This is a genomic window from Paracidobacterium acidisoli, assembly GCF_003428625.2.
Classification (GTDB): domain Bacteria; phylum Acidobacteriota; class Terriglobia; order Terriglobales; family Acidobacteriaceae; genus Paracidobacterium; species Paracidobacterium acidisoli.
This window is the reverse complement of sequence record NZ_QVQT02000003.1, coordinates 339,160-454,502: the sequence shown is the minus strand read 5'-3', so window position 1 is coordinate 454,502 and position 115,343 is coordinate 339,160. Positions and strand designations below refer to the sequence as shown.

The window sequence follows — 115,343 nt, the reverse complement described above, 5'->3', positions numbered from 1 at the left end:
CAGAGCGATCTCAGGCCGACAATCCGCTACCCAGTACAATAGCCAGAGCATTTCTCACGAGTGAAGGACAGAGTGTCGAACCCTAATTCCCCTTCTCAGGGACAGCCGGCGGAAGGCCGGAAGCGCGTGCTGAGCGGTATGCGGCCCACCGGCAAGCTCCATCTGGGCAACTACATGGGCGCGCTGCACAACTGGGTGCGGCTGCAGCATGAATACGAGTGCTACTTCTTTGTCGCCGATCTCCATGCGCTGACCAGCGATTACGCGGATACTTCGCAGGTAAAGCAGAACACGCTGGATGTGGCGCTGGACTTTCTGGCGGCCGGGCTCGATCCGGAGCAATGCACCGTCTTCGTGCAAAGCCATGTGAAGCCGCATTTCGAGCTGCCACAGCTGCTCGCGATGATTACTCCGCTGGGCTGGCTGGAGCGCGTCCCGACCTATAAAGAGCAGCAGGAGAACCTGACCACGAAGGATCTGAGCACCTATGGATTCCTCGGCTATCCGCTGATGATGGCGTCGGACATCCTGCTTTACCAGGCTGATTTCGTGCCGGTTGGGCAGGACCAGGTGGTGCATGTGGAGTTCACGCGGGAGGTGGCGCGGCGGTTCAATCAGTTTTACAAAGCTGAGGGCTCAGGGCCCAGGGCGCAGGGCGCAGAAATTCTGCCCGAGCCACAGGTGCTGCTGACGCCCTCGCCCAAGCTGCCCGGCACCGACGGGCGCAAGATGTCGAAGAGCTACGGCAACACCATTCTGCTGAGTGATCCGGAAGAGGTGCTTCGGCAGAAGATCAGGCCGATGGTGACCGATCCGGCGCGCATTCGGCGCAAAGATCCGGGCGATCCGGACAAGTGCCCGGTGGGTGATCTGCATAAAGTGTTTTCGAGCCAGGAGACGCTGGCGAAGGTGTATGACGGCTGCAAAACCGCGGGTATCGGCTGCATCGAGTGCAAAGGCTGGGCGGCGGACGCCATCGTGACCCTGCTCGCGCCGATCCAGGAGCGGCGCGCAAAATACGAGCAGAATCCCGCGCTGGTGCGGGAGATTCTTCATGAGGGCGACCGGCGAGCCAGGGCACGCGCGGAGCAGACGATGCAGGAGGTCCGGCCGGCGATGGGCCTTACGGAAGATCTGACCGGCGGCGCAGCACCCGGTGAAGCAACACAATGACTGACGAACAGAAAGACTCCCCCGAAGAGATGCCCGCGGCCGAAACCGGGGCCGCAGCGGCGGAAGCACCCGCAACGGCTGCGCCGGAGAGCGCTCCCGCTGCTGCACGGGCCGCTGAAAAGCCTGCCGCGAAGAAAGACAAGGCGAAGGACGTCGAGTCTGCCTCGCCGTTTTCGGTGACCGTGGGCCAGGTGTACGACGGTCCGCTGGACCTGCTGCTGGACCTGATCCGCAGGCAGGACATCGACATTTATGACATTCCGATTGCGAAGATCACGGGGCAGTTTCTGGCCTATGTGGAGCACCTGAAGGCCACCGATGTCGACTCCGCGGGCGAGTTCATTTATATGGCGGCGCTGCTGATCCACATCAAGAGCAAGATGCTGCTGCCGCGCTCACCGGTCGAGGCGGCCGAGGGCGAGGCCGAAGATCCGCGACGTGAGTTGGTGGAGCGGCTGCTGGAGCACGAACGCTTCAAGAACGCCGCGCAGATGCTGGCGCAGAAGCAGCAGATTGAGGAAGCGACCTGGAGCAGCCCGACGATTCGCGAGTTTCGCAACGCCGAGGGCACGGAGCAGGAGGTCGCGGCGGATACGCTGGATCTGGCCCGGGTCTTTCGCGAAATCCTCGAGCGGGCGAGGCAGCGCCCGGTCCTGAATGTGGAAGAGGATACGGTGACGGTGGGTCAGATGATCGACTACGTACGCCGCCGCCTCGTGATGGAAGACAAGCCGGTCGCGCTGCGGCGGCTGCTGGCCAATACCCGGTCGGAGCGGGCGCTGATCGCCATGTTCCTGGCCCTGCTGGAGCTGGTGCGGCTGCAGGCGGTTTTGCTGCGCCAGGACCGTAACTTCAGCGAAATCTTTATTAAAAAGCACGAGCAGTTCGAGCAGGTGCTCAATGAGCGCATCAGCCAGATGCGCGACGACTGGTCCTGAGAAGCAGGGCCAGCGGTAAAAGGGTCAGAGATAAAGCGGCGAGCGGGAGCGGCGGCCATTCGCACGGGTTGCGCGGGAAGCGGCGGGTGCTTTTACGGGCCGTTTTTGCGCCGGAGCCGCTCATTTTGGCCTCCCACCTATTCATCTCCTCTTCACACTGCATTCATGATTGTCCGCGTTATTGGCTGCTAGTTTTGGCTCCTGATGTTCTCCCCCGAATGAGGACAGGAGCGGTGCAATGGACGAGGCAACAAGTGTAGCAATTTCTCCCGAACAGATTGGCGGAGCGTCGGTTCTCGACCAGAAGATGAAGAAATCGCCCGGAAAGCTGGGCCTGGCCATCTTCGGCGTGGTCCTGCTGGGTGGTCTGGGATATGCCGGGTCGCAGCTGGCCCACGACCTGTCGAGCACACATCTCATATCGGCATGGCCGTATGTTCTGCTGGGTGTGGCGCTGCTCATTGCGCTGGCCTTTGAGTTTGTCAACGGCTTTCACGACACCGCCAACGCGGTGGCAACCGTTATTTATACGCATTCGCTCGAGCCGCACATCGCCGTGGTCTGGTCGGGCATGTGGAACCTGATCGGCGTGCTCACCTCTTCGGGCGCGGTGGCCTTTGCGATTCTCTCGCTGCTGCCGGTGGAGCTGATTCTGCAGGTGGGCAAGGGCGCGGGATTTGCGATGGTCTTCTCGCTGCTGATCTCGGCGATTCTGTGGAACCTCGCCACGTGGTGGTTAGGCCTGCCGGCTTCGAGCTCGCATACACTGATCGGCTCGATCATCGGCGTGGGTATCGCCAACCAGCTGATGAGCGTGAAGAGCGGCACGAGCGGCGTGGACTGGGGCCAGGCGGGCAGCGTCTTCAAGGCTCTGCTGGTTTCTCCGCTGGTCGGCTTCGGCTTCGCGGCGATCCTGCTGCTGATCCTGAAGTTCGTGATCCGCGATCCTGCTCTTTATCAGTCGCCCAAGGGCAACGAGCCGCCGCCGTTCTGGATTCGCTGCCTGCTGATTCTGACCTGCACGGGCGTGAGCTTCGGACACGGATCGAATGACGGACAGAAGGGCATGGGCCTGATCATGCTGATCCTGATCGGCACGGTGCCGACGGCCTACGCGCTGAACCACGCGGTCGGCTATCGCGCGGTGCAGGACTTCGGAGCAGTCTCGGAGCAGGCTGCCAATGTCTTCAACCATTACGTCGATCAGAATGCAGTGATCGGCGATGCCCGCACCGATCTGACGGATTACATCCGGACGAAGGACTTTACGCCCAATACCATGCTGGCGGCTCGCCAGATGGCCTCCGAGATCGGTCATGAAGTGGAGCAGTACAAAACGCTGGCTGCCGTACCGGCCGATCAGCAGCAGAACGTGCGCAACGATATGTATATCGAGAGCGAGGCGCTGCGTCTGATCGCGAAGGCGGGCAATCCGGCCTTTACCGCGGATGAGAACAAGGTGCTGACGAACTACAAGAAGCACCTCGACGGAGCGACCCGCTTCATTCCCGGCTGGGTAAAGGTTGCGGTCGCGCTGGCGCTGGGTCTGGGCACGATGGTCGGCTGGAAGCGCATCGTGGTCACGGTCGGCGAAAAGATCGGCAAGGAGCACCTGACCTATGCGCAGGGCGCTTCGGCGGAGATTGTGGCTGCTATCACCATCATTGCCGCCGATCAGTATCATCTGCCGGTTTCAACCACACACGTGCTGTCTTCCGGCGTTGCCGGAACGATGATGGCGAACGGCAGCGGCCTGCAGCTGGCGACCATCCGCAATATCGCACTGGCCTGGGTCTTTACGCTTCCGGCAGCGGCGCTGCTGGCGGGCGGACTCTTCTGGGCGATGCGCCAGTTCGTCTAAACCCGGCTTCCGCAAACACGGAAAGGCGGCGCTTCTGTAGTATCGAAGAGGCGCCGTTTTTCTTTTGTGCGGCGCGTGAGTCCGACCCGAACGCATGAGTCTCAAGGCCAGAATCGAAGCAGTCATCTACGCGGCGGAGGAGCCGGTAACACTGGCTCAGCTCGCTGCGCTCTTCCATCAGGAAGCGCTGGAGCACTGGCGTGAGCGCGAAGTGGCGGCAGGCATACCGGAATCGTTGCGCGAGGCGGCGGGCGGCGAGATTGCCGCCGATCCGGCGCTGAGCCTGGAGGCGATGGAAGCCGCCGGCACAGTGGAAAGCGCTGCGGAAGAGTCCGCAACCGCGGAGAGCGAACCGGCACAGGCTGAGGAGACGGCGCAGAAGGCGGAGCAGCCGCCGGAAGAGGCAGAGTCGCCGGTAACGGAGCCGACCGCCGAGGACGAAAAGAAGGCAGCCCGGCAGCGGGACCGCGAGATTCGTGACGAGCTTCGCCGCATTCTCGACGAGCTGATGACCGAGTACGATGGCGGCAGCCGCGGGATGGAGATTCGTGAGGTGGCCGGCGGGTATCGCGTGGCCACGCGTCCGGAGTATCACGATTCGGTACGCGCGTTTGTAAAGAGCCTGAAGCCGCCGATGAAGCTGTCGCTGCAGGCGCTCGAAACGCTGGCCGTGATTGCCTACAAGCAGCCGGTGACGGCTCCGGAGATCGGCGAGATTCGCGGAGTGGATTCGGCCGGCGTGCTGGGCTCGCTGATCAGCCGCAAGCTGGTGACGACGGCGGGGCGCAAGCAGGTGATCGGGCGGCCCATTCTCTACAAAACGACGAAGGAGTTCCTGCTGCGCTTTGGCCTGAAGGACCTGAACGAGCTGCCGTCGATGGAAGAGTTCGAGAAGATGGCCAGCGAGCTGAGCGATGGAGAGCCGATCGGCACGCGGCCCACCGAGCTGCCCTTTGCGCAGAACGAAGCAGCCGAAGTGGAAGAGGCGCTTGCCGCCGAGGGCGAAGGCTCCGAAGCGGAGACGGCGGCAGAGAACGGCCACGAGGGTGTGCCGGTCGCGGTGGGTGTCTCGCATGAGTCGGCGGAGGAGCATCCGGCGGATATCCCGGGCGTCGACGCGCACCATGAAGAGGACATAAGCGAAGAAGAATCGAACGAAGAAGAACCGGTCAATAAAGAAGAGTAATGGCTGACGAACCGCAGAGACACGCCTCCGGCGAAGACGAGAGCGCGAACCCGAATATGGAGCGGCTGCAGAAGATTATTGCCGCCGCCGGCCTCGCCTCACGGCGCAGAGCCGAGGAGCTGATTGCGACCGGGCGCGTTCAGGTGAACGGCAAGGTTGTTACCGAGCTGGGCACAAAGGCCGATCCGTCGCGCGATCACATTCGCGTGGACGGCAAGCTGCTGCAGGGCGCGGAGCGGCAGCGGTACTTCCTGATCAACAAGCCGAAGGGCTACGTGACGACGGTGAGCGATCCTGAGGGCCGCCACACGGTGATGGAGCTGATTCCGCGCGGCGAGCGCGTCTTTCCTGTGGGCCGTCTCGATTACATGAGCGAAGGGCTGCTGCTGCTGACCAACGACGGCGACCTGGCCAATGCTCTGACCCGCGCGGCGTCGCGCGTGGAGAAGACATACCTCGTCAAGGTGAGCGGCAAACCGTCTGAAGCATCGATCGAGCAGCTTCGCACCGGCGTGATGATCGACCGGGGACGGATCGGCACAAGGCCGGGCGAGCGGAGCGCGTCGGGTAAAGGACGGGGAAAAGACCGCGTGATGACTGCTCCGGCAAAGATTCGCCTGGTGCGCGATGCGGAGAATCCCTGGTACGAGATGGTTCTGATCGAGGGCCGGAACCGCGAGCTCCGCAAGATGTTCGAAGAGATCGGCCATCACGTGGAGAAGATTCGCCGCGTGGGCTACGGCCCGCTGGTGCTGGACGTGGAACCGGGCAAGCTGCGGGAGCTGGATCTGCAGGAGATTGAAGCGCTGAAGCGCGCCGTACAGAAGAAGAAGCCGGCGTCCTCCATCGCCGGCAGACGTGCGGCGCAGACGCGGCCCTCCGGCGACGGCAGGCCGGGGCAGAACCGTGCGGACAGGCCGCGAAGCTCTGCGCCACGAAGCTCCGGGAGTGGAGCGGCGGCGAAACAAACCCGCGGGACAAAAAGCCGCGGACCGGCGCAGCGCAAGCGCGGGCTGCCGAAGCGCGGGCAGTAAGCTTTCCGCTCCTGCCGGACCTCTGGCCTTTGTGACATGATGGCTTCCGTGAAGGTCTTTGCGATTACGCTTTTGCTCGTTGCGGCGATGCGCCTGCCGGCGCAGTCGTGTCCCTCGCAAAACAACGACGCAGCAGCGCCGGGGACCTCGACGCTGAACGGAGTGATCCGCGTACACCATGAGCTGCGTGACTGGATTGCGGTGGAACTGACCCAACCGGCGTGCGGCGAGAAAAGCATTCAGCTTACCTTCGATACAGCATCGGCAAGCGAGCATGCTGCTTCACTCGATGGCTGCCACGCGACCGTCAGAGGCTCCATCGATTCTTCACCGACGGGATACTACTCGGCGAATCTTTTTATCGCGAATGCTGCGATCAGACCCGCGGCGGGGTGTCGTCCGAAGCCGGTGCGGGCAAAGCCGCCGGCCGCTGCTCCCTCGAATCTGCGCTCGTATCAGGTCTCGGTCACGATCGACATTGCGAAGAATGCTCCTCTGCAGGGGCGAGCGTGGCGCACGGATGGGCAGAAGGACGCGCTGACGCCGTGGCAGAGCTACGGAAAGACATCGCTGACGGGTGGATACGTGCTCTATGTCGGCTGCCGCGAGGGCTTTCATCCGGCCGGCGTCTCGAGCGCCACGAAGGATCAGGTGTCGGTCGACGAGGACCTGAAACAGGCGATGCTGGCGCCGGATGAGACGCGGCCGAGCGAGATCACGGTCTCCTGCGCACGGTAGCAGAGGCAGCATTGCGATCAGGCACGACGCGCCGGGGAGCAGCCGCGGCCATCGCCGAAGAGTGATCCGCTATTTGTCGTCTTCGAAGCGGTCTCCGGAGAAGCGAGGGATGCCGAAGTGTCCCCGCAGATGCAGCAGGTCGAGCGGGCTGAGCGCGCCGTCGACGGCGACCAGATCGACGTTGGTGGGGTTGGCCACCATGAGCACCATGCCTTCCACATTGCCGTTGGCGAGGCGAATCCAGAGATCGGTGCGGCCCGGATGCTCTTCGGCGGCGTGCGACTGCGCGGTCACCATGTGCTTCCAGCCGCGGTCGCGATACTGCGCACGCACGGCATCGAGAGCGCCGGGATTGTAGAGGCCGGGAGCGGGATAGCGGAAGCTGTGTACCGAGATGCCGCGCAGCTTTGCCACCACCTGCCGCACCTGTTCGTCGCCGGTGAAGTTATTGGCCAGGTCGAGCATCGACTTGTCGAAGGTGAAGTCGGTATGAAAGCTGGCGTGAGCGGCCAGTGTTTCCATCCCCTGAGGAATCCAGTCACTCTGCTGCGCCTGGGCGAAGCCGGCTGACACCCACAGCAGCGCCGCTGCCATCAGTGCCGTGAAACGCACTTTGTACCGCATATCTTATGCAGACGCCTGCTGAAGAGAAAAGTTGGGGTAGCGGGGCAAAAAAAGCGGCTCCGGAAGAGCCCGGAGCCGTTCGGCACACCAACCTGAGAAATCGTTACGAAGATGAGCGATGACCGCAAAGCATGCGGCCGTTCACTCATCCCGCATCTGTTCCACTCTGCACGCGCGCGCCAAGCTGATTGATGACGCGAATGGCGGAGAGCGCTGCGCCTTCCTGCCAGCCGACGAGATGCGACGTGTGATCGCCGGCGAAGTACACGCGGCGATCGGCGACGAGCAGCGCATCGAGATTGCCGGCGCGGCCGAAGCCCTGTATCCATGAGCCTTCGCTGAAGGGGATGTTGCCCCAGTTGACGTAGATGGGGTTGGCCAGATCGGCTCCGTGGCCGGGATGCAGCAGATCGATGGCGTGACGCGAGGCATCGAGCTTCGCCTGCATATCCGGCAGCTTTCCGAAGGGCGTGCCGTTCTCGACGGAGTATCCGCCGATGATGACGCCGTTCTCTGAGAAGAACTTTGCGCTGGGATACCAGATGACGTTGACGGTCTGCTGCAGCCAGGAGAGGCCGCCGTAGATGTTATTTTGCTTCTCCCAGAAACGGGGAGCCTCCCACGCGATTTTGTACGCGTGGTCGTAGGTTATGCTGTCGATCACGGCGCGAACCGGATCGCTGAAATCGGCATCGATCTTCTTCATGATCGTGAGCGGCAGACAACAGATGCAGTAATCGGCCTCGACCGTATGCGTGGCTCCGCGGGCGCGGTCCTGATACGAGACGGTCACGCCCGCGGCAGACTGACGGATCTGCTTTACCTCGGCGCCGAAGCGTATCGTCTTCCCCAGATGCCGGGCAAAGGCATAAGGGATGCGGTCCATGCCGCCGATGGGCTGAAACATGGTCGGCTGCCAGTCGATGACCTCTTCGGAGAGCATGCCTGACCACAGATCGGCATCGAGCAGCGCGTGCATGGGCAACGGATCGATCGGCTCCGGCTTTTGTTTTTCCGCGCCGGGAGGAACTTTGAAGCCGGACCGCTGCGAGCCTTTGAAGAGATAGTCCGGCTGAAGATCGCCGTACTGCATAAGAAACGCGAGCATGCGCTCCTTGTCGTCCGCGGTCACATCCTCATCGAGCGCGCCTTTGCGAATGCACTTCGCGAGCAGCTCGGAGACGTGGCCGCGCGTATCGTTCACGACGCGGCGCTCCTGCACGGCGATGCCATCGTTCAGCTTGCCGCTCTGCATCAGCGCGCAGCGCGACGAGTTGACTTCGACTTCAAGCGGCACCTCGAGCTCACGGCAGTAGCCCAGCATATGCGTGTGAATCGAAGGCAGACGCGCCGGTCCGGCATTCATGTAATTGCCTTCACGGAAGACACAGCTCTGCACGCTGCCATCGATAAACTCGACGCGCGTCGTATCGCGCACCGACCAGTTGCGCCCGCCGGGGCGCTCTCTGGCTTCGAGCACGGTGCACGTGTATCCGGCTTTTCTCAACTCGTATGCCGAGACCAAACCTGCTATTCCTCCCCCCAGAATGACGACGCGTGTACCCTTTCCATCCACCAGGTGTAACCGGCCCGCTTCTGCGGCGGCCTCAGGAAGCGGCAACAAACCAAGAGACTGCATCATGACAAACGCCGCGCCGAATCCACCTGCCTGGCCTGTCCGCATCAGAAAATCGCGCCTTGTCAGCCCCATCTGTCCCTGCCCTCTTTCTCTTAAAGTCTTCCAGCGCCTGCAGCGGATGAAAAAGGCGCCCGTGGCACAGGAGACGATACCACGGGCTACAGGGAGACCAGAAGATACTGTGGACACACCGGCTCAGGTGTCGAAGCGGCTGAAAGCGATCCGGCTAACGCGATGGCTGTATCTCTGCCGAAGCGACGGGCCGAGGCAGCGATATCACATGTCCTCCCCAAAAATATCTGCAGCCAAAATATCTGCGGTCAAAGCATCTGCGGCATTGAAGGCGCGGCACGCGCCGTCAACGCGACGATTGCGATCGTGTGGCCATGAGTGCGTGACGCCGAAGACATCTCTCTTCGCCGTTCGCGAGCTTTGCAGACGGATCGCAATGCCACAGAAGAAGACTCTGCAGATCACGCTCCTGATCGACGCAAACGACACGTCGAGTCAGCGGCTCGCAGGCATGCACAGAGATGCACTGCGCCGAAACAAGCACGGACCACACTTCAGGAGTTCTTCGACCTGGAAGGACGGCCGGTATCCATTCGCCTTCGAACAAGGAAGGGCAACACCGGCAAACACTTTCACTCAGGGTGTGGAGCGAAAGTATGTTTATTTGTACACAGCAACATAAAAATTACAAGCGCTATCGATCATTTCTTCTTCTGCCGCAGCGCGGATGAAAGAGAGCTTGTTCCGGCGCTGGGCCTGCTGCGAGGGCGTGGACAGCGTCAGAAGAAGCGCGGTATACAATTTAGTCTCTTCAACGGTTATTTTCTGCAACGGGCACAGGAGTAACGGGTTGGATCGCATCGTGACGGACAAACGGGAAGAACTGAGCGATATCGATCTGCTGCATGAGATAGGAAGCCGGATGGCGGCGGCCGATCCCTTTCATGCGGTGCTCGACCGCATTATCGAAGTGGTCTCGGAGGCGGTGCACTGCGACTCCTGCTTTATCTATGTGCTCGACAAGGATCAGCTGGTGCTGCGCGCCTCGAAGAATCCTCACGCCGATGTGGTGGATCAGGTAGGCCTGGCGCTGGGCCAGGGCATTACGGGCTGGGTCGCGGTACACAAGCAGGCAGTTGCGATTCCTGCGCGGGCGTCGCGCGATGCGCGTTTTGCCAAGCTCGGCAATCTGCCGGAGGATCGCTTTGAGGCCTTTCTCTCGGTGCCGATTTTGTGCCGCGGCAAGCTGGTCGGCGTAATCAACGTGCAGCACCGCGAGCAGCATCCGCACACGCAGCGCGAGATTCGTCTGATCACCATGCTCGGCTATCTTGTGGGCGCGGAGATCGAGCTGGCGCGCATGGAGTTCGAAAAGGCGCAGCTTGCCGATCAGCTGGAGACGCGCAAGGTGATGGAGCGCGCCAAAGGCATTCTGCAGCGCGAGCTGGGCGTGGATGAAGAGGCTGCCTACATCGCTCTGCAGAAGCAGAGCCGGCAGCGCCGCAAACCTCTCAGAGAAATTGCCGAAGCCATCATTCTGATGGACGACCTGCGGCGCAGCAAAAAGTAACGGCAGACGGCCTCTGAACGGCATGCCTGGCCTGGATGCCGGAGCCGTTTTTCTCCCTGCGGGGAGCCGGATATCTTTCTGTCCGCTGACGGATGCTTTTGTTACACTCGGGCGGATGCAAATCCGGCGTGTTTTCCTACCTCTCGTTCTGGCTGCGCTGACCACTCTGGCCGGTGCTCAGGAAAGGCATCTTTTCTTCCGTGTCAGCATGGGTTCGGCGAGCACGCAGCCTGTCTCGGGAAGGCTGATTCTGTTTCTCTCGCGCGGAACCGGCGCACACGATATCGACATCAACCCGTTTCATCCGCTGGAGACTTATGTTGCCGCGGAGGAGGTTCCGTGGCTCTCGCCGGGCGGATCGGTCGAGATCGATACGGACGGGCTTGTCTTTCCCGGCGAATTCTCTTCTTTGCCGAGGGGCGATTATCAGGTACAGGCGCTGCTGGATGTACACCACTCCTACAATTACGACGGACGCAGCGAAGGAGATCTTGCCAGCAGCGTGGTTACGCTGAAGGACTGGACGCCGGGACAGGGAGACGAGCCGTCGCTCAAGCTCGATGAAAAGCTGCCGGCGGCTGCGCCTCCGAAGCTTCCGCTGACGGCGGAAGAAGAGAGCGCGGCCAGAGCCGATACAGAAGCGATCGACTTTCCAAGCACGCTGCTGACGCGCTTTTCCGGACGAGAGACGCGGATTCGCGGATGGGTGATTCTGCCGCCGGGTTATCGTGAGCATCCGCAGCGGCGCTATCCCACGGTGTACTGGACGCATGGCTTTGGCGGAACACTGACGTATGCGAAATTGACGGGCTGGATGATTTACCGGCGCATGATGCAGGGCAAGATGCCGCCCATGATCTGGGTAATGCTCGATGAGTCGCTGCTGACCGGAACGCACGAGTTCGCCGATTCGGTGAACAACGGTCCATGGGGCGCTGCGCTGACGAAAGAGCTGATTCCGGCGCTCGAAGCGAAGTACCGGATGGACGCGAGACCGAGCGGACGCTTTCTGCAGGGCCACTCGTCGGGCGGATGGGCAACACTGCAGCTGGAGGTAAATTATCCGAAGGTCTTTGGCGGCACCTGGTCCACGTCACCGGACCCGAGCGACTTCCATGACTTTACGGGCGTGGACCTGTACGCGCCGCACGCGAACCTCTACCACCGGCCCGATGGCACTCCTTATCCGCTGATCCGCGATCACGGCCAGGTCGAGGCTACGATGGAGCAGTTTGCACGGCTGGAGCGCGTGCTGGGCGATTACGGAGGACAGCTCGCATCGTTCGAGTGGGTCTTTTCGCCGCGCGGAGCCGATGGACGTCCGCTGCAGATGTTTAACCGCGATACAGGGGATATCGATCCCGCGGTGATCACCTACTGGCGCGATCATTATGATCTGGCGCATATCGTGGCCGCCGATCACGCGGCTCGCGGACCATGGCTGAAGGGGAAGATTCACGTGATTGTGGGCACGGCAGATACGTTCTACCTGGATGGAGCGGCGCACAGATTCGAAGCGGTGCTGCAGAGCCTGGGCGAGCAGCCGCACTTCACCTATCGCGAGGGCCGCACGCACTTCGACCTGTACAACGAGGGCAGCGACCGGATGGCGATGTTCGATACCATCGCGGCGCAGATGTATGCCATCGCGCGGCCGGGCAGAAAAACGGCGCACGCAGCAGTTCAGGAAGCTCACTGAGAAGCGACGGGCAAAAGCCGCTTCAGGATTTACTTTGGTGCAAAAAAGAAGGCGAGCAGATTTCTGCCCTGGCCGGACCACAGCATAAAGACCAGCAGCAGACCAGCGCCGATGGCGCAGTCCGTGCCGGGCGAAGTGATGCTGAGAACCTTCAGGCTCCACAGTACAAGCACTGATCCTGTCACTGTGCACAGGAATGGGATGGAAAGAACACGTCCACGCGAAGGAGATGGTTCTGCAGCTGATTTACGCTTCGCGTATTCCCCGATTTTCAGGCCGGCGAGAAAGGCCCAGCCTGCGAGACAGATAACACAAAAGATTTTCCAGTAAAACATGCTCTGTATTTATAAGATCATGATTCGGCGCGAAAAGTCGCACTTTCATCGGCACCCGTAAAAATGTTTCTGCCGGCAATGCATTGCTGGACATAAACTGCCGGATGTATTCCTGCATCGATGCGCGATACGCCGGTCTCTTTTCCAGATATCTTCAGAGAGCAGACATTTTTACTGCGTCAGTTCTGAAATCTCTCTGCGGCACGTGCCTTTGCTTTGGCGGCCACCTCTTCCCGGCTCCTGGGAAGCGCAGTCGTTTCGAGCGAGCGCAGCAGACGGCCGGAGACGCCGGCGATCTCCTCGATCGCGGAGTGAAACGCCTCTTCATTTGCCTTCGACGGCTTATTGAAGCCGCTGATCTTCCTCACATACTGAAGCGAGGCGGCGCGAATCTCTTCGGCAGTGACGGGAGGGTCGAAGTTGAAAAGCATTTTGATGTTTCGTCACATGCGGGAGACCTCCCTTTCATTAGAACCCTGGCGGGCTGTTTTCCGAAACCGGATCGCCGCTGATCCGGGTTAGTTCTTTTGGATAATTGCGAATTCTCTGGTTACAGGCAAATGCAAAAAGCCCGCTCCGAAGAGCGGGCTTTCTTTAAGAATAATGCCGGCGATCACCTGATCTCCCACACACTTTCGCGTGCAGCACCATCGGCCCGGCGAGGCTTAACTTCCATGTTCGGGATCAGTCTTCGTAAAGAGTCCAGACTGCGGCCAGATCCAGATCGAAGCCTGCAACCGGGTCAGCTCCGGCAACCTTATCTCCGGCTTCGACTCGCACAGACTGTCCCGGCTCATAGACCAGGACGTTGCGGCTGTATGGATCGACGAGCCACCCCAGCTTTGCGCCGTTGGCGATCCACGACTCCATCTTTCTCCTGGCTTCAGCGAGGCTGTCGCTTGCCGACAGCAGTTCAATCACAAAAGCAGGAGTAAGGCGCAGAAAATGCTTCCGGTCTTCCTTCGTCAGTCCGCCCACCTGCTCTGCCGTGGCGTATGCTGCGTCGGGACTGAGTGAAGAGCCATCCGGCAGGAAGAATCCAGCATTTGATTCAAAGACTGTGCCCCGCCGGTGCTGCTTCCACCAGGCTCTGAGCTGGTAATTGATTTCGCTGTTGCCGTCACTGCTGTCCGCACCCGTTGGTGGATTCACGATGATCGTGCCTTCCTTCGTTCTTTCCAGCTGCACCAGATCATTTGCCGCACACAGCTTCTCAAACTCCTCATCCGTGAGCGGCGGATCGAGCGTTACGCTGCTCGGCAGCTTCGGAATTTCGAGAATGGTGCTCATATTCATATTCTACGCAGGGTACGCCGCACCCGGTATCCAGGCAATTTCAATTTCAGGTCTTCGCTCGCTGGCCAGATCGCACTTCGCGCCAGGCAAATGCAAAAAGCCCGCTCCGAAGAGCGGGCTTTTTCTTTAAGAATAATGCCGGCGATCACCTAATCTCCCACACACTTTCGCGTGCAGTACCATCGGCCCAGCGAGGCTTAACTTCCGTGTTCGGGATGGGAACGGGTGGGACCCTCGCGGTATGGTCACCGGCAAACCTGAGCGGCGCCTGGCAGGCTGTTTCTCCCGCAGCCGGACTCATCAACGGACTGTTTCTCCCGGACGAGTGGCGGCAAACTGGCACCACAACTTCAATTTCGACTGACTGCGTCGAAATTCCAATATCTCACAACGAAACCGATTGAGTTGCCGTATCCATCTTCAACATACGGCATACAGTACAGGGCTTGCTGAATGTGTCTGCGGATCAAACTGCGCAGAATTAATTCTATGGACAAGCCGAACGGGCGATTAGTACTGGTAAGCTACACGCATTACTGCGCTTCCACCTCCAGCCTATCAACCAGATGGTCTTTCTGGGCCCTTCAGGGAGATCTCATCTTGGGGCGTGCTTCCCGCTTATATGCATTCAGCGGTTATCACAACCGAACTTCGCTACCCAGCCGTGCCTTTGGCAAGACAACTGGAACACAAGAGGTTCGTCCATCCCGGTCCTCTCGTACTAAGGACAGCCCCCCTCAAATCTCCTACGCCCACAGCAGATAGGGACCGAACTGTCTCGCGACGTTCTGAACCCAGCTCACGTACCGCTTTAATAGGCGAACAGCCTAACCCTTGGAACCTTCTACAGCTCCAGGATGCGATGAGCCGACATCGAGGTGCCAAACCGGAGCGTCGATATGAACTCTTGGCTCCGATCAGCCTGTTATCCCCGGCGTACCTTTTATCCGTTGAGCGATGGCCCTTCCATACAGAACCACCGGATCACTAAGGCCTGCTTTCGCATCTGCTCGACTTGTAGGTCTCACAGTTAACCACTCTTATGCCTTTGCACTCGACGACTGATTTCCAAACAGTCTGAGAGTAGCTTCGCGCGCCTCCGTTACAATTTAGGAGGCGACCGCCCCAGTCAAACTACCCGCCTAACTATGTCCCTCTCCCGGATGACGGGAGGAGGTTAGAATCACAGCACTCGCAGGGTGGTATCTCACCGGTGGCTCCTCCGAATCCGAGAATCCGGGATCAAAGCCTCCCACCTATCCTGCGCAGCGAGAGCCATAATTCATAGTTAAGGTGTAGTAAAGGTGCACGGGGTCTTTCCGTCTAGCTGCGGGTAACCGGCATCTTCACCGGTACTACAAGTTCGCCGAGCAACTCGTTAAGACAGTCGTACGATCGTTACTCCATTCGTGCAGGTCGGAACTTACCCGACAAGGAATTTCGCTACCTTAGGACCGTTATAGTTACGGCCGCCGTTCACCGGGGCTTCAGTTCAAAGCTTCGGGCTTGCGCCCTAACCTCTCCCTTTAACCTTCCGGCACCGGGCAGGAGTCAGCCCCTATACGTCGTTTTCGACTTTGCAGAGACCTGTGTTTTTGTTAAACAGTCGCCGTACGCGTTTCACTGCGGCCCACCAGAGGTGGGCGACCCTTCTCCCGAAGTTACGGGTCTAATTTGCCGAGTTCCTTAACAAGCTTTCACTCGAGCGCCTTTGGATATTCTCCTCGTCTACCTGTGTCGGTTTGGGGTACGGTTCCCAACTACTCTCCTTAGAGGATTTTCTCGGCAGCGTGAAATCAGCAGCTTACACCCATACGGGCTTGCTTTACGCCTCACTGTTAAGCTCCAGTGGATTTGCCTGCTGGAACCAGCTTACGCGTATCGACCGCCATAGCCATATGACGACCTGCTTATCCTTCTGCGTCTCCCCATCGTCAAACGAGAGTTGGGAGGTCCGGAATATTAACCGGATGTCCATCAGCTACGCCTTTCGGCCTCGCCTTAGGGACCGCCTAACCCTGAGCGGATTAACCTTCCTCAGGAAACCTTAGACTTTCGGCGTGAATGGTTCTCACATTCATTATCGCTACTTATGCCGGCAGGGTCTCTTCGCAACGCTCCATCCGTCTTCTCAGTCGGACTTCACTGCTGTTGAGAATGCTCTCCTACCACGCACACCATAGGTGTGCATCCGCTGCTTCGGTATACAGTTTTAGCCCCGTTATATTGTCGGCACCGGACCGCTTGACCAGTGAGCTATTACGCTTTCTTTAAAGGATGGCTGCTTCTAAGCCAACCTCCTGGCTGTCTGGGCGTTCCGACTTCCTTTCCCACTTAACTGTAATTTGGGGACCTTAGCAGGCGGTCTGGGCTGTTTCCCTCTCGACTGTGAAGCTTAGCCCCCACAGTCTGACTCCCGGACTGGTTGTCAGTGGCATTCGAAGTTTGGTTGGATTCAGTAAGCCGGAAAGCCCCCTAGTCCATCCAGATCTCTACCACCACTGCAAATCATCCGAGGCTAGCCCTAAAGCTATTTCGGAGAGAACGAGCTATCACGGAATTTGATTAGCCTTTCACCCCTACCCTCAGCTCATCCGAGCTTTTTTCAACAAACACCGGTTCGGTCCTCCAATAGGTTTTACCCTACCTTCAACCTGGCCAAGGGTAGATCATCCCGCTTCGCGTCTATTCCTGCCAACTGAACGCCCTGTTCAGACTCGCTTTCGCTTCGGCTCGCTTACGCTTAACCTTGCTGACAAGAATAACTAGCCGGCTCATTATGCAATAGGCACGCGGTCAGACATTCCCTTGCGGGCATAGTCCTCCCACTGCTTGTAGGCACACGGTTTCAGGTACTTTTCACTCCCCTAACAGGGGTTCTTTTCGCCTTTCCCTCACGGTACTGGTTCACTATCGGTCAGATACGAGTATTTAGCCTTGCGGAATGGTCTCCGCGGATTCAAGCAGGGTTTCACGTGCCCCGCCTTACTCAGGTGCCTGCTTCGAGTCTGGATAGTTTTCGTCTACGCGCCTGTCACGCTCTATGGATCCACTTTCCAGAGGATTCGACTAACTACCAGATTGGTAACTCTACTGTTGCAGGTCCTACAACCCCCTATGCACCGAAATGCAACGGGTTTGGGCTGTTCCGATTTCGCTCGCCACTACTTTCGGAATCGAGGTTTCTTTCTTTTCCTTCAGGTACTGAGATGGTTCACTTCCCTGAGTTCGCTCACTCCCGCCTATGTATTCAGCAGGGTGTTCCCGAGGTTTGCTCGGGAGGGTTTCCCCATTCGGAAATCTTCGGATATAACGCCTGTGTGCGGCTCCCCGAAGCTTATCGCAGCTTGCCACGTCCTTCATCGCCTGTATCTGCCAAGGCATCCACCGTGCGCCCTTAGTAGCTTGACCATAGAATTAACTCCACGCAGGAGTCATCTACAGCTTGATTCATTCGCCTGTTTTGTGCCGTCTTATCCATCCGAAGATGAACAGTCACGGGCACGTTATCCTAAAGACACTTCAAACATGACCAACTTCCCTATCTCCGCGATACGAATGCGGGACAAGGTCATTGCTCAGCCTTGTAATGTATTTACCCAATCGATTTCGTTGTCAAACATCCGGACATCAGCATTGCTGATGCACGCCCTCAGGCGCTATCGAACATGCCCTCGACGATCGCTTGCGCTTTCATCTTCGGACTCTGCCCAAAGCTCGACACTCGCCGGTGAACTATTCACAGGCAAGCGGCCAGCTTCAGGCAGCCTCGCACTTAAAGAAGATTTGGTGGAGCTGAGGAGGATCGAACTCCTGACCCCCTGCTTGCAAAGCAGGTGCTCTCCCAGCTGAGCTACAGCCCCAACGCGATTACTGCATTGTTTTTATGGTGGGCCTGGGTAGATTCGAACTACCGACCTCACCCTTATCAGGGGTGCGCTCTAACCAACTGAGCTACAGGCCCGGCATCGCTCGCACTCCTGCCCAGTAAATCCGCGCCGGATACTTCGGCGCTTCCCCGCTGAGCCCGACTGCTCGTCTTTAAATGATTCGAGAGGTTTCGAGGACCAGGCTGAACATGCTGAGCAGCTACGCCGCTCGCGACCATCGTGCAAATCTCAAAGAGCAGAGAAGGCTTGATTCAGATTCCCTCTTCCGAAGTCAGGAACTCCAGAGGAGGGTGTACATGGCAACATCCCACGATACGCAGCTTACGCTGTCCGCGATACGCGGAAGTATGTGAGTGCCATGACGTTCTCTCTTAGAAAGGAGGTGATCCAGCCGCAGGTTCTCCTACGGCTACCTTGTTACGACTTCACCCCAATCATGAATTACACCTTGGAAGGCTGCCTCCTTGCGGTTGGCGCACCTGCTTCTAGTACAACCCACTTTCGTGATGTGACGGGCGGTGTGTACAAGGCCCGGGAACGTATTCACCGCGGCGTTCTGATCCGCGATTACTAGCGATTCCAGCTTCATGGAGTCGAGTTGCAGACTCCAATCCGAACTGAGGCCGGCTTTTTCCGATTAGCTCCCCCTCACGGGTTTGCGACGGTTTGTACCGGCCATTGTAGCACGTGTGTAGCCCTGGACATAAAGGCCATGAGGACTTGACGTCATCCCCGCCTTCCTCCCCGTTATCCGAGGCGGTCTCACCAGAGTGCTCAACTAAATGGTAGCAACTGGTAATAAGGGTTGCGCTCGTTGCGGGACTTAACCCAACATCTCACGACACGAGCTGACGACAGCCATGCAGCACCTATATACAGGTCCATTGCTGGACGGCGATATTTCTACCGCATTCCTGTACATTTCGAGCCCAGGTAAGGTTCTTCGCGTTGCGTCGAATTAAACCACATGCTCCACCGCTTGTGCGGGCCCCCGTCAATTCCTTTGAGTTTCAGCCTTGCGACCGTACTCCCCAGGCGGATCGCTTAACGCGTTAGCTACGGCACGGCGGGATTGGGTACCCGTCACACCAAGCGATCATCGTTTAGGGCTGGGACTACCAGGGTATCTAATCCTGTTTGCTCCCCCAGCTTTCGTGCCTCAGCGTCAGTTGTGGTCCAGTGAGCCGCTTTCGCCACAGGTGTTCCTTCCGATATCTACGCATTTCACCGCTACACCGGAAATTCCACTCACCTCTCCCACACTCAAGCCCGGCAGTTTCTGGTGCAGACTTCGAGTTGAGCCCGAAGATTTCACACAAGACTTACCGAACCGCCTACGCACCCTTTACGCCCAATAATTCCGAACAACGCTCGCCCCCCTCGTATTACCGCGGCTGCTGGCACGAAGTTAGCCGGGGCTTCTTCTTCCGGTACCGTCATAATCGTCCCGATCGAAAGGAGTTTACGTCCCAAGGGACTTCATCCTCCACGCGGCGTTGCTGCGTCAGGGTTTCCCCCATTGCGCAAAATTCCCCACTGCTGCCTCCCGTAGGAGTCTGGACCGTGTCTCAGTTCCAGTGTGTCCGTGCGCCCTCTCAGGCCGGATACCGATCATCGTCTTGGTGGGCCATTACCCCGCCAACTAACTAATCGGCCGCGACCCCCTCCTTAAGCGAATTGCTCCTTTGACCCGTAGGTGTTATGCGGTATTAGCCAAGGTTTCCCCAGGTTATTCCCCACTCAAGGGCAGGTTAGTCACGTGTTACTCACCCGTGCGCCACTTTACTCATGGATTGCTCCACTTTCTCGTTCGACTTGCATGTGTTAGGCACGCCGCCAGCGTTGATTCTGAGCCAGGATCAAACTCTCGTTTGAAACCTGATGATTCCAACCGGACGACGGAGATCGCCGGAGGAATCGACCCTGCAATGCTCGAAAGATTGCAAGGTACTAATTTAGTGAGAATTGATCAAACCAGATCTCTCTGTATTCTCACGACTGGCATGTTCAACCTGATTGTCAAAGATCCATACCGGTGACCGCCTGAGCGGGCCGTTTTGGATCGGGAATCACAGCGGCGTTAGCCCTCTGTGCGTCCTCGAACTTGTTGCGCTGCATTTTTGCGCGAACTTTCTGAGATTATCGAACCTCAGCGACCCTGTCAAGCATTTTTAAACTTCTCTTTGCTTGACTCTCATATTGCCCTGTTTCCCGGCAATCGGTCATACTTCCTTCGCACTTTCGGCGCTCGACCGGCTATTGTTTTTGCCGTACGCGCCATGCAGCCGCAAATTTTAAAAGACCTTTCGATGAACATCGTTCACCGACGGGACAATATGTCCCTGAGGGATTTATCCCTCGTCTGCAATGGATTGTTCGCGCTTGAAGGTCTTACCTTCCGGGGCACTCCAGTGCCCGTCGAACATCCGCTTCGCCTGCTAAACCCTGCAGGTTAAAGAACCTGCACTGCGAAGCCTGCTTGCAACTACTCAAACCTTTGTTACAGTACCACTTTGCTTCCGCCTTTGCAACTCCGGTCTTTCCAGCCGTGTTCGCCATGCGAAGCAACAAGACGGATACTATCAATCCGGTTGCCATGCTGCAATGTTGAAAAACTGGTGAAACTGTTGAAAACAGTGTTACAGCCGCGTATTCAGCGGCTTTCGCTACATGCGATCATCGCTTTCCCTGCTACTCGCGGATGCGGAAGCTCGCCAGAATCCGCTCAAAAGCCGGCCGGACGCCGTCGAAATCTTTTTCCGGGGCCACGAAAACGATGTATTCGAGCGAGCCGTCTTTTCGCAGCATGGCCACGAGCCAGTCCTGCTCGGCCACGGCAGCGGCCGCCGGATTTTTCAGCTCCATCGATCTGGCCGGGCGTCCGGATGCCGTGATCTCCGTGCCTGCACCCGCCGGCGTGAGCCCCGCATTCTGCTGCTGCAGATGCGCGAGCAGCTGCTCAGCCGCCGCAGACAGCGTGGCTCCCTTCTGCGGCTGATAGACATCGACGAGCACGCCGCAGAGGATCGCCTGATCGCCGCCGGCTCCGGGGGCGATGCCCGCGGCGGGAGCGATGGTCACGCCGGTTCCCGGCCCGTCGTACACCTGCCAGTTTTCAGGGTGCTCGAGGGAATAGCCGGTATCGTGCAGCATCTTCCACTCGGCCGACGGCGCGAATCCGCCGGCTGCTGCCGCGCCGATACCGGGCGGCGGCTGCTTGCGCCACACTCCGGAGGCGATCTCCTTCGCCGTGTATGCGTGGATGCCTTTGATCTGCTGCTCGATCGCGGTGAACTCATCGCTGGTGCGTATCCGATGCTCTTTCGGCGGCAGCGTGGCGATTTCGGCGCTCACATATTCGGAACGGTTGCCGGGGTTCGGATGATCGCTGAGCCATTGTTTTCCGCCGGGACCGTAATGGCCCTGAATGACCTCAAAGAACTGCGGGAGCGCCCGCGGATCGTATCCGGCGTCGTACAGAATATCGACGCCCATCAGGTCGGCCTGGCGCTCGTCTCCACGCGACATCTTCAGTCCCAGCTGGCCCTGGAGCGCTCCGAGACCCAGCTGCGTTGCGGCTCCGCCGAGACCCGGCACGGCCACACCCGCGCCGATCTGCGCGAGGCCCCACCAGAGACTCTGCCGCCGCTGCTTCGTGATGTTGCAGGTGGAGTGGCGCATCACTACGTGAGAGATCTCATGCGCCAGCACGCCGGCGAGCTGCGCTTCGGTCTCCGCCGCCTGCACCGTGCCTAGGTTCACGAAGATGGCTCCGCCGGGCAGCGCGAAGGCGTTGATTTCGGCCTGATCGACAACGTGAAACTCCCACGGCCACGCGTCGCCGGGCGCATACTTCGTCAGGCGCATGCCGAGGCGTGAGACGTACTGCGAGACGGGGCTGGCGTCAGGAAAGATGGGCATCGACGCCATGACCTGCTGCCGGGCGCGGCGTCCGAGCGTGATCTCCTGATCGAGGTTGTAGGCGTTCTTACACGGCTCCGGCGGCGCGAAGCGCGCATACGCAGGTGCTCCCGCGCTCATCCCCAGAACCAGCAACACCGCAGCCGTCAGACACCGCATCGCACCCGCTCCTGCGCTCTTCGCACAGTGTATGCGCGCACATCGCTTCCTTCCAGGCGAGGGCGGAACAGATGAGACAAAAGCAGAATTTTCAGCGATGCGGCCTTCCGGCTTGACAAATTCCGTTACCCCTTTTTACTCTATGCCTGTTTTGAAAAGGCCTGTGCGATGACACCTCCTCAAGCACCTGGACAGCGCGATCTCTTTCCCGGCGCGCTCGAAATGATGGTCCTGCAGTCGCTGCGGCGCCAGCCCATGCACGGCTATGCGCTGGTGCAGCATATTCGCCAGCGCTCGAATGAGCTGCTGCAGGTCGAGGAGGGCTCGCTTTATCCGGCGCTGCAGCGCCTGCTGAAGGATCGCCTCGTGAAAGCCGAGTGGGAGATCTCCGCCACGAATCGCCGTGTGCGCACCTATCGCATCACCGCGGCCGGCAACCGCCATCTCGACCGCGAGGTCTCCCGCTTCGAGCGCATGCTCGAGGGCATTCATCTTGTGCTTTCGCCCGCCGAAGCGGAGTGATGCCGCTCAGGAGTGTCTTATGGCCTGGTTCCGCTCTCTCTTCCCTCGCCGCCGGATGTATGACGATCTCTCCGAGGAGATTCGCCAGCACCTCGAGGAGAAGATCGAATCGCTCATGGCCGATGGGCTGAGCCGCGAGGACGCCGGGCACCAGGCGCGGCGCGAGTTCGGCAACGCAATGCTGATGGAAGAGCGCAGCCGCGAGGTCTGGCTGAGACCGTGGATCGAAAGCCTGTGCGCGGATCTGCGCTTTGCGTGGAGGCAGGCGGTGAAGTCGCCGCGATTTGCGCTCGCCGCTGTTGCCACGCTGGCCATCGGCATCGGAGCGCAGACGGCTGTCTACAGTGTGATTCACGCGGTGCTGATCGATCCCTATCCGTATCGCGGAGCGATGCGCATGGTGCACTTTCACCTTTACGACAAAAACCCCTTTCCCTTCGACATGGCGCTGGACGGGCAGCAGTTCGCCGAGTTCCGCCGGTCGCCCGTTCTTGACGGAGTGATTGCCGAAGACAAATGGAGCATGACGCTCACCGGCGAAGAGCTGCCGGTACAGATTCAGGCCGACCGGACCTCTTCGAATGCGTTTCAGTTTTTTGGCGTGCCGGCTCTTGCGGGCCGCGAGTTCTCGCCGTCCGATCCGCAGACGGTTGCCGTCCTCAGCTATCGCTTCTGGAGATCGCACTTTGCCGGACGCATGGACGTCATCGGCAAGCGGGTGCAGCTCAATCATCAGGACTACACCATCCTCGGCGTGCTGCCGCAGCGCTTCGCGTGGGGCGGAAGCGACGTGTACATTCCCTTCGCGTACTCCGCCGATCCGCAGCGCATTGCCAGCGTCTATGCGCGCGTTCGCGCCGGCGTGAGCGATCAGGCCGCGGAGCAGGCGCTGCAGCCGATGCTCGACCGTTTTGCGCGCGAGACACCGGGAAACTTTCCGCAGAACTTCCGCGTGCATCTGGTCCACATTCACGAGCTGGCGACTGGAAGATTTCGCGGCGTGCTGACCATTCTCTTTCTCTCGGTTTCATTTTTGCTCGCGCTGGCCTGCGTGAATATTGCCATTCTGCTGCTGGCGCGAGGCGAAGCCAGGCAGACGGAGATGGCTCTGCGCAAAGCACTCGGCGCAGGACGCGGGCGGATCATCGCTCAGCTTCTGACCGAATCGCTTCTCCTTTCCATCGCGGGAGAAGGCTGCGGCGTGCTGCTGGCGCTGGCAGGCGTGCGCCTGCTGCGGCAGTTTATTCCCGCGTCTCTGTTTCCCTCCGAGGCCGTGATCCGGATCAACCTGTCCGTGCTGTTCTTCAGCGTCGGCGTGTCGATGCTGACCGGCATCGTCTGTGGCGTGTGGCCCGCTCTGCGCGCGGCCCGCAGCGATCTGCGCCAGGCCGCCGACGCCGGCTCGCACAAGCTGGCCGGCAGACGTGGCCTGCAAAAGAGCCATACCGCGCTGCTGGCTGCGCAGCTCACCATGACGGTGCTGTTGCTGGCCTGCTCGGGCGCGACGGTGAGGCGGCTCTCGCAGCTTGTTCATGCGGATCTGGGCTACGACCCGCACCAACTGGTTTCGACGAATCTCACGCTTAGCGAAGGCGACCACCACGGATGGAGCGACCGGGTGCATTTCTATGAGCAGATCCGGAAGATGGCCGCGGCGGACCCGGGCGTGATCTCGGCCGCGATCGCGGAGAATAACCTGCCCCCTTCGATCATCGACTCTGCTCCGATCTCGATTCCCGCGCTGAACGCCGGATCGAATGCCGCATCGAAGTTCGCCGCCGACCACGTCGTTCCGCAGCGCGTCAGCCCGGAATTCTTTGCGACACTGCGCATTCCGCTGCTGCGCGGCCGCGTATGGAACACGCCGGAGATGGCGCATGCCGCGCACCTGGCGCTCATCAATCAGGCGATGCAGCGCCGCTACTGGCCGGGCTCCGATCCCCTCGGGCAGAGCTTTGTTCTGAATCACGGAGTGGCCTCCGGCAATGCGTGGGTGCTTGTCGCGCCGGGCAACAACGAGCGGTACCAGATCATCGGCGTTGTGGGCGACACGCCCAATCAGGGACTGGATGAGCAGACGGCGCCTGCAGTCTACCTGCCCTACACGATGATCACGTACGACTGGTTCAACCTGATGCTGCGCATTCGCGGCAATGCGCCAGAGCTGCTGCATACCCTTCGGGAACAGGTACACGGTCTCGATGCGGGGCAATCCGTCGGCGATCTCGTAACCGCCGAAGACATGCTGAACGATGACACGCTGGGCCGCGAGCGCTTCATCGCCGGTCTGTTTACGGCGTTCGCGCTGGTGGGGCTGGTGTTTGCGCTGAGCGGACTTTACTGTGTGCAGTCGTATCTGGTGGCGCAGCGCACGCGCGAGTTCGGCGTCCGCATGGCGCTTGGCGCGGGGCGGCTGCACATCGCGGCTCTGGTGACGAAAACGTCGGCGCTTGCCGTTGCCGCGGGAACCGGACTCGGCCTGCTGCTGAATCTGCTTTGCAGCCGGACCTTCGCCGACTGGACCAGCGGCAACTCCCGCGACCCTCAGATGCTCGGCATCATTCTTGCGGTTCTGCTTGTGGCCGCAGTCCTTGTTTCAGCCATCCCTGTATTGTTTGCCGCAGCTATCGACCCGGTCACAGCGCTGCGCGCGGAATAGGAGTTGCCCATGAGCCGGTTGAGTCACTTTTTCCCTCGCCGCCGGATGTATGACGATCTCTCCGAGGAGATTCGCCAGCATCTCGAGGAGAAGGTCGAATCGCTCATAGTCGATGGGCTGAGCCGTGAGGACGCCGGGCACCAGGCACGGCGCGAGTTCGGCAACGCAGCGCTGATGGAAGAGCGCAGCCGCGAGGTCTGGCTGAGACCGTGGATCGAAAGCCTGAGAGCCGACGTTCGCTTCGCCCTTCGCCAGATCGGCAAATCTCCCGGTTTCGCGCTGACTGCGATTCTGACCCTTGCGCTTGGCATCGGCGCCAATACCGGCATCTTCACGCTTGTGCATGCGCTGCTGCTCGAGGATCTTCCCGTGCCTGAGCCTGGCCGTTTGACGCAGGTCGATCTGCACATTAACTCTCCGAATGGCGATGCATGGGATGCGCCGATGAACTTCACATTCCTCGAGTCCATTCGCCGGCACGCGACCTCTTTCTCCGGCATCTTCGGATGGAGCGCGCAGGACTTCGCTCTGGAAGAAAGTACCGGCTCGCATCTCTTCGCGGGCGCATTCGTTACCGGCAATGCGTTCGAGACTCTGGGCCTCCATCCCGCTGCGGGCCGCATGCTCGCGCCCGCCGACGATCAGCCCGGAGGCGGTCCTGACGGATGGGCCGCCGTCATCAGCTACCGCTTCTGGAAGCAGCACGACAACGCCGATTTGTCTGTCATCGGCAGTCATGTCAACCTTGCCGGCCACAGCGTCACCATCGTCGGCGTCGCACCGGAGGGCTTTGAGGGTGTGATCGACGGAGCGCGGCCGGATTTCTATCTGCCGCTCTCATTTGAGCCCGCGGCGCGCGGAGCGGAGTCCAGACTTCACCTGCCGGGAGGGCTCTGGCTGATGCTCTGGGGCCGGCGGAAGCCGGGCGTGAGCCTTGCAGCCGCATCTGCCGAGATGCATACCATTTTCCACGCTGTCGTCGACGAGACCCTGCCTCCGCAGGTGCGCCATTCTCCGGTCGTCGAGCACGCAACCTTCGTGGCGCGTCCCGGCGGCACCGGCTGGAACGATATGCGCGTCACCTATACGCGGCCACTTCTGCTGCTGCAGATTCTGGTCGGCGTCGTGCTGCTGGTCTGCTGCATCAACCTCGCGGGACTTTCTCTTGCGCGAACCGCATCGCGCCAGCATGAATTCGCAACACGCGGCGCTCTCGGCGCGGGCCGTCTGCGCCTTATGCAGCAGCTGCTGGTCGAATCGCTTCTGCTCGCCCTTTGCGGCGGTGCATTCGCCATTCTGCTCGCATGGCTCATCGATCGCGGTCTGCTGCAGTTTCTCCCCGACTCGCAGGGCGCGCAAACTCTTTCCGTCCATCCCGAGCTTTCGATTCTTCTTTTTACCGGAGCATGCGCTGTCGTCTGCGCGCTGCTCTGCGGCATCGCTCCGGCATGGGCCGCGGGCCGTGTGTCGATCGAGTCCGTTCTGCGCCGGTCGGGACAGAACACTACTGGAAGAATCGGCTTTACCGGCCGATCCTTTGTTCCGCTTCAGGCCGCACTCACGCTCGCGCTGGTGGTGATCGCAGCCATGCTCGCGACGACGGTCACTCGTCTGCGCGCCTCCCATCCCGGCTTCCATATCGAAAACGCCCTGCTCGCCGGCGCCCATTTCGACCAGCTTCCGCAGAAAGACGCGGACCTCGCCGCGCTTTACCGGCGCATGACGGCGCGTCTCGAGCAGATGCCGGGCATGGAAGACGCCAGCGTCGTCGACCGGCCGCCGCTCATCGGCTTTGCACACATGGGAGCCTTCGATGCAGCCGATGCGCCGCCCGAGCGCTACCACACCTACAAGTACCAGATCAACGACGTCGGCGCGCACTTCTTCGCCGCCTTCGGCACGCACATCCTCGCGGGACGCGACTTCGCAAACGACGGCAACGATCAGAAGGACTGCATCCTCAACCGCTCCGCCGCTGCTGCCATCTTCGGCGGCCGTCCGGTTCTCGGGCAGACGGTTCGCGAGTTCAACGGCTCCATGGACACGGGGAAGACGGCCACGCGCGACTGCCAGGTGATCGGCATTGTCGAAGACGCAAAGTACGTCAATCTCCGCGATACGCCTCCGCCCACGGTGTATTACCCCATCACCGCTGCGACGGAGAATCTCGATTCGCTCACCTTCGTGCTGCACGCCGGCACGCTGAGCGAAGGCCGCAACGCCTGGCATCGGGTGCTGCATGAGATCGCTCCTTCGACGCCGGAAGCCGAGCCCATCGCCGTCTCCGTTCAGCTCGACAACTCCATCGTCCGCGAGCGCCTGCTCTCCATGCTCTCCGCCTTCTTTGCCGCTCTCACGCTTCTGCTCAGCGGCATCGGGATCTACGGGCTGATGGCGTCGAGCGTTGCGCGCCGCACCACGGAGATCGGCGTGCGCATGGCGCTGGGATCGACGCGCGCAGGCATTTTCATACTGATGCTGCGCCGCGTTACCGCATTGCTTCTCCCGGGAATCCTGCTCGGGGGATGCCTTGCCTGGTTCGCCGCCCGCTCGATCCGCAGCTTTCTCTTCGACGTGAATCCGGGCAGCCCGGCCCTCTTCGCCGCCGCGATCGTGCTTCTGGCGCTGTGCGGATTTTCTGCCGCCATGCTGCCTGCGCGGCGCGCCGCATCCGTCGATCCGATGCAGGCGCTGCGCGCAGAGTAGAGCAGAACGCGAGGAACAGTCCCCGCGCGGCTTAATCCTGCTTCGCGATGATGCCGAGGTCGGTCAGTCCGTTGACGAAGAACTGCATGGCCAGCGCGACCAGCAGCAGACCCATGATGCGCACCAGGATGCGGATGCCGGTTTCGCCGAGCAGGCGGCGCAGACGGTCCGCGCCATTCAGCACGGCGAAGCTGAGCAGTGCGGTCACCGCAATGGAGATGAGAATGGCGGCCATCTGCCAGTGATTCGGCGCCTGGCCGACCAGCACCATCACGCTGGAGATGGCGCCGGGGCCGGCAAGCATGGGAATGCCGAGAGGCACCACACCGGCATCCTCTTTGGCTGCGGCTTCTGCGGTCTCGCCGGTCGACTCCTGCGTCGGCGAGCGCTTCGCCTCCAGCATATCGATGCCGATGAGCAGCAGAATCAGGCCGCCGGCGAGCTCGAATGCGGGCAGCGTGATGCTGAAGAGGCGAAAGATGAGACTGCCGGCCAGCGCGAAGGAGGTGAGCACGATCCAGCAGGTGAGCGAGGCCTTCCACGCCATGCGGCGGCGGCGCTGTTTGTCGGCTCCGGCCGTGATGGCGATGAAGGATGGAATGGCCGCAAAGGGATCGACGAGAAAGAAGATGGAGCTGAGCGCCAGCAGAGAAAAACGTACATAGGTGGAGTGAAGTGCGTGCTCGGCTGCATGCGTGGGCAGAACCGGGACCAGCGCCGCGAATTCCCGCATGACGGCGACCATCTCCTGACCTTACCTCCATTTGTGGACGGTCGCCAGCCGTATCGAAACACATTTCGTACGCCATAGATGACTCTCCGTTCATTGAGCCGTTATGCCCCGATTTCGTTCCGGGAGGTCTGTGGCAAAAATTCGCACCCTCAGGGCAGGAAGTTCACCGGAGGGCCTGGGATGCCTGCGGGAAACATCGCGCAAGCGGCATCGAATCAACAGCTTGTATGGCCTCTGGCTTTTGGCATAAGAACTGCCTGTTTCAGGTGTGCCTGCCGGCCGGATTTTTTGAAAAAAGCTTTCTTTTATGACCGGCAGTGAAGGAAAGGCCACGCGAAAAAGAGGAGTGCGAACCCCCATGAACGGAAAGAGCAGGAAATCTCTACATTTCACCGAAGGAGCTTCTTCATCGCCTCATATTCTTCTTGGCTGCGACTCCCCCACGCTCTGTGACTCGATACACAGGCTTATCCAGGAGGCTGGTTTTCAGGTACAGCTTGCGGGCGATTACGCGGAGGTGGAGACGCTGCTGCACCGGCACAACCATGATGTGGTGCTTCTCGATGTCTCCGCTCCGGAGGCCGTCGAAGCAGCCGTACAGACGGCGCTTCGCCTGAAGCGCGCGAATGCCGCTCAGTTCGTCGGCTATCTCGCCGATCCGCACCTGGGCGCAAGCGGCCTCACCGGCGACGCTGTTTTTCCGCGCAGCCCGGTGGCTCTGCCGCAGGCTCTGCATAATTTTTTCAGTGCAGCCGGGCGGGAGTGATCTCCCGTCATCCGCTGACCTTCGTGCCGTTGCCTGAGGCCCGGCGCGCCTGAAAGAGCTTATGCCTTTGGGCGTGGAAGACTATAATCAAGCATGGTTCCATTGAAAGGAGCAGGTCTCTTCCATGCCCATTCAGCCCACCAGCAGGATCTGGCACAACGGCAATCTTATTCCGTGGGATAAGGCACAGATTCACGTTATGAGCCACGTGGTCCACTACGGCTCATCTGTTTTTGAAGGCATCCGCTGCTACGCGCAGCCGGAAGGCGCGGCGGTTTTCCGTCTTCCCGAACACATGCAGCGGCTTCTTGATTCGGCGAAGATTTACCGCATGCCGCTGCCCTATTCGCTCGATCAGCTTAGCTCGGCGACCGTCGAACTGATTGAGGCCAATGGCGTTGCGCCCTGCTATGTGCGCCCCATCGCCTTCCGCGGGTACGGTGAGCTTGGCGTCAATCCGAAGAACTCTCCGGTCGAGGTCTACATCGCGAACTACCCGTGGGGTAAGTACGTGGCCGGCGACGCCGCCGATGTCTGCATCTCGTCCTGGAACCGGCTCGCGCCCAACACGATGCCCTCGCTCGCCAAGGCCGGCGCGAACTACATGAACTCGCAGCTGATCCGCATGGAAGCCGATGTGAACGGCTACGTGGAAGGCATTGCGCTCGACGTGAACGGACACCTCTCCGAAGGCTCGGGCGAAAATCTCTTCCTGGTGCGCAACGGGGTTCTTTATACCTCGCCGCTGGCGAACTCGGTGCTCTCGGGCATCACGCGCGACTCGGTGCTGACCATTGCCCGCCACCTCGGCATTCCGGTGGTGGAGCAATCGCTGCCTCGTGAGCTGATCTATATTGCAGACGAGGTCTTCTTCACCGGTACAGCCGCAGAGGTGACGCCGATTCGCTCGGTCGATCGCATCGTGGTGGCGGACGGCAATCCTGGACCGATCACCCGGCAGCTTGCCGATGAGTTCTTCGGCATCGCAAACGGCCTGAAGCCGGACCGCTTTGGCTGGCTTACTCCGGTGAACGTCAACGCCGATCAGCCGGTCTCAGTGTAAGCGCGGCTCAACGCACTCTATCAGGGGCAGCCTTCGGGCTGCCCTTTTTGTTTATGGCGGCGGCGCTACCCTTTGGAGGCGTGAATGGCCTGCTCCCGCTGCTGCTGCGGCGCATCGGGAGCAGCGGGGTCGAGCGGCGCACCCGGCACCGGATCGGCCACACCTTCGTGCGTGTTCCAGCCGGGAAGCATCTGGCTGCCGTAGATCAGTCGCGCACCGCGGGTGAAGGTGAAGTAATTCCAGATCCACTCCGTGAGCACTACCAGCCGATTGCGGAAGCCGATGAGAAACCAGATATGCACCGTCAGCCAGGTGAGCCACGCAAGAAAGCCGCCCCAGTGCGCCTTGAAGGGCCACTCCACCTTCGCGACCGCGGCCATGCGCCCGATGGTGGCCATGTCGCCTTTATCGAAGTAGTGAAAGGGCTTTCGCGGCAGATGATGAAGGTCCGCCTCGATCATCTTTGCGACGTGATCGCCCATCTGCATCGCCGGCTGCGCGACGCCCGGAACCTGCCTTCCGTTCTGCTCGAAGTGCGCCAGATCGCCGCACACGAAAACTTCAGGGTGTCCAGGCGGATTGAGCGTCTGATTGACCAGCACACAGCCGCGCCGGTCGGTTTCCACACCGAGCAGCTTTCCGAGCGGTGAGGCCTGCACACCGGCGGCCCACAGCGTAACGACGGCTTCGATCTTCCGTCCGCCGGCCATGACATAGCCGGGCTGCACATCGGAGACCTGCATGCCGGTGTGCACTTCCACTCCCAGCTCGGCGAGCTGTTCCACTGCCTTCCGCGACAGGTCTTCCGGATACGCGGCAAGAATGCGCGGGCCACCTTCGAGCAGCAGAACACGCGCCTCGGAGGGATTGATGTGCCGGAAGTCATGCCGCATATAAAGCTTGGCGATATCGCTGATGGCTCCGGCGAGCTCGACGCCGGTAGGGCCTCCGCCGATGACCACGAAATTCAGCGGAGGATGGGAGCCGGTCTCGAGCATCTGGCGCTCGGCCAGCTCGAAGGCCAGCAGCACACGGCGGCGGATCTCGATGGCATCTTCGATAGTCTTGAGGCCGGGAGCGATCTGAGCCCACTGCTCATTGCCGAAGTAGGAGTGGGTCGCTCCGGTGGCCAGCATCAGGTAGTCGAACTGCATGGCGGCCCGGCTCTTGAAGAGCACCCGCCGCTCGTTCAGCTCAAATCCGATGGCCTCATCCATCAGCACTTCGACATTCGGGCGGCCGCGCAGAATGGTCCGGATAGGCGAAGCGATATTGGCCGGCGACAGCACCGCGAGCGCAACCTGATAGAGCAGCGGCTGGAAGGTGAAGTGGTTCCTGCGGTCCACGATGGTGATATCCACCGGCAGCTTTGAAAGCGCCAGGGCGGCATGGGTGCCGGCGAAGCCGCCGCCGAGAATCAGCACTCGCGGACGGCGCCCGGCGGCAACTGCCGGTATTTCCGTCCAGGTTGCGTCTGTTGTCGCGGCCATCGCTCGCCCTCCAGAAGAGCCCTTATGAAAGAGATGCGCGGAACCGGCGAAAGAGCCAGACCGGCCCGCTCCGGCCTGGAGATTTCCGCCCCATACTGGCCCGTTTATCACCCGTTCCCGGTCTCAGGATGGCGCTTCCCTGTCCTGTAACGCCTGGAAGCGTTTTCCCTCTCCATCCTCAGACCGCTTATGTCACAATCACGGCAGTCTCCCCCTCTGACTTTATGACCGACCCGGTGACTCCCAACCCTGATCTGAAGGATCTGCTCGTCTTTCATAATGTTGCGCGAGCACTGACTTCCGCGCTCGACCTCGACTCTATTCTGCGCGCCATCATGCAGCAAATGGAGCAGTTTTTCGAGCCGGAGCAGTGGTCCCTCCTCATCATGGATGAACCGCGTCAGGAGCTTTACTATGCCGTGGCCGTGGGCCATGCCGAGGCCGAGTTTCGCGACGTGCGCGTGAAAGTGGGTGAGGGGCTGGCGGGCTGGGTGGCCGAACATGGCGAAAGCCTCATCGTCCCCGAAGTCAGCCAGGACCCCCGCTTTGCCGAAGCCGTCAGCGACCGCAGGTTTCGCATCCGGTCGGCGATCTGCATGCCTCTTCGCTCGCGTCTGCGCACCCTCGGCGTGATCCAGCTTTTTAACTGCCGGCTCGAATCACTCACCGACTATACCATCTCGTTTTTGCACGTTCTTTGCGACTACGCCGCCATTGCCATTGAAAACGCGCGGGCGGTCGAGCGCATTCAGGAACTCACCATCACCGACGACTGCACGGGGCTCAACAACCAGCGGCACCTCTATCGCATGCTGGAAAAAGAGAGCGAGCGGGCAAAGCAGTTCGGAACCCCCTTCAGCCTGATCTTCATCGATCTCGACCATTTCAAACAGGTCAACGACGAGTACGGCCATCTGATCGGCAGCCGCCTGCTGGCCGAGTTCGGGCAGTCTCTGCGCTCGCTGGTGCGCGAGGTGGACTCGACCTTTCGTTACGGCGGCGACGAGTTTATTGTGCTGCTGCCGGAGACAGGCAAGGAAGAGGCGCGGAAGACGGCGCAGTATCTGCACGAGCGCCTGCGGCTGCGCCGTTACCGCGTCTCCGAGCGGCTGCAGCTGCAGATTCGCGCCAGCTTCGGCGTGGCCACCTGGCCGGAAGACGGCCGAACTGTGCATGAGATTATCCGCGCCGCCGACGCGATGATGTATCTGGTCAAGGCCTCTACAAGGGACAGCGTGGCGGTCGCCGGACATGGCCTGGCGCGGCACTGAAGCTGCTTTTTTGCCCGGTCAAAAAGGCTCTTCCGGCGTCCTCCGGACGGCTCAGCGGCGACTGCCGCGGTTTGACATGCGGCGCGGGAAAGCCCTATAAACAGCACATCTGGTGCTCGGGAAGCGCGGTGCAAATCCGCCACTACCCCGTAACTGTAAGCGCCTGGACCTGAACCTGGATGATTCCGGCCACTGGGGTTTCCCTGGGAAGGCTGTTCCGGTCCGCAAAGGCGTAAGTCAGGAGACCGGCCAGATACTGATCCGGACTTAATCCAGCTTCGATGGGAGAGCTGGAGGGCTTCCTGACGGCTTTTTTCAATGCCGCGCTCGCAAGCTTTTCAACTTACTTCCCGCTGTGATGAGGGCTGCGGCCTTCACCAGAGGAACGTTATGCAGGAGACAAACCGCAGGCCGGTTACGCTTGTGCTGGGCGGTGTGCGCAGCGGCAAAAGCCGCTACGCGCAGCAGCTCGCATCGGGAGCGGCCACGGTGGCCTACATTGCAACCGCGACGGTCTCCGATGAGGAGATGGCGGCGAAGATCCGGAGGCACCAGCAGGAGCGTCCGGCGATGTGGCACACCATCGAGGAGCCTCTGGAGCTGGCCCAGGCCGTGACCACGCTGGCGCCGGAGTTTGCGTGCCTGCTGATCGACTGCCTCACACTCTTTACCGCGAACCTTCTCGAAGCCACAGGAGACGACTCTGCTGCGCTGGAGAGCCGCATCGTGGCCCTGCTCGATGCCCTGCGCACTGCTGCGCCCGCCGCTGTTGTGCTTGTATCAAATGAAGTCGGCAGCGGAGTGATTCCGCCGTATCCGTCGGGCCGGCGCTATCGCGACCTGCTGGGTGAGCTCAACCAGCGGATCGCCGCGGTAGCCGACAACGTGGTGCTGATGGTTGCGGGCCTGCCGCTGGTGCTGAAGGGAAGCACAGAAGCCCTGGCAGCTCCGGAGGCCCGCGCATGATCGCCTTTATGGTTGCGGGAACGGCCAGCGGCGTGGGCAAGACGACGGCCGCTCTGGCCATGATGGCGGCGCTTCGCGAACGCGGCCTGGCGGTGCAGCCCTTTAAATGCGGCCCAGATTTTCTGGATGCCGGACACCACAGCGCGGTGTGCGGGCGTGTCTCGCGGAATCTCGATACATGGATGCTGAGCGCGGAAGCGAACCGGGATATCTTTCACAGTGCCTCGCAGGGCGCGGACGCGGCCATTGTGGAAGGGATGATGGGTCTCTACGACGGCGTGGCGGGAGGCGGCGAAGCAGGCAGCAGCGCGGAGATTGCGAAGCTTCTCAACCTGCCCGTGGTTCTGGTTCTTGACGCATCGAAGAGCGCGCGCAGCATCGCTGCGGTCACAAAGGGCTTTGAGGTCTTCGACCGAGATCTGCGCTTTGCCGGCATCGTGCTCAACGGCGTAAACAGCGAGGGCCATTACCGGCTGCTGGAAGCGGCTCTGTCATCGAGCACCGGTATTCCGCTGCTGGGCAGGCTTCCGAAGCAGAAGGCTGTCTCCATTCCGGAGCGGCATCTTGGGCTGCGCACAGCCGAAGAAGAGACGGCTCCTGACGCGCGCCGCGAAGCGCTTGCGGCGATGGCGCGGGAGCATCTGCAGCTTGAGCCGCTGCTGCGTCTTCAGCATGCCGCAGAGATCGCGCCGGCGCCTGTGCCGCTGCCTGCGCCCATTGTGCGCTATGGAGTCACGCGAGACCAGGCCTTCTCCTTCTGCTACGAAGACAATCTGGACCTGCTGCGGCGCGCAGGCGCGGAAATTGTGCCTTTCAGCCCGCTCAGCGATGCCCATTTGCCCGGCGATCTCGACGGTCTTTATCTGTGCGGAGGCTATCCGGAGCTGTATGCGGACAGGCTGCATGCCAACGCTTCGATGATGGCGGAGATTCGCGCCTTCGCGGAGTCCGGCCGTCCGGTCTATGCCGAATGCGGCGGCATGCTGTATCTGAGCCAGGGCCTGCGCAGCGCCGATGGGCAGATCTTTCCGATGACAGGCATGCTGCCGATGCGCTTCGAAATGACCAATTCACTCGTCCGCTTCGGCTATGCCGATGTGGAGTTCACCGGCGACTGCCTTCCTGCCATAAAGGGCGCCACCGCACGAGGCCACAGCTTTCACTATTCGCAAATGGTGGAGGACTGCTCACTTCCCTCCGCATGCCGCGTGAAGTACTCGCTTTCCGGCAGAACGGAAGATGAGGGCTTCCAGCTTCAGAACGTCTATGCCAGCTATATTCATCTGCACTTCGGAAGCTGCCCATCAATTGCAGAGAGTCTGGTTCGATCTGCCGCCGTTGCGCGAAGGAATGCAGAGGTGCTGTCATGACGCGTACCGTTCGATCAGTGCTGGCCGCGGCGCTGGGCATGATGCTCTGTGCTGTCTCCGCATCGGCTGCCCGCACCGTGACGGATGAGCTGGGCCGCACCATGACCGTGCCCGATCATCCGCATCGCATCGTCTGTCTGGTTCCCAGCATTACCGACGATGTGTATGCGCTCGGTGCCGGAGACGATGTGATCGCGGTGAGCGACTACACGAAGTATCCTGCGGAAGCGCGCCTTAAGCCGAGTGTGGGGCTGCCGCTCAGTCCCTCGATTGAAACCATCCTCGCGCTGCATCCCGATCTCGTTCTCGGGAGCAGCGATCACAATCGCATCGCGAGCGTGGACCGCCTGCAGCAGATGGGCATTCCTGTCTTCATGGTCGACCCGCACGGTATCGCAGGGATTTACAAATCCCTGCACACCCTGGGACAGGCGCTGCATCGCGAAGAGGCCGCGGAATCGCTGATTCACCAGCTGCATCAGCGCGAGCAGGCGGTGCGGCTGCGCGTTCAGGGCAAGCCGGTGGTCAGCATCTTTATGCCGATCTGGTACGACCCCATCGTCACGATCGGCGAACACGCCTTTATCAGCGAGCTGATCGATATCGCGGGCGGCCACTCGATCACCAGCGATATTCATCAGGAGTGGCCACAGGTCAGCCTCGAAGCCATTATTGCGCGCAGGCCGGAGGGTCTGCTGCTGGTGCGTGGCGCAAGAATGTCGCTGTCGGATCTGACCGGGCGTCCGGGCTGGGACATGCTTCCGGCCATGAAGAACCATCGTTTTTATTACGTCGACGACAGGATCGATCTGCCTGCTCCCGTCGCCTTCGATGCTCTGGAGGAGCTGGCCGCAGAACTTCATCCCTGATGATGGAAACGCTCCATCTTGTGTCTGTAACCCAAACCAGCAGGATGCCGGGAAGACGGTGCAAATCCGCCACTACCCCGTAACTGTAAGCGCCGAGAACGGAACGCGGAAGAGATTCCAGCCACTGGGTTTTCCTGGGAAGGCTGTTCCGGGTCGATGAAGCGCAAGTCAGGAGACCGGTCCCGCTGCACTTTCCGAGGGGAAAACTATGTACGAAATCCGTTGCAGGATTCGATGCCTGTATTTGTTCGCGCTTTGCACACTCTTCACCACCGCTCTTTCGGCACAGACCGCTACTCTCCGGGGAACGGTAACCGATCCTTCAGGAGCCGTTATTCCACGCGCCACGGTTGAGCTTCTGGAGCAGAACACTGTCGTTGCCTCCGCCACCACCGATGCGCAGGGCGAGTACCGTCTCACCGCGCCGTCGCTGCAGAATGCCGTTCTCCGCGTCTCTGCGCAGGGCTTTGCGGCCATCTCCCGCAATGTGCCGGAAGAAACACGCGGCCACGAAACCGCCGTCGATGTTCATCTGGATCTTCAGTCGCTCGCGCAGCAGATCACGGTCACGGCGACGGGCACGCCGACTCCCGAAGGCCAGCTTGGATCGGCGGTCACCGTTCTTGGCCAGCAGGATTATCAGGGCACCCGCGATATTCAGGAAGGACTGCGGCTGGTTCCCGGCCTGCAGGTGAGCCAGACCGGACAGGCCGGAGGCACGACCGCGCTCTCCATTCGCGGAGGCGGCAGCGACGCCAATAAAGTGCTGATCGACGGCATTCCTGTGAATGACATTGGCGGCGGCGTGCAGTTTGCCGATATCGCCAGCGCGGGGATCGCCTCAGTCGAGATACTGCGCGGCCCGAACAGCGTTCTCTACGGGCCGGACGCGCTGGCTGGCGTAGTGAGCATGAGCACCAGCCGCGGAAACACTCCGTTGCCGCTGTTTACTTATCTTGGCGAAGGTGGAAACTTCGGAACGTATCATCAGGAAGGCTCGCTCGGGGGCGCCTTCCATCATTACGATTACTTCTCCGACTACTCCCGCTTCGACAGCACGAACACTCTGCCCAACGACACGTATCACAACGGCACCTTTGCGGGAAACTTCGGATGGGCTCCGACGAGAACGACCAGCCTGCGCGCGACGATGCGCCACGACCGCGTGGCCTCGGGGCAGCCCAATGCCATCGAGCTGTATGGAATCCCCGACGACACGAAACAGAGCAATGAAGACGCTTATTTCGGCGTGACCTTCGAGAACCAGACGAGCGAGGCGTGGCATAACCTGGTGCGCTATGGAGGCATCCGGCTGCGCTCGCTCTTTACGGATTTTGCGCCGACAGGCATTCCGCAGTATGTCGACTACACGGCTCCATCGGGGCCGGTCTATAACTGCGATCCAGCATCTGATTCGAACTGCTCGCTGGCGGGCTACCTGGGCGCGCCGGTCACGATTCATGGAGCGAACGGATACACCGTCAGCGGCCAGGCGCTCTTTCAATATGTCGAGGCGTATCCCAACTACTACGCGACATCCACCGACAAGGACTTTGTCTACGCGCAGTCGGATTATCGCTTCAATCCGCACACGATCGGGCTGTTTGCCTTTCAGTATGAGAATGAGCGCGGCTACTCCGTCTCTCCCGATCCGTCGGATTCGGTGCAGCGCGGCAACTACAATTACACACTGCAGCTGCAGGGAGATATCAAAGGCCGGCTCTTCTACACGCTTGGAGGCGGCCTGCAGAACAACGGCCTCTTCGGATTTGCGGGCACGCCGCGCGCCTCACTGGCTTATGCCTTCGGTCCGGCACGGGATGGGCACCTCTTCAGCGGAACGAAGCTGAGAGCCAGCTTTGGCGAGGGTATCAAGGAGCCAAGCATCAGCGACCAGACCTCATCGCTCTTTGCGCTGCTCTCCGGGATCGAGAATGGCGACCAGCTCATCTCGCAGTATCATGTCTCGCACATCGGTCCGGAGCGGTCGCGCACCTACGATATCGGCATCGACCAGCAGTTCCTTGCGGGCCGCGCAGAGGCGAGCCTGACGCTCTTTCACAACGAATTCACGGACGGCATCGAGTACATTCCGCAGCAGGGGCTGCTCGATCTTGGAGTGCCCGAGCCCGTCGTCGCCGCCGCGAGCTTCGGCGCCACGGTCAACTCGGAGGCCTACCGGGCGCAGGGCGCGGAGCTGGAGCTGGAGTATCAGGCCGGCAGATCATGGTTTCTGCGCGGCGGATATACGTATCTCGATACGCGCGTGCAGCAGTCGTTTACGAGCGATGCCATCGGGCCCGGCTCCAATCCTGATTTTCCCAGTGTCCCCATCGGAATCGACGGACCGATTGTCGGAGCGCGGGCATTCCGGCAGGCGCCGCACACCGGCTACTTCGGGATTGCATACAGGCACTCGCGCTTCACCGGCAATCTTCGCGGCACGCTGGTGAGCCGCCGCGACGACAGCGACTTTCTGTCGTCGGATGCGAACGGTCTGGAGACGATGCTGCTGCCCAACCGCAACCTGGACGGGGCCTACCAGCGTCTGGATGCCTTCTTCAGCTACCAGGCGGTGCGCAGCGTCGCCTTCTACGGCGGCGTGCAGAACCTGCTGAGCGAGCATTACAGCGAGGTCTTCGGCTATCCGTCGCTTCCGTTCACCTTTCGTTCCGGTCTAAAGTTCTCGTTTGGGGGCGAGCGTTGGTCACTCCGTTAGCAGAGCCGAAAACCGGAACCGCGGCACCAGGCAGGGCAGGCGTGCGCCCTGCCCTGCTTCTTCTGCTGGGCATCGCTCTGGTGCTTGCGGTGCTTGGCTCGGCGCTGGCAGGCTCGGTTCATATCTCGCTTGCGGAAATTCTCGGAGCGGTCTTCAGAGGCCGTCCGCTTTCGACGGTGGATCGCGAGATCCTCGTCTCCATTCGGCTGCCTCGCATCTTCGCCGCGGTCATTGCCGGCAGCGCGCTTTCGGTCTCCGGTCTACTGTTTCAGGGACTCTTCCGCAATCCGCTCGCCGACCCTTATGTGATTGGCTCTTCCGGCGGCGCAGTACTCGGGGCCTCGGTCGGCATCTTTCTCTTTCCGGCCGTCTCGGTGGGGGGATTCAGCACCATCACGCTGCTGGCGCTGGCCGGCTCGATGACATCGATCACGGTGGTCTACGCGATTGCCCGCGTCAACGGACGCACGCCGGTGGTCTCTCTTCTGCTCGCAGGATTCGCCGTCAGCACCATGCTGAGCTACTCGTCTTATTTTCTGGAGGCGCTCGATCAGGACTTCGGCGTGGGAAGCCGCGTGCTCGCCTCGTGGCTGCGCGGCGCCATCAGCACCCCAACATGGACGCAGCTTGTAATCGCGGTGATTCTGCTGGCTACTGGTCTTGCCGGATCGCTGCCGCTGGCGCGCAGGCTGAATACGCTGGCACTGGGAGAGGAATATGCCAGCCAGCTCGGCCTTCACATCGAAACGGTGCGCATCCTCATCATTCTCATTGGCTCCATTCTGACCGCGGTTGCCGTTTCACTTGGAGGCCTCATCAGCTTTGTGGGCCTGATCGTTCCGCACGTCGCGCGTCTCGTGCTCGGCCCCGATCACCTTCGTCTGCTGCCGGTGACGGCGCTGGGCGGGGCGATCTTTCTGCTGATCGCCGACACGCTCGCCCGCACCATTCTGTCACCCGCGGAGATGCCCGTCGGCGTGCTGACGGCCTTTGTCGGCGGACCGTTCTTTCTCTATCTGCTGCGGAAGACGCGTCAGGAGCTGCAGGCATGACCACGCTGCTCGAATTCGCGGACGTAAGCTTTGGCTACACGGCGGAGCCGATTCTCGAAGCCGTGAATGCCACTGTTTCTGCCGGTGAATGCATCGCGCTCATCGGTCCGAACGGAGCAGGCAAGACGACGCTGCTGCGCCTTGCCGCAGGCATGCTGACGCCCGCATCCGGCGAGGTGCGGTTCCAGGGAGCACCGCTGCGCAGACGAAGCCGGCAGCATATTGCGCGGTCCATCGCCCTGGTTCCGCAAAATCTCGACGTGCCTTTTGCCTTCACCGTGGAACAGATCGTCGAGCAGGGCAGAACACCTTTTATCCGCGCCCTCGGCGGCCTGCAGCGGACCGATCGCGAGGCCATTGAAAATGCGCTGGAGCTGACCGATACGGGGTACCTGCGCGCACGCATCTTCAATCAGCTGAGCGGAGGCGAGCGGCAGCGGGTGAAGATTGCGCTCGGACTGGCGCAGCAGCCCCGGCTGCTGCTGCTGGATGAGCCGGCACAGCAGCTCGATATTGCGCGACAGATGGAGATGATGCAGCTGATCCGCTCTCTTCGCTCTCAGGGCATTACGCTGCTTGCATCGATGCATGATCTTTTTCTGATCGACGATACGTTTTCCTCGGTCTGCTCCATCAGCCCCGGAGAGCCGCTGCAGCAGGGCCCGGTGGACGAGATGCTTTGTCCGGAATCGCTGGAGCGGATCTTTCACTGTCCTCCCGGCAGCCTGCCGCGAAAGGAAATCTGCCTCGCATGAATGCTTCTCTGCCGCATTTCGCCGCTGATGTCATTGCACAGATCAACGCTCCTGAAGAGAAATACCGGGAGGCGGCGCAGCGGCGTCTCGACAGCCTGACCAAACCCCTTGGCAGCCTCGGCGTACTGGAAGCGCTGGCGGCGCAGATGTATGCCATCACGGGCGGCAATCTTTCGCTTCCGCTGCGCAGGGCGGCGTATGTCTTTGCTGCCGATCACGGTGTAACGGAAGAAGCGGTGAGCGCTTATCCGAGAGAAGTGACCGCGCAGATGGTGCATAACTTTCTGCAGGGCGGAGCAGCGATCAATGTTCTCTCGAAGGCGCACCGTGTGGAATTGACCGTGGTGGATGTCGGCGTCGACGCGGTCTTCGCTTCCGCGCCCGGACTGGTCGAGGCAAAGGTGCGGCGCGGCAGCCGCAACCTGCTGCGCGAACCGGCGATGAATCACGAAGAGCTCTGCGCTGCACTTGAGGCGGGAGTGAAGCTGGCGCAGAGTGCGCAGGCGAAACAACAGCAGATGATTGCGGTCGGCGAGATGGGCATCGGCAATACCACCGCCGCCAGCGCCATCACTGCCCTGCTTACCGGCCTTCCTGTCGCCGAAGTGACCGGCCGCGGCGCGGGGCTCGACGACGCGGGCAGGAATGCCAAGATTGATGTGATCGGCCGCGCCATCGAGCGGCACTTTCCATCTTCAGGGATGAAGGCCGATCCGCTCGAAGTGCTTCGCTGCGTCGGCGGCCTTGAGATTGCCGCGATGACCGGCTTTATCCTGGGCGCTGCGCGCGCACGTATTGCGATCATGCTGGACGGGTTCATCTCGACCTCGGCCGCAGCCGTCGCGTATGCGATGGCGCCTCAGATGAAGGACTATCTTTTTGCCGGACACTGCTCACAGGAGCCGGGGCATCAGCATCTGCTTCGCCAGCTTGGGTTGCGGCCCATTCTCAGCCTCGATATGCGCCTGGGAGAAGGCACAGGCGCAGTGCTGGCTATGCCGGTGCTGGAGTCGTCGCTGCGTCTGTTCTCGGAGATGGCCACTTTTTCTTCCGCAGGGGTGAGCACAGCAGCCCGATGAAGCGCCTGTTTGCAGAGATGATCGCGGCCTTTCAGTTCCTCACGTGCGTGCCCATGCCTGGGCTTGCGGGTGGCGCCACGGACCTGTCTCGCGCGGCGACATTCTTTCCTGTCGTGGGCCTGATTCTGGGCCTGGCGGCGGGGCTCCTCGATTTGTGGCTGATGCATCATCTTCCGGCAACGGCCGCAGCGCTGCTCGTCGTGCTGTTCACGGTGCTGATCACCGGCGGCCTGCATGAAGACGGTCTCGCCGACGCGGCCGATGCTTTCGGAGGCGGATGGAGCCGCGAGCGTGTTCTGGAGATTCTGCAGGACAGCCGCATCGGCAGCTTTGGCGCAATCGCCATCGCATTTTCCCTGCTGGCGCGAACACTGCTGATCGCTTCACTGCCGCCGCATCGCGTCATTGCATATTTCATATGCGCCCATGTGCTCTGCCGCTGGACGGCTCTGCCGCTCGGCTGCTTTCTTCCCTCTGCGCGCAACAGCGGGCAGGGGATGCGCCTGGCGCGGCAAATCTCTCCTGTATCGCTTATCGCAGGAAGCGTGCTGGCCCTTGGCATCTCCGCGTATCTTCTCCGCGCCTCGCTGTGGCTTCCCTGGACCGCGGTGCTTCTGATCACGCTTCTCAGCGCGATGTATTATAGGCGGCGCATTGGAGGCATCACCGGCGACTGCTTCGGCGCCACGATTCAGCTTGCCGAGATCGCAGTCTACCTGTGCGGGGTGTGGCAATGAGCCGGATCGTCTTCATCCGCCACACGGCAACCGATATGGCCGGACGCTTTTGCGGCCATTCCGACCCTGATCTGAATGCAACAGGCGAAGAACAATTGCGGCATCTGCTGGATGAGATTGCGCCACTCGGCATCGAGCGCATCTTCTCGAGCGACCTGCTCCGCGCGCGCAGAGTAGCCGAGGCAATCGCCTCGCACTACGAGGCCGAGCTGTATTTTCGCAGCACGCTGCGCGAAATTTCATTCGGAGAGTGGGAGAGCATGGAGTGGAGCGAGATTCAGTCGCGATTTCCAGAGCAGGCGCAGCGCTGGCTCATTGGGTTTCCTCTTGAGGCTGCTCCGGGAGGAGAAAGCTATGAGAGCTTTACGACGCGGGTTGCTCTGGAACTACAGACGATTGTTTGCGAGCAGGATAAATCTGTGACGGCGATCGTTACACATCGGGGCGTGATGCAGTTTGCGCTGGCTCGCTTCTTCTCCATACCGGCGGCAGAGACATGGCAACGCACTGCGCGTTATGGAGCGGTCGTGAGCGTCGAGTTTGATGAAGCGCTCTGCGCGCTGACACAGGAAATCACGCGATGACCCCTCTCTTCGAAACCATTCGCGAACTGGCGGCCTGGGGCTTCGACAGCGAAGCGGACCGCGGAGACACCACGCCGGCAGCGCTGGAAGAGATCGGACGCCGCGCGCAGGCGGTGATTGCCGCACGAACGTGCTGGCATACCGAGTCCCCCATCCTCGCGGAAGAGACCAGCCATCTCGCCGATGCACTTTCTTTGCGCGGGGAGTCCATCGCTGCAAGCGGAGAGTTTCGCGGCCTCGACTGGGAGCTGGCTGTCGTCGATCTGCGCCGGCTGCTCGCCTTTCAGCGAAGGATCGAAGTCTGCGGCAACGGCACGCTGCCGTGGAACAGCGATGCGAGCTGGGAACGGCGTCTCGATCTCGCGCTGCCGCACGCTGCCGCGCCATCGCCGCAGTTTTCCGTGCGGCGGAGCTCTCCGCATGCGATGCAGATCGAGACCTTGTCACCCAATGCGACGGTGCGGCTGCATTGCGCAGATGAGGCCGGACAGCAGATGCCTCATTTCGTCTTCGGCGCGGGGAGCCCTTACATGGAAGCGGCTGCTTATCGCGGGCGCTGGTTTCTGCGGGATGGGTATCATCGCTCCGTTGCGCTGCTGCGCAGCGGCATCTCGCAGGTTCCGGTAGTGATGGTGCATGCGCGATTGCTCGCAGAGCTGGGCGCAGGCAAAAGCTGGTTCTTTCCGGAGGAGACGCTCTTCTCCGAACAGCCGCCGCGTCTGGCCGATTTCATTGAAGAGAGTCTGACCTGCTGTTACACACGGCGTGTACAACAAAGAGGCTGGCGAATTTCGCTTGAAGAGTACAGGGAGCCGGTAACTATGACTCCCGGCTCGAAAGGAGCAAGAGCATGAGCATTGCAACCAAACGTGGCGACGGCGGCGAGACTGCGCTCGCGGGCGGCATCCGCGTCTCGAAGGCTGATCTGAGAGTTGAATCTTACGGTACGGTGGATGAGCTGAATTCGACGCTGGGATTTGCGCGCAGCATCTGCCGCAACGAGCAGGTGAGCACCTGGACGCATGACATTCAAAAGGTTCTCTTCCGCGTTGGATCGGCGCTGGCCACACCCGCCGAGAGCCGCAAGCCGGCTCCCGTGCTCACGGAAGAGGACGTGAACTGGCTGACGGATCTGGTTCATTCGATCGAAACCAAAGAAGGCATTCTGTCCGACTGGTCTCTTCCCGGAGCGAATACGGAAGCGGCTGCTTACGAGGTGGCCCGTACCGTATGCCGCCGGGCAGAGCGCAACATCGTTCGCCTGGTGGAGAGCGGGCAGACCATCCACGCGCAGGTGCTCCCTTACATCAATCGCCTGTCCGATGTGCTGTGGCTCTTTGCGCGGCTGCTGGAGCTGGAGGCAGGAGTCGATTCGCGCCTGCGCGATGAGGGTCACACCGGTCCCCGCTGGTCGAGAGCGTGGTAATGCAGTCTGGCGGCGCCTTTTCACTATCGGAGACAGAGGCGGTGTACCGCGCCATTCGCGAGCGCCGCGATGTCCGCTCCGGCTTTCTGCCCGATGCGGTGGAAGAGGCCGTGCTGCTGCGTCTGCTGCGCGCGGCTCACTGCGCACCGTCTGTCGGGCTTATGCAGCCGGCTCGATTTATCGTCGTGCGCAGCCACGAGACACGGTCTGCGGTGCATCAGCTTTTTCTCGAAGCCAACCGCGCCGCCGCCGCGGCCTACCATGATGAGCAGCAGGAGCTTTACCGGAGCCTTCGCCTCGAAGGCCTGCTGCAGGCGCCGCTGCACCTGTGTGTTGTCTGCGATGAAACCAGCACACAGGGTCATGGGCTGGGACGGCACACCATGCCGCAAACCTCGATCTATTCGACCGTATGCGCGATCCAGAACCTGTGGCTCGCCGCACGCGCGGAAGGCATCGGTGTGGGCTGGGTCAGCATTCTCGATCCGGCTGCGCTGAAGAACCTGCTGCACGTTCCGCCGGAGATGGAGCTGATCGCCTGGCTTTGCCTGGGTTATGTGGAGCAGTTTGCTCCGCTGCCCGATCTGGAGCGTGATGGATGGGAGCAGCGCAGACCACTTGCATCGCTGCTTCGCTCTGAATTTTTCGACCGGCCTTATCCGGTCACTGAAGAGGAGCTGTGACAGCAAACGCCATCATGGTGCTGGGCACGGGCTCGCACGTCGGCAAGTCGCTCGTCACCGCCGCGCTCTGCCGCATCTTCGCGCGCGCCGGATATCGCGTCGCTCCTTTCAAGGCGCAGAATATGTCGCTGAATTCCGCTGCGACGCCGGAGGGTCTGGAGATTGGACGGGCGCAGGCGCTGCAGGCCGAAGCGGCTGGCGTTCCGCCCTCTGTACACATGAATCCGATTCTGCTGAAGCCAACAGGGCATGCCTCTTCGCAGGTGATTGTGCACGGCAAGGTGTGGAAGACTCTTGATGCAAAAAGCTATCACGAGGATCGCGTGCTCTCACTGCTGCCTTTTGTCGAAGAGAGCTACCGCACGCTCGCCGCGAAGAACGACATCCTTGTGCTCGAAGGCGCAGGCTCACCAGCGGAGATTAATCTGAAGCGGAACGACATCGTGAATATGCGCATGGCCGCTCTTGCAAATGCGCCATGCCTGCTTACCGGCGACATCGATCGCGGCGGCGTCTTTGCTTCTTTGCTGGGCACGATGGAGCTGCTCGATGAGGAGGAACGCAGCCGCATTCGTGGTTTCATCATCAATAAATTTCGCGGCGACCTGAGCCTGCTCATGCCGGGAGTGCGCATGATGGAAGATAAACTGAATCGACCCTGTCTCGGAGTCATTCCTTATCTCTCCGGGCTCTTACTGGATGAGGAAGATGGCGTTGCACTGGAAGATCGTGTTCGGCAGGACTGGAATGCGGATGCCAGCCCGGAGCGCGCGCTGCGCATCGCCGTGATTGCTCTTCCCTCACTTTCCAACTTCACGGATTTCGACGCACTACGCCATGAATCCTCTGTTTCGCTGCGATATATCAGCGCTCCGCATGAGCTGGCCCTGGCCGATGTTGTCATTCTCCCCGGCAGCAAGCAGACCATTCACGATCTGCGCTGGCTGAAAGACACCGGCTTTGCGAAAGAGCTGCATCGCATTGCAGACACCGGCGGCACGATTGTGGGCATCTGCGGCGGCTTTCAGATGCTCGGCGAGGAGATTCGCGATCCATATCATATGGAGGGTGATGCCTGCGAGATCGGACTGCATCTGCTGCCGGTAAGAACCACCATGACCCAGGAAAAGATTACGGTTCCTGCGCGTGGAACGTTGCTGCATCATTCTCTCTTTGCCGGTGACGAGGAACCGGAAGAGATCCGAGGATACGAGATTCACCTCGGAGAGACGGAATATCTGAACAGTGCGCGTCCATTCGCATTACTTTCCCGCGCCACAGATACGACAGGAACGGTGCGTGACGGCTGTGCTTCGGCAAATGGACGCATCTTCGGCACCTATCTTCACGGCCTCTTTGATGAGGATGGCTTTCGTCACTGGTTTGTCCGAGCTGCGCGCGCGGCGGCCGGTCTCACGGAGCCCGCGCATCTGGCATCCTGGAAGGCTCACCGCGAGACGCAGCTCAACCGGCTGACCGACGAGTTTGGCCGCGCGCTGGATCTTGAGGCCATCTTCCGCATGGTGAAGCTCACGTTGCCTTCGGCGATCTCTCGCACAGCTGTGGAAGCACGATGAAGCGCAGCCTGCTCGTTTTCTCTGCATGCCTGCTCGATGGAATCACAGGAGACCCGGAAGAGATGCCGCATCCGGTTCGGGCTATTGGAGCCAGCATTCGGGTTGCAGAGAGGTCGATGCGACGCCACGGCTCCGGCAAAGTCTTTGATCTTGTGGCCGGAGGCATCGCCGCCCTGGTCATTACGGCGGCCTCCCTGCTTTGCGGGCGAGCGGCGCTTCGCATTGCTTACCGCTTTCCGGACATCTGCGGTCCGCTCTTCGAGGCCTGGCTGGCTTCGGCGTGTCTGGCAGCTCGCAATCTTCTGGAAGAGGCGGCGGCGGTTCTTTATGCACTTGAGGCAGGCGATCTGCCTCTGGCCCGGCAGCGCGTCAGCCGCATTGTGGGCCGCGATACCGCTTCGCTCACAGAGACGGAGATCAGCCGCGCAGTCATTGAGACGCTTGCGGAGAGCCTGTCTGACGGCGTGATTGCGCCTTTGTTCTATTTGTCTCTGGGAGGAGTGCCGCTGGCTTTGGCCTACAAGGCCGTCAACACGCTCGATTCGATGATCGGTCATCGCGACGAACAGTATCTCTATTTTGGCCGCGCGGCAGCACGCCTTGATGACGCAGCCAACTGGATTCCCGCGCGTATCTCTGCTTCGCTGCTCTGCCTTGCTGCATCTGTTTGCGCGCGGAGTGATAGTGGGCGCAGCGCGCTGCGCCTGTGGCTGCGCGATGGGGATAGACACAGCAGTCCAAACGCGGGCCAGGTGGAGAGCGCTATGGCAGGCGCTCTCGGTGTCCGGCTGGGAGGAACGAATTACTACGACGGAGAGGAGCATGCGTCGCCCTGCCTCGGAGCGGAGTTTCCGCCGCCGCAAAAGCGGGATGCTGCCCGGGCGATGAAACTCACCGCAGCGGCCTGTCTGCTGGGTTTTGCCGGGGCGCTTCTGTTGACCGCGAGGCGCACACGTGTCTGAGACGACATCTGCGATATTCCCCGAGCATGGCGGCCAGCTGCGTGCTCTTGCTGTTCGCTTCGGCATTTCTCCCGATACGCTGCTCGACTTCAGCGCCAGCATTCATCCGGTTCCGCCGCCGCAGCGTGTTCTTGCAGCGCTCAGTCGCTGGGTCGCCGATCCACATAATCTGATCGTCTATCCCGATTCCGCATATCGCGACCTGATCTCCGCCATCGCCACCTATGTGGGAGCGGACGCAACCTGCATTGCCGTGGGCAATGGGATGATGCCGCTGCTGCACGCGACGCTGGCGGCGTTCGAGGCGAAGTCATGCCTGGTGCTGGCTCCCTGTTTTACCGAGTACCATCGAGCTCTCGCCCTCAGCAAAACCAGATCCCATAGCCTTCTGCTCTCCGAGGAAAAGGATTTCACGCTCGAGCCGGAGAGCATTCTCTCCGCTATACGGAACAGTGGCTGTGACACTTTGCTCTTCGCCAATCCGCACAGCCCGTCCGGAGTCGTCTGGGAGCGGGACTCTGTTCTTCAGCTTGCAGAATCAGCCGCCGTAATGGGCGTGACCACGATCGTGGATGAAGCCTTTATCGATTACCTGCCGGAGGAGAGCCTTGCGCTGCACGCCGCGGCATCGCCGCATCTTGTCGTTCTTCGCTCGATAACCAAATTTTTTGCCATGCCCGGAATGCGCGTGGCCTATGCTCTTGCGCATCCTGCACTGCGCGATCGAATCCATGCCTGCATGCCGCTGTGGCCGATCGATTCGCTCGCCGCCGAAGGAGCGAGACTCATGCTGTCCGATTCTGAATACATCGACGAGGCACGCCGCAGCAACGCGACGGAACGTACATGGCTGTCGGATGCGCTTTGCGCGCATGGACTGCACGTGTACCCCGGACGTGCAAATTATCTGCTCATGAGAACCACACCCGGCACTGGCGCCGCATTCTGGAAACGGCTGATTACCGAACACGGCATTGTTCTGCGTGCCTGCGCTAATTTCGAAGGACTGAATGAGGATTATTTTCGCATCGCCGTAAGATGCCGCGCAGAGAATGAGCGGTTTATTGAGGCGTGTGCACAGGTGCCTGGCTGATGACAATAATTGAGGCCAACTATCAGGTATATGGTCTGCGAACTCCATTACATTCTCTGTACAGAGAATGCGGCAGAAGTACAGTCAAATCCCATCACCTCAGAATAGAGAGAGAGCACGTGCGTCGTCATCCGACCAGCCGTAAATTCAGAATGGACTCGAACTCTGGCGGCATCGTCAGAATGAGAGTACGGATATGAACCAGATCGCAATATCACGAAGCCCGATTGTCCGGAACCAGACCCTTATAGTTATTCAAACGTAACAGGAACGTCGCGCCACCTGTTGCAGACTTCTGCATATACAGACCAAGTGCGCGCCGCCATAACATCGGCGGTATATTCGGTATTGACTCTGACCCTCGCCGCTTCGCCAAATTGTTCCCTGAGATCGTTTCGCTCCAAAAGTAATTGCATAGCCCTGGATAAAGCAGTGGCATCTCCCGGCGGCACTGTGATTCCTGTCTTTCCGTCGAGACAAACTTCCGGAACCCCGGAATCGATATCGGTGTTGACGACCGGCAGCCCCGCTGCCATCGCTTCCAGCTGCACCATTCCAAAGGCCTCTGCCCGCGTCAGGGAGGGAAGCACAAAAATAGATGCCGCGGCAAAGTAAGGGCGAATATCCTCGACCCGTCCGGGCATGATAACTCTTTCCGTGACACCCTCGGAGGCCGCCAGCTTTGCTAATGGATCGTATTCTGGCCCGGCACCCACCAGAACGAGCCTGGCGTCCACATTCTTCATGGCGCGAACGAGAATGTTGAAGCCTTTGTAAGGAACAAGTCTGCCGACAGCAAGAATAAAGCGTTCTCCAAACTTCTGGCGAAATTTTGAAATCGTCTCATTATTTCTGCAAGCGATGTCCTGAAGGTCAATTCCAAGTGGAACTATACAGCACTTATCCCGGAAAGGCGCCAGTTCAGGAGAGGACTCCAGATAACGGGCCGATGTAACGATGATGCGGCTCGCGCGGCGCATTACACGATGAACAAAGGGATCGCTGAATTGCCGGAGTATGCGCCGTCCCAGCGTATCGGCATGATGCGTGATCACAATTTTGCCGTTCTGTCCACTCATCAGCAGAGCCAGTGCCGCCCCCGGATTGGGCGTATGGATATGCACCAAATCCGCGGGGGAGCGACGAATGGCGGCAGGCAGTCCAGGACAAACCGGCATGGATGCGATCGTGCCGAAGTGTGCGAGGCGTTCAACCTGCACGCCATCTATCTTCTCGATTTCGTAGCGCGCACCGGCATTGGCGACAATGACTTTAACCCGATTTGTTCTGGCTTGCCTGACTGCCAGGTCCCGAACATGGGTTTCTATACCGCCGCTGTCCGGCGGATAAAATTTCCCCAGATGCAAAATGGAAGGTCGATCGGACAAAAAATTCTCGGACATCTCCTGTGATCCCCGCTTCAGCTGCACAATCTGCTGAATATATCATCGGGAAATGGGTCGCCATCCGTGGGCGAGCGATGAAAAACAATGAAAATGAATTCTGATTCCATCGCCATCAACGGAAGATTTTTATCGCAGCCAATTACCGGCGTGCAGCGATATGCTTTTGAATTGCTTGGATGCCTGGATTGCCTGCTGAGCGCGAACTCTCTGCCGCAGGTTCCGGTTACCGTGTTCGTTCCGAAAAGTGCTGCCAGCATTCCGCGATATTCTTTCCTTCAGATAAGGCAGGTCGGGAGCCGGGAAGGCCGGATCTGGGAACAGGTAGACCTCCCTTCATATTGCCGGGGAAGCGTTCTATTTACGCCATGCGGGGGCGCGCCCATTATGCACGATCGCCATATTATTACCATCCATGACGCCGGGCCATTTTCTACTCCCGAGGCTTATCGGCTCCCCTACCGTGTTTACTACCGCGCGCTGCAGAGGTATCTTGCGCGTAAAGCTCTTCATATTCTCACTGTTTCCGAGTTTTCGCGTCGTGAATTGATGCGCGTTCTGCCTGTCGAAGAGAAGCGGATATCATGCGCTCATCTGTCAGGGGAGCATGTGCTTCGCTTCGAACGTTCTCCAGAAATTCTGTCGAGGCACAATCTTGTGAGGGGCGCATATGTGCTCGGCGTCAGCTCTGCGAATCCGAACAAAAATTTTGCCGGCCTGATGAAGGCGGCTCGCCGGCTGGATGCGTCCGGCATTCCGGTGGTGATTGCGGGCAACACAAATTCCCGCGTTTTCGGAGGGAGCGACGATGTCCCAGGGTGCATCCGTCAAACAGGGTTCGTCACCGATGCGGAGTTGCGGACGCTGTATGAAAATGCCGGCTGTCTTGCGTTCCCCTCGTTCTACGAAGGGTTTGGTCTGCCTCCGCTGGAAGCATTGACTGTGGGGTGTCCAGTCGTAGTATCCAATACTTCATCTCTGCCCGAAGTTTTCGGAAATGCGGCGACCTATTGCAACCCATATTCACCAGAAGATATCGCGCTGCGGATATCGCAGGTTATGCATGGCAGGCATCCTGCCCGGCAAATCGCGCAGACGCATGCAGAAAGTTTCAGATGGGAGATGTGCGCCCGGACAACCTGGAAAATCCTCTTAGGGGCTACCTCTTCTATCTGAGGTGAAACTAAAACGGTAGATATTGAGTTATGCAAAATCAGAGCGCTTCGGAAGTTTCATCTGAACATCCTGCCAAAGAGGCAGAAGAGGATGATCGATGCGACGGCTGCTTTCTCGATGGAAATAAGTGTAAGCGCAGAGGAACGGACACAGCGGTGAAATAGAGCCAGCCAAAAATAAATGCTCTAAGATAGCCGCCTGCAGAGGAATAAGCGTCGTCAAAAATCACCATCAATACTGAGTAAAAAGAAAATGCGAACATATAAGTGCTGAATTTTCCTCCCTGTCTTGCCTTGAGATAAAGCAGGGAATGAAAAAATCCCACGATCAACATGATGCACAGCATGCCCCCGATTCCAAGCTCGAGAAAGTAGAACTTGTACACCGTATAAACATTTGTGGGAAACGGCACAAGAATAAATTCATCGAAGCGAGGAGGAGGTATGTAGTTTGTGAGGTGCAGCGCTCCGGCCAGTTTAAGGGGGAACTCAAAAACATGGCTCCCAACCGGGACGAAGTCAAATGGCCTTTGTACTACGCGGTCAAAAGCGGCCAATGGGCCCGCAATATAACTGAGTACAAAATACACCGCGATTCCGCTGGCTCCGCCCACCAGACCTTCAGTGTTTTTATTGATGAAGATCAGCGCAATATACAGCGTAATAAACAGAAGGACTGGCCAGCGAAGTAGTTTTAAAGATTGAGAGAATGATTCGCGATGCGCCTGCAACAGGCGAATTGCGCTGAGGCCGCCTATCAGAACAAGCAGGCTCGTTCTGCCAGTACTGAGAATGCACCCGAAAAATGCTACCCCAGTCGCAATCCAGAAGCGCCGGTCTCTTTTTTCAGTCGCGAAGGCAAAAGAAATGAAAATTGCAATAGTAAGAAAGTAATCAAGAAAAAATGAATGGATTTGCTGCCCGTTTTGCATTGCATCCACCTGCGCCGCACGAGCCCGCATCAGGAAGCTTATTCCTGAGCCTCCCCGACCCAATTGGAAAACCTGATAGAAAAGGACGGGAAGTCCGCAAATCAGAATCAACACAAGCAGATTTCGAATGAAGCTGGGCTGTGGCTTTCTTTCAGGCAGAAATAAATGCGTGCGTAATATTCTTGTCGGCGTCAATATAGCCAGCCAGCCGCCAATACTAAATGCCAGTGCCCCGAAAGCTAAAATGAAAAGTGTTTTCCCGTGTACCGGATCAATTTCGAGAAGACCCGAACGATACACAATCAGGTCAAGAAGCCACATTCCGGAGAAGATAAAGGGGGGGTAAAGAACAGATCGTTGTACACGATAGTTAGTAACTGTCAGCAGAAGAAAAAATATCAAAGCTATGTCGAGAAAAATCATGATGAAATCTTCTCGCGCTGATCTTCAGGATTGGACTGCGAAATCATACGCAGTTTTCCCGCCTCAATCCAGCGTCGGATACGTTCTTTTCTGGGAACGCGCATCCTGTACATCCATTGCTCCCAGGCAATTCGCGAAAACTCGGGATTCTTATACTTTTTTCGCTGTTTCAGAGCGCGCACGAAAACGCGAAGGGTCTGTACGGCATTCTCCATGCGGCCTTTATACAGATCGTTGAATGCGCTTTCGGCATACGAAAAGTTTCTGTACCGGGAGGGCGACATCAGCCTGTCATAATCCATGATAGACATGTCGTGCTCCAGTGTTGCATCAGCAGCGCGCCATACCTTCAGACCGTACAAAAAAAACTGATGAAAGAGATAGAGATCCGAGTAGTCCAGCCAAAAGTCTGTACTGTAGCCGCCCACCTGCTGCAGAGCAGTGACCCTCAGGACACAGCCGCTGTTAATGGCAAATGCCTCACCCGGAGCGATGCCGATCTCACCAAATGGATATGCGCGATGTCGGTTGAATAACTGCTGCCGAGGAGATACCAGAAATTTCCGAACAAAAACAACAGGCGCCACCGCAGCGATCTCCAGACGATTCAGCAGTGCTTCGCAATGTTGGGCCATTTTTTGTAAGAAATCCATGGGAATGCAGGTATCCTGGTCCAGAAGCATCATCCACGGATATCCGTGCTCGTGCGCATAGTGGGCCGAGCTGTTATATGCACCCGAGACACCGAGGTTTTTTTCGGAATGCCGGTACAGCAGGGAAGGCGGCAACTGATCCGCTGGAATTGCTTCCTGAGAATTGTCCCAGATCATGATTGTGTACATGTTGGCCAGAACGGGGCTGGAAGCCAAAGCGTCATGAAGCCCTCGCAAAGTCAGCGACCTGGAAAGAGGTGTCTGATAGCGGACCATGACGATGAGAATCTTCACGTTTCAGGCTCTCGTAGCTTTTGCCTGAATCCGGGGAGGAAGCAAACGCCCTCTCAATCCCTGGAGGAGCGCCCGCTCATCCGCTGCCAGCATGAACCACGTGACGGCCGAAAGAGATATGAGCATGAGTACAGCCACCAGCAGTTTTATCGGCAGACTCATGCGGATCATTGCCAAAGCAAATGCCGTTCCGATCACGGCTGTCGCCGCAAAGATAGACCTGTATCGTAAAAATATGTCTGCGAACCGGCCAGCTACCCAGAACAACAGGATCGCGTCGACAATTACCCGCACCGCCCATGCAATGGCTGTGCCCTCGATGCCGAAATTTGTCGTCAGCACCCATACAGTCGCTACGTAAAAGGGTAATTCGAGAAGATGGAGTTTGCCGGTCAGATCCGCACGGCCGGCACCCTGTATCAGAGCGAAAGGAAGAGCCGCAATGCCATTTGCAAACACACCGATCGCCAGCCACTGCAGCACACGGGTGCTGTGACTGGCAAAAGCCGGGCCCAGCCAGATATCCAAACCATTCCGGGCAAAAAGTACCATCAACAGCGTAAGCGGCAGAAGTGTGAGTGTGACATATTTCACGGTTCGCCGAAACAGCTTTCCCGCATGCGCATGATCGGCTACGAGCGCAGTGGAGAATGCAGGAAACAGAACAGCGACAATCGCCCCGGGAAGGATCAGCAGCTTCGTGACAACTTCATAAGGAGTGGCATAATAGGCCACTGCCGTCAGCGACAACAACATACCGACGAGGACACGATCAAGATATTCCATTACCGGAGACACGATATTGGAAACTGTCATCCATGCGCCGAAGCTGAACAACATCGGCAGCAGGCTTCTGTCTATCTCAACTGTGCGCAGAATCTGCGGCATGTCGCGGGTGGCCAGATAGATATACGTAAGCCAAAAGACGGCTCGGGCAACCACCAGAATCCCGATAACTGCCGTCAGCTCTTTTGACCAGGGGAGCACAACGAGGGGAGCGGCAAAGGTTGCAATTCCCATCGGAATGCGCACGGAATTAATAATTCTGAATTTCTGGCGCGCTTCAAGAATGCCACGGAATCCAGCGGTACTGATAACAAAAGGCACCGACAGGCTCAGCAGATAAAACGCCCTTGTGGTTTCCCGTTGCAGCGCCGGCGGCGTTTTCAATAAGTGATGCACAAGCACGGGCGACAGAAATGCAAGGACGACTCCGCCCAGAAGTCCCAGCACAGCCATAAGCAGATTGGCTGTCCATATAACCGCGGGAAGCTCATGATCTTTTTCAGCCGCCAGCTTCTGGGCGACCAGATTGGTCATGGCACGTCCCAGCCCCAGATCAAAAAAACTGAAATAGCCAACTACCATCCAGGCGATTGTTAACACCCCGAATCGATCAGTTCCAAGCGCATGAATCAGCCGAGGAATCGCGACAATACCGACTGCCATCGGCGCGATCTGACCAACAAGATTCCAGATACTGTTACGAGCGAGCAAAGGACCGCTGGTCAGCTTTTTGGCTTTTATACTGTCTATTTTTGAGGGGGTATGCGGCATCGTATGAGCAATGTTATTAATTAAGTATTTTCTGCTCTCCTCGAATCCATCGTTTTGAGCATTATAATCCACCCCCAAAAGCAGAAAAATCGGCACATTTTCCGCGCCTGCAATTGATCTGGGTGATTTACATGGTGGACGCGGTAGGAATCGAACCTACAACCTGTCGATTAAGAGTCGAATGCTCTGCCAGTTGAGCTACGCGTCCACAGCTTTGCCTTAGGCGGGATGACTGCGGCAATTTTGGATGGAATGCACAGAAAACCGCGCTGCGCACTTTCATGAATATAACACAGGAGCGGCGCGTTACCGAGCCGCTTCCACTGATGTTCGGCCGTTCGGAAGCGATGTCCGCGCCGGTTAGAACGTGAAGGAGAGACCGCCCTGCAGGCAGCGCGCATCCTGCGCAAAATAGAGGCTGCTGCCGTCGCTGGTCACAAAGGGCCGGTAACCCTTCGCCAGCAGATTCCGCACATCGACGAGCGCCTCCACGCCGTTGGGAATGACGCGGCGATAGTGAATCGGCTGGCGCAGGAAGAAGCTCAGATAGGCGTCGGGCAGCGTTGCTCCGAAGGGGTCGACGCGGGTGAGCGTCTCTGCCGGCTGCCAGCGATACGAGGCGCGCCACTGCGTTCCGGCATGATGCAGCTTGCCGGTCAGCGCCACAGCATACATCTCGCTTTGCTTCGCCTTGAGATTCCCGAGATCCTGCTGCAGCGACGCGGAAACGGTGGAGGGAGCGTCACTCATCGCCAGCGCATCACCCATCGCGGCATAGAACGTCAGCGAGGCGTCGTGACCGAGCTTCCCCTGCACTTCGCCAAGAAGGCCGTCGCCTGAATAGTTCTGCCCTGCGACCTTCAGCAGATCGGTCGATGAGTCATAGAGCAGATTGCCGCTCTTCCAGTCGGCCTCCGTAATGGTTCCGCCTCCGATCACCACCGGATGCTCCAGGCGATCGCGATAGACCGACATCGCGACCATAAGTTTTCCATGCGTATGCGTGAAGCCGAGCTGCTGGTGCAGCCCATGCTCCATGGCGAGGTGGCCGTTCTGCTCCACCACGGCCGGCATCAGACTCGCTTCGGTGTCGAGGCGATCCGCATGCTGCGCACCTTCCGACGTGGCCATCTGCCACGAGATGGCGGTCGCTGTGCCCGTATGGACTGTGACTCCGGCAAAGGGATGGCTCTCCATCACATTTTCGCCCAGGTGTACGCCGACCATCTCGGTGCCGAACTCGGCCGTGACGGCTTCAGAGACATCCATCGTCTCGCCCACCCGCAGCATCACGGCTCCAAATCCCTCCGCCTGCGGGCCTCCGGCGATATCGGGACGATCTTCAAAGGCAGCGACGGTGCGCATCACCCGGCCCGGGGCCAGGCGCTGCTCGTATCCGGCGACGGCATTCAGCGCGGCGCTCTCCGCCTGGCTGAGGTCTGCGCGCAGAATCAGCTGATGGGAGTCATCGCTCGACCGCTCGAGCTCAAAGTCGTGATGCAGACCGCCGTCGCCGAAATCGCTTGCTCCGCCGCGGATCGTGACCCGCGCTTTCAGAGCCGCGGCGGTTCCGTCTCCGTCATTCACCACGACGAGAGGACCGTCCTGCAGCATGCGCAGCAGAGGGCGGTTTGCCGACAGGCGCAGCGTCCATGCCCAGTCGTCCTGCGGCTCATCGGCGCGCCGGGGCGCTGCGGGCAGCCAGCGGAAGGCCTCATAGAGTGTGCTCAGCGTGAGATTGACGACCACACGCGCGCTGCCCGGTATCTGCAGGTTTTCGCGCAGCGTGGGCAGAAAGAGCGCGCCGGAGGCCTTCAGCGAATACATGCCTGGCACAACCGTCGCGATGCTGTAACGGCCATGATCGTCGGTAAAAACTTTGGCGGCGAGAGAGTAGTCGGGGCGGAGGAGTTCCACCAGAGCACCGATCTGCGGTATTCCCTGGCTGTCGCGCACCACTCCTGTTACACGCCCCTGCTGGGTTGCTGCCCAGGCCTGCAGCGTGAACGATGCAAGAAGCACGGCGAGTGCGGTTCCGGTAATGGAGAAACGTCGGGTCACTGAATCAGTTGCTTTAGAATTGCCCCCTGGCCATTTGCTCCCTGTAACCTTCCATCCAGGCTGACGGCTCTTGTGGCCGCCTTGCCGTCAAACTATGCCTATTCCACGGTGAAGGGCGCCGACTGGGCAATCTCCTGTTTGGAGATGCTGTCATCGATCCTTATCTTCACCATATACTTCCCAGGCTGGAGACTTGCAAGGGGGAGACTCTTTTCCAGCGTTAACTGATCCGCACGCGCTTCCAGATTTCTCGATTCTTCCTGGGTGTCGAGAACCGCCTTGTTCGAGGCCGTATCGATGATCTCGTACTCGATCGTGGCGTTGTTTTCCTTACTCTTCTCGTCCAGCCCCAGATTGTACACCTGCATCCAGAAATTCAGCTTCTGATCGCGATGGAAGGTCGCCGGCGAGACCGGGCTGGTGCTGACGCGCGGACGGATGAAGGTATTGCCGATCACGAAGTTGCCCGCGCCGATCTCCTTCGAAGGCACCCGCTCCATCTTGTCTGCCAGAATCAGCGATGAGGCCGAAAGCCGGTCGTCGTCGTACTTCGGCACTTCAATGCCCCGCGCCCATACTCCCACATGGTCCGGGTTGTTCACATCCTTGATGGCAATGTCGATGCGATAGCGTCCCGGACGCAGCGGCAGAGCCTTCCAGTAAAGATTCATATTGTCCAGCGTCTTCGGCAGCAGCTCCGCCGGCACCTGCACGCCGACCGTCTGCTCGAAGGTCTGCACCACGTGATCGGTGATCGTCGAAACGCGGCCCAGAACATTCACCTGGCCGGTCGAGACGCCGTCCTTCGTATTGAAGGTGATGTCGCGGTTACGGATCTGCAGCGTCAGCGGCACCAGCACCGTATCGTCGGTCACCTTCACAAAGTCCGTCCGCACATCGAACGGGAAGGGTGGGCCGGTCAGAATCTTGTGGCTGGTAATAAAGGTCTCCAGGTCCTTGAACTTCACGACCGGAGGCGCCTGCAGCTTGGCGAAGAGCTCGAGCCGGTCGAATTCCTTGCTCTGCTGCATGGAGGACATCGGACCGGTTCCCAGGTTCTCGAGGCCGCCACGGAAGCGGTCCGCCTGCTTGGCCATGCCCATCTGCTCATAGAGAGTCTGTCCTGCGCCCGGCACGTGGAGCAGCGCATCTTTCTCTGAGCGGTCGATGGTCATGTGATAGTCGCCGCACATGCAGGTATCGACAAATTCGATGTCGACGTTGTCGCCGATGCCTTCGATATAGCGGTAATGCCACGTCTCGAACGGGAAAGTCGAGGTGGTGCCGCCGCCCTCATCGATAGGGCGGTCGTAGGTGCCGCCGCTCGGATGCGAATCGATGCTGTCCGCCGCGCCGTATTTGATGTAGATCATGCCGCGATCCGTCATCCAGCCCGGCTTGCCGGCGGCAAAATGCTCGTTGGCGTAGGCGATGCGCCGGTAATGCTCTTCCTTGTAGGTGTTCTCGGGAGAATCCGGGTCCGGATTACGACGCTGCCAGAAGGCCTCGATGAAGGCGTCGCGCTCTTCGTCGTTGCTGAGGCTGCGGAAGGCCTTCAGCTCCTGATCGGAGATGATCCAGCGAACGTCCTCATTGACCCACTTCTTGTATTCGCCCTTCAGCTCCTGCTTCAGATCCTTCTGCTGTTTGAAGCGCTCTTTGTCCGAAAGCCTGCGCTTCAGCGGGTCCTGATTGTCGGTCGTCTGGTTATCGGGCGTCTGGCTGGCAGTTGTCGAAGCGTTTTGGGATGCCGTGTCCTGCTGTGCTTTCGCAAAGGGCGCGCATGCGCCGGCAAACACAAGGGCCGTAAACACCACGGCAAGATCCAGTGAAAAACTACGTTTGAACATAAACGCCCTGCAACTCCTCCGAGGCTTTTCTATTCTAAGAGCACGCTCTCCTGGATACAAGCATCGTTCTTTCACTGTGACTGTAAACGAGCCCTGTTATTATGGAGGGCGCCCAGGAACTGTGGCCGGTTTCCCTCGATTCCAGGCCGCCCGGCGGAACCTTTTTTGTGGGTTTTTCGTACATCCCACGAAGCCTCGGCTGTTGTCACAAGTCGAATAAACAGGATGCGAACTTGAAAAAGGCCATCATTATTGTGGTCGTCGTACTGGTCCTTGGCGGGCTGGTCGGGCTGACGGTCGTGCGCGCTCAGTCCGGATACACCAAAGTCTTCATGGGCAAAGCCGTGCGCGAAAACCTGGTGGCCGTGGTCAACGGCACCGGCCAGATCAAGCCCAAAACCTACGTCAATCTGGGCGCGACGGCCTTCGGCCGCATCACCCATCTCTATGTAAAAGAAGGCGATCACGTCAAACAGGGCGAAGTTGTCGCCAGCATCGAGAACGTGCAGCAGGGCGCCAATGTTCAGGGGCAGGAAGCGGCCATCGCCGCGGCCAGAACCGACATTACCTCCTATATCGCCGCCGAGAAGACCCAGGACGCCAATATTGAGCACGCCAAAGCCGATCTGGAGCAGAAGCGGCTCGACTATCAGCGCGCTCAGGCTCTCTATCAGGCACAGGTGATGTCGAAGCAGGACTTCGACGCCAAAAAGGCCGCTTATGACCTGGATGTGGCGTCGCTGTCCCAGGCCCAGGCGGCGCTGGCCCAGGCAAAAGCGCAGACGGATTCGGCCCGCGGCCACCTCAATACTCAGGTCGCCGATCTTCGCGTGAATCAGGATCTGCTGAACCGCACGGTAGCGATCGCTCCCTTCAATGGCATCGTCACCAATCTTCCGGTGCGCGAGGGTGAGACGGTGGTCGAGGGCATCCAGAACGCCGAAGGCTCCACGCTGATGACCCTCGCCGACATGTCGGTGATCACGGCCGAGGTCAAGGTCGACGAGACGGACATCGTCAACGTCGCCATCGGCCAGCCCGCCGATGTGACTGTAGACGCTCTGCCGGGCAAGGTCTTCAAAGGCCATGTCACGCTCGTGGGCGATCAGGCGCTGCTCCGCTCGACCGGCGTCGCTACCAGCCAGTCGACCAGCGGCACCGAAGAAGCCAAGGATTTCAAAGTTGTCGTTACCGTGGACAATCCCTCCGACGAGCTGCGTCCCGGGCTTTCGACCACGGCGAAAATCACCACGGCGCATAAAGACGACGCGCTCTCCATCCCGCTGCAGGCACTGATTATGCGCATGCCCGACGGCAGCGCCCCCAAGCCGCAGACCGGCAGCGGCTCGGGCAGCGTAGCGGCAAAACAGCCCATACAGGGAGTCTTTCTCGTCCGCAGCGACAACGGCAGAATGCGGGTTCACTTTGTGCCCGTCACCACCGGGATTACCGGGACCACGGATATCGAGGTCACCGGAGGCCTGAAGGCCGGCGATCAGATCGTCACCGGCACCTACCGGGCGCTGCGCGATCTGAAGGAAAACGCCCTCGTCAAACAGGACACTTCTCCGCCCGCGGTATCGCAACCCTCAGATTCATCGTCTTAAGAAGAGCGGCCCTGTCCGGCATGAACCTGCCGGGCAGGCCGTCATCGTATGCCCGGCAGGAGTGAGGAGATGGCGACAAAAACCATGAGCGAAGAGGAAGTCAACCGCCCCCCGGGCATTCCGCAGGGCGACGTCATCGTTGTCGAGGATCTCTGGAAGACCTACGAGATGGGCTCGGAGAAGGTGCACGCGCTGCAGGGAGTCTCGCTTCGCATCCGCCACAATGAATACGTCGCCATCATGGGCCCCTCCGGCTCCGGCAAATCCACGCTGATGAACCTGATCGGCTGCCTCGATTCGCCGACCGAAGGCCGGTACTGGCTTAGCGGCCACCTCGTCAGCGAGCTGAACGACGATGAGCTGGCGCGCATCCGCAACAAGGAAATCGGCTTCGTCTTCCAGACCTTCAACCTGCTGGCCCGCGCCACCGCGCTGCACAATGTCGAGCTGCCGCTCATCTACAACGGCACCCCGGCCGACGAGCGCATCGAGCGCGCCAGGCAGGCGCTGCGCGACGTAAACCTCGAAGAGCGCATGAACCACAAGCCCAACGAGCTCTCCGGCGGACAGCGCCAGCGTGTCGCCATTGCGCGCGCCCTCATCAACCGTCCATCCATCATTCTTGCCGACGAGCCTACCGGCAACCTCGACTCCAAAACCGGCGACGAGATCATGGCTCTCTTCGATGCCCTGCAGCAGAAGGGCAACACGATCGTCCTCGTCACCCACGAGCCGGATATCGCCGAGTACGCGCACCGCGTGGTGCACATCCGCGACGGGAAAATCTTTTCGGACGAGCCCTCCTCGCGCATCCGTCACCCCGAGAAAGCCTGAAGATTCATCCGTACACCAGCGCGCTTCACGAGCCGGCCGGGATTTCCGACCGGCTTTCGCTGTTTAGGGCAGAATTCGACCGGTAGATCCGGCTTTTAAAATACTTAAGTATTAGCTTGACAATTAGTTTCCCTGCGGCGCAATACTTAAGCGTTCGCTAAATAAAAGGGCGAATGGAAATAGCGCTATATGTGCGCCGGGAAGGAAGAGCGATGCGTAAGCTGATTGTTTTCAACCATATTTCACTGGATGGCTATTTCGTCGACGGCAGCGGTGCCTTCGGCTGGGCCCGCAACGGCAATGATGATCCGGAGTATGCGGCCTTTGTGGCGGAGAACGCGGGCGGCGACGGCCAGCTGCTCTTCGGCCGGGTGACCTATCAGCTTATGGCCGGCTACTGGCCCACGCCGATGGCCGAGCAGCATGATCCGGCGGTAGCCGCAGGCATGAACAGAATGCCGAAGACTGTCTTTTCTCGAACTCTAGACGCGGCCTCGTGGAGCAATACCACGCTGGTGAAGGGCGATCCGGTCGCGGCGGTCCGCAGAATGAAGGAGGAGCCCGGTCCGGGCATGGTCCTTCTGGGAAGCGGCAGCATCGTGGCTCAGCTGGCCCCGGAGCACCTGATCGATGAGTACCAGATGATGATCGATCCGGTCGCGCTGGGCCGCGGGCGAAGCATGTTCGAGGGCATTCCGGAGATGCTTTCGCTGCGCCTGGCCAAATCGCGGACCTTCCGCAACGGAAAGATCTATCTTTCCTATGAACCAGCAGCGTGAGCTCACCCATCAGGAGACAAGCTATGCAGGAACGATCCGTCGCACACAGCACCTTCACCATTGAGCGCAGCTATCCGGCTGCGCCCGGACGCGTCTTCGCAGCCCTGGCCGATCCGGCAAAGAAGCGGCGCTGGTTTGTCGAAAATGAGGCCTCGGTCTTCGAAGAGTTCACGATGGACTTTCGTGTGGGAGGCCAGGAGCGCATACGCTCCCGCATCGGCAGCGGGCCCTATGTCGGCGTTCCCTGCACGAATGACACGACCTATCTGGACATCGTCCTGGATCGCCGGATCGTCCTCGCTTACTCCATGACGCTGGGAGAGCAGCGCATCTCGTCCTCGCTTGCCACCTTCGAGCTTTTGGCGGCCGAAGCCGGAACGGTGCTTCTCTTTACCGAGCAGGCGGCCTTCTTTGAAGGAGCCGACGGCCCGGCGATGCGGGAAGAGGGATGGCGCCTGCTGCTGGATCATCTGGCGAAGGAGCTGTCGTGACGGACAGATCCGGATCGGGCGGGCACCGGCCGGCGGCGCGTCTTTCGAAGGGCAGGCCGTCTGAGAGCGCTCGACCGGCCTCCGGAGTCGACCGCGTCTTTCATGCTCTCGGTGATCCGACGCGGCGGGCGATCGTGGAGAAGCTCAGCAGCGAGGGTCCCGTTTCGGTCTCGCAGCTGGCGGCGCCGCTGCTGATCACGCTGGCCGCGGTGGTGCAGCATCTCCAGGTTCTGGAAGTGAGCGGCCTGGTGCGCACGGAAAAGGTGGGGCGGGTACGTACCTGCCGGATGGAGCCCGCCGGGCTGATGCTGATCGAGCAGTGGGTCAGCGAGCGGCGTTCTCTGTGGCAGCGGCGCTTCGACCGGCTGGGCGATCTTCTGGCGGAAGAGGAGTGAGCCGGACGGCCGATTCACCTTCCTCCCGAAGCTGCCGATAAACCCTCTGTTCGCACAGGATCGGCAGCTTGCACCTTACTCATCCATCCAGCTCTTTCGGACCGGCGCCTGTTCCACCGGAACATCGGCCGCGGCCGGAGTGGCGTCTGGGCGCCATGTTCGGACGCAGCCAGGCCATGCAGCGGCTCTTTGAGAAGATGCGCTGCACCGCTGCCCATTTTCGCGTGGCCACGATTGAAGGCGAGCCCGGCACCGGCAAGACAGTAGCCGCGCAGACCCTGCATGCACAGTGCAGAGAAACCTGTACGCAGCTTCGTGCAGGAGCCACAGTGCATCTCGCAGGCGCAGGCCCGGATGTGCCGGCGCCCGAGCCGCTGTTTCTGGCCTGTGCCGCGGCCCCGGCGCTGGCGACGCTCGACGCGCTCTTTGAAGAGGCCAACGGAGGCACGCTCTATCTTTCGCGTACCAGCGAGCTTTCTCCGGGTGAGCAGCGCCAGTGGCTGGATATTGTCGAACACTTCGAGCGGCACCGCTCTCGCAACGGCACAAAGGCCATGCCGCGCCAGCTTCTCTTCGGCACCTGCGAGCCGCTGCGCCGCCTTACCGCGGCCGCTTCCTTCCGCACCGATCTCGCGCACCGGCTTACGGCGATTCGCTTCGCGCTGCCGCCGCTGCGTGAGCGCCGCGAAGACATCTCTCTGCTGGTCGAGGTGCTGCTGGAGCGCGTTCGCGCCACGCACAGCAAGCCGGTGCGCGGTCTGGCTCCCGGCACGCTCAACCGGCTGCTGGCACACACCTGGCCCGGCAACGTCCGCGAACTCGAAACCGTTCTCTTCAACGCCGCGCTGGACTGCATCAGCGAATGGATTCGCCCCATCGATCTTCCGCCGATCACCTGGCCCACGTCGCAGCGGATGCACAGCGCGGGCACCGCCCTTCCCCATCCCGGCTCTCTCTCTGAAGCAACACCCGACCATCCGGCAGCCTGCGGCTCCGGTCAGGATCTTGACCCCGACCTCGACCGCGCCATTCTGCGCCACGTCACGCGGGTTCTGGGCCGCGTCGGCGGCAACAAGCTGCGCGCCGCCCATCTGCTCGGCATCAGCCGCTCCACGCTCTACCGGCTGCTCGAGTCCGGCCATCTGCAGAGCGGCCGCTGACCGGACAGGCTGCTTCTTCCGCGTGAAAGGCTGCGGCATCGTCACAACGCGTCTTCATGGCCGCGTTACACTACAAGCCGCAGCGCTTATGAACAGAATTTCCCTCACAGCAGCCCTTTTACCTGCGCTGGTTCTTCCTCTTGCCGCGCAGACCTTTCCCAAAGATGTGCAGCGCCAGGCCGAAGAGCGGCAGAACGCGCAGCACATGAGCGCGCCGGCCGCCCAGCCCGCGGCTCCGCAGAGCCTGGCGGACCGCACTGCTGCTCTCCGGTCGCTCTTCGACGAGATCTGGCAGGATCAGCTCAGCCACTCGCCCGAGTTCGCCTCGAGCATCGGCGACAGACGCTTCAACGACCAGCTCACCGACTACTCCGTCGCCGCCTACAATGACGGGCTTGCGCGCGATCGCGCTTATCTCGTCCGCCTGGGACAGATCGACACCGCCGGCATGAGCGAGCAGGAGACGCTGAGCAAGGATCTGATGGCCCGCGACCTGGTCAACGATCTGGAGGAGTCCGAGTTCACTCCCTGGGAGATGCCGGTCAACCAGTTCTCCGGCCTTCACACCGAGCTGCCGCGTCTCGTCGCGCGGCTTCCCTTCGACACGGTCAAAGACTACGACGACTACATCGCGCGCCTCGGCAAAATTCCGCACGCCTTTCAGCAGGTCACCGACAACATGCTGACCGGCATCGACGACCACCGCGTGCCGCCGAAGTATCTGCTGGAAAAGGTTCTGACCCAGGTGAACGCCATCACGGCGCAGAAACCGGAGGACAGTCCCTTTGCCGGTCCGCTGAAGAAGTTCCCCGCCGGCATCTCCGCTGCCGATCAGAGCCGCATTCACGACGCGGTCCTCGCTGCCATCACGAAGCAGGTGTATCCCGCCTACCTGCGCTTCGCCCGCTTTCTGCAGGTCACTTATATTCCTGCGGGCCGCATCGACCCGGGTGTGTGGGCTTTGCCCAATGGCGATGCGTACTATGCGTTCCTCGTAAAACAGCGCACCACGACCGATCTCACTCCGGCGCAGATTCACCAGATCGGTCTCGATGAAGTAAAGCGTGACGAGACAGAGATGCTTGCCGTCGCGCAGAAGCTCGGCTTCTCTTCCATTGCCGCTCTGCGCGCCGCCGTCGCCGCCAATCCGAAGCTGCATCCGGCCAGCCGCGAGCAGCTTCTGGGTGTCTATCGCACAGACCTCGATCAGATCCGGCCCAGGCTTCCTGAATATTTCGGCCGCCTGCCCAGGGCTTCGTTAGTGGTCGAGGCCGTCCCGGCGTATATCGAAAAGGATCAGGCGCCTGCTTACTACGAAGAGCCCAGCGCTGACGGCAAACGGCCCGGCACAGTCTTCGTCAACACCTACGACTTCGAGCACCGCTCGCTGACCACGGTCGAGTCCATCGCCTGCCATGAAGGGCTGCCCGGCCACCATATGCAGATCGCCATTGCGCAGGAGCTGACCGGACTGCCTGAGTTTCGCAAGTACCTCGACTTCACCGCCTTCACCGAGGGCTGGGGGCTCTACGCCGAGCGGCTTTGCGGGGATATGGGCTTTTATCAGGACCCGTACTCCGACTTCGGCAGCCTCGAAGCCGATATCTTTCGCGCGATTCGTTTAGTTGTCGATACCGGGGTGCACTCGGAGCACTGGACGCGTCAGCAGATGGTCGATTATTTCCATCAGCATTCAGGCCTCGACGACGCCACCATCAATGCCGAAGTCGATCGCTATATCGCGTGGCCGGCGCAGGCTCTCGGCTACAAGATCGGCCAGCTCAAAATTCTGGAGCTGCGCGAGGCGGCGCGGCAGCAGCTTGGCCCGAAGTTCGACATCCGGGCCTTCGACGATCAGGTGATCGACTCCGGCGCTCTGCCTCTGGATGTGCTCGACGCGCGTATTCACGCCTGGATCGGTGCACAGACCGGGCAGCAGAAGAGCCAGTAGCCTACTCCGGTTACGGAGTGCGACCCGGCTGCGATCGCACTCCGCAACGAACTACTTTGTGACCGGATAACCCTGCCACAGATATTCGAGGGCCTCGGGCAGAGTCTGCTGTCTGGTGGCGCGGTCCACATGCCCGGCGTTGCGGGCGAAGACGAACTGATAGTGATAGCCTTTGGCGGCCAGCACCCGGGCCATATCCTCATTCGCCACGACCCAGTCGTGCATGCCGTCGCGCATCGTGTTCGGATTGAAAAGGTCTCTGTCTCCGACCTCCATCCAGATACGCAGCGGCTTGCGCGGACTTTTCGGAATGAGCGTCTCGTGGAATCCCCATGCGCCGTGCGGCGTCTTCGGGTTCCAGGGCCACTGCTGATTGATGTAGGTGCCTGAGTACGTGAGCACGCGGTGGTAGAGCTCCGGGTGATACCAGGCCATGATGAGCGCGCAGGAGCCGCCGGAGCTGCCACCCATCGTCGCACGGCCATTGGGGTCCTTCGTCAGCTTTATGTGATAGCGCTCTTCCACCTGCGGCAGGACTTCCCGCTCGACGAACTCCGCATAGACGCCGGACATGGTGTCGTATTCGAGGCCACGCTCGCTGCCCTGGGCATCGCCTCCGCCATTGCTGATCGAGATGGCGATCATCACCGGAACCTTGTGCTCTGCGATCAGATTGTCGAGCGCGGTGAAGAGCATGTGGTCGGGCCCGTCGGCTCCGACGATAAAGGGCGCAGCGGTGCCGGGAACATATTGCTTCGGCACGTAGACCGTGACCTTGCGGGTATAAGGAGCGGGATGGCTGGTGGTAACGATCAGCTTTGCCGGGTTGTTCGGGTCCGGCGTGCCGAAGGTGCCGGGATCGCGCAGGATGCCGGGATAGATTTTGCTGTCCGACGAACTCATTATGAACTCGTAGACCGCTCCCTGCGGCACGTCATCGCGCACGGCCATCTCCGGAGCAGGATCATGTGTCGGCCCGAGAATGAAGTTGCCATCCTGATTTGCCGGAGCATTCGCGCCGTCGGGTAGTTCCTGCGCCGACACATAGCCCGGCGTGTGAGGATCGCGGGTGGGCGGCGTGGGACGCACAGGATGTGCCGGCGCAGCGGGAGGCGTCTGGGCGAGGGTAACAGCCGGACCCGCAACAGCCAGCGGGACAATCAAAAACGCGATGCTCAGAAGACGCAGCATGAAGCTCCTTGTGTGTGATCTCGACGCAGCCGCCGGACAGCAGGCTCGGAGGCCCTGCATAGGCGCAACATAGACAGCCGGAGAAATTTATACCATCTCCGCCACCGCCGCAGAGCACACTGGAGTCGCGCGTGAAGATATCACGCCTGTGCCGGAATATTTTCCTCAGCATAGTGGATGGCGGGAGCGCGCCTTAACGGCCGCAACACCCCCTGTTGCCGTGATCCGGCACTGCAGGAAGGCCCGTCCGGTTAAGCTTCACTTCCTGCGGCTGCCGGAGCCATTTCGGCGGCTGCCGGTGCGTCGGGATACGCGCGCAGATAGCTCTCTCCGGCAATATAGGTGATCGTAAAGCCGATCCAGAAGGCCGTTCCGAAGAACTGATGCAGCGTGAGATGGGTCACGCTTCGCGTCGCAAAGAAAGCACCCATCACCGGCCGTGTCGTCGCAATGCCCAGCAGCACCGCCACGGCCCGCACCATCCATCGGCGATGCAGCGTCCAGTCGCCTCTGCGCAGCATCAGCCAGGCCCGTCCCAGCGAAAACAAAAAGAGCGCATCGTAAAGCAGCGCCGCCGTGGCCTCATTCAGGCCGCCCACCGGATGCAGGCTAAGCAGCGCCGCCGTCACACCGACGATGGGTCCGAGAATCAGCAGCCCATACGTGATATTGCGGTGCAGATTCACGCGGCCTCTTACCGTTCGTGAAAACCACGCCGGCAGCAGCAGCACGAAGAGCAGCGCGGGAACGATATGCGCCAGCGTGAGCATTTTGTGCGCTGCAAAGGTCGCGTCGAGCGCTGCCGTCTGCGAGACACTCGGCTGCGCGGACGGCAGCAGCAGCACCGCAATCCTCCGAGCCGCAGCACCCACGGCAATCAGGCAGAGCAGAAAAAACAGGGTCCACACCCACGCGCCAGGAGCTCGCAGCGCTTCCGGCGCGCTCCATGCCGATTCACTTGTCCGAGTCATACATCCCTCCGCGATCCTGCCTCTGTGCTGCAGAGGACGTTCTTTACAAGGTGGGAATCGCCCACCGGAGGCCGGCTAGATCGCCGGTTGCGCGGCCTTCGGGCTTGCGTCGCGCCGCGACGGCAGCGTCACCGCCACTCCGATCATCCACACCACGCTCACGAAGCGTCCCACGGGAATAAACCACGAGAAATTCCACACCAGCAGGGTCAGCGTCGACAACTCGCATGCCACGGCCACGACGATCCCCAGCCACATCAGCCATCGCGGAATCAGGCGGTAAAGCCCCGCCGGAATCGAAATGCCGGCGATGAACAGCCCCAGGGGAGCGGTAAAGCCCGGGCCGCCGCCCGCAAAGCTCATCGCCTGCAAAGCCCGCACTGCACCATCAGCCTCTGCAATGCCGGGGCGCGTGAGCGACCAGATGGAGAGCGACGAAATCAGCAGCATCCCCGTGGCGATCACGCCGCCGCAGAGGGCAATCACCTCGCCTGCGGCGCGCACCCGCAGAAAGCGCAGACGGCTCACCGCCGTCGCCACAAATACGCCCAGCGGAATCGCAGACGCAAGCTCGCAGAACGATCCCCAGCGGATCTGCAGCGAGACCTTCGCCATATACGCCGCTGCTTTCTGCACCGAATCGTGCGGAATGCCGAAGGCGGCGCTCAGCGTTGCTCCGCCGCCGAACATGAGCAGGGTGTAAATCACAGCCGGAAGGATCAAAGGAGGTCCGGCATGACGAACCTGAGGGGAGAGGTTTGCAGCATTTTGTTCCATAATGTAATGATTATTATTTGTAACGATTATGGAATGCAATACTTTTGATCATGGACCTTGCACGACCTCCAAAAGGAGCCTTTTCAGCGCTTTTGCTGGCCCAGATCGGGGCACATGCCGCAAAAAAGTTTGCTGAACGGCTCGCTCCGCTGAAGCTCGCTCCGGCTCATGCCGGCATTCTGCGCAGGCTGTCGCTCTCCTCTGCCCTCAGCCAGCGCGAGCTGGCGGCGCAGCTGGGCATGCATGCCAGCCGCCTTGTTGGCGTTATCGACGAGATGCAGTCGATGGGTCTGGTTGTTCGTGAGGGCAACACAGGCGACCGCCGCACCAATTCCCTTCGGCTTACCGACCAGGGCAACGAGATGCTGGGGCAGATCCGGATCATCTCGCAGCAGCACAACGAAGATCTGTGCAGTGCGCTGAACGAGGAGGAGCGCGTGACGCTCACGTCGCTGCTGCAGCGCATCGCCGATCAGCAGGGACTGATCCGCGGCGTCCATCCCGGCTATAAAACACTCGGCAGCCGAAATGCCGGAGATCCCGGTGCTCCCCGCAGAAGGCAGCCCTGAGCGCAGTCGACAGGCAAAGCTCAAACCGACAACAATCCAAAGGCGACACCTCGCGGAGGTCTGACGCGAGCGGCCCGCCTGGAGCGCGAGTCCTGCTGTACTCTGGAACGATGAGCACCACAGGAATGACCAGCACTACTGCATCAGCGCTTCATCCGGATCTTTCGCAGCTCCGTGTCGCCGTGCTCGGCGCCGGCAAGATGGGCGGCATCCTGCTCCAGGCCTTTCTCAAGCAGCAGATTCTCGCGCCCGAGCAGCTTCTCGGCACCGTCGCGCATGCGGACAGAGCCGCGGCGCTCTCCGCGCAGTGGGGCGTCGAAGTCTCGACCGACAACCTCGCCACTGCGCAGCAGGCCGACGTCATTCTGCTCGGCGTCAAGCCGTATCAGATTCCCGATCTCGTTGCGGCGATCCGCCCGGCGCTCACACCGCAGAAGCTGCTCATCTCCTTCGCCGCGTCGGTCAAGACCTCGGCCATCGAGCAGGCCGCCGGCATGGAGATCCCGGTCATCCGCACCATGCCGAACACGCCGTCGATGCTCGGCGCGGGCATCAGCGCCATCTGCCGCGGCCATTACGCGCAGGATGAGCATATGCGCATCGCCTCCAGCATCTTCGAGACCGTCGGGCGCACCGTCATCGTCGACGAAAAGCATATGGACGCCGTCACCGGCCTCTCCGCCAGCGGTCCGGCCTTCATCTACATCATTCTCGAATCGCTGGCCGAAGCCGGCGTAAAGGTCGGGCTGCCGCGCGATATCGCCACGCTGCTGGCCGCGCAGACGACCTTCGGCGCGGCCCGCATGGTCCTTGAGACCGGCTACCATCCGGCCCTGCTTAAGGACGCCGTGACCACGCCCGCCGGCTGCACCATCGACGGCATTCTGGAGCTCGAAGAAGGCGGCCTGCGCGTCACCCTCATCAAGGCCGTGATGCGAGCCGCCCAGCGCGCAAAGGAGCTTGCCGCCGGCTAGGACTGGCCGTCCAGGCAACCGCGCCTTCGGCGCCAGTTTCTTATCGAGTTTTGCAGCGGGCCGCCTCTGGCGGCCTCTTGCAGAAGCCCTGGAAATCAGGTCGAGCCGAAGAATTCCTCGCTACGGCTCGCAGGCTGGAGTGCAGTGGAAGACGAAGCCGTTGCTCTCAAATCACCGCCATCGACTTCGAGCCGATTCAAACTCTCCTGTCACCGGCCCGCTATAAGATAGGCTCGTGCTGCTCCGCTCCCGCGCCGCGCTCCTTGCAGAATTCCTCGCGCTCTTCGTTGCGCTGCCGGTTGCGCTTTTCGTTCTTCCGGCGCGCATTCCGCCGATTCCTCTGTTGTGGCTCTGGTGCGCGTATTGCCTTTTCGCTCTGCTGCGCGATCCGGCCTTCCCACGCGGGGAGATTCGCAGCATCGCGCCGCTCCGCCGCTATCTGCCTTCCATTCTGATTTTGTTCGTTGCGGCAGCCGCGCTCATTACGCTGGCGGTACGTCTCCTGGCTCCGCAGACGCTCTTCGATATGCCGCGTACCCACACGGTTCTGTGGGCGGCCATCATGGTGCTCTATCCGTTTCTTTCGGTATGGCCGCAGGGCATGATCTACCGGATCTTCGTCCTGCATCGGTATCAGCCACTGTTACAAAACGAAGATTCTGCCCCTGCCGATTCCACCGGATGGCCTCTGATATTCCTCAGCGCCGCATCCTTCTCGCTGATCCACATCATCTTTCACAACTGGATCGCGGTGGCGCTCACCTTTCCCGGTGGCATCCTCTTCGCGTGGCGCCAGCGGCAGACGCGCTCCCACCTTACCGCCTGCTTCGAGCACGCGCTCTACGGCTGTTTTCTCTTCACCGTTGGCCTGGGCCACTATTTCTATGTGCGCTTCGTTTAAACGCAGTTTCAGTTCCGAGGCATAAAGGCCGCGTCCTCGCAGCAGGTTCGGACGCGGCTCCTTCGCCGCATTACCGCGGCGTCGAGTCGTTGATCTTCTGATCGGTCTCTTTGCTCCGGTCCTTTGCCTTTACGCTCGTCTCGTGCGCGCGGTCTTTGGCTTTGGACGAGGTCTCCTTCTTCCGGTCGAAGACGTGCTGGGTGCCTTCCTTCGTCCTGTTGAAGCCCTTCTGCGTGCCTTCTTTGGTCCGGTCGTAGGTTTTCGTGCCGCCTTCCTTCGTCTTGTCGTAGCCGGTCTTTGTACCCTTCTTTACGCCGTGTCCGGTCGATCTGGCGGCGTCCTTCGTGTCGGTTCCGGCGTTCTTCATATCCTGCTTTGCGCCCTGGTCCTGAGCCCGCGCCGTGGCGGAAACCATGAAGGCGGGAGCAAAGAGCAGTGTGGAAGCGAGCAGAGCTGTGGTCAGACGTGAGTTGTTCATACGCTTCATACAGATTCGCATGAGGCACGCCAGGTTGTGCCCGCGCCGTCTAATATAACGACAGGCAGATGACCCGATGACCACCCGCGCCGCGATCCCGGTGCCCGCAACCGCCTCCGCCACGTCCCGTCCCTCGGCCGGTCTGCGCGGCTTTGCCTGGGGCGTGGTCGCCTATAACGTGCTGGTCATCGTGTGGGGAGCTGCTGTGCGCGCCACCGGCTCCGGCGCGGGCTGTGGAGACCACTGGCCGCTCTGCAACGGGAATGTCGTGCTGCATCATCCCGGCGTCGCCACGCTTATCGAGTTCGCGCACCGCGCCTCGAGCGGCGTTGCATTGCTCGCCGTCATCGCCCTGACCTTCTGGATCTTCCGCACCACGCCCAGGTATCATGCCGCCCGCTTCTGGTCGATGGCGTCGCTCCTTCTCACGCTCAACGAGGCGCTGCTCGGCGCACTGCTCGTGCTGCTGGGGCTGGTCGCTCACAACCAGTCGGGCGCCCGCGCCGTCTACTTCGGCCTGCACTTCACCAATACGATGCTGCTGCTGGCCACTCTCGCGCTGACTGCGCACTTTCTCTCGCGCCGCCTGGGATTTATGCGCGGCAGCACCGAGTTTCGCGCCCCGCTGCTGGCCTCGGTGGGCCTGCTGGCGACTCTGGCGACCGGCGTGATGGGCTCGCTCGCCGCGCTCGGCGATACGCTGTACCCGGCCCGCGATCTGTGGGCCGCCATTGCCGAGGATTTCTCTTCGCACAGCTCATGGCTGCTGCGCATCCGCTGGATTCATCCCGCACTCGCCTTCGTCGCCGGGGCCTTCCTGCTCTGGCTCATCATCCGCAATCTGCCCGGCGGGAATGCTCCCGGCAACCGCAGCCTCGCCCTTGTGCTGCTCGGCCTGCTCGCCCTTCAGTACACGCTTGGATTCACCGACGTGGCGCTGCTTGCTCCGGTCTGGCTGCAGCTTGCCCACCTGTTCGTTGCCGATCTGCTCTGGATCACCCTCGTTGTCCTGGCCGTGCGCACCAGCATTGTCCCCATCGGCTGCACCTTTGGAACCTGCGGGTTCCGGTCCAAAAAGACTGCGGAGTAACTACCTCCGAGCCCTCGCCGGCTGCTGATTGGGAAAAAACTTCAAATTTATTTTCCTGATCCATGTCAAATAGACTTGACATTCTCTTCCCCTGATCTGTAAGGTTTGCTTGTCTTTATGGGAGGGACACTTGTCATTCTGCCTGAATAAGCACCTCACGCCACTGCAGCGCCGCTCGATCCGTCTTATGGGGGCCGCGCTGCTGCTGGTCGTCCTCACCAACTTCACAGACGGGAAGCTGCCGAATCCTCTCGTCGATCTCTTTCCGGCGCTGGCGCACCTCAGCCCTCACCCAGGACAGTCGGCTTTCCTGATCGGGCTGATTTCCGCGCTCTCCGCTATTCCTGTGCTCTTCGCGGTCTTTGTGGTCGGCCGCTATCTCAGCGCCGAACCCGACGAGTTCGTGCGGGCGCTCGTCATTCGTGCTCTGCTGTGGAGCTTCGCCTTCACCATGGCGGGAAATGCCGTCGCCGATGCTCTGATGCAGATCTACTCCCGCACCTTTCCGCTCACGATCCTCGACGGAGACATTTTCTTTATTTCGTTTGCCCTCTCGCTGCGGCTGATGCTGAGGACCTATCGATGAAGAACCGTCTGCGTGTGCTTCGCGCCGAACGCAACTGGAGCCAGGCCGATCTCGCCGAAAAACTTGGGGTCTCGCGCCAGTCCGTCAATGCGATCGAGACGGGACGCTTCGATCCCAGCCTTCCGCTCGCCTTCCGGCTGGCTGCGCTCTTCGAGCTTCCCATCGAGTCGATCTTTTCCGAATAACGCATCGGAGCACAGGCCACGCGCCGCGTGCTCCGTGCAAAATCCTTAGCTGCCGACGGCACCGGTCGCCCGGGGCGGCTCGCTTGCTATAGCATTACCTGGAAGCGACAACCGAACTATGCAAAGTGCCCAGGCTACTCCCGCGCCCGCTCCTGCCATCGCCGACAACCGTCTGGAAATTGCTGAAAAGGAAGCGCGTCTTGCGGCTTTCCTCGACCGCAACGGCCTTTCCGCTGTGCTGCTTGCGCGGCATCCGAACCTTGCGTGGATCACTGCCGGCCAGGTGGAAGCCCGCGTCGGAGGCGGCGATGCCGCTGTCTGCTCGGTGCTGCTTACCCGCGACGGCCGCCGCTACTGCATTACTCCGGCGAACGAAGCGCCGCGCATGGCCGCTGAAGAGTTCAACGGCCTTTTTTATGAGCCGGTTCTGTATCCCTGGATCGCGGACCGCACTGCGGAGCTGGCCCGTGAGCTGGCAGGAGACGGCAAAATCGGCTCCGATCTGCCCCGCGAAGGCTTCGAGACGGTGAATCTCGCCTCGCTGCGCACCCCGCTTCTCGCGCCGGAGATCGACCGCTTCCATGCCCTCGGCGCAAAGACCGCGGAGATCACCACGCAGGCTCTCCAGGACCTTGAGCCAGGCGTGACCGAAGACGAGATGGCGGCGCGCGTCGCCGCGGCGCTTCTCGCCGTGCACATTACGCCGACCGTGCTGCTGATGGCCGTGGATGAGCGCATCTACCGCTATAAACATGCGGTGCCCCGCGGCGCGGTGCTGAAGCGCTATGGCATGCTCAACCTCTGCGCGCGGCAGCATGGACTCATCGTCTCCATCACGCGCTTTGTGCACTTTGGCGCTCCGCCGGCCGAGCTTGCCGCCAACTTTGTTCACTCTGCCGCCATCAACGCGAAGCTGCACCACGCCACGCGCAAAGGCGCGACCGCGTCGGAGATTTACACGGCAGCCGAGCGCGCTTATGCCGAGGCCGGAGCCGCGGAGGACATTGCCCTTCATCACCAGGGCGGCGCTGCAGGCTATGGAGAGCGTGAGTGGCTGATTACCCCTGGAGCCACGACCGTGGTCGAAGATCCGGAGGTCTTTGCCTATAACCCAAGCCTGCGGGGGGCCAAGGCCGAGGATACCGTCGTGCTGCGCAATGGCGCGATCGAGCTGCTGACCGCTACGCCCGAGCTGCCTTTCATCGAGACAGAGGTGGGTGGAAGGGTTTATCGTTCGGCTGATCTGCTCGTCCGTTAGAGCGGTTCGCCCTGCGGGTGCAGAACGGAGCCGATACGCTGGAGTGGTTTTCCTGTCCGGGAAAGGCCACACTGCATGCTGCCGGATGCTCCCCAGGAGCGGAAGAACCGCTTCAGCGGTGGGTTCGCCATCGGAAAGTGAGAGGAAAGATGAAGTCTCTGCGTGGTTTCGCCCTCAATGCAACCGTTTACCTTTTCCTGGCCGCGGTCTTTTCCGGCGCCTTCGCCGCCGCCCAGGCCACCCGGTATGCCGATCAGCCGCCGCTGCTTGTCGGTGCTGCGTGGTATCCGGAGCAGTGGCCTGAATCGCAGTGGGAGCCGGATCTGGAGCGCATGGAAGCGGCCCACATCCATCTGGTTCGCGTGGGCGAGTTCGCCTGGAGCACGATGGAGCCCTCCGAGGGCCACTACGAATTCGGGTGGCTGGACCGCGCCATCGCCCTCGCCGCGAAGCACCACATCTGCGTGGTTCTGGGCACGCCGACGGCCGCGCCTCCGGCATGGCTGACCACGAAGTATCCCGAGACGCTGCGCGTCAGCGAAGACGGCGTTCGCGATGAGCACGGCAACCGCCAGCAGTTCTCCTTCACCGACCCGAAGTACCGGCAGCTGGCGCACGCCATTGCCGAGCAGATGGCGATGCACTTCGGCCACAACGCGGACGTGGTCGGCTGGCAGCTCGACAATGAGCTGGCGAATCCCTCCTTCGATCCCAGCGCGAAGACGCAGTTCCACGAGTGGCTGGAAAAAAAGTACGGCACCATCGCCAATCTCAACCAGCACTGGGCGACGGCGTACTGGAGCCAGACCTACGACAACTTCGATGAGATCCCGGTCCGCGAGGATCATGAGAACCCCGGCCTGCTGCTCGAATGGAAGCGCTTCGTCAGCGATGCATGGAAGAGCTACTCCGAGAACCAGATCAGCGCCATTCGTCCGCACATCGATGCGCGCCAGTTCATCACCACCAACACCATGGGCTGGTTCGACGGCTTCGACGAATACACGCTGCACACGGTTCTCGATATTGCCGCGTGGGACGATTACATTTCGACGGAAAACTATGACTACATCGACAACGCTGCGCGGCACGATCTGACCCGCGGCTTCAAGAACAAAAACTTCTGGGTGATGGAGACGGAGCCGGCCTTCGTCAACTGGCGTCCCAACAACAACGCGCTGAAGCGCGGACAGGTACGCGACATGGCGTGGCAGGCCATCGGGCACGGCGCCGATGCCGTCGAGTACTGGCAGTGGCGCAGCGCGCCCGGCGGGCAGGAGGAGTATCACGGCGTGCTGGTCGGCGCCGATGGCACGCCTGTCCCCGTCTATGACGAGATCAGACAGACCGCCGAGGAGTTTGAGAAGGCCGGCAAAGCACTGACCGGAACCACGCCCCACTCCGAGGTTGCGCTCATCAACGACTACGACAGCCGCTGGGCTATCGACTTCCAGCGCCACAATCAGAACTTCGATCCCGTCGAAGAAATGCTCGCCTTCTATGGTCCGCTGCGCGAGCAGTCGCAGGCCGTTGACATCATCTCGGACAAGGCTCCGCTCGACAGCTACAAGCTCGTCGAGGCTCCGGGCCTGAATGTGCTGCCGCAAACGGTTGCCGACCGGCTGATCGCCTACGTGAAGAACGGAGGCCATCTGCTGCTCGGGCCCCGCAGCGGCATGAAGGACGAGTACAACGCGCTGCAGCCGGAGCGCCAGCCTGGCCCGCTCGCCGGTCTTCTTGGCGGCCGCGTCGAGCAGTTCTACGCCCTCGATAAGGACGTGCCCGTATCCGGCGCGTTCGGCGACGGCACCGTGAAGATCTGGGCCGAGCAGCTGAGCACGCAATCGCCCGAAACGAAGGTGCTGATGACCTACGGCAAAAGCAATGGCTGGCTCGACGATCAGCCCGCCGTGATTACCCGCCAGGTCGGCAAGGGCAGCATTACGTATGTCGGGGCATGGCTCGATGCCACACTACTCGACAAGCTCACGGCTTCGCTGCTGAAAGAGAGCGGCGTCGCGCCGATTCTGCCCGATGTGCCTGAGGGTGTCGAGGTCTGCCGCCGCAGCGGTGAGGGCAGGTCGGTGGTGATCCTGATCAATCACAACACCACGAACGAGCATGTTTCCCTGCCCGGCGCGATGACGGACCTGATCGCCGGCGGCACAGCGCCTGTCAGTTCGGTCGATCTGCCGCCGTACGGCGTCGCCGTGCTCTCAGCTTCGCGGTAACGGATGCTCTCCCCGGTGTTCGCCGGTGCTGACTCCGCTGTTCTGTGGAATCAGTACCGGCAGCACCATATCGTAGACCCAGCCGGTGAAGGTCTCAGAATCCGGAGGAGGCGACTGCCGCAGCGCCGAGGCGGCCGCTCCATAGATGGCCCAGCTCAGCGTGGCCGCCACCAGCCCCGGATTTCGATCGCGCGTAAACTCACCGCGGCGTACTCCTTCGAGCAGCACCTGCTCGACCTCCGTCTGCACTACACTCTGCGCAAACGGCTCGAAGTTGCCGTGCTGGCCCGGGCAGCCGCGGCGCAGGCTCTTCAGAAAGTCATAAACCGCCAGAATCACGATGCGCAGTGCGGACGGGCATCCTCCGTCGAAGTGGACCTGGCGCTCTTCCAGAAACCGCTGGAAGTCGCAGCGTATCAGGTCGGCCAGGAGAGCTTCACGGTCTGCATAGTGTGCGTAGAATGTCGCACGATTGACCGTGGCCTGCTCGGCGATATCCTGGATCGAGATCGCCTCGAAAGAGCGCGTTGCCAGCAGCGTCGACAGCGCATCCCGCAGCAGCTTTCGCGTGCGGCGGATGCGCGGGTCAAGAATCTGTTGACAGCTACCTTCCACGCCTGGCTTCTCCCCTCGGGATTGTAACAACCCATTTATTGGATGTAGCTCCGGCTCTCCGGCTGCATTTGCGTGCGGTCCGTGGTATCGTTACCCCGCGGCGACTGCCGCGTGCGGAAATCTCCATCTGTCATGGACAGCGAATGTGGGGATGCCGGCGAAGCGCAGGGGGCAGAGAAAAAGCCATCTTTGGGCCAGAGAATTATGGACAAGAGAGAGTTTTTGAAGACATCGGGCATTCTTCTTGCGGGCAGCATGCTGCCTCGCTTCGCATCAGGCGAGCCGAACGCTGAGGACGCTGCTTCGCAGGCCGTCATCGGCGCAAACCCGCGCACCAACTGGTCCGGCAACCTTACGTACCATGCGCGCAGTCTGGATCTGCCCTCCGGCATCGAAGAGCTGCAGCGCGAGATCAAAGGCGGCGGACCGGTCAAGGCTCTCGGCGCACGCCATTCGTTCAACACCATCGCCGACACGACCGGAGATCAGATATCGCTGCAGCACTTCGATCAGATGTCGCTCGATGAAAACACGCACACCGTCACCGTGGGCGGCGGCGTGCGCTATGGCCAGCTTGCGCCGTGGCTCGATGCGAAGGGTTACGCGCTCCACAATCTGGCATCGCTTCCGCACGTTACCGTCGCCGGGGCCTGCGCCACGGCCACGCACGGCTCCGGCAACCACAACGGCAACCTCTCGACCGCCGTCGCCGGGCTCGAGATGGTTACAGGAACCGGAGAAGTGGTGCATCTGTCGGCGGAAAAGGACGGCGACCGCTTCCACGGCGTGGTCGTGGGGCTGGGAGCGCTCGGCATCGCGACCCGCGTAACGCTCCGCATGCAGACGCGCTTTCTGATGAGCCAGGTCGTCTACCAGAACATGCCCTTCTCTGTGCTCGAGCATCATCTCGACGAGATTTTTGCGAGCGGCTACAGCGTCAGCCTCTTTACCGACTGGCAGAACCATCGCGCCACGCAGGTCTGGATCAAGAGCCGCCTTACCGGCGACACCCCGCTGCACTCCGCGCCGGAGTTTCATGGCGCGACGCTGGCAAAGCAGAATCTGCATCCCGTGACCGGACACTCCGCCGAAAGCTGCACCGAGCAGATGGGCGTTCCCGGTCCCTGGTACGAGCGCATGCCGCACTTCAAAATGAACTTCACGCCCAGCAGCGGGCAGGAGCTGCAGACCGAATACTTTGTGCCCCGCGAGCGCGGCTACGAAGCGATTCTCGCCGTCGAAAAGCTGCGCGACGAGATCACGCCGCACCTGTTCGTGAGCGAGCTGCGCACCATCGACGCCGACAATCTGTGGATGAGCCCCTGCTATCACCGTCCTTCGATGACGCTGCACTTTACATGGAAGCCGGAGTGGCCGGCGGTGAAGCAGATTCTGCCGAAGATCGAAGCCGCGCTCGCGCCCTTCGCCTTCCGCCCGCACTGGGCCAAGATGTTCACCGTGGCGCCGGCGACGATTCACGCGCAGTATGAGCGCCTCGCCGACTTCCGCAATCTGGTGAAGGAGTACGACCCACAGCGCCGGTTCGCCAACGACTTTCTCAGAACCAATCTCTACGCCTGAGGTCGTCTCTGCGCCCGCCGCCGCTTACTCCGTGCGCAGCGCCTGCACCGGCTCAATGGAGGCTGCGCGCCGCGCCGGCAGAATCGCCGCAATCGCCGCCGAGAAGGTGAGCACCACCAGGGCCGCCAGCAGCACCAGCGGATCGAAGCGCGGCACCTCGTAAAGCTGATGCGCCAGGAAGATTCCCGCGATCAGCGCGAGGGGCAGACCGATCGCGAGACCGATCGCGATCTGCGCGAAGGCGCCGCGCATCACCATCGAGACCACGCGCCCGCGATCGGCGCCGAGAGCCATGCGTATGCCGATCTCACCCGTTCGGCGAGCGACGTTGTACGCGGTCACGCCGTACAGGCCGATCGAGGCCAGCAGCAGCGCCAGAATGCCGAAGAGCCCCGTCAGCCGCGCCGTGAGCCGCTGCTGATTGAACTGCTGCGCAATCTGCTCGTCCATCGTCTGCGTGCTGATCACGGTCAGATCGGGATTGATCGACGCGAGCGTGCTGCGCACCACCGGCACATAGCTCAGCGGAGATCCGTTGACCAGAAGCTCGATGCGATGGATATAGTGCGAATCGTTCTCCACCCACTGCATCAGCGACTGCTGATACGTGACCGACTGCGTAAGCGGCAGAAAGAACATCGGAGGCTGCGTCTGCAGCGGATGCAGATAGCGGGTGGTCTTCACCACACCCACAATCGTGAAGTCGCCCTCGTGTCCGGCGAGATAGCCCCAGCCAAAACGCTCCCCGATCGGATTCCGGCCCGGGAGATATTTCCTTGCAAAGGCCTCATCGATCACCGCAACGCGTTCGGAGGTTGCCGTATCCGCATCCGTAATCACACGCCCCCGCATCAGCGCGGTGCCGATGGTATCGAAGTATTTCGGACTGACCCGCACCCATGTCACATCCTGGTGCACGCCGGCCGGTACCGGATGGCCTTCGATCGCAACTTCGTCGTTCCAGTTATCGCCGTCGAGCGGCGAATACAGAGACAGCGCCGCGCTGCGGACTCCGGGAACGGCGTTGAGCCTGTCTTCCATCTCGCGATAGAGCTGCGGCAGCTGATCGACTTTATATCCGGCGCTCTCGGGATCGACGGCAACAACAAGGCGGCCTTCAGGCTCGAAGCCGAAGCCGCCGCCCTGCATATGGCTCAGGCTCTGCGTCACTAGTCCGGCTACAGCCAGCAGAACCAGCGAGAATGCGGCCTGAAAGACGACCAGCGATTTCTGCGGCAGCGAAGATGCATCCCGGATGCTGCGGCTCGCGCCGCGCAGCGCATCGGCCGGATTGGTGCGCGAGCTGATCAGCGCCGGAGCAACGCCGAAGAGCACCCCGGTGATCAGCGAAAGCAGAAAGGCAAACGCGAGGACCGCCAGCGAAGGTGAAGGATCGATGGGAACAGTCGTCGCACCGCGGAAGATCACCAGCAGAATCGCCTTCGTTCCCACATACGCCAGCACGAGCCCTGCAGCACCGCCGATCAGCGAAAGCAGAATGCTTTCCGCGAGCGTGCCGCGCACCAGACGCTTCCGCGACGCCCCCAGAGCCAGCTGCAGCGCCGCCTGCTGCCTCCGCGCCGTGCTTCGCGCCAGCAGCAGATTGGCAAGATTGGCGCAGGCAATCAGCAGCACCAGTGCCGAGGCCCCGACCAGCAGCATCAGCCCCGAGCGGAAGCTTCTGCGCATGTGCGTGATGCCCGCGCCACCAGGACCGAGAATGATGTGCTGCTTCGGCAGATCATGCTGCCGGTTGCCTATCATCGGCACATGTGTGGGCAGCCAGTGCTGCAGCTCAGCCGTCAGCTGCTGGCTCACCACCTCCGGCGACGCGCCCGGCTTCAGACGCCCGATCGCGTAGAGCCATGATTCATCAGGCAGATGAATCAGCGGGGTGGTCGCACTCATGACCGATTCCTGGTGAATCGGCAGGTACAGATCCGGCGGATCGCTGCGCAGACGGTCGCCGTAAAACGCAGGCGGCGTCACGCCGATCACGGTGAAGGGCCTGCCATCGATCAGCAGCGTTCCGCCGAGGATCGAGGCATCCATCCCATACTTCTGCTGCCATGCGCGATAACTGAGCACCGCGACCGGCGCGGCGCTGTCCGTGTCATCACCGGGGCTCATCATGCGGCCCGTAAATGCGCGCACTCCCAGGGTGGAAAAATAATTTCCGGAAACGAACTCGCCGCCCATGGGCGCGGCCGGCACTGTCGTTCCGCCGCGCCGCACGGCAATCGGCATGGTGTTGGCGCTGAAGGCGGCCATCGACTCCACGCCGGGAGTGTTGTCGCGCATCTGCCGGTAAAAATCGTAGGAGTACTCCGCCCAGTCGTCCTGGAAGCCGCCCCACTGGCAGCACTTGTCGTTATCGCCGATCTGGTACAGGTTCTGCGGGTCGACCGAAGGAAGATTGCTCAGCATCACCGCGTTTACCAGCGTGAAGATCGCGGTATTGGCGCCGATTCCCAGCGCAAGAGTGATCACCACCGTCAGCGTAAAGGCGGGAGCCTTCCGCATCTGCCGCAGGGCATGTCTCAGATCGTGAAGAAAACCTGCCATTCCTTAACCCCGAATAGTTCTTTTAGCATGCCGAGGACCAAACGAGTCTTCCGGAACTCTTTGCCTTTCAGTCCGCGGCAGGAGCAGGCCCTCTTCCCCATCGTTCGCTTCCACCGTCAGGTGTTCAGAATCGAACAACTCTTCCGCTGATATTTTCTCTGCGACTTTTGCCGCAACGGGTAATCTAACGGCTAACCAGAAACACAATTTCAGCCATGGCTCGACCTCGAGGGTCGCGCTCGGGGATACGCTTGCCGGAACCGCACTACGACGCTCCCAACTGGAAGCCGCGCCACAACCCCTGGCTGGTGGCGATCACCGTCACGCTCGCCACATTTATGGAGGTGCTCGATACCTCCATTGCCAACGTTGCTCTGCCGCACATGGCCGGGACGCTCGGCGCCAGCACGGAAGAGGCTACCTGGGTGCTCACCAGCTATCTGGTCGCGAGCGCCATCGTGCTGCCCATCTCCGGATGGCTGATGCAGCGCTTCGGGCGCAAGCGCTTCTACATGAGCTGCGTCGTGCTCTTCACCATCAGCTCTGTGATGTGCGGACTCGCCGCTTCGCTGCCCATGCTGATTTTCTTTCGCATACTGCAGGGCGCCGGCGGCGGCGGACTCGCCCCCAGCGAGCAGGCCATCCTTGCCGACGCCTTCCCCATCAGCAAGCGCGGCCAGGCCTTCGCGCTCTACGGAATGGCGGTCGTCGTCGCGCCGGCCGTGGGTCCCACCCTCGGCGGGTGGATCACCGACAACTTCACCTGGCACTGGATCTTCTTCATCAACGTGCCCGTCGGCATTCTGTCGCTCTTTCTCACGCAGCGCATGGTCGAAGATCCGCCGTACCTCAAGGCCGGCATGAACCGCAAAGGCAAAGTCGACACGCTGGGTCTTGGCCTTATCGCCATCGGAGTCGGCTGTCTCGAATTTGTGCTCGACAAGGGGCAGGAGAAGGACTGGTTCGGCGATCGCATGATCGTCACCTTCACTCTGATCGCGGCCTTCACGCTGATCGCCTTCGTCTGGTGGGAGTGGCAGCATGAAGATCCCATCGTCGATATACGGCTGCTCAAAAACCGAAACTTCGGCACCGCCGTCTTTCTGCAGTTTGTGCTCGGCATGGTGCTCTTCGGCTCAACCGTGCTCATTCCGCAGTTCGTGCAGGTGCTGCTCGGCTATACCGCAGAGCGCGCCGGTCTGGTCCTCTCGCCGGGAGCCGTGGTTCTGCTCTGTACCATGCCCATCGCCGGGCGCCTCGTCAGCTCGCACAAGCTCGATCCGCGCCTGATGGTCGCGCTGGGCTATGCCGCAACTGCCATCGGCCTGTACAACCTCACGCGGCTTAACCTGGGCATCTCCTACGGGGAGATCACGCTCATGCGCGCCTTCCAGGTCATCGGGCTGTCCTTCATCTTCATCCCCATCAGCACGCTGAACTATGTGGGCGTGCCGCGCGACAAAAACAACCAGATCTCCAGCTTCTCCAACTTCGCGCGCAACATCGGCGGCTCGGCCGGAACCGCGCTGCTGACGACCTTTCTGCAGCGCACCGAGCAGACGCACCGCCAGGCCCTTGGCTCGCATGTGCTGGCCGGCAGCCCGCAGTATGAGAGCTTCATCGAGATAACGAAGGCGGCGCTGATGCGCCTCGGCCAGGACTCGGACCACGCGGCGCAACTCGCCATGGGCAGCGCCTGGCAGACCCTGGGCCGGCAGGCCTCCATGCTCAGCTATCAGAATGCCTTCTGGGCGCTCAGCGTGATCGTGGCGCTGCTTGTGCCGCTGCCCTTCATCATGCGCAGACCGCCGCCACACGGCGGCCCGGCACCGGACGAGGCCGCCGGGCACTGATCCCCGAGCGCGGCGCGCCCGCGTTCGGTCTTCTTTCCTGCCTTTTCGCGGTTCTTTTCGAGGTTTGGGAGCGCCTTATCGCGCCCCCTGTTCTATGCTGGAGACTCACCTGCCTATGGATTTCGAACAGCTCAGAACCTTTCTCGAAGTCAGCCGGCTCAAGAGCTTCTCACGCGCCGCGCAGAAACTGCTGCGCACACAGCCGGCGATCTCGGCGCAAATTCGCTCGCTCGAGCAGGAGATCGGCGCGCGCCTCTTCGACCGCGAAGGCGGAAAAGTCACCTTCACCGCCGCCGGACGCCTCTTCGAGCCCTTCGCCGAGCACTGCCTCGAGTGCCAGAGCCATATTCATCTGGCCATCGCCGAGCTCGAGCGCTCGCCTCGCGGCGAGCTGTCCATCAGCGCCAACGAGGCCACGCACCTTTACGTGCTGCCTCCGGTCTTCGCCCAGTTCAAGATGCAGTATTCGCGGGTCATCCTGAGCATCGTGCGCTCGGAGCGTCTGCGTACGCTCGAGGCGGTGCTGAACCGCGAAGTCGATTTCGGGGTGGTCTCACTGCCTGTGCGCGACTCCCGCCTGGCCGTCGAGCCGATTCATCGCGACGACCTCGCGCTGGTCGTTCCGCCCGGGCACCCCTTCGCATCGCGAACCACCGTGCGCCTGCAGGATATGGCACGCACGCCGCTGCTGCTGCCCAGCCACGGGCGTCGCCGCGAGCAGCTCAACGAGCTCTTCCGCACGCATGAGCTTTCGCCCCGCGTCGCGATGGAGGTCGAATCGAGCGAGCTGCTCAAGCGATACATCCTCGCCGGTCTCGGCGTCGGCCTGCTGCCGCGCACCAACATTACCGAAGAGGAGCGCATCGGCACGCTGAAAGCCATTCCGCTCGAAGGCGTTCGCCTCGCGCGCGATCTGGCTCTGGTCTACCGCAAGGACAAGCAGATCTCCCGCGCCGGCCAGGCCTTTCTGGAGATTGCCTCGCAGGCGGGCAAATCGAAGTAGCCTGCAGCCTCGCGCCGGGGACGCTGCCGTATCATAGTAAAAACACCATAAAATATGCCGCGCAGGCCGCTCCGTTTGCATCTTCAATGTGGTACGTTTCAGCGGGGAATGATGTGCCGTGCGCGGCGGAGCATTCTCTCGCGGAGGAGCTGAAAATTGGGAACAGGTATGGTTCCGAAACGCCTTTTTTTTACCCGGGGCGTCGGGAAGCATAAAGAGCGGCTGACGTCGTTTGAGCTGGCGCTGCGCGATGCGGGCATCGCCGCGCAGAACCTGGTGCGCGTCTCGTCCATCTTTCCGCCCAATGCCAAACTCATTCCCCGCAAGGAAGGGCTGAAGTATCTTTCGCCCGGCGAGGTCGTCTTTGCCGTGGTTGCCGAGAACTCCACGCGCGAGCCGCACCGCCTCGTCGCCTCCAGCATCGGGGTGGCGATTCCCACCGATCGTGCCATGTACGGCTATCTGAGCGAGCACCACAGCTTCGGCGAAACCGAGGAGCAGGCCGGCGAATACGCCGAAGAGCTTGCCGCGGAGATGCTCGCCACGACGCTCGATGTCGACTTCGATCCGGACAAAAGCTGGGACGAGAAAAAGGAGATCTACCGCATCTCCAATAAAATCGTCCGCACCGCCAACGTCACGCAGTCGGCCATCGGCGACAAGCGCGGCCTTTGGACGACCACCATCGCCGCCGCCATCCTGATCTTCGAATGATTCTCCGGCGAACAACAACCATGGTTCGCTAACCGCTTTTCACTACCCCGGAGTTCAGCTATCCGGTTTTTAGCTGTCTGCTTTCAGCTGTCAGGGAACACTATGCCATCGAATAAAAACTTCCGTGTGGGCCTCGTGCAGATGAGCTGCGGCCCCGATCCCGACGCCAACCTCGACCGGGCCGCGGATCGCGTCCGCGAGGCTGCCCGCGAAGGCGCCAACGTTGTCTGCCTGCCCGAGCTCTTCCGCGCGCAGTACTTCTGCCAGCGCGAAGACATTGCCCTCTTCGATCTCGCCGAGTCCATCCCCGGCCCCTCGACCGACCGGCTCACCGCCATCGCCCGGGAAGAGAAGGTGGTTGTGGTGGCGTCTCTCTTTGAGCGCCGCGCGCCCGGCCTTTATCACAACACCGCGGCGATCCTCGAGCGCGACGGCAGCATTGCGGGCATCTACCGCAAGATGCACATCCCCGACGATCCGCTCTACTACGAGAAGTTCTACTTCACGCCGGGCGATCTCGGCTTCCGCGCCTTTGACACCACGGCCGGCTCCATCGGCACCCTGGTCTGCTGGGACCAGTGGTATCCCGAAGGTGCGCGCATCACGGCGCTCAAAGGGGCGAACGTCCTGTTTTATCCCACCGCCATCGGCTGGCACCCGGCAGAAAAGGCCGAGTACGGCGAGGCGCAGTATGATGCCTGGCAGACCATTCAGCGCGCGCATGCCATCGCCAACGGCGTCTACGTTGCCGGAGTGAACCGCGTGGGCCTCGAGCACGGCGACATACGCGGCAACCGCGTCGAGGGTCCGGGGCTCGAATTCTGGGGCGGCTCGTTCCTGGCCGATCCCTTTGGCCGCATCGTCGCAAAGGCCGCGCACGACCGCGAAGAAATCCTCATCGGCGAGATCGATCTGAAGCTGCTCGAAGACACCCGCCGCAACTGGCCCTTTCTCCGCGACCGCCGCATCGACGCCTACCCGCCCATCACGCAGCGCTTTCTCGACGACAGCACAGGCGGCGCGCAGTGACGGCACAGGATACGGAGCACAGAACACCGCGCACGGGCACGCCCCGCGAGCACGGCTACCGCATGCCCGCCGAGTGGGAGCGGCACGCGGCCACCTGGATCGCGTGGCCACATAATCCCAGTGACTGGCCGGGCAGGTTTCAGCCGATTCCGTGGGTCTATGCCGATATCGTCCGCCATCTCGCCCAGGTCGAAGACGTGCATATTCTCGTCAACGATGCAGCGGCAGAGAAGCGCGCGCGCGGCGTGCTCAAGCGAGCCGGTGCGGACACGGTCCGCGTGCATTTTCACCACTGGCCTACCAATCGCGTCTGGACGCGCGACTCCGGCCCCATCTTCGTGAAGAACGCGGACTCGCTCGCCGTTACCAACTGGAAGTTCAACGCCTGGGCGAAGTACGACGACTGGCAGCTCGACGACCAGAACCCAGACCGCGTCGCCGGGTATCTCGATGTGCCCGAGTGGATGCCCGTCATCCAAACGCCGGAGGGTGAGCACCGCGTCGTTCTCGAAGGCGGATCGATCGACGTGAACGGGGCGGGCACGCTCATCACTACCGAGGAGTGCCTGCTCAGCGAGGTCCAGCAGCGCAACCCTGGCATCTCCCGCGAGCAGCTCGAGCAGGTCTTTCACGACTACCTTGGCATCGACCAGGTGCTGTGGCTGCATCGCGGCATCGCCGGCGACGACACGCATGGCCACGTCGATGACATCACCCGCTTCGCCGGCAAAAACACGATCGTCACGGTAACCGAATCAAACGTGCACGACGAGAACCACCTGCTGCTCGCCGAGAACCTTGACCGGCTGCGGTCGGCGCGCAATCCCGAGGGCAAGCCCTTTGAGATCGTCGAGCTGCCTATGCCGGCCCCGGTCATTTTCGAGGGACAGCGGCTGCCGGCCAGCTACGGCAATTTTTACATTGCCAACAATCTCGTGCTCGTGCCAACCTTTAATGACTCTAACGACCGTGCAGCGTTACAGATACTGGCAGAGGTCTTCCCCGGACACGTCGTCGCCGGCATTCACTGCAGGGATTTTATCTGGGGGCTGGGCGCGCTGCACTGCATGACGCAGCAACAGCCGCTCTGACGGAGTACCGATGTCGAAAGATAATCTTGAATGGCTGGATGAGTGGTATCAGCGCCAGTGTAACGGTACCTGGGAGCACCGGCAGGGCGTACAGCTCCGCCAGCTCGACAACCCGGGCTGGCATCTGACGATCAATCTCGCCGGCACTTCTGCTGAGAACTCCCTCCCCCGGAAAATCAGTCTGAACACCCCTGCCGGTGACTGGATCGCCTGCTCGATCGCCGCCCATCGCTTTGAAGGCTCGGGAGACCCGCGCAAGCTCGAACAGATCATCGGCGTCTTTCGCAAATGGGTGGAAGCACCATCGCCCGCTCTGTCTGTCGCCTCGCGCCGCCGGATACCATAGCTGCGTGGCCGATTCCCTCTCCTCTTCCGGCAGCGATTCCGATCTTCTCTTCATGCGTGAAGCCCTCGCCGAGGCCCGTGCGGCCGCGCTTGCCGGGGAGGTCCCGATCGGCGCCGTCGCTGTGATCAGCGGCATCGTGATCGCTCGCGGGCAGAACCGCGTTCTGCGCGACCAGGACCCCACAGCGCATGCCGAGATGGTCGCTCTTCGTGCCGCGGCGAAGGTCATCGGCAACTATCGCCTGCTCGACTGCGCGTTGTATGCCACCCTCGAGCCCTGCGCCATGTGCGCCGGGGCCATTATCCACGCCCGCCTCAAACGGCTCGTTTACGGAGCTGCCGACCCCAAGGCCGGAGCGGCGGGGTCTGTGCTGGAAGTCCTGAACCATCCGCGCCTGAACCACACCCTTCCGGTCACCGGAGGCCTTCTGGCGGAAGAGTGCGGAGAATTGCTCCGGGAGTTTTTTCGCGCCAAACGGATTTAGATTCAATGATTTAAACTGTAATCAGCACCAGCCAGGAATCGCCCGGCCAGAGTTTAACCGCCATTCACCTCCCATCCCGTAGACTGGAAGTGGATGCTTTCCCCTTTCAGGCTGCCAGCCCCCAGGCTCATTGCGATCGATATCGACGGAACCCTGCTGCCTTCGCGCGGGACGGCTGTCAGCGAGCGCAATCGCCAGGCGCTCCGCGAGGCCGAAGCAGCCGGCATTGAGATCGTCATCGCCACCGGCCGCAGACACACGTACACCACGCCGATCATCGAGCCCATTGGCCTTCGTTCGCAGACCGTTCTCATTACCTCGAACGGCACCGTCACCCGCGCTCTGGATGGAATGCGTATCGATCGCCGCCTGCTCCCCGTCGAAACCGCCCGGGGAATATGCCCGCTGCTGCGCGAGTTCGGTGAAACCACGGTCTTTACCTTTGACCGCGACGGCGCAGGAGAGCTGGTGATCGAGTCGTTCGAGCAGCTGCATGCCCGCATCTCGCTCTGGGTCGAGGCCAATCGCGCCTCGCTGATCGAGGTACGCCCCATCGAGCGGGTCTTCGACTCCGGCGAGGCGCCCGTTCAGAGTATGATCTGCGGCACTCCGCAGGAGATGCGCGACGCTGAGCAGCGGCTCACGGAAAGCGCCTTTGCCGAACAGATCGAGCTGCACCGCACCGAATATCCGCACCGCGATCTGACCATCCTCGACATTCTGCCGCCCGGCTGCTCGAAGGGCGTCTCTCTGCACGATCTGGCCACCGCGCGCGGCATCGCCCGGGAAGAGATTATGGCCATTGGCGACAACTGGAACGACCTGGAGATGCTGGAATATGCAGGCCGCCCGGTGGTGATGGCCAACGGCGCTCCGGACCTTGTCGAGCTCGCTCAGAATCGCGGATGGACCCTTGCCCCCTCAAATGATGCCGATGGCGTAGCCCAAATGATCGAGAGCGTTTGCGCCGGAGTAAGCGTCTGAGATTCATGGCCGGAGTGATAGAGTTTCTCTACATGCTCGGACTTCCCCGGAAACGGCGGTGGTACGCTCTGGCGCTTGTCTCCTGCTGCGTCTCTGCGGCCTTTGCCGCCGACCGCGTTACCCTTAAAAATGGTTTCGACATCGTCTGCGATCATCGCGCAGCCGATGGAGACCGGGTGCGCCTGTACACGGATGCCTCGGGACAGAACTTCGTCGAAGTCGCCGCCGAGGATATCGTGTCCGAGCAGCATGTCGACCTGCTGCCGAAGACTCCTGCGGCCGCTCCGGTAACGAAGCCCGCTTCTGCTGCGCTGACTCCGGTCCGTCTGCATGCCATGCTGACCCATGCGGGAGCCGAGTACGATCTGGATGAAGACCTTCTGGCCAGCGTCGTGCGTCAGGAGAGCGGCGGCAACGCCCGCGCCGTCAGCCGCGCCGGAGCGCAGGGGCTGATGCAGCTGATGCCGAAGACGGCGGCGCATCTCGGCGTCTCCGACAGCTTCGCGCCCGACCAGAACATCGAAGGCGGCAGCGCATACCTCGATGCGCTGCTCCACCGTTATCACGACAATCTGCCGCTGGCGCTGGCTGCCTACAATGCCGGGCCGGAGGCGGTCGACCGCTGGCACGGCATTCCGCCTTACCGCGAGACGCGCAGCTATGTTGCCCGCGTCATTCACGAGTACAACCGCCGCTATGCTCTGCGGCTCCGCTCTTCGGCGCAGCGCCAGGCCAGTCTTTCCGCGGCTCCGCTCGCCGCATCCGCCGAGTAGTTCCGGCTGTACCCCGTTTGCCAACCCTGAAAGGAAACTGACGCCTCCGTGAAGAAAAAGAACTGGATTCTCGGACTCGTCGTCCTTCTTGCGCTCGTCATCCTTGTCGTCGTCGCGCGCCATCGCATCCACTTCAACTGGAGCGTCTTCACGCAGCAGCTCAGGCTGGCCGACTGGAAGAAGATCGGCATCGCCGTCGCCATGATCTGGCTGGCCTACGTGATCCGGGCGCTGCGCTGGGCGCTCTTCCTCAAGCCGACCAAGAAGGTTTCGGCATTCAGCGTCCTGGGCAGCCAGGTGATCGGCTTTACCGGCGTCGCGCTCCTCGGCCGCCCCGCCGACCTGGTCCGGCCTTACCTGGTCGCGAAGCGCGTGCAGCTCCCCCTCAGCTCTCAGGTCGCCGTCTATGTCGTCGAGCGCATGTTCGACGCCGGAGCCATGGCGCTCATCTTCTCTACCGTCCTGCTCTTCGCTCCCGACCGCCACTCCCTGCCGCACCCCGAAATGATGAACAAGGCCGCCCTCGGCGGTCTGCTGGCGACCGTCGCCCTGGCGCTCTTTGCCGGCTTCGCGCGCGTCTCCGGCGGCGCTTTTGCGGCGGGGGCGCGGAAATCACTGGGAGCGATTTCGCCGAAGCTGGGTGAGTCGGTGAGCGAGAAGATCCTGCACTTCCGCGATGGCCTGAACACTATCGCCTCCATGAGCGACTTTCTGCTGGCTGCGCTCTTCTCCCTGGTCATGTGGGGCATGATCACCTTCGCTTACCTCGAGACCACACGCGCCTTTACCGCCTCACCCGAGCTCTCCGGCATGACCCTTTCCCGCTGCATGCTGCTGATGGTCGTCAGCATGGGCGGCTCGATCGTGCAGCTGCCGGTGATCGGCTGGTTCACGCAGATCGGCCTGCTGACCGCGGCCCTGCAGGGCTTCTACCACGTCGCTCCTGAGCCGGCCCTCGGCTGCGGCGCACTGCTGCTGGGCGTAACCTTCCTCAGCATCATTCCGGTCGGCCTGATCTGGGCGCGCTTCGAGCAGGTTTCGCTCAAGAAGGTCGCGGAAGAGAGCGGCCACGCCGGCGAAGAGCTGGCCGCGCACAGCCCGGCCGCCTCCGCGCAGTAGGCACCGCACCAGGCTCGAATCCGCCTGCCGGAAATGCGGGAGCCTTCCGGTGGCAGAAACTTTCACCTCCATAAAAAGAGCCCGGCATGATGCCGGGCTCTTTTTATTGCTGCGATCTGTGTTTACCTGCGGCCGAAGCGGTAGACCACACCCATCTCAAAGCCCGCGTTGTGCTGCAGCGTGCTGCCGTAGTCGGTCAACAGATAATTCGGCGTCAGGCGAATCGCCAGACCGGGTCCGAGGTTGTAATCCACCGAAGCGCCTGCGGTCACATTCACCACGTTTCCGTCCGGATACAGGCCGATCAGCGTTGGTGGAAGACCACCCGTTCCCGTGCCGAAGTTTCCGTGCCCCACGCCGGCCAGTACCTGTCCGGTCCAGCCCCAGTGCAGGCCGCGGTAAAACCGGTACTGCGGTCCGGCCATAAAGGTGTACTGGCTGATGCTCGGCGCAAAGATGTGAAACTCCTGCGCGCCTGGATTCGTGCCCGTGTAGGTGGTTCCGTAGTAGCCGCGGAAGTCCGCCGCAACCCCCAGATTGCCGTGGATGTAGTCGGTGATGCCCACGTTCCAGCCGGACTCATTCACATGCTGCAGCGTATTGCCGGGACGGAACCGCTGATAGCCGCCGCCGAAGTACACCTCATATTTATGGCTGTAGGTGTCCTGGATGATCTGCTGAATGCGCTGCTGACGCCGCGCGCGGACGCGCTCCTGCGCCTGGCGAAGCACACTCACCCGGTTCGGATTATTCTGCTGGGCGCTCTGATCCTGCTGCGGCTGCTGACTCGACGAATCCTGCGCGCGCATGGGAGCGGGCGCGAAAAGAAGAAAAGCCAAAACGGGACTCAACCACCATCCCACACGCTTGCCTGAATGCATGAACCTCGAAACCTCCACTGCCTGTGCTGCCGGCCGCCGCTTTCACCCGCATCGCTCCCCGTACTTTCCGGGAAGTCGTCTTCCGGGAGAACGGCGCTTTGCGTGAATTCCGCGGGCGGGAAATGACGAAAATGTCTCTCCCTTTGTATTAAAGCATCCGCGGGCCATTCTGCGCCGAGCCCTCCGCCGATTCCTGCACCGTAAACAAGCGATTGAGAGCCTCCGGGTTTGCCGTTACTATGCTGAAAAGGCTCGTAGCGAGGTTCATGACCAGGTGAAATCATTTCTTGCCGGACTGCTGCTTGGGCTGATCGCCCTCCCCGCCGCTGGTTACCTCTGGCTGCACTTTGGCCATCCTCCGGTCGCCGTAACCGATTCTTCCTTCCCGTTCGAGCGCGATATCGTCCGTATGCCGCTGCATGCGCGCATCGACCGCGAGCTGCCGAAGACCGCCCCGCTCGAGCCGAGCCAGACGAATCTCGAAGCCGGAGCGCATATTTACCGCCAGCAGTGCGCCTCTTGCCACGGTTTATATGGCCGCCCGGCGGATTTCGGCGCGCATATGTATCCGCATGCGCCGCAGCTCTGGGCGCCTCATCGCAACGGCATCGTCGGCGTCAGCGACGATCCTCCGGGCGAGACGTACTGGAAGGTCTCGAACGGTATCCGGCTGACCGGCATGCCCTCGTTCAGCAAGGTTCTGAATGAGACACAGATGTGGCAGGTCTCGGTCCTGCTCGCGAACGCCGACAAGCCGCTGCCGGTCGACGTGCTGAGCCTGCTCAAACAGCCGCTCGATCTCGATCCGCCGAATCTGCCTCCGGTGCCGGAAGGGCCGCCGCAGACCATCACCAGCCAGCAGATCAACGCGATGCCGTCGCCCGTTCCGCCCGACGCGAAGTAACGGGCGGATGGCGTCAGTACTTCGACTTGAGCAGATACACGATTCCCGTCGTGAACTGGAGTGAATTCCGCTTTGTGGGCGGCGTGGCCTCCGGAGGATCGTTCAGATAGCTGTCGTTGGTGCCCACCGAGAAGCTGAGATTTTTGAAGAAGGGCATGGTCAGCGTATTCGCTTCGTTGGCCGAATACGCGTAGGGGTTGTTGTAGGCGGGGATGTAGGAGATCTCCTGCTTGAAGATCACGCTCCTCGGCAGCTTCAGCGCGTAGGTTCCGTTCACCGTCGAGCCGATCAGGTTCTGGTCTTCGCCTGGGGCGGCATCGATAAATGTCTGCTTCTCATATTGCAGTGTGGTCTTCAGGTCCAGCTCCTGCTGAGGGCGCTTCAGAGCCGTCAGTCCGATTCCTCCACCGTAAATCTGCTGCAGATCGAGGTTCTGGCCGAAGTTGTGATCGAAGGCCACCTGGCCCAAGGCAAAAAAGCGCGCGGAGAAATACTCGTCCCGCTCCGCATCCGCATGGTAGATCGAGCTCTTCGAGCTGCTCGATGGCGTCACCACGCCATCGGCAACATACGCTGGCTGAATGATCTTGCCGAATGATCCGTTGAAGTCTGCCGTCGTGCGGTTGTGGGGATTCAGCCAGCTCACCGTCGGCACGACACGGGCCAGCGATACGCCGCCTGAAAACGTGTACTGCTCCTGTGTTGCCTGCACGATCGTGGCGCCCGCCGTCAGATTGCCGTTCCAGCCGCCCAGAAATCCAGGATGGCCGCCGATCTGCTTCTGCAGCGTCGTCTCATCGAGGATGTACTGCGCCTTCTTCACCGGGATGGGAGCGAGCGCTGCACTGTCTTTGGGGTGCACGGTGATCTGCTGATTGGCGACCGCCAGCGTTCCGCTCTGCGGCACTGTCAGCGAATGGATGCCGCGCGTTGGAATACCCTCCTGCAGCACCACCAGACGCGACTGCGTATGCAGCTCCTGAATCTTGTCCCACGTGACCGTCACATCGCCCAGAACATCGCTGTGAAACATCACATGCCCGCCCACTTCGCGGATAAACTTGCCCGAAATTTTATCTCCGTTGGTGAAGAGAATTGTGTCGGGCGGAGTCTTGTCGGCAGTCTTCGCAGCCGGCGGGTCTGCGCCGAAGGCAGACGGAAGAACCAGCAGGAAGGCAAGAAACATCAGAGACGGCGCGATAAAACGCGCGGCAAAAAAAGTACGCACACATGTCATTGGAGAAATACAGGCTCCTGACAGATTTTGAAGAGCGCACCCGGCAGGGGGCCGGCGTTCTGCGCAACTCTCCCTCTGTCTATCGTAATGCCACAGGGAGCCAGATGGACGCGGGAACCGGACGATTCCCGCGCCTGATGTATCGGAAAGAGTTCAATAGGACGACTTGATCGTGTAGGTCAGTCCCATAGTGAACTGAAGCGAGTTGCGCTTTGTCGGCGGCTCGGTGATGGCCACATCGTTCAGATAACTGTCGAGCGTTCCCACCGTGAAGCCAAAATTTTTGTAGGCGGGAAAGGTGAGCGTGTCGGCCTCCGACACCGACCACGCACGCGAGTTATTGAAGGCGGGGATGTAGTTCAATCCCTGCGCGAAGATCATTCCCTTAAAGAAGTGCAGATTGTATGCGGCTGCGATCGTCGAGCCGATCAGATCCTGATTCGGATTCTGTCCGGAGCCGGCGACGACATTTTCAAACGACTGCCTCTCGTACTGTACGGTTCCCTTCAGATCCAGCTCCTGATTCGGCCGCTTGATCGCCGTCCAGCCGATGCCTCCGCCGTAGATCTGCTGCAGATCGAGACTCTGGCTGAAGTTATGATCGAAGGCCACCTGGCCGAGAGCATAGAAACGCGGCGAGAAGTATTCATCCCGCTCGGCGTCCGCATGGTAGATCGCGCTCTTGATGGATGGCACATCCTTCTGCGTGATCTTGCCGTAGGAGCCCGTGAAGTCGAGGGCCGTGCGGTTGCGCGGAGCCAGCCAGCTTACCGTCGGCACCACACGAATCAGTCCCACCGCGCCATTGAAGGTGTACTGGTTCTGCGTGGCGGCAACGATGGTCGCGCCCGCCGTGGCGGTGCCGTTCCATGCCTGGGTCAGGCCGGGGTGTCCGCGCAGCTCCTTGTTCAGCGAGGCCTGATCGATCACATAATCCGCGTCCTTCACCGGAATCGGCGCCGCAGCCACAGCCGTCGGCTCGGCCTGCAGAGTGATCTGCTGATTGGTGACCTCCATCGTGCCGGAGGGAATCTGCGACATCGGGGTCTTCCGCGTTACATTCACTCCCTTGCGCAGCACCGCGACCGCCTGTGAGGTGCGCAGCTCTTTGATCTTGTCCCAGCTCACGTTTACGTCGCCGACAATGTCGCTGTGAAACGTGACGGTGCCCCCGACTACGCGCACGAACTTGCCGCTCAGCTGATCGCCGTTGGTAAACACCATGACGTCGGGAGTAGCGTCCTTCTTAGCCTGCGCATGCAGCAGTGCCGGATAGACCAGCACCAGCAAAGCCAGAGCACTGAAAGGAATGAGGCGGTGCATCTGCGAAAAAAACCGGGACATAAAAAGCTGCTCCTGATGTTGCACTGCGATATGGTTTGCGGCTGTGCGCCGGCAGGCCGTAAGCCTGTCCGAACTTCGCCGCCTGAGCCAGAGAGCGTTTCACCATGTCAGAGGAACGCAGAAACACAAATGGGATTCGTATCTGAAACTGGTTAGGATGCAACCCCGTTGAAAAGCGATGCAGCATGAAACTCCTCCTGCTCCATCCGGCGCCGGATCGGGATCTCAGGCAGTGCCCAGGCGCCTCTTCACACGATACGCTGTAACCCCGATAGCCGATACGGTCAGGCGGCATTAAAATGGAGACATGTCACTGACCCGCCAGCAGGCCCTCGACCATTTCCGCTCCGACGATCTCATCGGCCTCGGCATGGAAGCCGATGCCGTGCGTCGCAGACTGCACCCTGAGGGCGTGGTGACCTACATCATCGACCGCAACATAAATTACACCAATTTCTGCACGGAATACTGCACCTTCTGCGCTTTTTACCGCCCGCTCAAAGGTAAACTGGCCAGCGAAGGCTACATCCTCGACTTTGAGACGATCTATCAGAAGATCGCCGAAACGGCAGAGATGGGCGGCACCGGCGTGCTGATGCAGGGCGGCCTGCATCCGGACCTGAAAATCGACTGGTTCGAGCGCCTGCTGAAGGGCATCAAACAACGCTTTCCGCAGATCTGGCTGCACTGCTTTTCCGCCTCAGAGATTCTGGCCATCGCCGAGTACAGCGAGCTCTCCGTGCGCGACACCATCGCCCGCCTGCGCGATGCCGGACTCGACTCCATCCCCGGCGGCGGCGCCGAGATTCTGGATGACGAAGTGCGCAGCCGCATCGCCCGCCTGAAGTGCCGCACCGAAGACTGGCTGCTCGTTCATCGCACCGCTCATCAGCTGGGCATGCGCACCACCGCAACCATGATGTTCGGCGTGGGCGAGACCTTCGAGCACCGGGTGAATCACTTTGAAGAGGTTCGCCGCCTGCAGGAAGAGACCGGCGGCTTCACGGCGTTTATTCCCTGGAGCTTCCAGCCGGGACACACGGCGCTCGGCGGCCGGGGATGGGACGAGGCGACCTCGGTCGAATATCTGAAGGTGCTCGCCATCTCGCGCCTCTATCTCGACAACATCGAGAATGTGCAGTCGAGCTGGGTCACCCAGGGGCTGAAGGTGCTGCAGCTCGGCCTGCGCTTCGGAGGCAACGATGTGGGATCGGTGATGCTCGAGGAAAACGTCGTCCGCGCCGCCGGAACCGCCAACTGCACCACCGAAGAGGAGCTGCGCCGCGTGATCCGCGATGCGGGCTTCAAACCGGTGCAGCGCGATACGCTCTACCGGACGATGTTTCTCAACTAGCGCTTCGCGATGTTTATTAACTGACGCTTTGCGATGCCCCTCAACTAGCGCTTCGACGTGATCTTCGCGTCCAGGCTGTACCGGCCACCGCCGGCGATCAGCAGCGTCAGCAGCATGCCGAGATACAGCACGATCAGCTCACCGTGATCGGTCTGCGGACCTCGCCCCGTAAAGGCGAAGTGATGGATGAACGCCCACGCGACGAAGATATTGCACAGGCAGTAGAGCGCCGCCCAGCGCGTTCCCAGCCCGATGATCAGCAGGATTCCGCATACAAAATCGCTGAAGAAGGCGACGAGGAACGAAGCGGAGCCTCCGATATGAAGAGGATTCGGAAAATGCGCCATGAACATCGTCCAGTGCGCGGGGCGCTTTTCCCATCCGTGCCGCAGAAACAGCGTGACGCCGGCCCATACACGCAGCAGGCTCAACCCGGCCTCTGACCGCTTCGGCACAAAACTCATCGGCACAATCTCTCTGATTCCCGGCATCGATCGTCTCTCCGTGGCCGCCATTCTACGGTTTCCGCGGCCGGCCGGCACAAAATTTTTCGCGGACGCTCCCGTTCAGGCACCCATCTGCTGGCGGCAAACCGCTTCCCTTACAATAGCTTTGGAAGAAATACCAATGGAGGCCAGCCCCTGCTTCAACAACCTGCCGCATCGCTGGCTGCCGGATTCGTGCATGCCTCCCGCGCCTTCGCCATGCTGCTGATGAAGAGCGACTGGCGCCACTATCTCCGCTCTCACTACGGCGACCACACCTTCGAGCACCTCTATCGCTGGAACCTCTTCGACGCGTCCCTGCTCATCCCCTACTTTGTGGTCATGATCATTCTGGCCTTCTACGGGCTGCACCGCTATCAGCTCGTGTGGCTCTACTACCGGCACCGGAAGAACGCCACCAAAGAGCCCGCGCACCACTTCGAGCAGCTTCCCCGCATCACTGTTCAGCTTCCCATCTTCAACGAGCAGTTCGTCATCGACCGCCTTATCGAGGCCTGCTGCAACCTCGATTATCCCCGCGACCTGCTGGAGATTCAGCTGCTCGACGACTCGACCGATGAGACCAAAGAGGCCGCCGCCGCCATCGTCGAGCGCTACCATGCCGCCGGAAACCCCATCGTCTATCTCCACCGCACCAACCGCCGGGGCTTCAAGGCCGGCGCGCTCGATGAAGGCCTGAAGGTCGCGAAGGGCGAGTTCGTTGCGATCTTCGATGCTGATTTCGTGCCGCCGCGCGAGTGGCTGATGCAGGTGGTGCATCACTTTGCCGAGCCGGAGATCGGCATGGTGCAGACCCGCTGGACGCACCTCAATCGCGATTACAGCTTTCTCACCCAGGTGGAAGCCATTCTGCTCGACGGCCACTTCGTGCTGGAGCACGGCGGCCGCTCCCGCTCCGGCGTCTTCTTCAACTTCAACGGCACCGCGGGCATGTGGCGGCGCTGCGCCATCGACGAGGCCGGAGGCTGGCAGCACGATACCCTCACCGAAGACACCGACCTGAGCTATCGCGCACAGCTCAAGGGTTGGAAGTTCAAATATCTGCAGGACGTCGAGTGCCCCGCCGAAGTGCCCATCGAGATGACGGCCTTCAAGACGCAGCAGCAGCGCTGGGCCAAGGGACTCATTCAGACATCGAAAAAGATTCTCCCTTACGTCTTCAAAAGCGACGCGCCCTTTCACACCAAGATCGAAGCCTGGTACCACCTGACCGCGAATATCAGCTATCCGCTGATGGTCGTGCTCTCCGTGCTGCTGATGCCCGCGATGATCATCCGCTTTTATCAGGGATGGTTCCAGATGCTGTTCATCGACTTCCCGCTCTTTCTCGCATCGACCTTCTCTATTTCGTCGTTTTATCTCGTCTCGCAGAAAGAGCTCTTTCCCGGCCGCTGGTATCGCACCTTTCTCTACCTGCCGTTTCTTATGTCGCTCGGCATCGGGCTTACGCTCACCAACACTATCGCGGTGATGGAAGCGCTCTTCGGCATTCAGAGCGCCTTCAAGCGCACGCCGAAGTACCGCGTGGAGAAGCGCGGCGAAAAATCGAAGGCCTCAAAGTATCGCAAACGGCTCGGTCTCATTCCCTTCTTCGAATTGCTCATCGGAGGCTACTTCGCGCTCTGCGTCTGGTATGCCATCGTCAATGAGAATTACTTCACCGTGCCCTTCCTGCTGCTCTTCGTGATCGGCTACTGGTACACGGGGCTGCTCTCGCTCTTCCAGGGCCGCTTCGAGCGCTGGCGCTCCGGAGCGAACCTCGAAGAGTCTTCGCCGAAGCCGTTTCCCGTGGGCGTGTAGCGGCGCAGGCCATGCTATCCCAGTTCTCGACTGTTCTCTCGCTGACCGTTCTCTTCGTGCTGATCGCACTGCCGGTCTGCGGCATGTTCTTTGCATGGAAGAGCTGGAGGCGGATTCCCGCGCCAAAGGGGTGGCGCCGGTGGATGGCCTTCGCAGCGCTGCTTTCCGGCAGCATCGGCACGGTGGCCGCGCCCTTCGTGCTGCTGCTGATTGCCTTCCATAAGCCGGCAGCCACACCCGCGAAGCATCTCGACATATCTCAGAGCTGGTCGGTGCTCATCGGCATGGCAGCATCGCTGCTCGGGGTGATTCTGAGCTTCTTCGCTTATCGGCGTGTGCGCTGGCTTGTGCTCTTCTCCTGCCTGCTGGCGCTGGCCATCTGCTACATCACGGCGATGTCTCTGCCGTACTGAAGCAAAAAGGGCAAACCCCGAAGGGTTTGCCCTGAGATGAGCCCTGATGACTTGCCTTAGAAACGGAGACCGAAGGTCACCGGAATCAAACTCTGAGTCCCTGATCCGAACGGATCGGAGTTGCTTGCCACCGGAGAATCGACCCATACATAGCGCGCTTCAGTGAAGAACTTCGCGTTGCTGTCCTCGCCGAAGGCTTTCCAGTAAAAGCCGGCGCCGATGTTGAGACCACCCTGATTACTGGAGGAATGAGCTACCGTCGAAGGCGCATAACCGACATAGCAGTAGTAATAGCACTGCTCCTCTTCCTGCAGCTCCGTGAAGTTGGTCACCTTGCGGTAGAAGCCACCACCGCCGGTGACATACGCTCCGGACTTTTTTGTGAAAGGCTGATAGAAGATCGGCTCAAGCGTTAACGACCAGGTGTTGACATTGCCGCCGAGAGGCCCTGAAAGCCCCGCACCCTCCGACTGGGCCTGGTTGTAGAGAGCCGTCAGCGTCGATCCCGGAATCTTATCCTTGTTGAACCGATACTGCAGCAACACCCCGATCCGCTTCGTAAAATTCCATCCACCGCCGAATCCGATGTTGTATCCCCATGTTTCGTTCCCGTGGGCCGTATTGCCGATGGGGATTGTAAAACCGCCGCCGGCATCAAATGCCAGGTGGCTCCAGCGGTTCTGATACTGCGGATAGCGCGGATAATTGCGCTGCCCGCCATACTGCGGCGAAGCGTTCGCGCCGGCAGCGGGAGCAGCAGGAAGCGCGGAGGAGCCCAGCAGGGCGTCCGTGCTGATATATGTCCTGTAATCCGTTGAACTGGAACTATTACCGGCGTCTGCCTGCGTCTGAGCCATCGCCGAAACGGCAAACGAAGTCAGAGCAGCCACACCCGCGGCTACGATTACATGCCGCCACAGCCTGTGCGAAATACTGCAGGTTGAAAACATGGAGAATCCCTCAGGTCGAAGAGATTGGGGGACTTCGTGGGATACTCCCCCGTTTATCGAACACTATCTGGATGGTTTAGACGCGGCGAATGACATTTTTGTTAACTGTGCCGGCTGCAAAGTACAACCGGCACAGCCAGATCATTCCGCTTAGTGGATATCGAACTGCTCCGGATGCAGTGCCGGATCGCTCTTGACGATGATCGTTTTGCCGGTCATCTCCTCGAGTTCGTTCAGCCAGCGCGCATTGTTGGCCTTCAGCGTCTTCACCACTTCAGGATTGACGCGGAGCAGCACGTCGTTCCGCTCCAGATGGCGCTGCATCTTGCGCATTTCCGTGTAAATCTCGTTGGCCACCGTCACCGGGCTCTTGACCATGCCGGTCGCCACGCACGTCGGGCAGGGAATGCTCAGCGTACGCTCGAGCGACTGCTTCACGCGCTTGCGCGTAATCGCCACGAGACCGAAATCGTTAAACTGCAGCACCTTCGACGGCGCGCGGTCGGACTTCAGCTCCTCTTCAAGCGCCTGCATGACTTTGTGGCGATTGCGGCGTTCGTCCATGTCGATAAAGTCGATCACGATGATGCCGCCCAGATCGCGCAGGCGAATCTGCCGGACGATCTCCGGAATGGCATCGAGATTCGTCTTGAGGATCGTGTCTTCAAGCCGCGCCGTCTTGCCGACATACTTGCCGGTGTTGATGTCGATCGCAACCAGCGCTTCCGTCTGGTTGATGACGATCGAGCCGCCGGACTTGAGCCAGACCTTGGACTTGAGCGCCTTGCTGATCTCGTCCTGAATGCCGAACTGCTCGAAGAGCGGCGTCTCTTTGGTGTAGAGCTTGACGCGCCGCACCAGCGAAGGCTGGAAGCGGTTCAGGAAGCGGACGATGCGCTCGTAATCGACTTCGCTGTCGACCCAGATCGTCGAGAAGTTGTCGTTCACCTGATCGCGCAGAATGCGCTCCACCAGGTTCAGATCGTGATAAATCAGCGCCGGAGCCTTCGCCTCTTCCGAGCGCTGCCGGATCTCTTTCCAGAGACTCAGCAGGAAACGGATATCGGCGCGCAGATCGTCCTCGCTCGCCCCGTCGGCCGCGGTGCGCACAATGAAGCCGCCGCTCTCCGTGCCCTTTTCGCTGATCAAAATCCGCTTCAGGCGCTGGCGCTCTTCATCGGACGAGATCTTGCGCGAGACGCCGACATGATTCACCGTCGGCATGAACACGAGGAAGCGTCCAGGCAGCGCAATGTGGCTCGTGATCCGCGCGCCTTTTCTGGCGATCGGCTCCTTCGCAATCTGAACCAGAATCTCCTGCCCCTGCTTCAGCAGCTCGCTGATAACGGGAAGATCCATCGTCTGCGCGCTCGGCCTGCGTCCGCCACCACCACCGCCTCCGCCCGGACGCCGGCGGCCACCACCACCCTGACGGCGGCCTCCACCGCGGCGGTCGCCACGGCGATCCTCTCTGCGGCCTTCACGCGGATGCGGCGCAACGGCTTCGGCAGCCGCTGTCTCTTCAGCCGGCTCATCGCCTTCGTGATCCTCAAACTCCTCTTCGTCCACCGTTTCGACGAACCCAGGATCGTAGCCGCCTTCGGACTCTTCGTCGTCCTCTTCCTCAGCCTCTTCCTGCTCGTCCTGTTCCGCCTCTCTCAGGCCCAGACGCTGATCGAGATGCGCGTCGCGCACCGCTTCGCCGATTTCTCCGGCGTGGTCGAGCGTCTCTTCTTCCAGCTCCTCGACCTCCTGCTCATCCGCATGCCCGTGAATCGGCTCGAAGTCATACTCTTCCTCGTCGATCACCTCTTCTTCGAGCACGCCCATGCCAGGCGCAAAACCGTACAGATGGTCGACAGCCTCAGCCTCGGGCGTCGCGGCCGGATGCGCATGCGCCTCGGCAGCCGAAGCCGCTTCACCGGCCTCGCTTTCGCCTGCCGCAGCTTCAGCAGCTTCCGCTGCGCCGAGCGGCGGATGCTCTTCGCTTTCCGCTTCCTCTTCTGCCGGAGTTTCGATCTCCTCCGTCACCCCGCTTACACGGAATTCACTCGGAGCCGACGGATCGATCCGGTATGACGCCGAAGCGCTCTCCGGCTCGAACTCCTGCACCTCTTCGTGGAACTCCTCCGGAGTCTCGGCAACAACCTCCGCAGGCGCGGGTGCCTCCGGCTGCGCTGCGGCAACAGGAACACTCTCTTCCTGCTTTTCCTCAACCGTTGATTCCGTGGAAACCGGCGATTCCACAGGGGCCGACTCGATTGTGGCCGGCTCGATTACGGCCTCTTCCACGGGCGCGGGTACCGTTGCCGCTTCCGTAAAGGGCGCATGTTCCTCAGCGGGCGCGTCTGCGACGATCGCCTGAGGCGCTTCCGGCTCGACCGCTTCGGTCGCCGGCTTTGTTTCAGCAGCAGGCTCTGCATGAGCACGCTCGCTGCGGCGATATCTCGAGAGCGACTCGCCCGGCAGCAGTGCTCCGCCGTCCCAGCCGAGAGGGACTTCAATCTGCGTGGAAGGCTTCGGCGCCGTGTAGTTCACCGCGGGCGCCGCGGAAGCAGCGGGGGGTTTGCTTTCCGCTTTGGGTGTTGCGGCAGCAGGGGCGGCTCCATACTTCGAGAGCGACTCGCCGGGAAGCACCACCGGAAGATGCTGTGCGGGGATTCCGCCCGGTGCGCCGCGCTCGGGCCGCGCTACCGGCTCATCGGCGATCGCCTCTTCGACGACCTCGAACGACTCCAGTGTCTGCGTGTCTTCGGACTGCGATTCCTGCTGATCCTGCTGCTGGTCCTGTGGACCGCGGCCGCGGAAGCCTCTGCGGCGGCTGCGGCGTCCTCTCCAGCGCCGGGTGCCTGAGGGCGAGTCGGAATCCGTTCCTTCCCCGCTGTCGGCTTCGCCCTGAGCTGCCTCGCGCGGGGCTTCTTCCTGGCGTGGCGGGCGCGATTCGCGTCCATGTCCGCCGTCGCGGCGCGGCGGCGCTGCCGGAGCAGCTGTTTCAAAGTCGGCGGAGTCTTCCTGCTCTTCGAGAAAATCCGTGACGTAAAGGAAGGCGTCCCGTTCAAGGCCAAGGTCCACAAATGCGGACTGCATACCGGGAAGAACGCGGGTTACGCGTCCTTTGTAGATGGACCCTGCGAGGGTGTATTCATTTTCGCGCTCGTAGTAGATTTCCGCGAGCTGATCGTCTTCGAGAATAGCCAGCCGTGTCTCGTGCGGCGTGCTGGAGATGCATATTTCCTTTGCCATTCTGCCTCTTTCGCCCCGCGTTATCGGCGGAGTATCAGCCGAGACAGATCAGACCGGATTGCCGGAAAAGACCGGAAGTGAGAAAAAGATGTCCGCTTTGTGCTCAACGCCCTGCGTGAGAAACGACGCTCTCTCCCGCCTGTTCACCGACCAAAGAGCGCGAAACGCGCTTCCGGTCAAAGGCGGGCCATCCATGTACGAAGATCCGGTGACCACTTCAGCCTTCATGGAAGGCGGGGCCGTTACCCGTCTCTTTGCTCTCATTCCCGATCCTGCCCGGCCCCGGTGATCCACCTGGCCGGTTGAAATTGTTAAAAACCTGGACCTGTACTTCCCGGCGCCCATCGCTTCGCATTCAGCGGAGACCAGGCGCGTACTGTTTACCAATCCTGTTGTCGCCGGGGATTCAGTTCACGAAGCGGCTCATGCGGACGTTCATCACCATGCCCAAAGCCAGAAACGTAAACAGTACCGAGGACCCTCCGTAGCTCATCAGCGGAAGAGGAATTCCGGTAACCGGCATCAGCCCAACGACCATTCCGACATTGACCGCGATCTGAAAAATCAGGACGGCCACCACGCCCATCACCAGGAACGTTCCCGGGAGGTCTGCGGCTGTTTGAGCGTTTTGAATCAAACGCATCAATACGAGGAAGTATATCAGCAACACGATGACCGCGCCGATGAACCCGTGCTCTTCGCAGAAGGCGGCAAAGATGAAGTCGGTATACGGGATGGGCAGAAAGTCGCCCTGGGTCTGGGTGCCCCTGGTGGCGCCCCGTCCAAAGACCCCTCCGTCGCCGACGGCGATCTTTGACTGGATGATCTGGTAGCCCGTCCCTTTGGGATCGGCATCGGGGTTGATAAAGCTGGTCAGCCGGGCCTTCTGATACGGCTTCAGCACCTTGCCGCTCATCCAGATGCCGCCCGCGCCCAGAATCACTGCCAGAATCAGTATCGCCCCCTTCTTCCAGTCGATTCCGCCCAGAAACAGCCCCACCAGCAGCACCGGCGAGTAGGTCAGCGACGTGCCCAGGTCGGGCTGCTTCAGCACCAGCAGCATGGGGATGGCCACCAGGGCGATCGCCTTGAAGATATCCTTCCAGGTCAGCTCGCGCCCCACCAGGCCGGCAAAGTACCGGGCCATAATGACGATCAGCACCAGCTTGACCCACTCCGAGGGCTGAAAGTGAATGCCCCCGGGCAGCTTAATCCAGCGCCTGGCGCCCATGACCTTCGGGGTCGCCAGCACTCCGACCAGAGCCAGCATGAAAAAGCCGTAGATCCAGTGCACGATGTCGAGCAGCAGATGATAGTCGATCACCGACATCAGGAACATCATGGCCATGCCGCCGCACAGCCAGAGGATCTGGAAGCGGTAAAAGCCGACAAACTTGGTGTGCAGCGTGGCGCTGTAAATCTCAAAGACGCTGACCACCGAAAGGATCAGCACGAAGCCCAGCAGCGTCCAGTCAAAATCGCGGAGAGAGAGGAAACGGCGCATCGTGTGCTTTACAGGTCCATCTTAACCTTTAGCCCTTCTCTCAAAGGCTTATTTCCGTTTATTTGTCCATCCATGAGAAGTACATTTCAATACGCCTGAATTGTCATCCCGACCGGAGCGAACCGGGGTCCCCGGCGCACACGTTGTTCGTGCGATGGGGTGGAGAAGCGCAGTGGAGGGATCTGCATTTTCTCTTTTTTCAGTCGAACCACCCTTCACTGAGATCAACCCACGATGAATTGGCAGCATTCACCAGCGCAAGCTTCTTCTCCCGGCGCCAGTTTTTGATCTGCTTTTCTCTTGCAATGGCATTCCCGATGTACTGATAACGCTCAAACCATACAAGCCGATCACAGTTGTATGTCGCACAGAAACCGGGAGTTTCATGATCTTTGTGCTGGCCCACTCGGCATCCGATGTTGCTGGTCACGCCACAATAGAGCACCAGCATCCTGCTTGCCATCAGATACACGTAATAGTTGTGCTCGCGATCTTTCATGAATCCTGCAACGATTGAGGTTTGTAAATGCAGATCCCTCCACTTCGCTGCGCTGCGGTCGGGATGACAAATAAAACGATATGGCGAATACAAAGACCAGTGGCGAATGAAGCGTATATCGCGGCCGGATCATCGTCATCATTACCGGTGATTGCCGGTCAGCCTGCGATTTCCCCGTCACTCATTCCCATTTGTCATGAAGTGACCTGCATATATCGCCGTCATCACCGGCTTCTGCTTTCCGTCGTTCGGAAGGCCGGGGATGGACCAGATGGCGCTGACCTCAATCTTCTTCGGAGCCTCAGCCACCAGGTTGTGCTGGAGCCGCCGCTGCTTGTTCACATACGCCTCGATCACACGCGCCGCCAGACGGCCCGCCAGCTTGCCGTGCTCGCCGGCCTCAAACAGCACGCACACCGCGATATCCGGGTTTCTCCGCGGAGCCACGCCCACGAACCACGCATTGTCATGCATCGAATGTGCATGGCCGAGACGCGCGGCGAGCGCATTGCTCATGGTCTGCGCGCTGCCCGTCTTGCCCGCGAAGTCGATCCCCTCCAGATGCGCGCTCGGGTCGGTGCCGATGGGCATCGTCACATCGGCCATCGCATCGGTGATCGTCTCCCAGTCCTCGCGCTCAAACGGAACGGTCCGGTCGCCGCTGCCGGAGTACGACTCCTCAAGCGCCGTCCGGAAATCCTGCGGTATCCCGTTCTCCGGATCGTTCAGGTTCACGACATGCGGCCGCTTCAGCGCGCCTCCCGAGGTGATGCCGGCAATCGCCCGCATCATCTGCACCGGAGTAGCCGTCACCGCTCCCTGGCCGATGCCGACCGATGTCACCTCGCCCGGATACCACTTCTGATGGAAGTTCTTCATCTTCCACTCTTCGGAAGGCATGGTGCCGGCGACCTCATTCGGCAGATCGATGCCGGTCTTCACGCCGATGCCGAAGGCATTCGCCCATTTGGCGATCTTTTCAATTCCCAGGCGCACCGCCAGCGTGTAGAAAAACACGTCGCAGGACTGGTAAATCCCCTTCGTGATGTTGACCTCGCCATGACCACCGTGCACCCAGCACCGCTGATAATGGCCGTAAAAACTCACGCCACCCGAGCAATGCACGTTCAGCGTCTGCGCCACGCCTTCTTCGAGTCCCGCGGCCGACATGATGATCTTGAAGGTCGATCCCGGCGCAAGCTGCGCCTGAATCGCCTTGTTCAGCAGCGGATGCTCCGGATCGCTGATCAGCTTGCTCCACTCATCCCGCGAGATGCGCACTGCAAAATCATTCGGATCGAAGGTCGGACGGCTGACCAGCGCCAGGATCTCCCCCGTATGCGGGTCCATGGCAATGACCGCGCCGTTGCGGTCGCCAAGCGCATTCTCCGCCGCGCGCTGAATATCGATATCCATCGTCAGCCGCAGGCTGTGCCCGGGCTTTGCCGGCTCCATGCCCAGCTTACCCATCTCGCGGCCATGGCTGTCGACGACCACATCCTCGGAGCCGTCGGTGCCGCGCAGTATCTGATCGTAGGAGGCCTCGACGCCCGAGCGGCCCACTACATCACCCGGCTCATAGGCGGCATACTGCGGGTCGTTCAGCATCTCTTCGCTGACCTCACCCACATAGCCGATCAGATGCGCCGCAAAACCGTCTTTCGGATACAGACGGCGCTGCTCCTGGATCGTCTCCAGCTCCGGCATCTCGTCGCGATGCGCCTCGATGAACTCCTGCTCGTCCGGCGTGATGTCCTGCCTGAGCGGCAGCGGCTGATACTTCGGGGCGAGACGGTATTTCTTCAGCACCGCGTCGATCTGATCGACGGTCATGTGCAGGCCGCGCGCAATCAGCGGCAGGTCGGGAGCGATATCGTGCCCCTGATCGCGCACCAGAAAACAGGAGACCGACGGGTAGTTATCGACGATCAGACGCCCTTCGCGATCCAGAATCTTTCCGCGCGGCGCAAGGATCGGCACCTTGCGAATGCGGTTCGCCTGCGCCAGCGCCCGGTAGTTCTGTGCGCCCACCACCTGCAGTCTCCATAACCCGGAGACCAGCACCAGCATCACCCCGGCGATCACATACTGAAAGACCGTCAGCTTCAGCGCCGGAACCTTTTCGCCGCGCCCGGCCACCTCGCTGCGCCGGACCGCCCAGCGCCGTGGCATGCTCAGCTTCAGTCGGATGCGCACCTTTGCTACTCCCCTTCAGGCTTCAGCCGGAAGTGTCCCGCATCGATCGCGGCCAGCGCCGGAACCGGACTGCCGCGCGGCGCCTCAGACGCGGGCGGCTTCGACCATACCGCACCAATCTCTACAGGTTTCGTCATAACGTCTTTTACCGGCTTTGAGGTATCGGCTACCAGATTGTGATGCAGTCTCCGCTGTTTGTCCACATACGCTTCGATCACACTCGCAGCGATGGGCGCGGAGACATTTCCCCAGCCGCCGTGCTGCCACAGGACCGCAACCACGATGTCGGGATTGCGCCGCGGAGCCATGCCCACGAACCATGCATTCGGCCGCTGCGCCACACTGCTGGAGATTTTATCCATGCCCGCGCTGTGGCTCACCACCTGCGCCGTTCCCGTCTTTCCGGCGAAATCGATCCCGTCGAGATGCGCGGCAAAGGCCGTGCCCCCGGCCTCAGTGGTGCTGGCCATGCCCTCGGTAATGATCTCCCAGTTCGATGCGTCGATCGGCACCGTCACATCGCCCGAGCCGGGATAGGAATCCTGGACGGCCTGCCGGTAATACGCAGGCAGCTCGCCCGGAAATACAACATGGGGACGCTTCAGCACGCCGCCCGATGCGATGCCTCCCAGGGCGCGCGCGAGCTGAATCGGTGTCGCCGCCACCGCTCCCTGTCCGATGCCGACCGAGATCGTCTCCCCGGCATACCACTTCTCATGAAAGTTCCTGAGCTTCCACTCTTCCGACGGCATGGTGCCGGAGACCTCGCCCGGCAGGTCCACGCCTGTCTTTTCCCCGATCCCCAGCTCATGCGCATACTTCGCGATGGTCTCGATGCCGAGCTTCTGCGCCAGCGTGTAGTAATACGTGTCGCAGGAGAGCGGGATGGCGTTGTGAATGTCCACCATGCCGTGGCGCCGGTCGCAGGCAAAGAAGTGCCCGTAAAAGGTGGCGCCGCCCTGGCAGTCGACTCGCAGGTTCTCCGCAATGCCCTCCTGCAGCCCGGCCACCGACATGATGATCTTGAAGGTCGAGCCCGGAGCCAGCTGCGCCTGGATGGCCTTGTCGAGCAGCGGATGGTTGGGATCGGTGACGAGACGGTTCCAGTCCTCGCGTCCGATCTTCACCGAAAATTTGTTCGGATCAAAGACCGGCCGGCTGACCAGGGCCAGAATCTCGCCGGTATGCGGATCGAGCGCGACCACCGCACCGTTGCGGTCACCAAGCGCGTTCTCCGCCGCACGCTGGATATCGAGATCGATGGTCAGCCGCAGGTCCTTTCCGGGCTTCGCCGGCTCCGTTCCCAGCACGCCGACTTCGCGTCCGTGGCTGTCCACAATTACATCTCTGGACCCGTCCACGCCACGCAGCATCGCGTCGTAGGATTCCTCGACGCCGGAGCGGCCCACCACATCGCCCGGCTCATAGGCCGCGTACTGCGGATCGTCGAGCATCTCTTCGCTGACCTCGCCGACATAGCCGATCAGGTGCGCGGCGAAGCCATCGTTCGGATAGAGCCGCCGCTCTTCGTCGATGGTCTCCAGCTCCGGCAGCTCGTCGAGATGCGCCTCGATGAATCCCTGCTCGTCGGGCGTGATGTCCTGTTTCAGCGGCACGGGCTGAAATTTGGGAGCGGTGCGGTAGCGCTTCAGAATCTCCTGAATCTGATCGACGGTCATGTGCAGGCCGCGTGCAATCAGCGGCAGATCGGCGGCGATATCGTGCCCCTGATCGCGCACCAGAAAACAGGAGACCGACGGATAGTTATCGACGATCAGACGTCCTTCGCGGTCGAGGATCTTCCCGCGCGGCGCAAGGATCGGTACCTTGCGGATGCGGTTCGCCTCCGCCATCTCGCGGTAGTTCTGTGCGCCCACCACCTGCAGCCGCCACAGCCCCGAGATCAGCACCAGCATCACCGCCGCGATCACATACTGAAAGACCATAAGCTTCGCGGGAGGAACCTTCTCCTCCCGGTTCACCGCTGCGGAACGCTCCGGCCGGCGGCGCCGGATACCTTTGAGGATGATACGCACGTCCGGCTAGTCCCTCCGCTTCGTTTTATCGAGCAGCGCAAAGAGAATCAGCGCCACCAGCGCGTTCACCACCGCGCGAATCACCTCACGCAGCCAGTTCCACACCAGCGGCTGGGCCAGCATGCGATGCTGCAGCAGCCAGAAGATGCCGCTGTGCAGCAGCGTGGAGATAAACACGACCAGCAGCCGCGTGCCGTGGTTCTCCGTATCGATGCGCACGCCGAGCGATGCAGCCAGATACCCCACGACCGATTTGCCGATGCCGAAGACACCCAGCGGATGCTGGGTCAGCACATCCTGCGCCACGCCGATCAGCGCGCCTGCCACCGTGGCGCTGATCGGATTCCGCCACGTCATCGCGAAATAAACCGTCACCAGCAGAGGCAGGTCCACCACATCGAAGAGCGGAAAATGCAGCGTGATGAGCGACTGCAGCCCCAGCGCCACCAGCGGCACCAGCAGCATTACGGGCAGAGGAAGCGACTGCTGATCGGCCTCACGCCGTGTGGAAGCAAGGAGGACCAAAATCAGTTCCTCCCCTGCGGTCCGGCGCCTGCAGGTCGCGGCGGCGCTGACGGTGCAGCGTGAGCGGGCGGCGCAGGCTTACGCTTCTGCGTGCTGCGGTCCGGCCCGTCGACAATCACCGTGGTGCGCGGAAGCGCATGCTCCCCGGCGGCCGGTGCAGACGTGGCGCTTCGTGGCGCTGCCGGATTCAGATGGGAAGCGGTCTGGCCCGGAGGATGTGGAGTCGCCTGACGTGAAGTTCCCGGCCCGGCAACCGTCGATGGAGTTCGCACAGCCGGATGGCTGTACTGCGGCGGTGTCGCACCGCTGTAATCATGCACCAGCTGAGGAGCCTTCTCTGCCGGCCGGACCGGCTGAGGCGCCGCGGAAACAGCTCCTGGCATAGCCGGAGCGCTCTTCTTCACCGCTGCGGGCACCGCAGACGAGGCAGATGCCGGCGCTGCGGGAGTGGTCTTCCTGACCGGAACGGGCTGTCCTTCGCCGGAGAGAACGTGCCCCAATCTCGCGCCCGGTGTCATGTCGGCAGCCGAAGGCGTGCTTCCGGGCGTAAAGACGTCCGGATGCAGCGTTGCCGGCGGACGGATCGGACGCGCCACGTCGCCCTCCGCCGTGGCATCCGCCAGATCGTCTCCCTGCACCTGCGGCGCATTGGGGTCCGCGCGGCTCGGCAGACGCTCGGCAAGAATATCGGAGGCCTTCTGCGCCTCGCTCTCCGCGATATCGATCTGCGTCTGCCCAGGGACCAGGTCGCCCATGCTGGTGACCACCAGCACCTCTTCGAGGCGCGACAGATTGGCTGCGGGATGAATCAGAATATCCATCAGCGTCCCGTCCGGATCGGGGACCGTGCGGTCCACCGTGCCCACGGGAAGGCCGCGCGGAAAGATCGCGTCGCCGCCACTGGTAATCACCTTTTCCCCTGCTTTGATCCGGTCGTCGGGCGAGACGTTCACAATCTGCGGCTGCCCCCATGAGCTGCCCCGCAGCACTCCGCGAATGCGCGTCGTCTCCAGAATCACGCCCGCGCCGCTGGTCGCGTCCGAGATCTCAAGCACCTGGCTGGAGTGCGCAAGAACCTCGCGCGTCTTGCCGACGATGCCATCCGGCGTAATCACCGGCATATCGATTTTGAGCCCGTCCTTCGATCCCTTGTCGATGATCAGCACGTGCGAGTCTTCGGTGCCCGAGACACCGATCACCTGCGCCGGAACGGTCTGATAGATGTAGCGCTCGCGAAAGCCCAGCATTCCCTGCAGGCGCTGGCCCTGCCGTGCATCCTCGGCAAGGCTGGCCTCTTCGATGCGAAGATGGTCGATCTGTTCCTGCAGCTTTGCGTTTGTTCTGCGTACGTGGATCAGATCCACATAATTCGACCACAGGCCGCGAATGCCGCCGCCCGTCATGTGCAGCAGGTGCTCCGGAGGAGCGATCAGGCTCATCACCCAGTAGCGGATCAGGCGCACGCCTTTACCTTCGGGGCCCTCCGACGCAGGACGCCGCACCTGTACTGCCAGGCCCAGAACCTGCACCAGCAGAACAGTCACCAGCACCAGGGCGTTCTTATAGCGGCTAAGGAAGGATTCCATGGCACTGCTCGCGACGTTCCGTGTGTCTCTCCCGGCCCGCTGCCGCAGCGGCAGGCCTTCCCTTTAGTCGATCTTAATCTTGCGCAGCAGCCGGAAATCGCTCAGCATCTTGCCCGTGCCAAGAACGACACTGGCCAGCGGATCGTCGGCAATCGAGACCGGCAGCCCGGTTTCCTCGCGGATGCGCTTGTCTAAATTCTTAATCAGCGCGCCGCCTCCTGTTAAGACGATGCCGCGATCGCTGATATCGGCGCTCAGCTCCGGCGGCGTCCGTTCGAGCGCGACGCGGATGGCATTCATGATCGTAGCGATCGACTCGCCCAGAGCCTCGCGAATCTCGCTGTCGTCAATGGTAATCGTCTTGGGCACGCCCTCGATCAGGTTCCGGCCCTTGATCTCCATCGTCAGCGGCTTGTCCAGCGGGTACGCCGACCCGATCTCGATCTTGATCTGCTCCGCCGTCCGCTCGCCGATCAGCAGGTTATATTTCCGCTTCAGGTAGTTCATGATGGACTCGTCCATCTGATTGCCCGCCATGCGCACCGACCGCGAGTAGACGATGCCGGAGAGCGAGATGACCGCGATATCGGTCGTTCCGCCGCCGATATCGACCACCATATTGCCGCTCGGCTCGGTGATCGGCAGTCCGGCGCCGATCGCCGCCACCATCGCCTGCTCCACCAGAAAGACCTCGCTCGCCTTGGCGCGGTAGGCCGAATCCTCGACAGCGCGCTTTTCCACCTGCGTAATCTCAGAAGGCACGCCGATCACGATGCGGGGATGCACCAGCATCTTCCGGTTGTGGGCCTTTTGAATGAAGTAGTTCAGCATCTTTTCGGTGATCTTGAAATCGGCGATCACCCCGTCCTTCATCGGCTTGATGGCGACGATGTTGCCGGGCGTGCGGCCCAGCATCTCCTTGGCCTCCTTGCCGACTGCCTCTACTTCACCCGTATTTTTGTTGATGGCCACAATCGAGGGCTCATTCACGACGATGCCTTTGCCCGCGGCAAAGACCAGGGTATTGGCCGTACCCAGATCGATCGCCAGATCGCTCGAAAAAATGCTGAACAGCGAGCGCACCCCGTGCGATCGCGACGAACGCGACTGAAAACCATTCGAAGACATGTAAGGATTGACTTTTCTGAGAAGACTCACCTCATTGTAAGCCCTGCGAACGGCAGGAACAGGGCAAAGCCGCCGGAAATTACGGGCTTCGGCGGCAGGCGATGCTGTGCAAAAAGTGGAATTTCCTGCAGAAAATCAGCACTAAAGTCACTGTGCTGCGGCGGCGCCAGCTTCAGGCACCATCACCGCCGGCGGGAACATCAGAATGCGCAGATCGACGAGCGCATGCAGGATCATCGGCCACAGCAGCCCGCCGGTCACCACATACAGCACGGCAAAAACGCCGCCGAGGATAGCCGTCAAAACAATGCCCTTCACTCCCTGATATCCATGCGCGATACCGAAGACACAGGACGACAGGATGACCGACGCCACAAGCGCCAGGTGCCACTGACCGCTGAAGTAGCGGATCAGAAAGCCGCGGTAGAGCGTCTCCTCGCAGATGCCGGCGGTGATCGAGACGGCGGCGAAGAGCCAGCGCTCCTTTGCCGTGACGGGCAGAAAAAAGCTGAGATTCTCCAGCGCCCTGCGCAGGCTGCGGCGCGCCTTTTCCGAGCGCCAGGCCAGAATGACCGGCATCAGCAGCGCGATGGTAAAGCCGACGCACATACCGGCCAGCAGACCGCCCAGTGCATCCTGCTGCGGCAGCCATTTGGGCTTCAGGATGACCAGCGGGAAGAAAAATCCGGGCCGGTCCATCCACCAGACCAGCGCCGAGGCCACCCACACCCACCCCATCGTGACCAGATACACGCGGGCCTTCATGTTGGGATCGGTCGAGCGTCTCAGACGGCGCGTATACCAGGCGTCCCAGATGGGAACGATCACGATCAGAAAGACAGCCAGCGCGTGCTGCATAGATCGCCATCATACAGGGGCCTGTTTCAGGCTCCTCACCTGGCTTCTCTGCGTGACGCAGCACGAGAAAGGCCCGCCACCGGAATACGATGGCGGGCCTGAGAGGCAGGGATTCAGCTCCGGTTTTGCCTTAGTGCTCCTTCGGCGTCAGACGGAAGACGCCGCCAGGCTTCGCATCCTCAAGCAGCCATATTGCGCCGTCGGGAGCGACCTCCACGTCGCGAATGCGATGCCCGACATCCCAGCGCTCAGCGGGCCTGGCGCCACCCTGACCGTCGAAAGTAATGCG

Annotated in this window: 95 protein-coding genes, 3 tRNA genes, 3 rRNA genes and 2 riboswitches (1 of these 103 running past the window's edge); of the genes, 60 read left to right on the top strand and 41 right to left on the bottom strand. The window is 60.9% G+C overall.

What is annotated here, in order from left to right:
- Positions 1-72 precede the first annotated feature (72 nt).
- From trpS to D0Y96_RS09485, 6 genes are all read left to right on the top strand, one after another.
- On the top strand, positions 73-1,173 hold the full coding sequence (trpS, locus tag D0Y96_RS09510; RefSeq protein WP_350449020.1) for a tryptophan--tRNA ligase: 1,101 nt from the start codon (positions 73-75) through the stop codon (positions 1,171-1,173).
- Positions 1,170-2,111 (top strand): segregation and condensation protein A, encoded by a 942-nt coding sequence (locus D0Y96_RS09505; RefSeq protein ID WP_199480225.1) that lies wholly within the window; start codon positions 1,170-1,172, stop codon positions 2,109-2,111. Before trpS ends, D0Y96_RS09505 begins: the two co-directional genes overlap by 4 nt.
- A gap of 238 nt (positions 2,112-2,349) precedes the next feature.
- Positions 2,350-3,972, top strand: a complete 1,623-nt coding sequence (locus D0Y96_RS09500; RefSeq protein WP_117299118.1) for an inorganic phosphate transporter — start codon at positions 2,350-2,352, stop codon at positions 3,970-3,972.
- Positions 3,973-4,066: 94 nt separating this feature from the next.
- Entirely contained in the window at positions 4,067-5,158 is a 1,092-nt protein-coding gene (gene scpB, locus D0Y96_RS09495; protein ID WP_199480224.1) for an SMC-Scp complex subunit ScpB, read from the top strand.
- Positions 5,158-6,192, top strand: coding sequence for a pseudouridine synthase (locus D0Y96_RS09490; protein WP_252263631.1), 1,035 nt, complete (start codon positions 5,158-5,160; stop codon positions 6,190-6,192). Before scpB ends, D0Y96_RS09490 begins: the two co-directional genes overlap by 1 nt.
- Before the next feature lie 36 nt (positions 6,193-6,228).
- A complete protein-coding gene (locus D0Y96_RS09485; RefSeq protein WP_117299117.1) occupies positions 6,229-6,930 on the top strand; it encodes a hypothetical protein in 702 nt (233 codons plus the stop codon).
- 69 nt (positions 6,931-6,999) lie between these two features.
- Here the strand turns inward: D0Y96_RS09485 and D0Y96_RS09480 are convergent, their stop codons facing one another.
- Together D0Y96_RS09480 and D0Y96_RS09475 are read right to left on the bottom strand one after the other, a co-directional pair.
- A complete protein-coding gene (locus D0Y96_RS09480) occupies positions 7,000-7,554 on the bottom strand; it encodes a DUF4252 domain-containing protein (protein WP_117299116.1) in 555 nt (184 codons plus the stop codon).
- 145 nt (positions 7,555-7,699) lie between these two features.
- Complete coding sequence (locus D0Y96_RS09475) at positions 7,700-9,265, bottom strand: flavin monoamine oxidase family protein (protein ID WP_117299115.1); 1,566 nt, start codon at positions 9,263-9,265, stop codon at positions 7,700-7,702.
- Between the two features lie 790 nt (positions 9,266-10,055).
- Between D0Y96_RS09475 and D0Y96_RS09470 the strand changes: the two genes are divergently transcribed.
- Positions 10,056-10,775, top strand: a complete 720-nt coding sequence (locus D0Y96_RS09470; protein WP_252263630.1) for a GAF domain-containing protein — start codon at positions 10,056-10,058, stop codon at positions 10,773-10,775.
- A gap of 208 nt (positions 10,776-10,983) precedes the next feature.
- Positions 10,984-12,474: an alpha/beta hydrolase gene (locus tag D0Y96_RS09465; RefSeq protein WP_252263629.1), complete on the top strand. Its 1,491-nt coding sequence runs from the start codon at positions 10,984-10,986 to the stop codon at positions 12,472-12,474.
- 29 nt (positions 12,475-12,503) lie between these two features.
- On the opposite strand, the gene D0Y96_RS09460 is transcribed toward D0Y96_RS09465, so the two are convergent.
- The 9 genes from D0Y96_RS09460 to D0Y96_RS09420 form a co-directional block, all read right to left on the bottom strand.
- Positions 12,504-12,647, bottom strand: a complete 144-nt coding sequence (locus D0Y96_RS09460) for a hypothetical protein (protein ID WP_158562329.1) — start codon at positions 12,645-12,647, stop codon at positions 12,504-12,506.
- A gap of 341 nt (positions 12,648-12,988) precedes the next feature.
- Positions 12,989-13,240, bottom strand: coding sequence for a DUF2277 domain-containing protein (locus D0Y96_RS09455; RefSeq protein WP_252263628.1), 252 nt, complete (start codon positions 13,238-13,240; stop codon positions 12,989-12,991).
- A gap of 253 nt (positions 13,241-13,493) precedes the next feature.
- Positions 13,494-14,099 (bottom strand): Uma2 family endonuclease, encoded by a 606-nt coding sequence (locus tag D0Y96_RS09450; RefSeq protein ID WP_158562328.1) that lies wholly within the window; start codon positions 14,097-14,099, stop codon positions 13,494-13,496.
- 142 nt (positions 14,100-14,241) lie between these two features.
- Positions 14,242-14,358 (bottom strand): 5S ribosomal RNA (gene rrf, locus D0Y96_RS09445).
- Positions 14,359-14,594: 236 nt separating this feature from the next.
- Positions 14,595-17,516 (bottom strand): 23S ribosomal RNA (locus tag D0Y96_RS09440).
- Between the two features lie 376 nt (positions 17,517-17,892).
- Positions 17,893-17,968: transfer RNA gene (locus D0Y96_RS09435), tRNA-Ala, on the bottom strand.
- A 24-nt stretch (positions 17,969-17,992) separates the two neighbouring features.
- Positions 17,993-18,069 (bottom strand) — tRNA-Ile (locus D0Y96_RS09430).
- 301 nt (positions 18,070-18,370) lie between these two features.
- Positions 18,371-19,870, bottom strand: a 16S ribosomal RNA gene (locus D0Y96_RS09425).
- Together the 16S, 23S and 5S rRNA genes with 2 tRNA genes alongside form the textbook arrangement of a ribosomal RNA operon.
- An 816-nt stretch (positions 19,871-20,686) precedes the next feature.
- Entirely contained in the window at positions 20,687-22,075 is a 1,389-nt protein-coding gene (locus D0Y96_RS09420) for a M48 family metallopeptidase (protein ID WP_117299113.1), read from the bottom strand.
- A 168-nt stretch (positions 22,076-22,243) separates the two neighbouring features.
- Between D0Y96_RS09420 and D0Y96_RS09415 the strand changes: the two genes are divergently transcribed.
- From D0Y96_RS09415 to D0Y96_RS09405, 3 genes are read left to right on the top strand one after another with little or no spacing between them, the layout of a single operon-like run.
- A complete protein-coding gene (locus tag D0Y96_RS09415) occupies positions 22,244-22,597 on the top strand; it encodes a PadR family transcriptional regulator (RefSeq protein ID WP_117299112.1) in 354 nt (117 codons plus the stop codon).
- 19 nt (positions 22,598-22,616) lie between these two features.
- Entirely contained in the window at positions 22,617-25,256 is a 2,640-nt protein-coding gene (locus D0Y96_RS09410) for an ABC transporter permease (RefSeq protein ID WP_117299111.1), read from the top strand.
- 9 nt (positions 25,257-25,265) lie between these two features.
- Positions 25,266-27,962 carry an ABC transporter permease gene (locus tag D0Y96_RS09405; RefSeq protein WP_117299110.1) on the top strand — a complete coding sequence of 899 codons (2,697 nt, stop codon included), beginning with the start codon at positions 25,266-25,268 and terminating at the stop codon, positions 27,960-27,962.
- Positions 27,963-27,993: 31 nt separating this feature from the next.
- Here D0Y96_RS09405 and D0Y96_RS09400 read toward each other — a convergent pair whose 3' ends face one another.
- The gene (locus tag D0Y96_RS09400; RefSeq protein WP_117299742.1) at positions 27,994-28,695 is read right to left on the bottom strand and encodes a MarC family protein; all 702 of its coding nucleotides are present in this window, start codon (positions 28,693-28,695) and stop codon (positions 27,994-27,996) included.
- A 358-nt stretch (positions 28,696-29,053) separates the two neighbouring features.
- On the opposite strand from D0Y96_RS09400, the gene D0Y96_RS09395 reads away from it, so the two are divergent.
- On the top strand, positions 29,054-29,461 hold the full coding sequence (locus D0Y96_RS09395; RefSeq protein ID WP_158562327.1) for a response regulator: 408 nt from the start codon (positions 29,054-29,056) through the stop codon (positions 29,459-29,461).
- 124 nt (positions 29,462-29,585) lie between these two features.
- Complete coding sequence (locus D0Y96_RS09390; RefSeq protein WP_117299108.1) at positions 29,586-30,524, top strand: branched-chain amino acid transaminase; 939 nt, start codon at positions 29,586-29,588, stop codon at positions 30,522-30,524.
- A 65-nt stretch (positions 30,525-30,589) separates the two neighbouring features.
- Here D0Y96_RS09390 and D0Y96_RS09385 read toward each other — a convergent pair whose 3' ends face one another.
- Positions 30,590-32,014, bottom strand: a complete 1,425-nt coding sequence (locus tag D0Y96_RS09385; protein WP_117299107.1) for an NAD(P)/FAD-dependent oxidoreductase — start codon at positions 32,012-32,014, stop codon at positions 30,590-30,592.
- A gap of 224 nt (positions 32,015-32,238) precedes the next feature.
- Here D0Y96_RS09385 and D0Y96_RS09380 point away from each other — a divergent pair, with 224 nt between their 5' ends.
- From D0Y96_RS09380 to D0Y96_RS09305, 16 genes are all read left to right on the top strand, one after another.
- Positions 32,239-33,285 carry a sensor domain-containing diguanylate cyclase gene (locus D0Y96_RS09380; protein ID WP_117299106.1) on the top strand — a complete coding sequence of 349 codons (1,047 nt, stop codon included), beginning with the start codon at positions 32,239-32,241 and terminating at the stop codon, positions 33,283-33,285.
- 94 nt (positions 33,286-33,379) lie between these two features.
- Positions 33,380-33,553: riboswitch (cobalamin riboswitch) on the top strand.
- Positions 33,554-33,675: 122 nt separating this feature from the next.
- Positions 33,676-34,251 (top strand): bifunctional adenosylcobinamide kinase/adenosylcobinamide-phosphate guanylyltransferase, encoded by a 576-nt coding sequence (cobU, locus tag D0Y96_RS09375; RefSeq protein WP_117299105.1) that lies wholly within the window; start codon positions 33,676-33,678, stop codon positions 34,249-34,251.
- On the top strand, positions 34,248-35,621 hold the full coding sequence (locus D0Y96_RS09370; RefSeq protein ID WP_117299104.1) for a cobyrinic acid a,c-diamide synthase CobB: 1,374 nt from the start codon (positions 34,248-34,250) through the stop codon (positions 35,619-35,621). Before cobU ends, D0Y96_RS09370 begins: the two co-directional genes overlap by 4 nt.
- A complete protein-coding gene (locus D0Y96_RS09365) occupies positions 35,618-36,490 on the top strand; it encodes an ABC transporter substrate-binding protein (RefSeq protein ID WP_117299103.1) in 873 nt (290 codons plus the stop codon). The genes D0Y96_RS09370 and D0Y96_RS09365 overlap by 4 nt, the downstream gene beginning before the upstream one ends.
- 25 nt (positions 36,491-36,515) lie before the next feature.
- Positions 36,516-36,689: riboswitch (cobalamin riboswitch) on the top strand.
- 45 nt (positions 36,690-36,734) lie between these two features.
- Positions 36,735-39,209, top strand: coding sequence for a TonB-dependent receptor (locus tag D0Y96_RS09360; RefSeq protein ID WP_158562326.1), 2,475 nt, complete (start codon positions 36,735-36,737; stop codon positions 39,207-39,209).
- A gap of 41 nt (positions 39,210-39,250) precedes the next feature.
- Positions 39,251-40,261 (top strand): FecCD family ABC transporter permease, encoded by a 1,011-nt coding sequence (locus D0Y96_RS09355; RefSeq protein WP_158562325.1) that lies wholly within the window; start codon positions 39,251-39,253, stop codon positions 40,259-40,261.
- On the top strand, positions 40,258-41,016 hold the full coding sequence (locus tag D0Y96_RS09350; RefSeq protein WP_117299100.1) for an ABC transporter ATP-binding protein: 759 nt from the start codon (positions 40,258-40,260) through the stop codon (positions 41,014-41,016). The genes D0Y96_RS09355 and D0Y96_RS09350 overlap by 4 nt, the downstream gene beginning before the upstream one ends.
- Positions 41,013-42,095, top strand: coding sequence for a nicotinate-nucleotide--dimethylbenzimidazole phosphoribosyltransferase (gene cobT / locus D0Y96_RS09345; protein WP_117299099.1), 1,083 nt, complete (start codon positions 41,013-41,015; stop codon positions 42,093-42,095). Before D0Y96_RS09350 ends, cobT begins: the two co-directional genes overlap by 4 nt.
- On the top strand, positions 42,092-42,832 hold the full coding sequence (cobS, locus tag D0Y96_RS09340) for an adenosylcobinamide-GDP ribazoletransferase (RefSeq protein WP_117299098.1): 741 nt from the start codon (positions 42,092-42,094) through the stop codon (positions 42,830-42,832). Before cobT ends, cobS begins: the two co-directional genes overlap by 4 nt.
- Positions 42,829-43,416 (top strand): histidine phosphatase family protein, encoded by a 588-nt coding sequence (locus D0Y96_RS09335; RefSeq protein WP_117299097.1) that lies wholly within the window; start codon positions 42,829-42,831, stop codon positions 43,414-43,416. Before cobS ends, D0Y96_RS09335 begins: the two co-directional genes overlap by 4 nt.
- Entirely contained in the window at positions 43,413-44,270 is an 858-nt protein-coding gene (locus tag D0Y96_RS09330; RefSeq protein WP_117299096.1) for a hypothetical protein, read from the top strand. Before D0Y96_RS09335 ends, D0Y96_RS09330 begins: the two co-directional genes overlap by 4 nt.
- Positions 44,267-44,842: a cob(I)yrinic acid a,c-diamide adenosyltransferase gene (locus D0Y96_RS09325; protein WP_117299095.1), complete on the top strand. Its 576-nt coding sequence runs from the start codon at positions 44,267-44,269 to the stop codon at positions 44,840-44,842. Before D0Y96_RS09330 ends, D0Y96_RS09325 begins: the two co-directional genes overlap by 4 nt.
- Positions 44,842-45,525: a 5,6-dimethylbenzimidazole synthase gene (gene bluB / locus D0Y96_RS09320; RefSeq protein WP_117299094.1), complete on the top strand. Its 684-nt coding sequence runs from the start codon at positions 44,842-44,844 to the stop codon at positions 45,523-45,525. Before D0Y96_RS09325 ends, bluB begins: the two co-directional genes overlap by 1 nt.
- Positions 45,522-47,102 carry a cobyric acid synthase gene (locus tag D0Y96_RS09315; protein WP_117299093.1) on the top strand — a complete coding sequence of 527 codons (1,581 nt, stop codon included), beginning with the start codon at positions 45,522-45,524 and terminating at the stop codon, positions 47,100-47,102. The genes bluB and D0Y96_RS09315 overlap by 4 nt, the downstream gene beginning before the upstream one ends.
- Positions 47,099-48,064 (top strand): adenosylcobinamide-phosphate synthase CbiB, encoded by a 966-nt coding sequence (gene cbiB, locus D0Y96_RS09310; RefSeq protein ID WP_117299092.1) that lies wholly within the window; start codon positions 47,099-47,101, stop codon positions 48,062-48,064. Before D0Y96_RS09315 ends, cbiB begins: the two co-directional genes overlap by 4 nt.
- A complete protein-coding gene (locus tag D0Y96_RS09305) occupies positions 48,057-49,157 on the top strand; it encodes a pyridoxal phosphate-dependent aminotransferase (RefSeq protein WP_117299091.1) in 1,101 nt (366 codons plus the stop codon). The genes cbiB and D0Y96_RS09305 overlap by 8 nt, the downstream gene beginning before the upstream one ends.
- 251 nt (positions 49,158-49,408) lie before the next feature.
- Here D0Y96_RS09305 and D0Y96_RS09300 read toward each other — a convergent pair whose 3' ends face one another.
- Complete coding sequence (locus D0Y96_RS09300) at positions 49,409-50,560, bottom strand: glycosyltransferase (RefSeq protein ID WP_147324994.1); 1,152 nt, start codon at positions 50,558-50,560, stop codon at positions 49,409-49,411.
- 93 nt (positions 50,561-50,653) lie between these two features.
- On the opposite strand from D0Y96_RS09300, the gene D0Y96_RS09295 reads away from it, so the two are divergent.
- A complete protein-coding gene (locus D0Y96_RS09295; RefSeq protein ID WP_158562324.1) occupies positions 50,654-51,736 on the top strand; it encodes a glycosyltransferase family 4 protein in 1,083 nt (360 codons plus the stop codon).
- Between the two features lie 37 nt (positions 51,737-51,773).
- Here the strand turns inward: D0Y96_RS09295 and D0Y96_RS09290 are convergent, their stop codons facing one another.
- The 6 genes from D0Y96_RS09290 to D0Y96_RS09265 form a co-directional block, all read right to left on the bottom strand.
- The gene (locus D0Y96_RS09290; protein ID WP_117299088.1) at positions 51,774-53,090 is read right to left on the bottom strand and encodes an O-antigen polymerase; all 1,317 of its coding nucleotides are present in this window, start codon (positions 53,088-53,090) and stop codon (positions 51,774-51,776) included.
- Positions 53,087-54,037 carry a glycosyltransferase gene (locus tag D0Y96_RS09285; protein ID WP_117299087.1) on the bottom strand — a complete coding sequence of 317 codons (951 nt, stop codon included), beginning with the start codon at positions 54,035-54,037 and terminating at the stop codon, positions 53,087-53,089. Before D0Y96_RS09285 ends, D0Y96_RS09290 begins: the two co-directional genes overlap by 4 nt.
- Before the next feature lie 3 nt (positions 54,038-54,040).
- The gene (locus D0Y96_RS09280; RefSeq protein WP_117299086.1) at positions 54,041-55,690 is read right to left on the bottom strand and encodes a flippase; all 1,650 of its coding nucleotides are present in this window, start codon (positions 55,688-55,690) and stop codon (positions 54,041-54,043) included.
- Positions 55,691-55,726: 36 nt separating this feature from the next.
- Positions 55,727-55,802 (bottom strand) — tRNA-Lys (locus D0Y96_RS09275).
- A 152-nt stretch (positions 55,803-55,954) separates the two neighbouring features.
- Positions 55,955-57,655 (bottom strand): carboxypeptidase-like regulatory domain-containing protein, encoded by a 1,701-nt coding sequence (locus tag D0Y96_RS09270; RefSeq protein WP_117299085.1) that lies wholly within the window; start codon positions 57,653-57,655, stop codon positions 55,955-55,957.
- 98 nt (positions 57,656-57,753) lie between these two features.
- Positions 57,754-59,505 carry a GWxTD domain-containing protein gene (locus D0Y96_RS09265; protein ID WP_117299084.1) on the bottom strand — a complete coding sequence of 584 codons (1,752 nt, stop codon included), beginning with the start codon at positions 59,503-59,505 and terminating at the stop codon, positions 57,754-57,756.
- A 233-nt stretch (positions 59,506-59,738) separates the two neighbouring features.
- Here D0Y96_RS09265 and D0Y96_RS09260 point away from each other — a divergent pair, with 233 nt between their 5' ends.
- From D0Y96_RS09260 to D0Y96_RS09230, 7 genes are all read left to right on the top strand, one after another.
- On the top strand, positions 59,739-61,112 hold the full coding sequence (locus D0Y96_RS09260) for an efflux RND transporter periplasmic adaptor subunit (RefSeq protein WP_252263626.1): 1,374 nt from the start codon (positions 59,739-59,741) through the stop codon (positions 61,110-61,112).
- 69 nt (positions 61,113-61,181) lie between these two features.
- Positions 61,182-61,946 carry an ABC transporter ATP-binding protein gene (locus tag D0Y96_RS09255; protein ID WP_117299082.1) on the top strand — a complete coding sequence of 255 codons (765 nt, stop codon included), beginning with the start codon at positions 61,182-61,184 and terminating at the stop codon, positions 61,944-61,946.
- A 212-nt stretch (positions 61,947-62,158) separates the two neighbouring features.
- On the top strand, positions 62,159-62,725 hold the full coding sequence (locus D0Y96_RS09250) for a dihydrofolate reductase family protein (RefSeq protein WP_117299081.1): 567 nt from the start codon (positions 62,159-62,161) through the stop codon (positions 62,723-62,725).
- A 23-nt stretch (positions 62,726-62,748) separates the two neighbouring features.
- Positions 62,749-63,216, top strand: a complete 468-nt coding sequence (locus tag D0Y96_RS09245) for an SRPBCC family protein (RefSeq protein ID WP_117299080.1) — start codon at positions 62,749-62,751, stop codon at positions 63,214-63,216.
- Entirely contained in the window at positions 63,213-63,611 is a 399-nt protein-coding gene (locus D0Y96_RS09240; RefSeq protein ID WP_350449019.1) for an ArsR/SmtB family transcription factor, read from the top strand. Before D0Y96_RS09245 ends, D0Y96_RS09240 begins: the two co-directional genes overlap by 4 nt.
- 155 nt (positions 63,612-63,766) lie before the next feature.
- Positions 63,767-64,771, top strand: coding sequence for a sigma-54-dependent transcriptional regulator (locus D0Y96_RS09235; protein ID WP_117299739.1), 1,005 nt, complete (start codon positions 63,767-63,769; stop codon positions 64,769-64,771).
- Positions 64,772-64,859: 88 nt separating this feature from the next.
- Positions 64,860-66,722, top strand: a complete 1,863-nt coding sequence (locus D0Y96_RS09230) for a DUF885 domain-containing protein (protein WP_252263625.1) — start codon at positions 64,860-64,862, stop codon at positions 66,720-66,722.
- Positions 66,723-66,773: 51 nt separating this feature from the next.
- Here the strand turns inward: D0Y96_RS09230 and D0Y96_RS09225 are convergent, their stop codons facing one another.
- The 3 genes from D0Y96_RS09225 to D0Y96_RS09215 form a co-directional block, all read right to left on the bottom strand.
- Entirely contained in the window at positions 66,774-67,913 is a 1,140-nt protein-coding gene (locus D0Y96_RS09225) for an alpha/beta hydrolase (protein ID WP_117299078.1), read from the bottom strand.
- 251 nt (positions 67,914-68,164) lie between these two features.
- Positions 68,165-68,884 (bottom strand): DUF2306 domain-containing protein, encoded by a 720-nt coding sequence (locus D0Y96_RS09220; protein WP_117299077.1) that lies wholly within the window; start codon positions 68,882-68,884, stop codon positions 68,165-68,167.
- Between the two features lie 75 nt (positions 68,885-68,959).
- Positions 68,960-69,607: a hypothetical protein gene (locus tag D0Y96_RS09215; RefSeq protein ID WP_117299076.1), complete on the bottom strand. Its 648-nt coding sequence runs from the start codon at positions 69,605-69,607 to the stop codon at positions 68,960-68,962.
- A 104-nt stretch (positions 69,608-69,711) separates the two neighbouring features.
- Here D0Y96_RS09215 and D0Y96_RS09210 point away from each other — a divergent pair, with 104 nt between their 5' ends.
- From D0Y96_RS09210 to D0Y96_RS09200, 3 genes are all read left to right on the top strand, one after another.
- Entirely contained in the window at positions 69,712-70,230 is a 519-nt protein-coding gene (locus D0Y96_RS09210) for a MarR family winged helix-turn-helix transcriptional regulator (RefSeq protein WP_117299075.1), read from the top strand.
- A 110-nt stretch (positions 70,231-70,340) separates the two neighbouring features.
- Positions 70,341-71,204 (top strand): pyrroline-5-carboxylate reductase, encoded by an 864-nt coding sequence (gene proC, locus D0Y96_RS09205; protein WP_252263624.1) that lies wholly within the window; start codon positions 70,341-70,343, stop codon positions 71,202-71,204.
- Positions 71,205-71,439: 235 nt separating this feature from the next.
- Entirely contained in the window at positions 71,440-72,105 is a 666-nt protein-coding gene (locus D0Y96_RS09200; protein ID WP_117299073.1) for a CPBP family glutamic-type intramembrane protease, read from the top strand.
- 70 nt (positions 72,106-72,175) lie between these two features.
- Here the strand turns inward: D0Y96_RS09200 and D0Y96_RS09195 are convergent, their stop codons facing one another.
- Positions 72,176-72,592 (bottom strand): hypothetical protein, encoded by a 417-nt coding sequence (locus D0Y96_RS09195; RefSeq protein ID WP_117299072.1) that lies wholly within the window; start codon positions 72,590-72,592, stop codon positions 72,176-72,178.
- Positions 72,593-72,659: 67 nt separating this feature from the next.
- On the opposite strand from D0Y96_RS09195, the gene D0Y96_RS09190 reads away from it, so the two are divergent.
- The 5 genes from D0Y96_RS09190 to D0Y96_RS09170 all read left to right on the top strand — a co-directional run bounded on the left by D0Y96_RS09190 (position 72,660) and on the right by D0Y96_RS09170 (position 77,933).
- The gene (locus tag D0Y96_RS09190; RefSeq protein ID WP_117299071.1) at positions 72,660-73,673 is read left to right on the top strand and encodes a COX15/CtaA family protein; all 1,014 of its coding nucleotides are present in this window, start codon (positions 72,660-72,662) and stop codon (positions 73,671-73,673) included.
- 130 nt (positions 73,674-73,803) lie between these two features.
- Positions 73,804-74,259 carry a hypothetical protein gene (locus tag D0Y96_RS09185; RefSeq protein WP_117299070.1) on the top strand — a complete coding sequence of 152 codons (456 nt, stop codon included), beginning with the start codon at positions 73,804-73,806 and terminating at the stop codon, positions 74,257-74,259.
- Positions 74,256-74,444, top strand: coding sequence for a helix-turn-helix transcriptional regulator (locus D0Y96_RS09180; protein WP_117299069.1), 189 nt, complete (start codon positions 74,256-74,258; stop codon positions 74,442-74,444). The genes D0Y96_RS09185 and D0Y96_RS09180 overlap by 4 nt, the downstream gene beginning before the upstream one ends.
- Positions 74,445-74,562: 118 nt before the next feature.
- The gene (locus D0Y96_RS09175) at positions 74,563-75,702 is read left to right on the top strand and encodes a M24 family metallopeptidase (protein WP_117299068.1); all 1,140 of its coding nucleotides are present in this window, start codon (positions 74,563-74,565) and stop codon (positions 75,700-75,702) included.
- A 149-nt stretch (positions 75,703-75,851) separates the two neighbouring features.
- Entirely contained in the window at positions 75,852-77,933 is a 2,082-nt protein-coding gene (locus D0Y96_RS09170) for a beta-galactosidase (protein ID WP_117299067.1), read from the top strand.
- Here D0Y96_RS09170 and D0Y96_RS09165 read toward each other — a convergent pair.
- The gene (locus D0Y96_RS09165; protein ID WP_158562323.1) at positions 77,919-78,548 is read right to left on the bottom strand and encodes a TetR/AcrR family transcriptional regulator; all 630 of its coding nucleotides are present in this window, start codon (positions 78,546-78,548) and stop codon (positions 77,919-77,921) included. The two genes, D0Y96_RS09170 and D0Y96_RS09165, sit on opposite strands and share 15 nt — an antisense overlap.
- Before the next feature lie 204 nt (positions 78,549-78,752).
- Here D0Y96_RS09165 and D0Y96_RS09160 point away from each other — a divergent pair, with 204 nt between their 5' ends.
- Positions 78,753-80,129 (top strand): FAD-binding protein, encoded by a 1,377-nt coding sequence (locus D0Y96_RS09160; protein ID WP_117299065.1) that lies wholly within the window; start codon positions 78,753-78,755, stop codon positions 80,127-80,129.
- A gap of 24 nt (positions 80,130-80,153) precedes the next feature.
- Here D0Y96_RS09160 and D0Y96_RS09155 read toward each other — a convergent pair whose 3' ends face one another.
- Positions 80,154-82,694 (bottom strand): ABC transporter permease, encoded by a 2,541-nt coding sequence (locus D0Y96_RS09155; protein WP_117299064.1) that lies wholly within the window; start codon positions 82,692-82,694, stop codon positions 80,154-80,156.
- A gap of 215 nt (positions 82,695-82,909) precedes the next feature.
- Between D0Y96_RS09155 and D0Y96_RS09150 the strand changes: the two genes are divergently transcribed.
- The 10 genes from D0Y96_RS09150 (at position 82,910) to D0Y96_RS09105 (ending at position 92,090) form a co-directional block, all read left to right on the top strand.
- Positions 82,910-84,547: a DHA2 family efflux MFS transporter permease subunit gene (locus tag D0Y96_RS09150; protein ID WP_117299063.1), complete on the top strand. Its 1,638-nt coding sequence runs from the start codon at positions 82,910-82,912 to the stop codon at positions 84,545-84,547.
- Positions 84,548-84,662: 115 nt separating this feature from the next.
- Positions 84,663-85,550, top strand: a complete 888-nt coding sequence (locus D0Y96_RS09145) for a LysR family transcriptional regulator (RefSeq protein ID WP_117299062.1) — start codon at positions 84,663-84,665, stop codon at positions 85,548-85,550.
- Positions 85,551-85,718: 168 nt separating this feature from the next.
- Positions 85,719-86,264 carry a pyruvoyl-dependent arginine decarboxylase gene (locus D0Y96_RS09140; protein ID WP_117299061.1) on the top strand — a complete coding sequence of 182 codons (546 nt, stop codon included), beginning with the start codon at positions 85,719-85,721 and terminating at the stop codon, positions 86,262-86,264.
- Positions 86,265-86,366: 102 nt separating this feature from the next.
- Positions 86,367-87,293: a carbon-nitrogen hydrolase gene (locus D0Y96_RS09135; protein WP_117299060.1), complete on the top strand. Its 927-nt coding sequence runs from the start codon at positions 86,367-86,369 to the stop codon at positions 87,291-87,293.
- Positions 87,294-87,355: 62 nt separating this feature from the next.
- Positions 87,356-88,384, top strand: coding sequence for an agmatine deiminase family protein (locus tag D0Y96_RS09130; protein ID WP_117299734.1), 1,029 nt, complete (start codon positions 87,356-87,358; stop codon positions 88,382-88,384).
- A gap of 10 nt (positions 88,385-88,394) precedes the next feature.
- Complete coding sequence (locus D0Y96_RS09125; protein ID WP_117299059.1) at positions 88,395-88,730, top strand: immunity 53 family protein; 336 nt, start codon at positions 88,395-88,397, stop codon at positions 88,728-88,730.
- 4 nt (positions 88,731-88,734) lie between these two features.
- Positions 88,735-89,214 (top strand): tRNA adenosine(34) deaminase TadA, encoded by a 480-nt coding sequence (gene tadA / locus D0Y96_RS09120; protein ID WP_350449018.1) that lies wholly within the window; start codon positions 88,735-88,737, stop codon positions 89,212-89,214.
- Between the two features lie 93 nt (positions 89,215-89,307).
- On the top strand, positions 89,308-90,198 hold the full coding sequence (locus tag D0Y96_RS09115) for a Cof-type HAD-IIB family hydrolase (protein ID WP_117299058.1): 891 nt from the start codon (positions 89,308-89,310) through the stop codon (positions 90,196-90,198).
- Between the two features lie 5 nt (positions 90,199-90,203).
- The gene (locus D0Y96_RS09110) at positions 90,204-90,971 is read left to right on the top strand and encodes a lytic transglycosylase domain-containing protein (protein ID WP_252263622.1); all 768 of its coding nucleotides are present in this window, start codon (positions 90,204-90,206) and stop codon (positions 90,969-90,971) included.
- Between the two features lie 48 nt (positions 90,972-91,019).
- Positions 91,020-92,090: a lysylphosphatidylglycerol synthase transmembrane domain-containing protein gene (locus D0Y96_RS09105; RefSeq protein WP_117299057.1), complete on the top strand. Its 1,071-nt coding sequence runs from the start codon at positions 91,020-91,022 to the stop codon at positions 92,088-92,090.
- A 122-nt stretch (positions 92,091-92,212) separates the two neighbouring features.
- Here the strand turns inward: D0Y96_RS09105 and D0Y96_RS09100 are convergent, their stop codons facing one another.
- Positions 92,213-92,929 (bottom strand): hypothetical protein, encoded by a 717-nt coding sequence (locus D0Y96_RS09100; protein ID WP_117299056.1) that lies wholly within the window; start codon positions 92,927-92,929, stop codon positions 92,213-92,215.
- Between the two features lie 316 nt (positions 92,930-93,245).
- Here D0Y96_RS09100 and D0Y96_RS09095 point away from each other — a divergent pair, with 316 nt between their 5' ends.
- Positions 93,246-93,875, top strand: a complete 630-nt coding sequence (locus D0Y96_RS09095; RefSeq protein WP_117299055.1) for a c-type cytochrome — start codon at positions 93,246-93,248, stop codon at positions 93,873-93,875.
- Positions 93,876-93,888: 13 nt separating this feature from the next.
- Here the strand turns inward: D0Y96_RS09095 and D0Y96_RS09090 are convergent, their stop codons facing one another.
- Positions 93,889-95,103, bottom strand: coding sequence for a DUF481 domain-containing protein (locus D0Y96_RS09090; protein WP_158562322.1), 1,215 nt, complete (start codon positions 95,101-95,103; stop codon positions 93,889-93,891).
- Between the two features lie 162 nt (positions 95,104-95,265).
- Positions 95,266-96,456: a DUF481 domain-containing protein gene (locus D0Y96_RS09085; protein ID WP_117299053.1), complete on the bottom strand. Its 1,191-nt coding sequence runs from the start codon at positions 96,454-96,456 to the stop codon at positions 95,266-95,268.
- A gap of 307 nt (positions 96,457-96,763) precedes the next feature.
- Here D0Y96_RS09085 and mqnC point away from each other — a divergent pair, with 307 nt between their 5' ends.
- Positions 96,764-97,810, top strand: a complete 1,047-nt coding sequence (mqnC, locus tag D0Y96_RS09080; protein ID WP_117299052.1) for a cyclic dehypoxanthinyl futalosine synthase — start codon at positions 96,764-96,766, stop codon at positions 97,808-97,810.
- Positions 97,811-97,854: 44 nt separating this feature from the next.
- Here the strand turns inward: mqnC and D0Y96_RS09075 are convergent, their stop codons facing one another.
- On the bottom strand, positions 97,855-98,301 hold the full coding sequence (locus tag D0Y96_RS09075) for a DoxX family protein (RefSeq protein ID WP_252263621.1): 447 nt from the start codon (positions 98,299-98,301) through the stop codon (positions 97,855-97,857).
- A gap of 213 nt (positions 98,302-98,514) precedes the next feature.
- Between D0Y96_RS09075 and D0Y96_RS09070 the strand changes: the two genes are divergently transcribed.
- The gene (locus D0Y96_RS09070) at positions 98,515-100,116 is read left to right on the top strand and encodes a cellulose synthase family protein (protein WP_117299724.1); all 1,602 of its coding nucleotides are present in this window, start codon (positions 98,515-98,517) and stop codon (positions 100,114-100,116) included.
- 11 nt (positions 100,117-100,127) lie between these two features.
- Positions 100,128-100,529 (top strand): hypothetical protein, encoded by a 402-nt coding sequence (locus tag D0Y96_RS09065; protein WP_117299051.1) that lies wholly within the window; start codon positions 100,128-100,130, stop codon positions 100,527-100,529.
- Positions 100,530-100,585: 56 nt separating this feature from the next.
- Here the strand turns inward: D0Y96_RS09065 and D0Y96_RS09060 are convergent, their stop codons facing one another.
- The 11 genes from D0Y96_RS09060 to D0Y96_RS09010 form a co-directional block, all read right to left on the bottom strand.
- The gene (locus tag D0Y96_RS09060) at positions 100,586-101,479 is read right to left on the bottom strand and encodes a hypothetical protein (RefSeq protein WP_117299050.1); all 894 of its coding nucleotides are present in this window, start codon (positions 101,477-101,479) and stop codon (positions 100,586-100,588) included.
- 150 nt (positions 101,480-101,629) lie between these two features.
- On the bottom strand, positions 101,630-104,722 hold the full coding sequence (locus D0Y96_RS09055) for an Rne/Rng family ribonuclease (protein ID WP_117299049.1): 3,093 nt from the start codon (positions 104,720-104,722) through the stop codon (positions 101,630-101,632).
- 406 nt (positions 104,723-105,128) lie between these two features.
- Complete coding sequence (gene rodA / locus D0Y96_RS09050; protein WP_117299047.1) at positions 105,129-106,226, bottom strand: rod shape-determining protein RodA; 1,098 nt, start codon at positions 106,224-106,226, stop codon at positions 105,129-105,131.
- 199 nt (positions 106,227-106,425) lie between these two features.
- Complete coding sequence (locus tag D0Y96_RS09045; protein ID WP_117299046.1) at positions 106,426-106,725, bottom strand: GIY-YIG nuclease family protein; 300 nt, start codon at positions 106,723-106,725, stop codon at positions 106,426-106,428.
- A 177-nt stretch (positions 106,726-106,902) separates the two neighbouring features.
- Positions 106,903-108,897: a penicillin-binding protein 2 gene (gene mrdA / locus D0Y96_RS09040; RefSeq protein ID WP_117299722.1), complete on the bottom strand. Its 1,995-nt coding sequence runs from the start codon at positions 108,895-108,897 to the stop codon at positions 106,903-106,905.
- Between the two features lie 29 nt (positions 108,898-108,926).
- On the bottom strand, positions 108,927-110,867 hold the full coding sequence (mrdA, locus tag D0Y96_RS09035; protein ID WP_117299719.1) for a penicillin-binding protein 2: 1,941 nt from the start codon (positions 110,865-110,867) through the stop codon (positions 108,927-108,929).
- Positions 110,868-110,963: 96 nt separating this feature from the next.
- Entirely contained in the window at positions 110,964-111,482 is a 519-nt protein-coding gene (mreD, locus tag D0Y96_RS09030) for a rod shape-determining protein MreD (protein ID WP_117299045.1), read from the bottom strand.
- Positions 111,483-111,484: 2 nt separating this feature from the next.
- Positions 111,485-113,068, bottom strand: a complete 1,584-nt coding sequence (mreC, locus tag D0Y96_RS09025; protein WP_117299044.1) for a rod shape-determining protein MreC — start codon at positions 113,066-113,068, stop codon at positions 111,485-111,487.
- Between the two features lie 63 nt (positions 113,069-113,131).
- Positions 113,132-114,196: a rod shape-determining protein gene (locus D0Y96_RS09020; protein WP_117299043.1), complete on the bottom strand. Its 1,065-nt coding sequence runs from the start codon at positions 114,194-114,196 to the stop codon at positions 113,132-113,134.
- A gap of 147 nt (positions 114,197-114,343) precedes the next feature.
- Complete coding sequence (locus D0Y96_RS09015) at positions 114,344-115,054, bottom strand: CPBP family intramembrane glutamic endopeptidase (protein ID WP_117299042.1); 711 nt, start codon at positions 115,052-115,054, stop codon at positions 114,344-114,346.
- Between the two features lie 130 nt (positions 115,055-115,184).
- A protein-coding gene (locus D0Y96_RS09010; RefSeq protein WP_199480223.1) for a PQQ-dependent sugar dehydrogenase crosses the window boundary here: on the bottom strand, positions 115,185-115,343 show its 3' end. Its footprint extends 1,086 nt past the window's final position; only the last 159 of its 1,245 coding nucleotides appear in the window; its start codon lies off the right edge, out of view — the gene reads right to left on this strand; its stop codon occupies positions 115,185-115,187.

Coding starts and splice junctions, on each gene's coding strand:
- D0Y96_RS09505 (WP_199480225.1), top strand. CDS start 1,170: ATGACTGACGAACAGAAAGACTCCCCCGAAGAGATGCCCGCGGCCGAA.
- D0Y96_RS09500 (WP_117299118.1), top strand. CDS start 2,350: ATGGACGAGGCAACAAGTGTAGCAATTTCTCCCGAACAGATTGGCGGA.
- scpB (WP_199480224.1), top strand. CDS start 4,067: ATGAGTCTCAAGGCCAGAATCGAAGCAGTCATCTACGCGGCGGAGGAG.
- D0Y96_RS09490 (WP_252263631.1), top strand. CDS start 5,158: ATGGCTGACGAACCGCAGAGACACGCCTCCGGCGAAGACGAGAGCGCG.
- D0Y96_RS09485 (WP_117299117.1), top strand. CDS start 6,229: ATGATGGCTTCCGTGAAGGTCTTTGCGATTACGCTTTTGCTCGTTGCG.
- D0Y96_RS09480 (WP_117299116.1), bottom strand. CDS start 7,554: ATGCGGTACAAAGTGCGTTTCACGGCACTGATGGCAGCGGCGCTGCTG.
- D0Y96_RS09475 (WP_117299115.1), bottom strand. CDS start 9,265: ATGGGGCTGACAAGGCGCGATTTTCTGATGCGGACAGGCCAGGCAGGT.
- D0Y96_RS09465 (WP_252263629.1), top strand. CDS start 10,984: ATGGGTTCGGCGAGCACGCAGCCTGTCTCGGGAAGGCTGATTCTGTTT.
- D0Y96_RS09455 (WP_252263628.1), bottom strand. CDS start 13,240: ATGCTTTTCAACTTCGACCCTCCCGTCACTGCCGAAGAGATTCGCGCC.
- D0Y96_RS09450 (WP_158562328.1), bottom strand. CDS start 14,099: ATGAGCACCATTCTCGAAATTCCGAAGCTGCCGAGCAGCGTAACGCTC.
- D0Y96_RS09420 (WP_117299113.1), bottom strand. CDS start 22,075: ATGCGGTGTCTGACGGCTGCGGTGTTGCTGGTTCTGGGGATGAGCGCG.
- D0Y96_RS09415 (WP_117299112.1), top strand. CDS start 22,244: ATGACACCTCCTCAAGCACCTGGACAGCGCGATCTCTTTCCCGGCGCG.
- D0Y96_RS09410 (WP_117299111.1), top strand. CDS start 22,617: ATGGCCTGGTTCCGCTCTCTCTTCCCTCGCCGCCGGATGTATGACGAT.
- D0Y96_RS09405 (WP_117299110.1), top strand. CDS start 25,266: ATGAGCCGGTTGAGTCACTTTTTCCCTCGCCGCCGGATGTATGACGAT.
- D0Y96_RS09400 (WP_117299742.1), bottom strand. CDS start 28,695: ATGCGGGAATTCGCGGCGCTGGTCCCGGTTCTGCCCACGCATGCAGCC.
- D0Y96_RS09395 (WP_158562327.1), top strand. CDS start 29,054: ATGAACGGAAAGAGCAGGAAATCTCTACATTTCACCGAAGGAGCTTCT.
- D0Y96_RS09390 (WP_117299108.1), top strand. CDS start 29,586: ATGCCCATTCAGCCCACCAGCAGGATCTGGCACAACGGCAATCTTATT.
- D0Y96_RS09385 (WP_117299107.1), bottom strand. CDS start 32,014: ATGGCCGCGACAACAGACGCAACCTGGACGGAAATACCGGCAGTTGCC.
- D0Y96_RS09380 (WP_117299106.1), top strand. CDS start 32,239: ATGACCGACCCGGTGACTCCCAACCCTGATCTGAAGGATCTGCTCGTC.
- cobU (WP_117299105.1), top strand. CDS start 33,676: ATGCAGGAGACAAACCGCAGGCCGGTTACGCTTGTGCTGGGCGGTGTG.
- D0Y96_RS09370 (WP_117299104.1), top strand. CDS start 34,248: ATGATCGCCTTTATGGTTGCGGGAACGGCCAGCGGCGTGGGCAAGACG.
- D0Y96_RS09365 (WP_117299103.1), top strand. CDS start 35,618: ATGACGCGTACCGTTCGATCAGTGCTGGCCGCGGCGCTGGGCATGATG.
- D0Y96_RS09350 (WP_117299100.1), top strand. CDS start 40,258: ATGACCACGCTGCTCGAATTCGCGGACGTAAGCTTTGGCTACACGGCG.
- cobT (WP_117299099.1), top strand. CDS start 41,013: ATGAATGCTTCTCTGCCGCATTTCGCCGCTGATGTCATTGCACAGATC.
- cobS (WP_117299098.1), top strand. CDS start 42,092: ATGAAGCGCCTGTTTGCAGAGATGATCGCGGCCTTTCAGTTCCTCACG.
- D0Y96_RS09335 (WP_117299097.1), top strand. CDS start 42,829: ATGAGCCGGATCGTCTTCATCCGCCACACGGCAACCGATATGGCCGGA.
- D0Y96_RS09330 (WP_117299096.1), top strand. CDS start 43,413: ATGACCCCTCTCTTCGAAACCATTCGCGAACTGGCGGCCTGGGGCTTC.
- D0Y96_RS09325 (WP_117299095.1), top strand. CDS start 44,267: ATGAGCATTGCAACCAAACGTGGCGACGGCGGCGAGACTGCGCTCGCG.
- bluB (WP_117299094.1), top strand. CDS start 44,842: ATGCAGTCTGGCGGCGCCTTTTCACTATCGGAGACAGAGGCGGTGTAC.
- cbiB (WP_117299092.1), top strand. CDS start 47,099: ATGAAGCGCAGCCTGCTCGTTTTCTCTGCATGCCTGCTCGATGGAATC.
- D0Y96_RS09300 (WP_147324994.1), bottom strand. CDS start 50,560: ATGTCCGAGAATTTTTTGTCCGATCGACCTTCCATTTTGCATCTGGGG.
- D0Y96_RS09295 (WP_158562324.1), top strand. CDS start 50,654: ATGAATTCTGATTCCATCGCCATCAACGGAAGATTTTTATCGCAGCCA.
- D0Y96_RS09290 (WP_117299088.1), bottom strand. CDS start 53,090: ATGATTTTTCTCGACATAGCTTTGATATTTTTTCTTCTGCTGACAGTT.
- D0Y96_RS09265 (WP_117299084.1), bottom strand. CDS start 59,505: ATGTTCAAACGTAGTTTTTCACTGGATCTTGCCGTGGTGTTTACGGCC.
- D0Y96_RS09255 (WP_117299082.1), top strand. CDS start 61,182: ATGGCGACAAAAACCATGAGCGAAGAGGAAGTCAACCGCCCCCCGGGC.
- D0Y96_RS09250 (WP_117299081.1), top strand. CDS start 62,159: ATGCGTAAGCTGATTGTTTTCAACCATATTTCACTGGATGGCTATTTC.
- D0Y96_RS09245 (WP_117299080.1), top strand. CDS start 62,749: ATGCAGGAACGATCCGTCGCACACAGCACCTTCACCATTGAGCGCAGC.
- D0Y96_RS09235 (WP_117299739.1), top strand. CDS start 63,767: ATGTTCGGACGCAGCCAGGCCATGCAGCGGCTCTTTGAGAAGATGCGC.
- D0Y96_RS09230 (WP_252263625.1), top strand. CDS start 64,860: ATGAACAGAATTTCCCTCACAGCAGCCCTTTTACCTGCGCTGGTTCTT.
- D0Y96_RS09225 (WP_117299078.1), bottom strand. CDS start 67,913: ATGCTGCGTCTTCTGAGCATCGCGTTTTTGATTGTCCCGCTGGCTGTT.
- D0Y96_RS09220 (WP_117299077.1), bottom strand. CDS start 68,884: ATGACTCGGACAAGTGAATCGGCATGGAGCGCGCCGGAAGCGCTGCGA.
- D0Y96_RS09210 (WP_117299075.1), top strand. CDS start 69,712: ATGGACCTTGCACGACCTCCAAAAGGAGCCTTTTCAGCGCTTTTGCTG.
- proC (WP_252263624.1), top strand. CDS start 70,341: ATGAGCACCACAGGAATGACCAGCACTACTGCATCAGCGCTTCATCCG.
- D0Y96_RS09195 (WP_117299072.1), bottom strand. CDS start 72,592: ATGAAGCGTATGAACAACTCACGTCTGACCACAGCTCTGCTCGCTTCC.
- D0Y96_RS09190 (WP_117299071.1), top strand. CDS start 72,660: ATGACCACCCGCGCCGCGATCCCGGTGCCCGCAACCGCCTCCGCCACG.
- D0Y96_RS09180 (WP_117299069.1), top strand. CDS start 74,256: ATGAAGAACCGTCTGCGTGTGCTTCGCGCCGAACGCAACTGGAGCCAG.
- D0Y96_RS09175 (WP_117299068.1), top strand. CDS start 74,563: ATGCAAAGTGCCCAGGCTACTCCCGCGCCCGCTCCTGCCATCGCCGAC.
- D0Y96_RS09170 (WP_117299067.1), top strand. CDS start 75,852: ATGAAGTCTCTGCGTGGTTTCGCCCTCAATGCAACCGTTTACCTTTTC.
- D0Y96_RS09160 (WP_117299065.1), top strand. CDS start 78,753: ATGGACAAGAGAGAGTTTTTGAAGACATCGGGCATTCTTCTTGCGGGC.
- D0Y96_RS09155 (WP_117299064.1), bottom strand. CDS start 82,694: ATGGCAGGTTTTCTTCACGATCTGAGACATGCCCTGCGGCAGATGCGG.
- D0Y96_RS09150 (WP_117299063.1), top strand. CDS start 82,910: ATGGCTCGACCTCGAGGGTCGCGCTCGGGGATACGCTTGCCGGAACCG.
- D0Y96_RS09145 (WP_117299062.1), top strand. CDS start 84,663: ATGGATTTCGAACAGCTCAGAACCTTTCTCGAAGTCAGCCGGCTCAAG.
- D0Y96_RS09140 (WP_117299061.1), top strand. CDS start 85,719: ATGGTTCCGAAACGCCTTTTTTTTACCCGGGGCGTCGGGAAGCATAAA.
- D0Y96_RS09135 (WP_117299060.1), top strand. CDS start 86,367: ATGCCATCGAATAAAAACTTCCGTGTGGGCCTCGTGCAGATGAGCTGC.
- D0Y96_RS09130 (WP_117299734.1), top strand. CDS start 87,356: ATGCCCGCCGAGTGGGAGCGGCACGCGGCCACCTGGATCGCGTGGCCA.
- D0Y96_RS09125 (WP_117299059.1), top strand. CDS start 88,395: ATGTCGAAAGATAATCTTGAATGGCTGGATGAGTGGTATCAGCGCCAG.
- D0Y96_RS09115 (WP_117299058.1), top strand. CDS start 89,308: ATGCTTTCCCCTTTCAGGCTGCCAGCCCCCAGGCTCATTGCGATCGAT.
- D0Y96_RS09110 (WP_252263622.1), top strand. CDS start 90,204: ATGGCCGGAGTGATAGAGTTTCTCTACATGCTCGGACTTCCCCGGAAA.
- D0Y96_RS09085 (WP_117299053.1), bottom strand. CDS start 96,456: ATGTCCCGGTTTTTTTCGCAGATGCACCGCCTCATTCCTTTCAGTGCT.
- mqnC (WP_117299052.1), top strand. CDS start 96,764: ATGTCACTGACCCGCCAGCAGGCCCTCGACCATTTCCGCTCCGACGAT.
- D0Y96_RS09075 (WP_252263621.1), bottom strand. CDS start 98,301: ATGCCGGGAATCAGAGAGATTGTGCCGATGAGTTTTGTGCCGAAGCGG.
- D0Y96_RS09070 (WP_117299724.1), top strand. CDS start 98,515: ATGCTGCTGATGAAGAGCGACTGGCGCCACTATCTCCGCTCTCACTAC.
- D0Y96_RS09065 (WP_117299051.1), top strand. CDS start 100,128: ATGCTATCCCAGTTCTCGACTGTTCTCTCGCTGACCGTTCTCTTCGTG.
- D0Y96_RS09060 (WP_117299050.1), bottom strand. CDS start 101,479: ATGTTTTCAACCTGCAGTATTTCGCACAGGCTGTGGCGGCATGTAATC.
- D0Y96_RS09055 (WP_117299049.1), bottom strand. CDS start 104,722: ATGGCAAAGGAAATATGCATCTCCAGCACGCCGCACGAGACACGGCTG.
- rodA (WP_117299047.1), bottom strand. CDS start 106,226: ATGCGCCGTTTCCTCTCTCTCCGCGATTTTGACTGGACGCTGCTGGGC.
- D0Y96_RS09045 (WP_117299046.1), bottom strand. CDS start 106,725: ATGAAAGATCGCGAGCACAACTATTACGTGTATCTGATGGCAAGCAGG.
- mrdA (WP_117299722.1), bottom strand. CDS start 108,897: ATGCCACGGCGCTGGGCGGTCCGGCGCAGCGAGGTGGCCGGGCGCGGC.
- mrdA (WP_117299719.1), bottom strand. CDS start 110,867: ATGGTCTTTCAGTATGTGATCGCGGCGGTGATGCTGGTGCTGATCTCG.
- mreC (WP_117299044.1), bottom strand. CDS start 113,068: ATGGAATCCTTCCTTAGCCGCTATAAGAACGCCCTGGTGCTGGTGACT.
- D0Y96_RS09020 (WP_117299043.1), bottom strand. CDS start 114,196: ATGTCTTCGAATGGTTTTCAGTCGCGTTCGTCGCGATCGCACGGGGTG.
- D0Y96_RS09015 (WP_117299042.1), bottom strand. CDS start 115,054: ATGCAGCACGCGCTGGCTGTCTTTCTGATCGTGATCGTTCCCATCTGG.